The sequence below is a fragment of the Streptomyces sp. NPDC020742 genome (genome assembly GCF_040641675.1).
Classification (GTDB): Bacteria; Actinomycetota; Actinomycetes; order Streptomycetales; family Streptomycetaceae; genus Streptomyces.
The window spans coordinates 187,889-301,735 of the sequence record NZ_JBFAEA010000004.1 but is presented as its reverse complement, the minus strand read 5'-3'; the positions used below and the strand labels follow the sequence as shown (position 1 = coordinate 301,735).

At 73.5% G+C, this 113,847-nt stretch carries 95 protein-coding genes and 1 pseudogene (1 of these 96 running past the window's edge); 59 read left to right on the top strand and 37 right to left on the bottom strand.

The window, feature by feature from the left end; all coding sequences use genetic code 11:
* The first annotated feature begins 97 nt into the window (after nt 1-97).
* The 10 genes from AB0G84_RS10715 to AB0G84_RS10670 all read left to right on the top strand — a co-directional run bounded on the left by AB0G84_RS10715 (nt 98) and on the right by AB0G84_RS10670 (nt 9,639).
* On the top strand, nt 98-976 hold the full coding sequence (locus AB0G84_RS10715; RefSeq protein ID WP_361318329.1) for a helix-turn-helix transcriptional regulator: 879 nt from the start codon (nt 98-100) through the stop codon (nt 974-976).
* A complete protein-coding gene (locus AB0G84_RS10710; RefSeq protein WP_361318327.1) occupies nt 973-1,179 on the top strand; it encodes a DUF397 domain-containing protein in 207 nt (68 codons plus the stop codon). Before AB0G84_RS10715 ends, AB0G84_RS10710 begins: the two co-directional genes overlap by 4 nt.
* Before the next feature lie 59 nt (nt 1,180-1,238).
* Nucleotides 1,239-3,086, top strand: coding sequence for a glutamine--fructose-6-phosphate transaminase (isomerizing) (glmS, locus tag AB0G84_RS10705; RefSeq protein ID WP_361318325.1), 1,848 nt, complete (start codon nt 1,239-1,241; stop codon nt 3,084-3,086).
* On the top strand, nt 3,083-3,451 hold the full coding sequence (locus AB0G84_RS10700; protein ID WP_361318323.1) for a holo-ACP synthase: 369 nt from the start codon (nt 3,083-3,085) through the stop codon (nt 3,449-3,451). The genes glmS and AB0G84_RS10700 overlap by 4 nt, the downstream gene beginning before the upstream one ends.
* 11 nt (nt 3,452-3,462) lie before the next feature.
* Nucleotides 3,463-4,887 (top strand): NAD(P)H-hydrate dehydratase, encoded by a 1,425-nt coding sequence (locus AB0G84_RS10695; protein WP_361318321.1) that lies wholly within the window; start codon nt 3,463-3,465, stop codon nt 4,885-4,887.
* 259 nt (nt 4,888-5,146) lie between these two features.
* Nucleotides 5,147-5,956 carry a L,D-transpeptidase gene (locus tag AB0G84_RS10690; protein ID WP_361318319.1) on the top strand — a complete coding sequence of 270 codons (810 nt, stop codon included), beginning with the start codon at nt 5,147-5,149 and terminating at the stop codon, nt 5,954-5,956.
* 59 nt (nt 5,957-6,015) lie between these two features.
* Nucleotides 6,016-7,221 carry an alanine racemase gene (gene alr / locus AB0G84_RS10685; protein WP_361318317.1) on the top strand — a complete coding sequence of 402 codons (1,206 nt, stop codon included), beginning with the start codon at nt 6,016-6,018 and terminating at the stop codon, nt 7,219-7,221.
* Nucleotides 7,218-8,582 (top strand): alpha/beta hydrolase, encoded by a 1,365-nt coding sequence (locus tag AB0G84_RS10680; protein ID WP_361318315.1) that lies wholly within the window; start codon nt 7,218-7,220, stop codon nt 8,580-8,582. The genes alr and AB0G84_RS10680 overlap by 4 nt, the downstream gene beginning before the upstream one ends.
* A gap of 81 nt (nt 8,583-8,663) precedes the next feature.
* On the top strand, nt 8,664-9,185 hold the full coding sequence (gene tsaE, locus AB0G84_RS10675) for a tRNA (adenosine(37)-N6)-threonylcarbamoyltransferase complex ATPase subunit type 1 TsaE (RefSeq protein WP_361318313.1): 522 nt from the start codon (nt 8,664-8,666) through the stop codon (nt 9,183-9,185).
* A 250-nt stretch (nt 9,186-9,435) separates the two neighbouring features.
* The gene (locus tag AB0G84_RS10670) at nt 9,436-9,639 is read left to right on the top strand and encodes a hypothetical protein (RefSeq protein ID WP_361318311.1); all 204 of its coding nucleotides are present in this window, start codon (nt 9,436-9,438) and stop codon (nt 9,637-9,639) included.
* Nucleotides 9,640-9,858: 219 nt separating this feature from the next.
* On the opposite strand, the gene AB0G84_RS10665 is transcribed toward AB0G84_RS10670, so the two are convergent.
* Entirely contained in the window at nt 9,859-10,428 is a 570-nt protein-coding gene (locus AB0G84_RS10665; protein WP_361318309.1) for a hypothetical protein, read from the bottom strand.
* Nucleotides 10,429-10,546: 118 nt separating this feature from the next.
* Here AB0G84_RS10665 and tsaB point away from each other — a divergent pair, with 118 nt between their 5' ends.
* The 4 genes from tsaB to AB0G84_RS10645 all read left to right on the top strand — a co-directional run bounded on the left by tsaB (nt 10,547) and on the right by AB0G84_RS10645 (nt 13,597).
* Complete coding sequence (gene tsaB, locus AB0G84_RS10660) at nt 10,547-11,224, top strand: tRNA (adenosine(37)-N6)-threonylcarbamoyltransferase complex dimerization subunit type 1 TsaB (protein ID WP_361318308.1); 678 nt, start codon at nt 10,547-10,549, stop codon at nt 11,222-11,224.
* A 107-nt stretch (nt 11,225-11,331) separates the two neighbouring features.
* Nucleotides 11,332-11,886: a GNAT family N-acetyltransferase gene (locus tag AB0G84_RS10655; RefSeq protein WP_361318583.1), complete on the top strand. Its 555-nt coding sequence runs from the start codon at nt 11,332-11,334 to the stop codon at nt 11,884-11,886.
* A 5-nt stretch (nt 11,887-11,891) separates the two neighbouring features.
* Nucleotides 11,892-13,052 carry a tRNA (adenosine(37)-N6)-threonylcarbamoyltransferase complex transferase subunit TsaD gene (gene tsaD / locus AB0G84_RS10650; protein WP_361318306.1) on the top strand — a complete coding sequence of 387 codons (1,161 nt, stop codon included), beginning with the start codon at nt 11,892-11,894 and terminating at the stop codon, nt 13,050-13,052.
* A gap of 179 nt (nt 13,053-13,231) precedes the next feature.
* A complete protein-coding gene (locus AB0G84_RS10645) occupies nt 13,232-13,597 on the top strand; it encodes a hypothetical protein (protein WP_361318304.1) in 366 nt (121 codons plus the stop codon).
* A 7-nt stretch (nt 13,598-13,604) separates the two neighbouring features.
* On the opposite strand, the gene AB0G84_RS10640 is transcribed toward AB0G84_RS10645, so the two are convergent.
* Nucleotides 13,605-14,798 carry a class I SAM-dependent methyltransferase gene (locus AB0G84_RS10640; protein ID WP_361318302.1) on the bottom strand — a complete coding sequence of 398 codons (1,194 nt, stop codon included), beginning with the start codon at nt 14,796-14,798 and terminating at the stop codon, nt 13,605-13,607.
* A gap of 64 nt (nt 14,799-14,862) precedes the next feature.
* Nucleotides 14,863-16,290 (bottom strand): FtsW/RodA/SpoVE family cell cycle protein, encoded by a 1,428-nt coding sequence (locus AB0G84_RS10635; protein ID WP_361318581.1) that lies wholly within the window; start codon nt 16,288-16,290, stop codon nt 14,863-14,865.
* A 466-nt stretch (nt 16,291-16,756) separates the two neighbouring features.
* Between AB0G84_RS10635 and groES the strand changes: the two genes are divergently transcribed.
* Complete coding sequence (groES, locus tag AB0G84_RS10630; protein ID WP_361318300.1) at nt 16,757-17,065, top strand: co-chaperone GroES; 309 nt, start codon at nt 16,757-16,759, stop codon at nt 17,063-17,065.
* Nucleotides 17,066-17,199: 134 nt separating this feature from the next.
* Complete coding sequence (gene groL / locus AB0G84_RS10625) at nt 17,200-18,822, top strand: chaperonin GroEL (protein WP_361318579.1); 1,623 nt, start codon at nt 17,200-17,202, stop codon at nt 18,820-18,822.
* A gap of 104 nt (nt 18,823-18,926) precedes the next feature.
* Here groL and AB0G84_RS10620 read toward each other — a convergent pair whose 3' ends face one another.
* Entirely contained in the window at nt 18,927-19,913 is a 987-nt protein-coding gene (locus AB0G84_RS10620) for a hydroxyacid dehydrogenase (protein WP_361318577.1), read from the bottom strand.
* A gap of 197 nt (nt 19,914-20,110) precedes the next feature.
* On the opposite strand from AB0G84_RS10620, the gene AB0G84_RS10615 reads away from it, so the two are divergent.
* Nucleotides 20,111-22,000, top strand: coding sequence for a DUF2264 domain-containing protein (locus AB0G84_RS10615; protein ID WP_361318298.1), 1,890 nt, complete (start codon nt 20,111-20,113; stop codon nt 21,998-22,000).
* Nucleotides 22,001-22,071: 71 nt separating this feature from the next.
* Here AB0G84_RS10615 and AB0G84_RS10610 read toward each other — a convergent pair whose 3' ends face one another.
* A complete protein-coding gene (locus tag AB0G84_RS10610) occupies nt 22,072-22,845 on the bottom strand; it encodes an SDR family NAD(P)-dependent oxidoreductase (protein ID WP_361318296.1) in 774 nt (257 codons plus the stop codon).
* Between the two features lie 166 nt (nt 22,846-23,011).
* Nucleotides 23,012-23,677 (bottom strand): MOSC domain-containing protein, encoded by a 666-nt coding sequence (locus AB0G84_RS10605; protein ID WP_361318294.1) that lies wholly within the window; start codon nt 23,675-23,677, stop codon nt 23,012-23,014.
* A 266-nt stretch (nt 23,678-23,943) separates the two neighbouring features.
* Between AB0G84_RS10605 and AB0G84_RS10600 the strand changes: the two genes are divergently transcribed.
* Nucleotides 23,944-24,870, top strand: a complete 927-nt coding sequence (locus AB0G84_RS10600; protein WP_361318292.1) for a LysR family transcriptional regulator — start codon at nt 23,944-23,946, stop codon at nt 24,868-24,870.
* Between the two features lie 275 nt (nt 24,871-25,145).
* Here the strand turns inward: AB0G84_RS10600 and AB0G84_RS10595 are convergent, their stop codons facing one another.
* Entirely contained in the window at nt 25,146-25,469 is a 324-nt protein-coding gene (locus AB0G84_RS10595; protein WP_361318290.1) for a WhiB family transcriptional regulator, read from the bottom strand.
* A gap of 381 nt (nt 25,470-25,850) precedes the next feature.
* Between AB0G84_RS10595 and AB0G84_RS10590 the strand changes: the two genes are divergently transcribed.
* The 4 genes from AB0G84_RS10590 (at nt 25,851) to AB0G84_RS10575 (ending at nt 30,197) form a co-directional block, all read left to right on the top strand.
* Complete coding sequence (locus AB0G84_RS10590; RefSeq protein ID WP_003948568.1) at nt 25,851-26,462, top strand: response regulator transcription factor; 612 nt, start codon at nt 25,851-25,853, stop codon at nt 26,460-26,462.
* Nucleotides 26,463-26,741: 279 nt separating this feature from the next.
* Complete coding sequence (locus AB0G84_RS10585; protein ID WP_361318288.1) at nt 26,742-27,317, top strand: sigma-70 family RNA polymerase sigma factor; 576 nt, start codon at nt 26,742-26,744, stop codon at nt 27,315-27,317.
* 138 nt (nt 27,318-27,455) lie between these two features.
* Nucleotides 27,456-28,958: an IMP dehydrogenase gene (gene guaB / locus AB0G84_RS10580; protein ID WP_361318286.1), complete on the top strand. Its 1,503-nt coding sequence runs from the start codon at nt 27,456-27,458 to the stop codon at nt 28,956-28,958.
* Nucleotides 28,959-29,081: 123 nt separating this feature from the next.
* Nucleotides 29,082-30,197 carry a GuaB3 family IMP dehydrogenase-related protein gene (locus tag AB0G84_RS10575; protein ID WP_361318284.1) on the top strand — a complete coding sequence of 372 codons (1,116 nt, stop codon included), beginning with the start codon at nt 29,082-29,084 and terminating at the stop codon, nt 30,195-30,197.
* Nucleotides 30,198-30,276: 79 nt separating this feature from the next.
* Here AB0G84_RS10575 and AB0G84_RS10570 read toward each other — a convergent pair whose 3' ends face one another.
* The gene (locus AB0G84_RS10570; RefSeq protein ID WP_361318282.1) at nt 30,277-31,524 is read right to left on the bottom strand and encodes a nucleotide sugar dehydrogenase; all 1,248 of its coding nucleotides are present in this window, start codon (nt 31,522-31,524) and stop codon (nt 30,277-30,279) included.
* Between the two features lie 308 nt (nt 31,525-31,832).
* Here AB0G84_RS10570 and AB0G84_RS10565 point away from each other — a divergent pair, with 308 nt between their 5' ends.
* Nucleotides 31,833-33,542, top strand: coding sequence for a glycerol-3-phosphate dehydrogenase/oxidase (locus tag AB0G84_RS10565; RefSeq protein ID WP_361318280.1), 1,710 nt, complete (start codon nt 31,833-31,835; stop codon nt 33,540-33,542).
* A gap of 37 nt (nt 33,543-33,579) precedes the next feature.
* Here AB0G84_RS10565 and AB0G84_RS10560 read toward each other — a convergent pair whose 3' ends face one another.
* Nucleotides 33,580-34,875 (bottom strand): serine hydrolase, encoded by a 1,296-nt coding sequence (locus AB0G84_RS10560; protein ID WP_361318278.1) that lies wholly within the window; start codon nt 34,873-34,875, stop codon nt 33,580-33,582.
* A 205-nt stretch (nt 34,876-35,080) separates the two neighbouring features.
* Between AB0G84_RS10560 and AB0G84_RS10555 the strand changes: the two genes are divergently transcribed.
* From AB0G84_RS10555 to AB0G84_RS10545, 3 genes are all read left to right on the top strand, one after another.
* Nucleotides 35,081-37,327 (top strand): protein kinase, encoded by a 2,247-nt coding sequence (locus tag AB0G84_RS10555; protein ID WP_361318575.1) that lies wholly within the window; start codon nt 35,081-35,083, stop codon nt 37,325-37,327.
* Between the two features lie 234 nt (nt 37,328-37,561).
* A complete protein-coding gene (locus AB0G84_RS10550; protein ID WP_361318276.1) occupies nt 37,562-39,841 on the top strand; it encodes a protein kinase in 2,280 nt (759 codons plus the stop codon).
* Between the two features lie 21 nt (nt 39,842-39,862).
* On the top strand, nt 39,863-40,360 hold the full coding sequence (locus AB0G84_RS10545; protein WP_361318274.1) for a MepB family protein: 498 nt from the start codon (nt 39,863-39,865) through the stop codon (nt 40,358-40,360).
* Between the two features lie 64 nt (nt 40,361-40,424).
* On the opposite strand, the gene AB0G84_RS10540 is transcribed toward AB0G84_RS10545, so the two are convergent.
* Both AB0G84_RS10540 and AB0G84_RS10535 read right to left on the bottom strand, forming a co-directional pair.
* Nucleotides 40,425-41,612 (bottom strand): winged helix DNA-binding domain-containing protein, encoded by a 1,188-nt coding sequence (locus AB0G84_RS10540; protein WP_361318272.1) that lies wholly within the window; start codon nt 41,610-41,612, stop codon nt 40,425-40,427.
* A 37-nt stretch (nt 41,613-41,649) separates the two neighbouring features.
* Nucleotides 41,650-43,158, bottom strand: a complete 1,509-nt coding sequence (locus AB0G84_RS10535) for an AMP-binding protein (RefSeq protein ID WP_361318270.1) — start codon at nt 43,156-43,158, stop codon at nt 41,650-41,652.
* 106 nt (nt 43,159-43,264) lie between these two features.
* On the opposite strand from AB0G84_RS10535, the gene AB0G84_RS10530 reads away from it, so the two are divergent.
* The 4 genes from AB0G84_RS10530 (at nt 43,265) to AB0G84_RS10515 (ending at nt 46,482) form a co-directional block, all read left to right on the top strand.
* Entirely contained in the window at nt 43,265-43,396 is a 132-nt protein-coding gene (locus AB0G84_RS10530; protein WP_361318268.1) for a hypothetical protein, read from the top strand.
* Nucleotides 43,396-44,565, top strand: coding sequence for an acyl-CoA dehydrogenase family protein (locus AB0G84_RS10525; RefSeq protein WP_361318266.1), 1,170 nt, complete (start codon nt 43,396-43,398; stop codon nt 44,563-44,565). The genes AB0G84_RS10530 and AB0G84_RS10525 overlap by 1 nt, the downstream gene beginning before the upstream one ends.
* Nucleotides 44,566-44,572: 7 nt before the next feature.
* On the top strand, nt 44,573-45,550 hold the full coding sequence (locus tag AB0G84_RS10520) for an acyl-CoA dehydrogenase family protein (RefSeq protein WP_361318264.1): 978 nt from the start codon (nt 44,573-44,575) through the stop codon (nt 45,548-45,550).
* Between the two features lie 473 nt (nt 45,551-46,023).
* Entirely contained in the window at nt 46,024-46,482 is a 459-nt protein-coding gene (locus tag AB0G84_RS10515; RefSeq protein WP_361318262.1) for an ATP-binding protein, read from the top strand.
* A 319-nt stretch (nt 46,483-46,801) separates the two neighbouring features.
* Here AB0G84_RS10515 and AB0G84_RS10510 read toward each other — a convergent pair whose 3' ends face one another.
* On the bottom strand, nt 46,802-47,728 hold the full coding sequence (locus AB0G84_RS10510; RefSeq protein WP_361318260.1) for a cyclase family protein: 927 nt from the start codon (nt 47,726-47,728) through the stop codon (nt 46,802-46,804).
* A gap of 108 nt (nt 47,729-47,836) precedes the next feature.
* On the opposite strand from AB0G84_RS10510, the gene AB0G84_RS10505 reads away from it, so the two are divergent.
* From AB0G84_RS10505 to AB0G84_RS10495, 3 genes are all read left to right on the top strand, one after another.
* A complete protein-coding gene (locus AB0G84_RS10505) occupies nt 47,837-48,742 on the top strand; it encodes an SDR family oxidoreductase (RefSeq protein ID WP_361318258.1) in 906 nt (301 codons plus the stop codon).
* A gap of 143 nt (nt 48,743-48,885) precedes the next feature.
* Nucleotides 48,886-50,082, top strand: a complete 1,197-nt coding sequence (locus tag AB0G84_RS10500; RefSeq protein ID WP_361318256.1) for an acyl-CoA dehydrogenase family protein — start codon at nt 48,886-48,888, stop codon at nt 50,080-50,082.
* On the top strand, nt 50,082-51,164 hold the full coding sequence (locus AB0G84_RS10495) for a Zn-dependent alcohol dehydrogenase (protein ID WP_361318254.1): 1,083 nt from the start codon (nt 50,082-50,084) through the stop codon (nt 51,162-51,164). Before AB0G84_RS10500 ends, AB0G84_RS10495 begins: the two co-directional genes overlap by 1 nt.
* Before the next feature lie 49 nt (nt 51,165-51,213).
* Here AB0G84_RS10495 and AB0G84_RS10490 read toward each other — a convergent pair whose 3' ends face one another.
* Entirely contained in the window at nt 51,214-51,852 is a 639-nt protein-coding gene (locus AB0G84_RS10490; protein WP_361318252.1) for a flavin reductase family protein, read from the bottom strand.
* Nucleotides 51,853-52,078: 226 nt separating this feature from the next.
* Between AB0G84_RS10490 and AB0G84_RS10485 the strand changes: the two genes are divergently transcribed.
* Both AB0G84_RS10485 and AB0G84_RS10480 read left to right on the top strand, forming a co-directional pair.
* Nucleotides 52,079-52,663 carry an RNA polymerase sigma factor gene (locus AB0G84_RS10485; protein ID WP_361318250.1) on the top strand — a complete coding sequence of 195 codons (585 nt, stop codon included), beginning with the start codon at nt 52,079-52,081 and terminating at the stop codon, nt 52,661-52,663.
* Nucleotides 52,664-52,671: 8 nt separating this feature from the next.
* Nucleotides 52,672-53,352: a hypothetical protein gene (locus AB0G84_RS10480; RefSeq protein ID WP_361318248.1), complete on the top strand. Its 681-nt coding sequence runs from the start codon at nt 52,672-52,674 to the stop codon at nt 53,350-53,352.
* Between the two features lie 187 nt (nt 53,353-53,539).
* Here AB0G84_RS10480 and AB0G84_RS10475 read toward each other — a convergent pair whose 3' ends face one another.
* Both AB0G84_RS10475 and AB0G84_RS10470 read right to left on the bottom strand, forming a co-directional pair.
* The gene (locus AB0G84_RS10475; protein ID WP_361318246.1) at nt 53,540-54,451 is read right to left on the bottom strand and encodes an enoyl-CoA hydratase-related protein; all 912 of its coding nucleotides are present in this window, start codon (nt 54,449-54,451) and stop codon (nt 53,540-53,542) included.
* Nucleotides 54,452-54,548: 97 nt separating this feature from the next.
* Complete coding sequence (locus tag AB0G84_RS10470) at nt 54,549-56,807, bottom strand: acetate--CoA ligase family protein (RefSeq protein ID WP_361318244.1); 2,259 nt, start codon at nt 56,805-56,807, stop codon at nt 54,549-54,551.
* A gap of 712 nt (nt 56,808-57,519) precedes the next feature.
* On the opposite strand from AB0G84_RS10470, the gene AB0G84_RS10465 reads away from it, so the two are divergent.
* Nucleotides 57,520-57,939: an OB-fold domain-containing protein gene (locus AB0G84_RS10465; RefSeq protein ID WP_361318573.1), complete on the top strand. Its 420-nt coding sequence runs from the start codon at nt 57,520-57,522 to the stop codon at nt 57,937-57,939.
* A 58-nt stretch (nt 57,940-57,997) separates the two neighbouring features.
* The gene (locus AB0G84_RS10460; protein WP_361318242.1) at nt 57,998-58,486 is read left to right on the top strand and encodes a GNAT family N-acetyltransferase; all 489 of its coding nucleotides are present in this window, start codon (nt 57,998-58,000) and stop codon (nt 58,484-58,486) included.
* Nucleotides 58,487-58,562: 76 nt separating this feature from the next.
* Here AB0G84_RS10460 and AB0G84_RS10455 read toward each other — a convergent pair whose 3' ends face one another.
* Entirely contained in the window at nt 58,563-59,288 is a 726-nt protein-coding gene (locus tag AB0G84_RS10455) for a pyridoxal 5'-phosphate synthase (protein ID WP_361318240.1), read from the bottom strand.
* 1 nt (nt 59,289) lies between these two features.
* Nucleotides 59,290-60,834: an FAD-dependent monooxygenase gene (locus AB0G84_RS10450; RefSeq protein ID WP_361318238.1), complete on the bottom strand. Its 1,545-nt coding sequence runs from the start codon at nt 60,832-60,834 to the stop codon at nt 59,290-59,292.
* A 282-nt stretch (nt 60,835-61,116) separates the two neighbouring features.
* On the opposite strand from AB0G84_RS10450, the gene AB0G84_RS10445 reads away from it, so the two are divergent.
* On the top strand, nt 61,117-61,914 hold the full coding sequence (locus tag AB0G84_RS10445) for a VOC family protein (protein WP_361318236.1): 798 nt from the start codon (nt 61,117-61,119) through the stop codon (nt 61,912-61,914).
* Between the two features lie 107 nt (nt 61,915-62,021).
* Here AB0G84_RS10445 and AB0G84_RS10440 read toward each other — a convergent pair whose 3' ends face one another.
* The gene (locus AB0G84_RS10440) at nt 62,022-63,242 is read right to left on the bottom strand and encodes an acetyl-CoA acetyltransferase (RefSeq protein WP_361318234.1); all 1,221 of its coding nucleotides are present in this window, start codon (nt 63,240-63,242) and stop codon (nt 62,022-62,024) included.
* 145 nt (nt 63,243-63,387) lie between these two features.
* On the opposite strand from AB0G84_RS10440, the gene AB0G84_RS10435 reads away from it, so the two are divergent.
* Both AB0G84_RS10435 and AB0G84_RS10430 read left to right on the top strand, forming a co-directional pair.
* Complete coding sequence (locus tag AB0G84_RS10435; RefSeq protein WP_361318232.1) at nt 63,388-64,947, top strand: acyl-CoA dehydrogenase family protein; 1,560 nt, start codon at nt 63,388-63,390, stop codon at nt 64,945-64,947.
* Nucleotides 64,944-65,414: a nitroreductase family deazaflavin-dependent oxidoreductase gene (locus AB0G84_RS10430; protein WP_361318230.1), complete on the top strand. Its 471-nt coding sequence runs from the start codon at nt 64,944-64,946 to the stop codon at nt 65,412-65,414. The genes AB0G84_RS10435 and AB0G84_RS10430 overlap by 4 nt, the downstream gene beginning before the upstream one ends.
* Nucleotides 65,415-65,719: 305 nt before the next feature.
* Here AB0G84_RS10430 and AB0G84_RS10425 read toward each other — a convergent pair whose 3' ends face one another.
* Complete coding sequence (locus AB0G84_RS10425) at nt 65,720-66,367, bottom strand: TetR family transcriptional regulator (protein WP_361318228.1); 648 nt, start codon at nt 66,365-66,367, stop codon at nt 65,720-65,722.
* A gap of 839 nt (nt 66,368-67,206) precedes the next feature.
* Here AB0G84_RS10425 and AB0G84_RS10420 point away from each other — a divergent pair.
* On the top strand, nt 67,207-69,834 hold the full coding sequence (locus tag AB0G84_RS10420; RefSeq protein WP_361318226.1) for a PQQ-binding-like beta-propeller repeat protein: 2,628 nt from the start codon (nt 67,207-67,209) through the stop codon (nt 69,832-69,834).
* Nucleotides 69,835-69,922: 88 nt separating this feature from the next.
* Here the strand turns inward: AB0G84_RS10420 and AB0G84_RS10415 are convergent, their stop codons facing one another.
* A complete protein-coding gene (locus AB0G84_RS10415) occupies nt 69,923-70,990 on the bottom strand; it encodes a hypothetical protein (RefSeq protein WP_361318224.1) in 1,068 nt (355 codons plus the stop codon).
* Between the two features lie 206 nt (nt 70,991-71,196).
* On the opposite strand from AB0G84_RS10415, the gene AB0G84_RS10410 reads away from it, so the two are divergent.
* Nucleotides 71,197-71,745: a hypothetical protein gene (locus AB0G84_RS10410; RefSeq protein WP_361318222.1), complete on the top strand. Its 549-nt coding sequence runs from the start codon at nt 71,197-71,199 to the stop codon at nt 71,743-71,745.
* A 44-nt stretch (nt 71,746-71,789) separates the two neighbouring features.
* Here the strand turns inward: AB0G84_RS10410 and AB0G84_RS10405 are convergent, their stop codons facing one another.
* The 3 genes from AB0G84_RS10405 to AB0G84_RS10395 are packed head-to-tail and all read right to left on the bottom strand — an operon-like array spanning nt 71,790 to nt 74,197.
* A complete protein-coding gene (locus AB0G84_RS10405; protein ID WP_361318220.1) occupies nt 71,790-72,551 on the bottom strand; it encodes an enoyl-CoA hydratase/isomerase family protein in 762 nt (253 codons plus the stop codon).
* Nucleotides 72,548-73,039: an OB-fold domain-containing protein gene (locus tag AB0G84_RS10400; RefSeq protein ID WP_361318218.1), complete on the bottom strand. Its 492-nt coding sequence runs from the start codon at nt 73,037-73,039 to the stop codon at nt 72,548-72,550. The genes AB0G84_RS10405 and AB0G84_RS10400 overlap by 4 nt, the downstream gene beginning before the upstream one ends.
* A gap of 6 nt (nt 73,040-73,045) precedes the next feature.
* Nucleotides 73,046-74,197 (bottom strand): lipid-transfer protein, encoded by a 1,152-nt coding sequence (locus AB0G84_RS10395; protein ID WP_361318216.1) that lies wholly within the window; start codon nt 74,195-74,197, stop codon nt 73,046-73,048.
* A 108-nt stretch (nt 74,198-74,305) separates the two neighbouring features.
* On the opposite strand from AB0G84_RS10395, the gene AB0G84_RS10390 reads away from it, so the two are divergent.
* On the top strand, nt 74,306-75,895 hold the full coding sequence (locus AB0G84_RS10390) for a FadD3 family acyl-CoA ligase (RefSeq protein ID WP_361318214.1): 1,590 nt from the start codon (nt 74,306-74,308) through the stop codon (nt 75,893-75,895).
* Nucleotides 75,896-75,907: 12 nt separating this feature from the next.
* Here the strand turns inward: AB0G84_RS10390 and AB0G84_RS10385 are convergent, their stop codons facing one another.
* From AB0G84_RS10385 to AB0G84_RS10365, 5 genes are all read right to left on the bottom strand, one after another.
* A complete protein-coding gene (locus AB0G84_RS10385; protein WP_361318212.1) occupies nt 75,908-76,507 on the bottom strand; it encodes a TIGR03086 family metal-binding protein in 600 nt (199 codons plus the stop codon).
* Nucleotides 76,508-76,653: 146 nt separating this feature from the next.
* Nucleotides 76,654-78,207 (bottom strand): AMP-binding protein, encoded by a 1,554-nt coding sequence (locus AB0G84_RS10380; protein WP_361318210.1) that lies wholly within the window; start codon nt 78,205-78,207, stop codon nt 76,654-76,656.
* A gap of 187 nt (nt 78,208-78,394) precedes the next feature.
* Nucleotides 78,395-78,592, bottom strand: a complete 198-nt coding sequence (locus AB0G84_RS10375; RefSeq protein WP_361318208.1) for a hypothetical protein — start codon at nt 78,590-78,592, stop codon at nt 78,395-78,397.
* A gap of 271 nt (nt 78,593-78,863) precedes the next feature.
* Nucleotides 78,864-79,067 (bottom strand): hypothetical protein, encoded by a 204-nt coding sequence (locus AB0G84_RS10370; protein ID WP_361318206.1) that lies wholly within the window; start codon nt 79,065-79,067, stop codon nt 78,864-78,866.
* Between the two features lie 238 nt (nt 79,068-79,305).
* Nucleotides 79,306-82,242, bottom strand: coding sequence for a BTAD domain-containing putative transcriptional regulator (locus tag AB0G84_RS10365; protein WP_361318204.1), 2,937 nt, complete (start codon nt 82,240-82,242; stop codon nt 79,306-79,308).
* A 256-nt stretch (nt 82,243-82,498) separates the two neighbouring features.
* On the opposite strand from AB0G84_RS10365, the gene AB0G84_RS10360 reads away from it, so the two are divergent.
* Entirely contained in the window at nt 82,499-83,716 is a 1,218-nt protein-coding gene (locus AB0G84_RS10360) for an amidohydrolase family protein (RefSeq protein WP_361318202.1), read from the top strand.
* A gap of 87 nt (nt 83,717-83,803) precedes the next feature.
* On the opposite strand, the gene AB0G84_RS10355 is transcribed toward AB0G84_RS10360, so the two are convergent.
* Nucleotides 83,804-84,055, bottom strand: coding sequence for a hypothetical protein (locus tag AB0G84_RS10355; protein WP_361318200.1), 252 nt, complete (start codon nt 84,053-84,055; stop codon nt 83,804-83,806).
* A 128-nt stretch (nt 84,056-84,183) separates the two neighbouring features.
* On the opposite strand from AB0G84_RS10355, the gene AB0G84_RS10350 reads away from it, so the two are divergent.
* The 7 genes and pseudogenes from AB0G84_RS10350 to AB0G84_RS10320 all read left to right on the top strand — a co-directional run bounded on the left by AB0G84_RS10350 (nt 84,184) and on the right by AB0G84_RS10320 (nt 93,120).
* The gene (locus AB0G84_RS10350) at nt 84,184-85,434 is read left to right on the top strand and encodes a helix-turn-helix transcriptional regulator (RefSeq protein ID WP_361318198.1); all 1,251 of its coding nucleotides are present in this window, start codon (nt 84,184-84,186) and stop codon (nt 85,432-85,434) included.
* A 260-nt stretch (nt 85,435-85,694) separates the two neighbouring features.
* Nucleotides 85,695-86,009 carry a hypothetical protein gene (locus AB0G84_RS10345; protein ID WP_361318196.1) on the top strand — a complete coding sequence of 105 codons (315 nt, stop codon included), beginning with the start codon at nt 85,695-85,697 and terminating at the stop codon, nt 86,007-86,009.
* Nucleotides 86,010-86,185: 176 nt separating this feature from the next.
* Nucleotides 86,186-87,151, top strand: a complete 966-nt coding sequence (locus AB0G84_RS10340) for a TIGR03619 family F420-dependent LLM class oxidoreductase (protein ID WP_361318194.1) — start codon at nt 86,186-86,188, stop codon at nt 87,149-87,151.
* 131 nt (nt 87,152-87,282) lie between these two features.
* Nucleotides 87,283-88,083 (top strand): SDR family NAD(P)-dependent oxidoreductase, encoded by an 801-nt coding sequence (locus AB0G84_RS10335; protein ID WP_361318192.1) that lies wholly within the window; start codon nt 87,283-87,285, stop codon nt 88,081-88,083.
* A 147-nt stretch (nt 88,084-88,230) separates the two neighbouring features.
* A complete protein-coding gene (locus AB0G84_RS10330; RefSeq protein WP_361318191.1) occupies nt 88,231-89,355 on the top strand; it encodes an LLM class flavin-dependent oxidoreductase in 1,125 nt (374 codons plus the stop codon).
* Between the two features lie 367 nt (nt 89,356-89,722).
* Nucleotides 89,723-91,486: pseudogene (locus tag AB0G84_RS10325) on the top strand (D-aminoacylase); the annotation flags it as partial.
* Between the two features lie 164 nt (nt 91,487-91,650).
* Entirely contained in the window at nt 91,651-93,120 is a 1,470-nt protein-coding gene (locus AB0G84_RS10320) for an aldehyde dehydrogenase family protein (protein ID WP_361318190.1), read from the top strand.
* A 157-nt stretch (nt 93,121-93,277) separates the two neighbouring features.
* On the opposite strand, the gene AB0G84_RS10315 is transcribed toward AB0G84_RS10320, so the two are convergent.
* Nucleotides 93,278-94,735 carry a CehA/McbA family metallohydrolase gene (locus AB0G84_RS10315; protein ID WP_361318189.1) on the bottom strand — a complete coding sequence of 486 codons (1,458 nt, stop codon included), beginning with the start codon at nt 94,733-94,735 and terminating at the stop codon, nt 93,278-93,280.
* Between the two features lie 353 nt (nt 94,736-95,088).
* Between AB0G84_RS10315 and AB0G84_RS10310 the strand changes: the two genes are divergently transcribed.
* From AB0G84_RS10310 to AB0G84_RS10300, 3 genes are all read left to right on the top strand, one after another.
* A complete protein-coding gene (locus AB0G84_RS10310) occupies nt 95,089-95,913 on the top strand; it encodes a TIGR03619 family F420-dependent LLM class oxidoreductase (RefSeq protein ID WP_361318187.1) in 825 nt (274 codons plus the stop codon).
* A 511-nt stretch (nt 95,914-96,424) separates the two neighbouring features.
* On the top strand, nt 96,425-96,826 hold the full coding sequence (locus AB0G84_RS10305; RefSeq protein WP_361318185.1) for a VOC family protein: 402 nt from the start codon (nt 96,425-96,427) through the stop codon (nt 96,824-96,826).
* A 207-nt stretch (nt 96,827-97,033) separates the two neighbouring features.
* Complete coding sequence (locus AB0G84_RS10300; protein ID WP_361318183.1) at nt 97,034-99,682, top strand: bifunctional FO biosynthesis protein CofGH; 2,649 nt, start codon at nt 97,034-97,036, stop codon at nt 99,680-99,682.
* 53 nt (nt 99,683-99,735) lie between these two features.
* Here AB0G84_RS10300 and AB0G84_RS10295 read toward each other — a convergent pair whose 3' ends face one another.
* Complete coding sequence (locus AB0G84_RS10295; protein WP_361318181.1) at nt 99,736-99,990, bottom strand: hypothetical protein; 255 nt, start codon at nt 99,988-99,990, stop codon at nt 99,736-99,738.
* A 288-nt stretch (nt 99,991-100,278) separates the two neighbouring features.
* On the opposite strand from AB0G84_RS10295, the gene AB0G84_RS10290 reads away from it, so the two are divergent.
* The gene (locus AB0G84_RS10290; protein WP_361318179.1) at nt 100,279-101,400 is read left to right on the top strand and encodes an ADP-ribosylglycohydrolase family protein; all 1,122 of its coding nucleotides are present in this window, start codon (nt 100,279-100,281) and stop codon (nt 101,398-101,400) included.
* Between the two features lie 53 nt (nt 101,401-101,453).
* On the opposite strand, the gene AB0G84_RS10285 is transcribed toward AB0G84_RS10290, so the two are convergent.
* Entirely contained in the window at nt 101,454-102,239 is a 786-nt protein-coding gene (locus AB0G84_RS10285; protein ID WP_361318177.1) for an SDR family oxidoreductase, read from the bottom strand.
* Between the two features lie 201 nt (nt 102,240-102,440).
* Nucleotides 102,441-103,664 (bottom strand): PLP-dependent aminotransferase family protein, encoded by a 1,224-nt coding sequence (locus AB0G84_RS10280; protein WP_361318175.1) that lies wholly within the window; start codon nt 103,662-103,664, stop codon nt 102,441-102,443.
* A gap of 171 nt (nt 103,665-103,835) precedes the next feature.
* Here AB0G84_RS10280 and AB0G84_RS10275 point away from each other — a divergent pair, with 171 nt between their 5' ends.
* Nucleotides 103,836-104,780, top strand: coding sequence for a hypothetical protein (locus AB0G84_RS10275; RefSeq protein ID WP_361318173.1), 945 nt, complete (start codon nt 103,836-103,838; stop codon nt 104,778-104,780).
* 101 nt (nt 104,781-104,881) lie between these two features.
* On the opposite strand, the gene AB0G84_RS10270 is transcribed toward AB0G84_RS10275, so the two are convergent.
* The 3 genes from AB0G84_RS10270 to AB0G84_RS10260 all read right to left on the bottom strand — a co-directional run bounded on the left by AB0G84_RS10270 (nt 104,882) and on the right by AB0G84_RS10260 (nt 107,315).
* Nucleotides 104,882-105,091 carry a DUF397 domain-containing protein gene (locus AB0G84_RS10270; protein ID WP_361318171.1) on the bottom strand — a complete coding sequence of 70 codons (210 nt, stop codon included), beginning with the start codon at nt 105,089-105,091 and terminating at the stop codon, nt 104,882-104,884.
* Nucleotides 105,092-105,308: 217 nt separating this feature from the next.
* Entirely contained in the window at nt 105,309-106,175 is an 867-nt protein-coding gene (locus tag AB0G84_RS10265) for a helix-turn-helix transcriptional regulator (protein ID WP_361318169.1), read from the bottom strand.
* A 378-nt stretch (nt 106,176-106,553) separates the two neighbouring features.
* Nucleotides 106,554-107,315 carry a GPP34 family phosphoprotein gene (locus AB0G84_RS10260; protein ID WP_361318167.1) on the bottom strand — a complete coding sequence of 254 codons (762 nt, stop codon included), beginning with the start codon at nt 107,313-107,315 and terminating at the stop codon, nt 106,554-106,556.
* 226 nt (nt 107,316-107,541) lie between these two features.
* Between AB0G84_RS10260 and AB0G84_RS10255 the strand changes: the two genes are divergently transcribed.
* The gene (locus tag AB0G84_RS10255) at nt 107,542-110,847 is read left to right on the top strand and encodes a serine hydrolase (protein WP_361318165.1); all 3,306 of its coding nucleotides are present in this window, start codon (nt 107,542-107,544) and stop codon (nt 110,845-110,847) included.
* Nucleotides 110,848-111,012: 165 nt separating this feature from the next.
* The gene (locus AB0G84_RS10250) at nt 111,013-112,500 is read left to right on the top strand and encodes a glycosyltransferase family 39 protein (protein WP_361318163.1); all 1,488 of its coding nucleotides are present in this window, start codon (nt 111,013-111,015) and stop codon (nt 112,498-112,500) included.
* Between the two features lie 113 nt (nt 112,501-112,613).
* Here AB0G84_RS10250 and AB0G84_RS10245 read toward each other — a convergent pair whose 3' ends face one another.
* On the bottom strand, nt 112,614-113,333 hold the full coding sequence (locus AB0G84_RS10245; RefSeq protein WP_361318161.1) for a winged helix-turn-helix domain-containing protein: 720 nt from the start codon (nt 113,331-113,333) through the stop codon (nt 112,614-112,616).
* A gap of 63 nt (nt 113,334-113,396) precedes the next feature.
* Between AB0G84_RS10245 and AB0G84_RS10240 the strand changes: the two genes are divergently transcribed.
* Nucleotides 113,397-113,847 carry the 5' portion of an isocitrate lyase/phosphoenolpyruvate mutase family protein gene (locus tag AB0G84_RS10240; RefSeq protein WP_361318159.1) on the top strand. 380 nt of this gene lie beyond the right edge of the window, so 451 of the gene's 831 nt are visible here — the first part of the coding sequence; its start codon is at nt 113,397-113,399; its stop codon lies off the right edge, out of view.

Sequence of the window (113,847 nt, the reverse complement as noted above, 5' to 3'; positions counted from 1 at the left end):
GAGAGCGAAAAGTTGCACGCGACTCCGAGTCTCCATCTCCCTGGCGTGTAGCGTCCGTTGGCGTGCAAACTGGTCACACGCGGTAAGAGGAGGGGACATGCCCGCAGGTGGACGCCCTACTGTGCGCAGTAGGCGGCTCGGTGGGGCGCTCAGGAAGTATCGCGAGGCGGCGAAGCTCGATCAGCAGCATGCGGCCGACCACATCGTGGGTTCGAAAGCCAAGATCAGCCGGATCGAGTCGGGGCAGGTAACGGCCCGGCCGGGCGATGTCCGACTGCTGCTGGAGCTGTACGGGGTCGAGGACCCGGAGGTCTACCGTCAGCTTGAACAGCTGGCCCGCGATTCCAACAAGCGTGGGTGGTGGGTCAATTACCCGTGGGCGCTGAACCCTGAGTACGCGGACTTCGTGACTCTGGAAGCCGACGCGACGTACATCCGCACATGGCAGCCGCTCTACCTGCCGGGGCTGTTGCAAACAGACGGGTACGTCAAAGCACTGCTCGAAGGTGGCCTGACAACCTCTACTCCTGAGGACGTGGAACTGGCGATCGCGAGGCGGCTGGAGCGCAGGAAGACGATCGAGGAGGGTGGCGCACGCTACGCCGCCATCGTCTGGGAACCGGTCGTCACCGCGCCTATGCCTTCGCCAGAGGTGCATCGCGACCAGCTGCTGCACCTCATCGACGTCGCACAGCGGCGGAACGTGAGCTTTCAGGTGCTCCCGCTTTCGGAGTGGCAGGCCGCCCATATGGCGTCGCACTTCGTCATGTTCAGTTTTGGTGCCGAACCTGCACCTGAGGCCGTTGCCTTCGACAGCACCACGAGCACCGTCTTTGTCGAAGAACTGGACGACATGGTGAGGCACGCCGAGGCGTTCGAGGAGCTCAGGTCGGCGGCTTTGACGCCGAAGCAGACTCTGTCGTTTCTGAGCGACCAGCTGGCCAAACTTCCCGAGAGTGAGAATGACGCAGAATGAAGAGCCGAGAAATCGTCACGCGATTCAAGAAGTCCAGCGCCTCGCAGGGGGACCAGCAGGACTGTGTCGAGGTTGCGCACACCGCCGACGGCGGTCGGGCCGTGCGGGACAGCAAGGACCATGCCGCGGGTACGCAGTTCCACGGGCCCGCCGAGTGGGCCGCGTTCGTTGCGGCGCTGAAGGGCGGCCGTTTCGGTCGCTGATCCGCCGTACGCGCCGTACGCCGCGGGGTGCCTCACGGCCCGCGGCGTAGGCTGCCTCCATGTGCGGAATCGTGGGATATGTGGGCGGGCAGAGTGCCCTGGACGTCGTGCTGGCCGGGCTGCGGCGGCTGGAGTACCGCGGTTATGACTCGGCGGGTGTCGCCGTGTTGGCCGACGGTGGGCTGGCCGCGGCCAAGAAGGCCGGCAAACTCGCCAATCTGGAGAAGGAGCTGGCGGACCGTCCGCTGCCGACGGGGTCGACCGGCATTGGGCACACCCGCTGGGCCACCCATGGCGGGCCCACCGACGGCAACGCCCATCCGCACCTGGACAACGCCGGGCGGGTGGCGGTGGTGCACAACGGCATCATCGAGAACTTCGCCGAGCTGCGGGCCGAACTCGCCGAGCGCGGGCACGCATTGGCGTCCGAGACGGACACCGAGGTGGTGGCGCACCTGCTCGCCGAGTCGTACTCGTCGTGCGGTGAGCCGGCCGAGGCGATGCGTCAGGTGTGCCGGCGGCTGGAGGGCGCCTTCACGCTGGTTGCGGTGCACGCCGACGAGCCGGACGTGGTGGTCGGGGCGCGCCGGAACTCGCCGCTGGTGGTCGGCGTCGGGGAGGGCGAGGCGTTCCTGGCCTCCGATGTGGCGGCGTTCATCGCGCACACCCGGGAGGCGATCGAGCTGGGCCAGGACCAGGTCGTGGAGCTGCGCCGGGACGGGGTGACGGTCACCGATTTCGACGGTGCGCCCGCGGAGGTCCGCGCGTACCACGTCGACTGGGACGCCTCGGCCGCCGAGAAGGGCGGCTACGACTACTTCATGTTGAAGGAGATCGCGGAGCAGCCGAAGGCCGTCGCGGACACGCTGCTGGGGCGGATCGACGCCTCGGGGGTGCTGTCCCTGGACGAGGTGCGGATCCCGCCGGAGGTGCTGCGGGAGGTCGACAAGGTCGTCATCGTGGCGTGCGGGACGGCGTACCACGCGGGGATGATCGCCAAGTACGCGATCGAGCACTGGACGCGGATTCCGTGCGAGACGGAGCTGGCGAGCGAGTTCCGCTACCGCGATCCGATCCTGGACCGGCGGACGCTGGTGATCGCCATCAGCCAGTCCGGGGAGACCATGGACACCCTGATGGCGCTGCGGCACGCCCGTGAGCAGGGCTCGAAGGTGCTCGCCATCTGCAATACGAACGGGTCGACCATCCCGCGGGAGTCGGACGCGGTGCTGTACACCCACGCCGGGCCCGAGGTCGCGGTGGCGTCCACCAAGGCGTTCCTGACCCAGCTGGTCGCCTGCTACCTGGTGGCGCTGTACGTCGCGCAGGTGCGGGGCACCAAGTGGGGCGACGAGGTGCGGGCCGTGGTGCGCGAACTCGCCCACATCGGCACCCAGGTCGAGCAGGTGCTGGGCACGATGGAGCCGGTACGGGAGCTGGCCCGCGGGCTCGCCGACAAGAACACCGTGCTGTTCCTGGGCCGGCACGTGGGCTACCCGGTGGCGCTGGAGGGCGCGCTGAAGCTCAAGGAGCTCGCGTACATGCACGCGGAGGGGTTCGCGGCCGGTGAGCTCAAGCACGGGCCGATCGCGCTGATCGAGGACGATCTGCCGGTCGTCGTGGTGGTGCCGTCGCCGCGCGGGCGGTCGGTGCTGCACGACAAGATCGTCTCCAATATCCAGGAGATCCGGGCCCGGGGCGCCCGCACCATCGTGATCGCCGAGGAGGGCGACGAGGCGGTGGTGCCGTACGCGGATCACCTGGTGTGGATCCCGCGGACGCCGGTGCTGCTGCAGCCGCTGGTGTCCACCGTCCCGCTGCAGGTGTTCGCCTGCGAGCTGGCCACCGCCCGCGGCAACGAGGTCGACCAGCCGCGCAACCTCGCCAAGTCGGTGACGGTGGAGTGATCATCGGGGTCGGGATCGATGTCGCCGAGATCGACCGGTTCGGTGCCGCGCTGGACCGTACGCCGGAGCTGGCGCACCGGCTGTTCATCCCCTCCGAGCTGATGCTGCCGAGCGGGGAGCGGCGCGGTATCGCGTCCCTGGCCGCGCGGTTCGCGGCCAAGGAGGCGGTGGCCAAGGCCCTGGGTGCGCCGGCCGGGCTGCACTGGACGGACGCCGAGGTGTACGTCGAGGACAGCGGCCGGCCGCGGCTGCGGGTGCGGGGCACGGTCGAGCGGTGCGCCGAGGCGCTGGGGGTGCGGGCGTGGCACGTGTCGCTGAGCCATGACGCGGGGGTGGCGTCCGCCGTGGTGATCGCCGAGGGGTGACACTGGTCGGCATGAGGACTGCCTACAGCGTATCGACCGTGCGGGCCGCCGAGCGGGAACTCATGGCGCGGCTGCCCGAAGGGGCCCTGATGCAGCGGGCGGCGGCCGGACTGGCCGTCGCCTGCGGGGAGTTGCTGGGCCGGGTGTACGGCGCCCGGGTGGTGCTGCTGGTGGGCTCCGGCGACAACGGCGGGGATGCGCTGTACGCCGGTGCCCGGCTGGCCCGGCGCGGGGCCGGGGTGGTGGCGGCGCTGCTCTCGCCCGAACGGGCCCATCCGGGCGGGCTGGCCGCGCTGCGCCGGGCCGGCGGGCGGGTGTCGGACGATGCGCTGCGCGACATCGCCCGGGCCGATCTGGTCGTGGACGGGATCGTGGGGATCGGCGGGCGCGGTGGGCTGCGCCCGCCGGCCGCCCAACTCGCCCGGGCCGCGTGGGAGTCGGCGCCGGTGCTGGCGGTCGACCTGCCCAGCGGGGTGGACGCGGACAGCGGCGAGGTGAGCGGGGAGGCGGTACGGGCCGATGTGACGGTGACCTTCGGTGCGTACAAGCCGGGGCTGCTGATCGACCCGGCGCGGGAGCGGGCCGGTGCGCTGCGGCTGGTGGACATCGGGCTGACGCTGCCCGACGGCGCCGAGGTGGCGGCGCTGCAGCACGCGGACGTGGCGGAGCTGCTGCCGCGGCCGACGGCGGAGAGCGACAAGTACCGGCGCGGGGTGGTCGGTGTGGTCGCCGGGTCGGCGCGCTACCCGGGGGCCGCGGTGCTGGCGGTGGCCGGGGCGCTGCGCGGTGGCGCGGGGGCGGTGCGGTACGTCGGGCCGGCCGCGGACGCGGTGCTGGCCCGCTTCCCCGAGACGCTGGTGCACGCCGGGCCGCCCCGTAAGGCGGGCCGGGTGCAGGCGTGGGTGATCGGGCCCGGTCTCGGCGACGAGTCCGGGGCGCTGGAGGACGTGCTGGCGTCGGAGGTGCCGGTGCTGGTGGACGCGGACGGGCTGCGCTTCCTGACGCCGGAGCGGATCCGGGAGCGGACCGCCGAGACCCTGCTGACCCCGCACGCCGGGGAGGCGGCGGCGCTGCTCGGCCGCGGCCGGGAGGAGGTCGAGGCGGCGCGGCTGGCGTCGGTGCGGGAGCTGGCGGCGCGCTACGGCGCCACCGCGCTGCTCAAGGGCTCGACGACGCTGGTCGCCGGGGCGGATGGGCCGGTCCGGGTGAACCCCACGGGCACCGGCTGGCTGGCGACGGCGGGCAGCGGCGATGTGCTGTCGGGGGTGACCGGCTCGCTGCTCGCGGCCGGGCTCACCGCCCGAGACGCCGGCTCGGCCGGCGCGTATCTGCACGGCCTCGCGGCGCGCCGGGCGGCCGGGCCGGCCGGCGCGCCGATCCTCGCGTCCGAGGTCGCCGCCCATCTCGACGTCGCCTGGCGGGATGTGACGGACTGACGGCTGTCGGGGCGGGCGGCCCCGCCCGTGACGGACTGACGGCTGATGCGCGGGCCGTTCCCCGCCCGTGACCGGCAGACGGCTGCTGGACTGCGCCCCGCCCGTCACGGGCCGACGGCTGCCGCCCGGACGGCATGCCCGGGACGGACTCGCCGCTGCCGTACGGCCGTTACGCCCGGCGGGGGAAAGCCGCGGGCACCAGGGCGAACCTCGTCCCGGGCGGGCCGTGGCGGGCCGCGCCCACGGCATGCGTCAGGGCATGAAACGCACCCTTGTGGCGCTGCTGGCCTGCGCCTCGCTGCTCCCCCTCGCCGGGCCGCCCGCGGCGGCCGCCCCGTCCGCTGTACCGTCGGCCGCCCCGTACACGGCGCCCGCGCTGGTCCCCGGCCTCCCGCGCGCCGCCCTGCGGACGGCCGGGGCGACGGTGCCGCTGCACCGTGAGTACCTGCCGCGGGCCGAGGCCGCGCAGGGCGCCGCGGCCGTGCGCTGCAGCCGGTCCACCGGGCCGTACCAGCGGCAGGCCGAGCGCTATCTGCGGCGTGCGGTGGACGGGCAGCAGAGCGCGGGGGACTGCCGGGCGATCCGACGGTTCCAGCAGGCCCACCGGATCGCCCCGGCGACCGGGTTCGCGGGCCCGGTGACCGGTGCGATGGTGCGGCTGATGCGGGCCAGGAAGGACCCCAACCACGCCGGCCGGTGCCCGGTGCGTCCCGAGCGGACCGTCTGCGCGGACCTGGACCGGCAGCTGTTGTGGGTGCAGCAGGGCGGGCGGGTGATCTTCGACCCGGTGGCGATCCGCTCCGGCCGGCCGTCGATGGAGACCCGCACCGGGACGTACCGGATCTACCTGCGGCGCCGTAGCCACGTCTCGAACCTGTACCACACCCCGATGCCGTACGCGCAGTTCTTCGACCGCGGGGAGGCGCTGCACGGCGTCTACGACGACCTTTACGAGGGCCCGGGCTCGCACGGCTGCATCAACCTCACGCTGCCGGTCGCCCGCGCCCTGTGGGAGCTGCTGAGGAAGGACGACGTGGTGCACGTCTGGGGGCGTAGACCCACCGAGTGAGGGCGGTTTTCCGCGCCCGTCCCCCGGGGCGCCGCGGCATCGCCTGCAACACTGAGGGGGTGAACGAGACAGCGAAGCGCGCCCGGGCCGCCATCGACGTCGCCGCCGTGCGGGCGAACGTTCGTCACCTGCGGGCCCGCGCGCCCCAGGCGCAGCTGATGGCCGTGGTGAAGTCCGACGGCTACGGACACGGTGCGGTGCGCTGCGGGCGCGCCGCCCGGGAGGCCGGTGCGGACTGGCTGGGCACCGCGCTGCCCGAGGAGGCGTTCGCGCTGCGTGCGGCCGGTGACACCGGGCGGCTGATGTGCTGGCTGTGGACGCCGGGCGGGCCCTGGCGCACCGCGATCGAGCAGGACATCGACGTCGCGGTGAGCGGGATGTGGGCGCTGCGCGAGGTGACCGCGGCGGCCCGCGCCTGCGGCCGGGCGGCCCGCGTCCAGCTCAAGATCGACACCGGTCTGGGCCGCAGCGGCTGTACGCCCGACGACTGGGCGGAGCTGACCGCCCAGGCCCGGGCCGCCGAGGTCGAGGGCACGCTGACCGTCACCGGCGTCTGGTCGCACTTCGCCTGCGCCGACGAGCCCGGTCACCCCTCGATCACCACTCAGCTCACCGCCTTCGAGGAGGCGCTGAAGACCGCCGAGACGGCCGGGCTGCGCCCCGAAGTCCGGCACATCGCCAACACCGCGGCCGCGCTCACCCTCCCCGAGGCCCACTACGACCTGGTCAGGACCGGTATCGGCATCTACGGCATCACGCCGGCCCGCGTGCTCGGCACGTCCCGGGAGCTGGGGCTGCGGCCGGCGATGACCCTGGAGGCCTCGCTCGCGTCGGTCAAGCGGGTGCCGGCCGGCCACGGGGTGTCGTACGGGCACCTGTACACCACGCCCGGGGAGACCACCCTCGCGCTGGTCCCGCTCGGCTACGCCGACGGCATCCCGCGGCACGCCTCCGGCACCGGGCCGGTGCTGGCCGCGGGCCGGTGGCGGACGGTCGCCGGGCGGGTCGCGATGGACCAGTTCGTGCTCGACCTCGACGGGGACAGCGCCGAGGCGGGCGATCCGGTCGTGCTCTTCGGCCCCGGGGACCGCGGTGAGCCGACCGCGGAGGACTGGGCGCAGGCGGCCGGGACCATCGGGTATGAGATCGTCACAAGGATCGGGACCCGGGTGCCCCGCCTCCATGTGGACAGCGACATACGGAGCGGAGCCGAGGTGACCGAAGCAGTCGAGCAGGACACCGCGCTCACGGGGGGTACCGCATGACCGAGGGCAAGCAAGCCGCCGCGCAGGCGGTCGAGGCCGCGACGGAGGTCGCCGAGGTCGCGGCCGACGCGGCGAACAACTGGGCCAAGGCGGGCCGGCACGCGGGCTTCGCCGGCGCCGCGATCGGCGTGGTCGCGGCGGGCGCCGCGGCCGGCGTGGCGATAGAGCGGATGACGGTCGGCCGCGGGATGCGCCGCCGGGCCCGGCTCGCGCTGGACGCCGCCGGCCCGTACGGCACGCTGCGCGGCACGTCCGGCGCTGCGGTCGCCGAGGACGGCACCGAGCTGTACTACGAGATCGACGAGGTGGACGCGCCGGAGGCCGGCGGCCCGGCTGCCGGGGACGGCCGGACCGCCCAGCACGGCAAGAACGGCAAACACGGCAAGAACGGCAGGTCCGCCCGGCCGGCCCGCGGCAAGCCGGCCCGCGCCGCGCAGGAGGCCCACGGCACCCTGCGCAAGCGGCTGACGGCGGCCCTGGGGCGGCCCGCGGCCGCGCCCACCGTGGTCTTCAGCCACGGCTACTGCCTCAGCCAGGACTCCTGGCACTTCCAGCGCGCCGCGCTGCGCGGCACGGTGCGCACGGTCCACTGGGACCAGCGCAGCCACGGCCGCTCCGCGCGCGGCCACGGCCAGATCGACGGGACCGAGGCGGTCACCATCGACCTGCTGGGCCGCGACCTGAAGGCGGTGCTGGACGCCGCGGTCCCCGAGGGCCCGATCGTGCTGGTGGGGCACTCGATGGGCGGGATGACGGTGATGGCGCTGGCCGACCAGTTCCCCGAGTACGTCGCGGAGCGGGTGGTCGGGGTGGCTCTGATCGGCACCTCCGCCGGGAAGCTCAGCGAGGTCACCTACGGGCTGCCCTCGATGGGCATGAAGGCCTTCCACTGGCTCGCCCCCGGGGTGCTGAAGGCGCTGGGCTGGCAGCGGGAGCTGGTCGAGCGGGGCCGGCAGGCCACCGCCGACCTGTTCGCGGGGCTGATCAAGCGCTACTCGTTCGGGACGCCAGAGGACGTCGACCCGGGCATCGCGCGGTTCGGCGAGCGGCTGATCGAGGGGACCCCGATCGATGTGGTCGCCGAGTTCTTCCCGGCGTTCGCGGTGCACGACAAGACCGAGGCGCTGGTGGCCTACGACGCGGTGCCCTCGCTGGTGCTGGCCGGGGAGAGCGACCTGATCACCCCCGCCGAGCACAGCCGGACCATCGCCGAGGTGCTGCCGGACGCGGAGCTGGTGTGCGTCCCGGGCGCCGGGCACCTGGTGATGCTGGAGCGGCCTGAGCTGGTCAACGAGCACCTGGTGTCGCTGGTGGAGCGGTCCGGCGCGGTGGCCCGCGGCTCCCGGCACGCCCGGGCCTGAGGGAGGACGGACGGCCCGGCGCGCCCGGGCCTGCGGAACGGACGGCCCGGCGCAGCCCCGCCGGGCCGTACCATTTGCGGCATGAGCACCACCGACACTGTTGCGCATGTCACCGTCAAGTCCCCCGTTCAGATGCAGGAGTTGGGGCGCCGGCTGGCTCCGCTGCTGCGCCCCGGCGACCTGGTGCTGCTCACCGGCGAGCTGGGTGCCGGCAAGACCACGCTGACCCGCGGCCTGGGGGAGGGCCTGGGCGTGCGCGGCGCCGTGACCTCGCCCACCTTCGTCATCGCCCGGGTGCACCCCTCGCTGTCCGGTGGCCCCGCGCTGGTGCATGTGGACGCCTACCGGCTGGGCGGCGGGCTGGACGAGATGGAGGACCTCGACCTGGACGTCTCGCTGCCGGAGTCGGTGGTGGTCGTGGAGTGGGGCGACGGCAAGGTCGAGGAGCTGTCCGACGACCGGCTGCACGTGGTGATCGGGCGGGCCCTGGGGGAGGACGGCGGGCACCCGGAGGACGACGTCGACGATGTGCGGGAGGTCACGGTCACCGGCTACGGCGCGCGCTGGGCGGACGCGGGGCTGCCGGATCTGGAGATCGACTGACGGCGGCGGCCGTCGGGGGCCTGCCTGCGGGGGCCCGCCCCTCGGGGTCCTGCCTGTCGGAGTTCCGCCTGTCGGAGTTCTGCTTGTCGGGGTCTCGCCTGTCGGGCGTCCGGTCGTTTCCGACAAGGCGTCGGTAAGATGTTGCGCGGCCGGTGCCGGGCGTGGTGACATGGGTGGAGACCCCAGTTAGGTCAGCCTAAGTAGCGAGCCTAGCTTCTGTCGCTTGCCCCAGGAGCCCCAGGAGGCGTCCATGTCGGCCCACCAGCACGATCCGCGCGAGACGCCGCCGACGATGAACGAACTGCTCGCCGCCTGCGCCGCGGCCAGCGCGGTCTCCACGCCCCCCGACGCCGACGAGGAGTCCCGTACGGACCGGCCGTCCGGGCGCCGGGAGGAGGCGGACGCGGAGGCCAGGAGCGCGGGGCCGTCCACCGGGGACCGCGACGCGGCGTAGCCCGAACGGGTGAACCGGCCGGCCGGGGCACACCGCCGCCCGGCCCGGAAGTGCGACGTGAGCCGACCGGCCTCGAAGGGCGACGAGCCGCCCGGCCGGGAGATTAGCGGGCCACCTGGTCAGGAGAGCGGCGGGCCGTCCGGTCGGGAGTAACGACGGGGCCGTCCGGCCGGAAGAGCGGCGATCCGTCCGGCCAGGAGGACAGTGCGGGCCGTCCGGTCAGGCGACCACGACGACCTTGGTGCCCTGGAGGGCGAAGTCCCACATCGCCTTGCCGTCGTCCCGCGACTCACGGATGCCGCCGGTCTTCTTCCCCGTGGCAGGGTCCGGCCGTGAGCCGTCGACCGCCGCACTGAAGCCGACCGTGACGCCGTTGACGGCGGCGAACCGCACCACGTGCTCGATCGCGATGCCGTCCGAGCCGGTGACGCTCACCGAACGCGAGACGACCGGGTAGGAGCCCAGCGGCGGGCTCACCGTGCTCGGGGCGACCGTGAAGGTCCGCACCGCCCGGCCGTCGACGCCGACCAGCCAGACGCGCTTGCCGCCGAGCGAGTAGACCACCCGCCGGCCGGTGCCGGAGGCGTCCGGGACCGCGGGCGGGGCGGGCTTGGGAGCCTTCTTTTTCGGCTGGTCCCGGTGGCCCTGGGCCGTGCTGTGGTGGCCGTCGTCCCGGGCCTGGGTCAGGGTGTCCGGGGCGGACGCCGCGGCCTGGTAGCCGAGCACACCGACCGCGATGATGGCGGCCGTGGTCAGCGCGGTGACGATCGTGCTGCTCTTAGCGGGCACCGCTGTGCCACCTCTCCTCTTGCCTCTTCCCCTGGGCCCCCGCTCCGGGGGTGTCCCTGCTCCGGGGCGACGGTAGCAGGGGACGGGGCACCGCCCGCCGCGCCGTAGTCTTGAGGACGTGCTGCTGCTAGCTCTTGACACCGCCACCCCCGCCGTCACGGTCGCGCTCCACGACGGGACCGACGTCCTCGCCGAGTCCCGCCAGGTCGACGCCCGCCGGCACGGCGAGCTGCTGCTGCCCGCCGTCGACCGGGTGCTCGGGGCGGCCGGCCGGAAGCTCGACGAGGTCAGCGAGATCGTGGTGGGGGTCGGCCCGGGCCCGTACACCGGGCTGCGGGTCGGTCTGGTGACCGCCGCCACCTTCGGCGCGGCCCTGGGCGTTCCCGTCCACGGCCTGTGCACGCTGGACGGTCTGGCGCACGCCGCCGGGCTGACCGAACCCTTCGTGGTGGCCACCGACGCCCGGCGCAAGGAGGTCTACTGGGCGCGCTACGACGGCCGCCCCTCGCCCGGGCACCCGGTGATCCGGCTGACCGAGCCGGCCGTCGACCGCCCCGCCGACCTCGCCGACCAGGTGGCCGGCGTCCCGGCCGTAGGCGCCGGCGCGCTGCTCTACGACACCGTCTTCACCGGCGTCCGGCGCGAGGGCCCCGAGCACCAGTCCGCCGCCGCGCTCGCCGAGCTGGCCGTCGCCAAGCGGGCCGCGGGCGAGGAGCTGCTGGAGCCGCGGCCGCTGTACCTGCGCCGCCCGGACGCCCAGGTACCCGCGAACTACAAGGTGGTCACGCCCAAGTGACCGCCCTCCCGTCGCCCGACCCCCGCCCCCCAACGGCACCCCCGCGCGGCGGCGCCTCTCCCGCGTTGCCCGACGCCGGCACCCAGGCCGCCGTGGTGCTCCGGGAGATGCGCTGGTGGGACATCGCGCCGGTGCTGGAGTTGGAGCGCGCCCTCTTCCCCGAGGACGCCTGGTCGCCGGGCATGTTCTGGTCCGAGCTGGCGCACGCCCGGGGCCCGCGGGCCACCCGCCGCTACCTCGTCGCCGAACTGGAGGTGCCGCCGCGCTGGGGGTCCCCCCGGACGGCGTCTGGGGGAGGCGCCGATGAGGGACGGCGGTCGGGTGACGGGCGGGACGGCCGTCTGGTGGGCTACGCCGGGCTGGCCGCGGTCGACGGCACCGGCGACGTCCAGACCATCGCCACCGCCCGCGACCAGTGGGGCACCGGCCTCGGCTCCCGGATGCTGACCGAACTCCTCAGCGCCGCAACGGACTTCGAATGCCATGAGGTGCTGCTGGAGGTGCGGGTCGACAACCTCCGCGCCCAGCGCCTCTACGAGCGCTTCGGCTTCGAGCCGATCGGCTTCCGCCGCGGCTACTACCAGCCCGGCAACGTTGACGCCCTGGTGATGCGCCGCACCACCCAGACCTCCTCCGAAGCACCCTCCGTACAAGGAACTTGACAACCATGGCTGACTCACGCGGCGGACCGCTCGTCCTCGGCATCGAGACCTCCTGCGACGAGACCGGTGTCGGCATCGTCCGCGGTCACACCCTCCTCGCCGACGCGGTCGCCTCCAGCGTCGACGAGCACGCCCGGTTCGGCGGCGTGGTGCCGGAGGTGGCCTCCCGCGCCCACCTGGAGGCGATGGTCCCCACCATCCAGCGGGCGCTGAAGGACGCCGGGGTCGCGGCGTCCGACCTGGACGGCATCGCGGTCACCGCGGGGCCCGGCCTGGCCGGTGCGCTGCTGGTCGGCGTCTCGGCCGCCAAGGCGTACGCCTATGCGCTGGGCAAGCCGCTCTACGGCGTCAACCACCTCGCCTCGCACATCTGCGTCGACCAGCTGGAGCACGGCCCGCTGCCGGAGCCCACCATGGCGCTGCTGGTCAGCGGCGGGCACTCCTCGCTGCTGCTGGCGCCGGACATCACCGCCGACGTCCGGCCGCTGGGCTCGACCATCGATGACGCGGCCGGCGAGGCCTTCGACAAGATCGCCCGGGTGCTCAACCTCGGCTTCCCCGGCGGCCCGGTCATCGACCGCTACGCCCGCGAGGGCAACCCCGACGCGATCCGCTTCCCGCGCGGGCTGACCGGCCCCCGCGACCCCCGCTACGACTTCTCCTTCTCCGGTCTGAAGACGGCCGTGGCCCGCTGGATCGAGGCCAAGCGGGCGGCCGGCGAGGAGGTGCCGGTGGCGGACGTCTCGGCGTCCTTCCAGGAGGCCGTGGTGGACGTGCTGACCCGTAAGGCGGTGCGGGCCTGCAAGGACAACGGCGTGGACCACCTGATGATCGGCGGCGGGGTGGCGGCCAACTCCCGGCTGCGGGCGATGGCCGAGCGCCGCTGCGAGGACGCCGGCATCACCCTGCGGGTGCCGCGGCCCAAGCTGTGCACCGACAACGGCGCGATGGTGGCGGCCCTGGGCGCGGAGATGGTGGCCCGGGGGCGGGCGGCCTCCGCCTGGGACCTCTCGGCGGACTCCTCGCTGCCGGTCACCGAGCCGCATGTGCCGGGGGCGGACCCGGCGGAGGAGACCGGTGACGGGCATGGCCACGGTCACGGTCACGGGCACAGCCACGGCCACGACCACGTCCACGAGATGAGCAAGCAGAACCTCTACTCCTGAAACGCCCCGCCTGCTGCGGACCGGTTGCTCCCGACCGCCCCGCCTTCCGCGGACCGGTTGCTCCCGACCGCCCCGCCTTCTGCGGATCGGTGACAACCGGCGCCTCCCCCGGCACCCCGTACGCCCCGAGGTCTTACCCTGGAGCGGCACCGGGCGCGCACGTGGGGAGGCGACAGGCTGTGGACTGGTTCTGGTGGGTCTTCATCTTCTTCATGGCGGGCGGCTTCGCGAAGGTCGCCGACACCGCCCGTACGGCGCTGCGCACCCGTCATGAGCGCAAGATGGAGCGCCTGGAGTCGGCCCGTCACGAGCGGCAGGAGCTGGCCGCCGCGCAGAAGCCGCCGGAGCCGGTGTGCGGCTGCACCCATCACCTCGCCAAGCATGACAAAAAGGGCAAGTGTCATGAGCGGGTGGAGCTCCCGGTCGCCTGGGACGCCGACCACAAGCCGGTCCAGTACGAGGCCGGCCAGTGCACCTGCCAGCAGTACATCGGCCCCCAGCCGCTCTCCCAGGTCTACGCCGAGGACCTCACCGACCTGGCCTGAGCGCCGGTCAGGCGCCGCCCACCGGGTGCCCGAGCAGCATCGTCGGCGCCCCGGCGACCCGGGTCAGGAAGATCGTCACCGAGGCGCCGCCGCCCGCCAGCTTCAGCTTCTTGCGCAGCTCCTCCGGCTCCACGGCGGAGCCCCGCTTCTTGATCACCGCGACCCCGACCCCGCGCTCGCGCAGCAGCGCCTTAAGCCGCTTGACGTGGAAGGGCAGCACATCGGTGAGCTCGTAGGCGGTCGCGTACGGGGTGGGGCGCAGCGCGTCGGCGGTGATGTAGGCGATGGTGGGGTCCAGGAGCCGGCCGTCGACGTCGGCGGCGACGTCCGCGACGAGGTGGGCGCGGATCACCGCGCCGTCCGGCTCGTACAGGTAGCGGCCCACCGGACCGGCCTCCGCGTCCGGCAGGCCCGCGCCGCGCAGCGAGTCACCGGCCGGCAGTAGCGTGGCGCGCCGGGCGCCGGGCTCGGTGCCGAACCACAGCACCGCCTCCTTCACCTCGCCCCCGTCGGAGATCCACTCCGTTCCGGCGTCCTCCGGCAGCGCCTCGTGCGGCACCCCGGGGGCGACCTTCAGCGCCGCGAAGGGGGCCGTACGGGCCGCCTCGACCGCCCACGACAGCGGCGGTGAGTACGCCTCCGGGTCGAAGATCCGGCCGCCGCGCGCCCCGCCGCGCCGGGCCGGGTCGACGAACACCGCGTCGTATCCGGCGGTGTCCACCTCCGTCACCTCGGCCTGGCGCACCTCGATCAGCTCCGCGAGCCCCAGCGCCTCGGCGTTCGCCCGGGCCGCCGCACAGGCCAGCGGGTCGCGGTCGACGGCCAGTACGCGGATCCCGGCCCGGGCCAGCGCCAGCGCGTCCCCGCCGATGCCGCAGCACAGATCGGCCAGGGTGCGCACGCCCAGCGCGGCGAACCGGGCGGCCCGGTGGGCGGCGACCGTGGTGCGGGTGGACTGTTCGACGCCGTGCGGGGTGAAGTACATCCGCCCGGCGTCCGCCCCGAACTTCGCCGCCGCGCGCTGCCGCAGCCGGGCCTGGCCGAGTGCGGCGGACACCAGGGGCGCGGGGTGGTCGCGGCGCAGCCGGGTGGCGGTGGCCAGCTCGTCCGCCGGGTCGTGGTCGCGCAGTTCGGCCAGCAGCGCCTGCCCCTCGGGGGTGAGCAGCGCGGAGAAGGTGTCGAGGTCGGTCACCTGCACCATTGTGGGCCAGACCCGGTCGGCCTGGCCGCCCGGTGGGCCACGCCCTGCCCCGCGGTCGCTCCCGTCACGCTGCCCGGCGGTCGCGCCGCCGCGCCGCCCGGCGTCGGGGAAGGCCCCGCAGCGGCCGGCGGTTCGGCGCGCCCTCCGGCTCCCGGCGGCGCTGGGCGTGGTCGCTGATCCGCAGCAGCAGCGCCACCATCACCCAGTTCGCGACCAGCGACGAGCCGCCCTTGGCGAGGAACGGCAGCGCCTTGCCGGTCAGTGGGATCAGACCGGTGACCCCGCCGGAGACCACGAAGACCTGGAGCAGCAGCGCCCCGGCCAGCCCGACCGCGAGCAGTTTGCTGAACGGGTCGCGGGAGGTCAGCGCCACCCGCAGCCCGCGCTGCGCCAGCAGGACGTACAGCATCAGCACGGCCATCACCCCGGCCAGGCCCAGCTCCTCGCCGACCGTGGTGAGGATGAAGTCGCTGTTGCCGGCGAAGCCGATCAGCTCGGGGTGGCCCTGGCCCAGGCCGCTGCCGCTGATGCCGCCGCTGCCGAAGCTGAACAGCGCCTCGCCCAGCTGGTTGGACATGCCCTCGGCGATGCCCTGCTTGGTGAAGGCGTGCATCGGGTCGAGCCAGGCGGTGACCCGGCCGTGCACATGCGGTTCGAGGGAGCCGACGACGGCCGCGCCGACGGTGGCCATCAGCAGGCCGCACACCACCCAGCTGGCGCGGTTGGTGGCCATGTAGAGCATGATCACGAAGACGCCGAAGAAGATCAGCGAGGTGCCCAGGTCCCGTTCGAAGATCAGCACCAGCAGGCTGATCGCCCAGATCGTGAAGATCGGCCCCAACTGCCGCCCTGGGGGCAGCTGGACGCCCATGACGCGGCGTCCGGCCAGCGCCAGCGCATCGCGGTTGACGGTCAGGTAGCCGGCGAAGAACACCGAGATCATGATCTTCACGAACTCGCCGGGCTGGAGCGACAGCGGCCCCAGCAGGATCCAGCGCTTGGCGCCGTACATGTCCGCGCCGAAGAACGCCGGTGCCATCAGCAGCACCAGTGCGACCGCCATCGTCAGGTAGATGTAGCGCTGGAGGATTCGGTGGTCGCGCACCAGCAGCAGGATGACGATGCAGACCGCCACCCCGATCACCGACCACACCAGCTGCCCGCTGGCCGCCTCGGCGATCTTCAGCCGGGGGGTGTGGGCGTAGGTGAGGTCCAGCCGGTGCAGCAGGACCAGGCCGATCCCGGTCAGCAGCGTCGCCACCGGCAGGATCAGTGGATCGGCGCGGGGGGCGAACCGGCGCAGCACCAGGTGCGGCACCAGCGCCAGGAAGAGCATGCTGACCGCGAAGCGGGCCAGGCCGCCGGGCAGTTGGCCGGTCATGGACAGCCCGGTGTAGGCGTAGCCGAAGACGGTGATCAGCGAGACGAGGGCCAGCAGCCGGGCCTCGGTCCGCCGGCGGTCCGGGGCCCGGGCGAGCGCGGCGAACGTCATGGTCCGCTCGGCGTCGCTCTCCGGCTTCTCCCGGGGCGCCCGGGCAGCGCTGATCGGTCCACGCACGGGAATCCTCCGCCATCGATGGTCAGGGCCGCGGACGATCCGGGCTGATCCACACACGACGTGCCGGCGCGGTTGGCGCGTCCGGCAGTCGGGGAAGTAGACGAGGCAGCCCCGAGGGTGGTTGCGAGGAACGGGAAGCCGTGTCCGCTTTGGTAGGGAAGCTACCCCTCGGCGACCTCGCGGTTCCCGTGGGCGTCACCCGGTCCCGCAGAACCGCACCCGGCGCGCTGGCACTCCGCTTGACCGAGTGCTAACCGCGGCATAGTCTCGGCGTTGGCACTCTCCAGTGGGGAGTGCCAGACACAGCGACGGGCAGGTCCGGCACCCGCGACGACGGATCCACCTGGTCGCCACCTCAGACAGTTAACCCCGTGAGATCTCCGAAGGGGGAGGTCGGATCGTGACGACCACCAGCTCCAAGGTTGCCATCAAGCCGCTTGAGGACCGCATCGTGGTCCAGCCGCTCGACGCCGAGCAGACCACGGCCTCGGGTCTGGTCATCCCGGACACTGCCAAGGAGAAGCCCCAGGAGGGCGTCGTCCTGGCCGTCGGCCCGGGCCGCTTCGAGGACGGCAAGCGCGTCGAGCTCGACGTCACCGTTGGCGACGTCGTTCTCTACAGCAAGTACGGCGGCACCGAGGTGAAGTACAACAACGAGGACTACCTCGTGCTCTCTGCGCGCGACGTGCTCGCGATCGTCGAGAAGTAATTCACCCGCTTTTGCCGTGATCTGCGCCCCTGGTTCCCGCGTCTAAACAACCCGGGGCAGGGGCGCAGTTCCGTTTTGACACAGCGGTCCCCACTGCGTGCCGAGGATCGCAATGAGAGGACTTGAAGCACCCCATGGCGAAGATCCTGAAGTTCGACGAGGACGCCCGTCGCGCCCTTGAGCGCGGCGTCAACAAGCTTGCCGACACGGTCAAGGTGACGATCGGCCCCAAGGGCCGCAACGTCGTCATCGACAAGAAGTTCGGCGCCCCGACCATCACCAACGACGGTGTCACCATCGCCCGTGAGGTCGAGATCGAGGACCCCTACGAGAACCTGGGCGCCCAGCTCGTCAAGGAGGTGGCGACCAAGACCAACGACATCGCGGGTGACGGCACCACCACCGCCACCGTGCTGGCCCAGGCCCTGGTCCGCGAGGGTCTGCGCAACGTCGCCGCGGGCGCTTCCCCGGCCGCCCTGAAGAAGGGCATCGACGCCGCGGTCAAGGCCGTGTCCGATGACCTCCTGGCCACCGCCCGTCCGATCGACGACAAGGCCGACATCGCCGCCGTGGCCGGTCTGTCCGCGCAGGACAAGCAGGTCGGCGAGCTGATCGCCGAGGCCATGGACAAGGTCGGCAAGGACGGTGTGATCACCGTCGAGGAGTCCAACACCTTCGGTCTGGAGCTGGACTTCACCGAGGGCATGGCCTTCGACAAGGGCTACCTCTCGCCCTACATGGTCACCGACCAGGAGCGTATGGAGGCCGTCCTCGAGGACCCGTACATCCTGATCCACCAGGGCAAGATCGCCTCGATCCAGGACCTGCTGCCGCTGCTGGAGAAGATCATCCAGGCCGGCGCCTCCAAGCCGCTGCTGATCATCGCCGAGGACGTGGAGGGCGAGGCCCTCTCCACCCTCGTCGTCAACAAGATCCGTGGCACCTTCAACGCCGTGGCCGTCAAGGCCCCCGGCTTCGGTGACCGCCGCAAGGCGATGCTCGGCGACATGGCCACCCTCACCGGTGCCACCGTCATCGCCGAGGAGGTCGGCCTCAAGCTCGACCAGGCCGGTCTGGACGTGCTGGGCACCGCCCGCCGCGTGACCGTCACCAAGGACGACACCACCATCGTCGACGGTGGCGGCAAGTCCGAGGACGTCGAGGGCCGGGTCGCCCAGATCAAGGCCGAGATCGAGGGCACCGACTCCGACTGGGACCGCGAGAAGCTCCAGGAGCGCCTCGCCAAGCTCGCCGGCGGCGTCTGCGTGATCCGCGTGGGTGCGGCCACCGAGGTCGAGCTCAAGGAGAAGAAGCACCGTCTGGAGGACGCCATCTCCGCGACCCGCGCCGCGGTCGAGGAGGGCATCGTCTCCGGTGGTGGCTCCGCCCTGGTCCACGCCGCCAAGGTGCTGGACGGCGGCCTGGGCAAGGAGGGCGACGAGGCCACCGGTGTCGCCGTCGTCCGCCGCGCGGTCGTCGAGCCGCTGCGCTGGATCGCGGAGAACGCCGGCCTGGAGGGCTACGTCATCACCTCCAAGGTCGCCGAGCAGGAGAAGGGCAACGGCTTCAACGCCGCCACCGGTGAGTACGGCGACCTGGTCAAGGCCGGCGTCATCGACCCGGTGAAGGTCACCCGCTCCGCGCTGGAGAACGCCGCGTCGATCGCCTCCCTGCTGCTGACGACCGAGACGCTGGTCGTCGAGAAGAAGGAAGAGGAAGAGGCCGAGGCCGGTCACGGCCACGGTCACGCGCACTGACGCGCGGCGCGCACCGCGCGCCGGCTGATCCGAAAGGCCCGGTTCCCGTTCGCGGGGGCCGGGCCTTCCGGCGTTCAGGTTCCCGCGGGTGGCCCGGCGGGCCGTCAGGCCGAGCGGCCGAGGTGCTCGGGGCGGACCGGGTCGGCGAAGGGCAGACCGCCGGCGTAGCGGGCGAGTTCGTCCAGGGCGCTGTCGGCGAGGCGGTGCAGCTCGGTGCCCATCGAGCCGGCGATGTGCGGGGTGAGCAGGACGTTCGGCAGCTCGTACAGCGGGGAGTCCGGGGGCGGCAGGGCGGGCTCGGTGACGTCCAGGACGGCGCTCAGCCGGCCGGAGACCAGCTCGGGCAGCAGGGCCGCCGCGTCGACCAGGGAGCCGCGGGCGGTGTTGACCAGCGTCGCGCCGTCCGGCATCAGGGCCAGTTCGCGGGCGCCCAGCAGGTGGCGGGTGGCGGGCAGTTGCGGTGCGTGCACGGTGACCACGTCGCTGCCGGCGCACAGCGCGGCCAGCGGCACCGGCCGCACCCCCAGCCGGGCGGCCTCGGCGGCGTCCAGGTACGGGTCGTACAGCAGGACGTCCAGGGCGAACGGGCGCAGCAGCTCGACGACCCGCCGGCCGATGCGGGAGGCGCCGATCACGCCGACGGTGCGGCGGTAGTTGCCGGCGCCGGCCAGCTCTCGGTGCCAGTCGTGCCCGGTGCGCAGCCCGCGGTAGCGGTGCGCGCTGTGCAGGACGCGCTTGTTGGCCATCAGGATCGCGGCGAGGGTGTACTCGGCGACCGGGAGCGCATTGGCCGCCGCCGCCGAGGAGACCGCGATACCGCGCTCCCAGCAGGCGTCGGTGAGGTGGTGCTTGACCGAGCCGGCGGCGTGCACGACCGCCCGCAGCCGGGGCGCCGCGGCCAGTACGGACGCGGTCAGCGGGGGCGCGCCCCAGCAGGTGAGCAGCACCTCGGCGTCGGCCAGCGCGGCGGCGACGGCCGGTGGGGGAGCGGCCAGGTCGTGGGCGACCAGCCGGGAGTCGGTACGGGCCAGGGCCGCGAGCCGGGTGTGGTGGCGGGCGTCGAGCAGCCGCTCGGCGACACCGGGGCCCATCGACAGCAGCAGGGCGGGCCGGTGCGCCGCGGGTGGCCCGCCCCCCGCGCCGTCGGCTTCCCCGGCGTGGCCGGCGGGGGGCGATGTGGTCATACGGCGTGCTCCTCCGTGGTCCCGTTCCGCTCGTCTTGACGCACCATCAGCTCACCGGGAGGATCCCTGGCTGTCGGCCGTCATCCTCCGCCCCAGGGGGCGCCATGCCCGGATCCCACCCCTTCCCCCTTCCGCCCGAGGACCGCCGGCGCAGCCCGTACACCGGCTTCACCCGCGCCCACTGGGAGGCCGCGGCCGACGCGCTGCTGTGCGCGGCCCGCCCCTACTTCTCCCCGCGGCACGGCCTGCTCACCCTCCCCGGCCCCCGCCCCAGCTGCTCCGGTCCCCGCTCCGACGCCCTCGAAGGGTTCGCCCGGACCTTTCTGCTCGCCGCCCTCCGGGTTGCCGGTGGCCGGGGCCACGATCCGCACGGCCACCTCGCCCGCTACGCCCAGGGCCTGGCCGCCGGCACCGCACACCCCACCGACGAGCGGGAGGTGACGTCCGCCGAGCCCGAATCCTGGCCGCGCATCGGCGCCGTCCGTCAGGCCCGCGTCGAGGCCGCCGCCCTCGCCCTGGCGCTGCGGCTGACCCGCCCCTGGCTCTGGGACACCCTCGGCGGGGACGTCCGCGCCCGGATCGCCGACTGGCTGCTGCCCGCCCTCGGCCCGTCCCCGGTGGACAACAACTGGTGGCTCTTCGGCCTGACCGTCGGCGGCTTCCTGGCGGAGGCAGGCATCGAGACCGGACGCGCCCGGGCCGCCGTCGACCGCGCGCTGGCCCGTATCGAGCACTGGTACCGCGGCGCCGGCTGGTACTCCGACGGCGACAACCGGGCGTTCGACCACTACAACGCCTGGGCGCTGCACTTCTACCCGGTCCTACACGCCCACCTCGGCGCCGACCGCGCCCTGCTGGCCGTCCACGGCCCCCGCCTGCGCGCCCAACTCGACGACTCCACCCGCCTCTTCGGCGCGGACGGCGCCCCGCTCCCGTTCGGCCGCTCCCTCACCTACCGCTGGGCCGCTGCCGCCGGCCCCTGGCTGGGCGCCCTCACCGGCCACACCCCGCTCACCCCGGGGGCCACCCGCCGCCTCGCCTCCGGGGCGCTGCGCCACTTCCTCGACCGCGGCGCGGTCACCGAGGACGGGCTGCTGTCGCTCGGCTGGTACGGGCCGTACGCGCCGATGCTCCAGGGCTACTCGGGGCCGGGGTCGCCCTACTGGGCGGCCAAGGGCTTCCTCGGTCTGCTGCTCCCGGCCAGCGCCCCGGTCTGGACCGCCACCGAGCAACCGCTGCCGGCCGAGACCGCGGACACCGCGCGGCCACTCGGGCCCACCGGCCTGCTGCTGCAGTCCACCGCCTCCGACGGGCTGGTGCGCGTCCACAACCACGGCAGCAACGGCGTCTCGGCCGGGCCCGACCCGTACTACGACCGCTTCGCCTACTCCACCCGCACCGGCCCCACGGCATCCGCCGGCGCCGGCCCGGGCCTCGCCGACAACCACTTCGCGCTGCTCGTCGACGGCCGCCCCACCTCCCGCGGCCCGGCCACCCCGTACGCCACCGGCCCGGACCGGGCCTGCTCCGTCCACACCCCGCAGCACCCCGACGGCACCGTGCTGCACGGCGTCCGGGTGCACTCCGCCACCGTCGTCCACGGCCGCGCCGAACTCCGCGCGCACCTGGTCACCGGCGCCGCACCGGGCACCCCCGTCCGCCAGACCGGCTGGGCCACCACCCACGGCGGCCCGCTCGCCCAACTCCACCCGGTGTACGGCTATCCGGGCCCGCCCCGCCCGGCCCCCGCGGGCAGCAGCCTGATCGGCCCCGGGGCCACCACCACCGTCCTGGAGGGCGCCACCACCGCCGATCCGCAGGGCACCCTCTTCGCGGCCCTGGCCTCCCTGACCGGCGACCCGGACCCCGCCCCGGTCCACACCCTGGCCACCGTCCGCCGCACCGGCCGGACCCTCCACCTCACCTGGCACGACGACGGCACCACCGCCCGCCTGACGCTGCCCGGTCCGCCCGGGGAAGGTGACGGCCCGTAAGGGGCGCGGGGTCCGGGGCGCGGCGAGCGACGGCCCCGGACGTTGGCTCGGGGCGGCCGGACCCCTCCCCGCTAGCGGGGGCCGTACTTCCGGCCCGTACGGGACGTCAGCCCGCCCAGCACCCCACGGGGCGCCAGCTTCACCGCGCCCATCAGCGCCTTGTACCGGGGGTCGGGGATGGACAGCGACTTGCCCCGGACCAGGTCCTTCATCGCGGCGTCCACCAGCTTGTCGGCATCCAGCCACATCCAGCCGGGGATGTTGTCCGTCCCCATCCCGGCCCGCTGGTGGAACTCGGTGCGGACGAAGCCCGGGCACAGCGCCATCAGCCGCACCCCGCTGCCGGCCAGGTCGCGCGCCGCGCCCTGGGTGAACTGCACCACCCACGCCTTGCTCGCGCCGTAGGTGCCGCGCGGTACGAACGCCGCCACCGACGCCACATTGACCACCGCGCCGCGCCGCCGGTCGCGCATCCCGCGCACGGCGGCCGTGGTCAGCCGCAGCACCGCCTCGCAGTGCACCTTCAGCATCGTCAGCTCGTCGGCCATCGAGACCTCGAGGTACTCGCCCTTGTTGCCGAAGCCGGCATTGTTCACCAGCAGATCGACCGGGTGCTTGGGGTCGGCGAGCCGCGCCTCGACCGCGGCGATGCCCTCCTCGGTGGACAGGTCGGCGCTCAGCACCTCCGCCTCGATGCCGTGCCGGTCGTGCAACTCCGTTGCCTGCTCGTGCAGTCGCTTCTCGTCCCGCGCCACCAGCACCACGCTGTGGCCGTCGCCGGCCAGCCGCCGGGCGAACGCCGCCCCGATGCCCGCCGTCGCTCCCGTGATCAATGCAGTCGTCATACGGGCACGCTATCCGCCCGGACGCCCGCGACGGAGCCCCAGCCCCCCGGTACCGGAACCGCCTCTCCCGCTTTCCCCCACCGCCCCCACTCCCCGCCGCCCGCCGGGGCGCTCCGCCGCGGGACCGGCGGCCGCCCCGGTCCGCCGCCCGGCGCCCGCGGCTCCCTCAACTCCCCTGCTGATCCAGGTACTTCATGACCCGGCGCTGTGCCTCCTGCGGCAGCGCCCGCCCCGCGTCCAGCAGCTGCGGCAGCAGCTCCCGCCGGGTCGTCAGCGCCCGGAACATCAGCCCGACGGTCACCTCGTGCGCCGGCCGGTGCACCCGCGTGACGGCGTCCCCGGCCCGGATCTCGCCCGCCTCGATCACCCGTAGATAGGTGCCGGGCACCCCGGCCTCGGTGAACCGCCGGAGCCAGCCGTGCTCGCCCAGCCACCCCTGGAACGTACGGCAGGGGATCCGCGGACAGCTCACCTCCAGCAGCAGCTGTGGGCCGACCCGCCAGCGCTCCCCGATGCGGGCGCCGGTGATCTCGATGCCCCACGTGGTGAGGTTCTCGCCGAACGAGCCGTTGGGCAGCACCCGCCCCAGCTGCCGCTCCCAGCCGTCCAGGTCCTCCCGTGCATAGGCGTAGACGGCCTGGTCGTCGCCGCCGTGGTGGCGCCGGTCGACGACCGCGTCACCGGCCAGCCCGCTGCCGCCGACCCCCTTGGGGCCGGGGGCGCACACCGCCACCGGGCCGTTCACGGGCCGCTTGTCGATGCCGGTGCCGCCCGGGGCGTCGGTGTGCTCGGACGGCGCGGGCCGCCCCAGGTTCACGGTCAGCAGCTTCATTCGACGCTCCGTTGCTCGCTCGGCGGGGCCCGGGGAGCGCCGGCCGGCCATACCGCCACCGGTACGAGGCGCACCGGCCCCGTCACCACGCTAGGACGACTCCGCCCCGCCCCGCCCGGTGGGCGCCGCCCACCGGGGGCGCACCCCGGTCCCGGAGCGCACGGCCCCCAAGGCCGGCCCCGCCCGCACCCCGCGCAGACCCCGACCACCCAAAAGTGCGGACCGCTTTTTCCCGGGCCGGCCCAAGTCGCGCTTATGCTCGATGCATGATCGAGGCCCGTCATCTCCGTGTGCTGCGCGCCGTCGCCCGGACCGGGTCGTTCTCCGCCGCGGCGCGCGAACTGGGCTGCACCCAGCCGGCGGTCAGTCAGCAGATGAAGGCGCTGGAGTGCTCCGCCGGCACCCCGCTGTTGGTCCGGGCCGGCCGGGAGATGCGGCTGACGCAGGCCGGCGAGGCGCTGGTGCGGCACGCTGTCGGCATCCTGGCCGGTCTGACCGCGGCGGAGGAGGAGGTGGCGGCCATCGCCGGCCTGCGGGCGGGCCGGGTGCGCCTGGTGTCGTTCCCCTCGGGCAGCTCCACGCTGGTGCCGACCGCCCTGGCGCGGATGCGCGCCGCCCACCCCGGCACCCGGGTCTCGCTGGTGGAGGCCGAGCCGCCGCGCTCGATCGAGATGTTGCGCAACGGCGACTGCGAGATCGCGCTGGCCTTCCGTTACCCGGAGGTGCGCGGTGCCGACCCGGAGGCCGCGGCGGAGTGGGACGACCTGGTCGTACGGCCGATCCTGGTGGACCGGCTGATCGGCCTGGTGCCGGACGGCCACCGGCTGGCACAGGCCGGCACCGCCCGGTTCGCCGACCTGGCCGACGAGCCGTGGATCGCGGGCTGCCCCCGCTGCCGCAGGCACCTGGTGGAGGTCTGCGAGGGGGCCGGCTTCACCCCGCGCATCGACTTCGCGACGGACGACTATCCGGCGGTGATCGGGCTGGTCGGCGCGGGCCTGGGGGTCGCCGCGCTGCCCGAGCTCACGCTGGAGTCGGTACGCCCCAAGGGAGCCACCGCGATACGGATGGAGCCGGCGGTGCAGCGCGAGATCGTGGCGCTGACCCTGCCGGACCTGGCCCAGGTCCCCGCCGTCGAGGCGACCCTCGACCAGCTTGCGGAGGCGGCCGGCCGCCGCGCCCCCCAGCGCTGACGACACCGGGCCTTTCCCTACGGGGGACCCGCCGCGGACGCAGCGGTCGACGAAGCGGCGGATGCGGCGGAAGCACCGGAAGCACCCTGACCACGAGGCCGTGGAAGAAGGGGAGCCAGCGGCCGAAGTCGCACCGGGGAGACGCGGACGCAGACGCAGCAAAACCGGCCCGGCATGCAAAACCGGCGGGCCATGGCCCGCCGGGCGTACGAAACTGTCGCTCCTCGCAGCCGCTCGCTGCGCAGGAACGTTCCTTCAGGAGCGGGGCGCCCCGTTCAGGCGCCCGCGCGCCCGGTCATGGAGGTCGCGGGGACGAGCCGGTGGCGGGCCCGGCCCATGAGCTCCTCGCGCTCGTCCTCCGTCAGACCGCCCCAGACCCCGTAGGGCTCGCGGACGGCCAGCGCATGCGCTGCGCACTCGGCCCGTACGGGGCAGCGCATGCAGACCTCCTTCGCCGATGTCTCACGCGCGCTGCGAGCCGCTCCTCGCTCGCCCTCGGGATGGAAGAAGAGGGAGCTGTCCACGCCGCGGCAGGCGGCCAGCAGCTGCCAGTCCCAGAGGTCTGCGTTCGGGCCCGGGAGGCGGGAGAAATCTGCCATTGCTTGTCCCCTCGAAGCGGTGCTGATTCGGGCTCGGTGCTCACGACGGTACATCTACTGTCGAAGTAGATGTAAATATGACTCATTGCGAATCTAGCCGCAGCCCACGCGAAAATGGAAGAAAGAGAGCCAAATAGGGCATAGGGTGCACGCGCGGATGCCGGCCGCCCCTCAAGTCGCTGCGTATCCGGCTCCTCACGGAGCGTGCTGAATACGGTCAGCGAAGCCGTAACTCTTTCGAGTGACCGTCGTTGAGTGTGCGGAGGCGATTGGCGGAAGTAGCCCTCGGGCAGGTGTCCGAGGCGGCGGTCAATCGCACAGGTGACGATACGTACCAGCCTGGAGGCTCAAGGTGACGCGCATCAGCTGCGGAGGGCGGTCATGACATCCGTCCTCGTCTGCGACGACTCCCCGCTTGCCCGAGAGGCGCTCCGTCGGGCGGTGGCAACCGTGCCCGGCGTTGAGCGTGTGACGACCGCGGCCAACGGCGAGGAAGTCCTCCGCCGCTGGGGTGCCGATCGCTCGGATCTGATTCTGATGGACGTACGGATGCCCGGTCTCGGCGGTGTCGAGACCGTGCGCCGGCTGCTGTCCGCCGACCCCGGGGCCCGGATCATCATGCTCACGGTGGCCGAGGACCTCGACGGCGTCGCGCTCGCGGTCGCCGCCGGTGCCCGGGGCTATCTGCACAAGGACGCCTCGCGCGCCGAGTTGCGGGCGACGGTGACCCAGGCGCTCGCAGACCCGACGTGGCGGCTCGCCCCGCGCCGGCTGCGGTCCGCCGAGATGGGTGCCGCGCCCACGCTCACCGCGCGGGAGATCCAGGTGCTGGAGGGCATGAGTCACGGCCGCTCGAACGCCGAGATCGGACGTGAGCTGTTCCTCTCCGAGGACACGGTCAAGACCCACGCCCGGCGTCTGTTCAAGAAACTGGGCGCCTCGGACCGGGCGCACGCGGTGGCGCTCGGCTTCCGCTGGGGACTGGTCCGCTAGGCGTTGTGACGTGCAGCGATGCGGGGGAGTGAAGATCCCCGCCCGCCGCCCGGCGGGCGGGGTGACAAGGTGCCCCGCAACCGCCCGCGTACGGTGGCGGTCCGATTCGTCGCGCGGTGCCGCATCCTTGGAGGTATGGAGTTCCTCGGGGACGGGTCGGTCGGGCACGAGGGGAGGGCGCGGGAGATGACAGCCGGCGCACCTGCCGCTCATAACGCTTCAGCGCACAAGTGCGGACCTGATGCCACGGAGCGTGCGGCACCAAGGCACCATGGTCCGATGCGTGAAGACGGCAAGCAGGAGATCGGCGATCTCGTCGCACGCGCCGTCGAGGGGGACCAGCGGGCCACCCATGACCTGCTGGCCCATGTGCACCCGCTCGCCCTGCGGTACTGCCGTACCCGTCTGTCGAGGCTGCCGGGCGATGCCCGGCACTTCGTCGAGGACCTGGCGCAGGAGGTGTGTGTCGCGGTGCTGTGCGCGCTGCCGCGCTACCGCGACACCGGCAAGCCGTTCGAGGCGTTCGTCTTCGCCATCGCCGGCCACAAGGTCGCCGATCTACAGCGGGCCGCGATGCGGCATCCGGGCAGCACGGCCGTGCCGTCCGACGAGATGCCCGAGCAGCCGGACGACTCCCTCGGTCCCGAGGAGCGGGCGCTGCTGAGCAGCGATGCCGAGTGGGCCAAGAAGCTGCTGGCGAACCTTCCGGAGCACCAGCGCGAGCTGGTGCTGCTGCGGGTCGCCGTCGGGCTGACGGCCGAGGAGACCGGGCAGATGCTGGGGATGTCGCCGGGCGCGGTCCGGGTCGCCCAGCACCGCGCGCTGAGCAGGCTGCGCGCGCTGGCCGAGCAGTAGTCCAACGGGGGAAGAACGGCGAGAAGTCGCCGTAGGAATACACAAGTGACGAGGCCCTCATCGCTCGTGGATTGGGACACTTCCTCAGGCCGTTAGCATGGGAGTCCGCGCTGAGGCAAGAGCATTGGGGAAGGTGTCATGAGTGACAACGTCGACGGTATGCCCGCCAAATTCGCCATGCTCGGGCTGACATACGACGACGTGCTGCTGTTGCCCGGTGCGTCCGAGGTGCTGCCGAACGCGGTGAGCACGGCGTCCCGCGTCTCGCGCAACGTCACGGTGAACATCCCGCTGCTCTCCGCGGCGATGGACAAGGTCACCGAGGCGCGGATGGCCATCGCCATGGCGCGGCAGGGCGGCGCGGGCGTGCTGCACCGCAACCTCTCCATCGAGGACCAGGCCAACCAGGTCGACCTGGTCAAGCGCTCCGAGTCCGGCATGGTCACCGACCCGATCACGGTCCGTCCGGACGCCGACCTCGCCGAGGCCGACGCGCTGTGCGCGAAGTTCCGCATTAGCGGCGTCCCGGTGACCGATGCCGCGGGCAAGCTGCTGGGCATCGTCACCAACCGCGACATGGCCTTCGAGATGGACCGCAGCCGGCAGGTGCGCGAGGTCATGACGCCGATGCCGCTGGTCACCGGCAAGGTCGGCATCTCCGGCGAGGACGCCATCGAGCTGCTGCGCCGCCACAAGATCGAGAAGCTGCCGCTGGTCGACGACGCGGGCGTGCTCAAGGGCCTGATCACGGTCAAGGACTTCGTGAAGGCCGAGAAGTACCCCAACGCCGCCAAGGACGCCGAGGGCCGGCTGGTCGTCGGTGCCGCGGTCGGCGTCGGCGACGCGGCGTACGACCGGGCGCAGGCGCTGGTCGAGGCCGGTGCGGACTTCCTGGTGGTGGACAGCGCACACGGCCACAGCCGCGGCATCCTCGACATGATCGCCAAGATCAAGTCCAACATCAGCGTCGATGTGGTCGGCGGCAACGTCGCCACCCGCGACGGCGCCCAGGCGCTGATCGACGCCGGCGCCGACGGCATCAAGGTCGGGGTCGGCCCCGGCTCCATCTGCACCACCCGTGTGGTCGCCGGCGTCGGCGTCCCGCAGGTCACCGCGATCTACGAGGCCGCGCAGGCCGCGAACGCCGCGGGCGTGCCGCTGATCGGCGACGGCGGGCTGCAGTTCTCCGGTGACATCGCCAAGGCCATCGCGGCCGGCGCGGACACCGTCATGCTGGGCTCGCTGCTGGCCGGCTGTGAGGAGTCGCCCGGCGAGATGGTCTTCATCAACGGCAAGCAGTTCAAGTCGTACCGCGGCATGGGCTCGCTGGGTGCGATGCAGTCCCGCGGGCAGGGCCGGTCCTTCTCCAAGGACCGCTACTTCCAGGACAACGTCCTGTCCGAGGACAAGCTGGTGCCCGAGGGCATCGAGGGCCAGGTGCCCTACCGCGGTCCGCTGGCCTCGGTCGCCCACCAGCTCGTCGGCGGCCTGCGCGCCTCCATGGGCTACGTCGGCTCCGCCGACATCCCCGAGCTCAAGGAGAAGGGCCGGTTCGTCCGGATCACCGCGGCGGGCCTGAAGGAAAGCCACCCGCACGACGTCCAGATGATCACCGAGGCGCCGAATTACGCACGCCGCTGAGCGCCTGTCCCCTGGACAGGCCCCCGCACGGCCCTACCGTGGAGCCCGCGGCCGCACCCCGGCCGCGGGCTCCGGTGCGTCGGGGATACTGGAAGCGCATACGCAGAGGGAAAGGCCACACACGTGACTGAGATCGAGATCGGGCGCGGCAAGCGCGGCCGCCGGGCATATTCATTCGACGACATCGCCGTCGTACCCAGTCGCCGCACCCGCGACCCGAAGGAGGTCTCGATCGCCTGGCAGATCGACGCCTACCGCTTCGAGCTGCCGTTCCTGGCCGCTCCCATGGACTCGGTGGTCTCCCCGCAGACCGCGATCCGCATCGGTGAGCTGGGCGGCCTGGGTGTCCTCAACCTCGAAGGGCTGTGGACCCGGTACGAGGACCCCGAGCCGCTGCTCGCCGAGATCGCGGAGCTGAACGAGTCCGAGGCCACCCGCCGGCTCCAGGAGATCTACGCCGCCCCGATCAAGGAAGAGCTGATCGGCCAGCGCATCAAGGAGGTGCGGGACGCCGGTGTGGTCACCGCCGCGGCGCTGTCGCCGCAGCGGACCGCGCAGTTCTCCAAGGCCGTGGTCGACGCCGGGGTAGACATCTTCGTCATCCGCGGTACGACGGTCTCCGCCGAGCACGTCTCGTCCGCGGCCGAGCCGCTGAACCTCAAGCAGTTCATCTACGAGCTGGACGTCCCGGTCATCGTCGGCGGCTGCGCCACCTACACCGCCGCGCTGCACCTGATGCGCACCGGTGCGGCCGGCGTGCTGGTCGGCTTCGGCGGCGGCGCCGCGCACACCACCCGTAACGTCCTGGGCATCCAGGTGCCGATGGCGACCGCGGTGGCCGATGTGGCCGCGGCCCGCCGGGACTACATGGACGAGTCCGGCGGCCGGTACGTCCACGTCATCGCCGACGGCGGTGTGGGCTTCTCCGGTGACCTCCCCAAGGCGATCGCCTGTGGCGCCGACTCGGTGATGATCGGCTCCCCGCTCGCCCGCGCGACGGACGCCCCGGGCCGCGGCCACCACTGGGGCATGGAGGCGGTCCACGAGGACGTGCCGCGCGGCAAGCGGATGAACCTGGGCGCGGTCGGTACCACCGAGGAGATCCTGCTCGGCCCGTCCACCATCCCGGACGGTTCGATGAACTTCTTCGGCGCGCTGCGCCGGGCCATGGCGACGACGGGCTACTCGGAGCTCAAGGAGTTCCAGCGGGTCGAGGTCACGGTCGCCCCGCGCCGCTGACCCCCGTCCCCTCAGGGCCCTCGCAAGGAGCCCGGTCGCGCGGTTGCGCGGCCGGGCTCCTTGACGTTCGTCCGGGGTCTCACAGCCGGTGCGCGGCCCCGGTCGGTGTGGCGCCGCGGGTGTCCAGCAGGAGTTGGGCCTTCACCGACAGGCCCTGGAGGTCGTAGGTGCGGTGGGCCTGGAGCAGCAGCGTGAGGTCGGCCGCGGCGGCGGCCTCGTAGAGGGAGTCGGCGCGCGGGACGGGGCGGTCCTGGACGGTCCAGCTGGGGACGTAGGGGTCGTGGTAGGTGACGTGCGCGCCGAGTTCCCGCAGGCGGGCGGCGATCTCCCAGGCGGGTGACCCGGCCAGGTCGCCCACGTCCGGCTTGTAGGTGACGCCGAGCAGCAGGACGCGGGCGCCGCGGGCGGACTTGCCGTGTTCGTTCAGCAGGGTGGCGCAGCGCTGGAGGACGTAGCCGGGCATCCGGTCGTTGACCTCCTGCGCCAGTGCCACCATCCGCAGCGGCGGGCCCGGGCAACGGCCTTTGTGCGCAAGGCGGTTGGGGTCCACCGGGGCGGCGTGGCCGCCGACGCCGGGGCCGGGGCGGAAGGCCTGGAAGCCGAACGGCTTGGTCTCCGCGCAGCGGATGACGTCCCACAGGTCGACGCCGATGTCGTGGCAGAAGACCGCCATCTCGTTCATCAGGGCGATGTTGATGTGGCGGTAGTTCGTCTCCAGCAGCTTGGCGGTCTCCGCCTCGCGGGGGCCGCGGGCGCGGACGACCTTGTCGGTGAGGCGGCCGTAGAAGGTGGCGGCGGCCTCGGTGCAGGCGGGGGTGAGGCCGCCGATGACCTTGGGGGTGTTGGCGTACCGGTGGGTGCGGTTGCCGGGGTCGTGGCGGGCGGGGGAGCAGGCGAGGTGGAAGTCGCGGCCGGCGGTGAGGCCCGAACCCTCCTCCAGGAGGGGGCGCAGGAACTCCTCGGTGGTGCCCGGATAGGCGGTGGATTCGAGGATCACCGTGGTGTGCGGCCGCAGCTGGGCGGCGAGGGTGCGCGCCGCGTCGGCCACCGCGGTCAGGTCCAGGGCGCCGTCCGGGCCCGGCGGGGTGGGGGCGCACAGCACGGCGGTGCGGACCCGGCCCAGGGCGGCCGGATCGGCGGTGGTGCGGAAGCCGGCCGAGACCAGCCGACGGAGTTCGGCGGCGGACAGCGGCCCGTCGGCGCCGGAGAGCGCGACGGCCCGCGGGTCCGGGTCGTAACCGAGGGTGCGGATACCGGCGGCGGTGGCGGCCTGGGCGAGGGGGAGGCCGAGGTGACCGAGTCCAATGACGGCGAGATCTGCGGGCATGCTGCGGCCGTCCTTCCCGAGCGACTGCGGATGGCGTGTGCGGAGGGCGTACGAGGTGGGTGGAGGGCGTCTGACGTGGGCCGATGGCGGGCCGGTTCCAGGTCAGGGGCGCGGTCGGTACCTGAGGGATGCGGGGCGCACAAAAGTAGACTAAGCGGATATTTGGCCCAGAATAGGGATTGGTGGATCAAGGTGGCCGGGTGTTGCCGCGGACGGCGGAGGGTGGCTAGCGGCTCAGGGCGCGGTCAGAATCGGTGAACGGGGGCCCGGCCCCCGTCACAGTGGCCCCGACGCAGCGGGAGGCAGCGGTGAGGACAGCGGTACTGGGACCGACGCAGCGGGCCGAGGCGCTCGCCCGAATGGCGGAGCGGGAGCTGGACATCCTCGTGGTCGGCGGCGGGGTCGTCGGCGCGGGGACCGCTCTGGACGCGGCGACCCGCGGACTGGCCACCGGGCTGGTGGAGGCGCGGGACTGGGCCTCGGGCACCTCCAGCCGGTCGAGCAAGCTCATCCACGGCGGTCTGCGGTATCTGGAGATGCTGGACTTCGCGCTGGTGCGGGAGGCGCTCAAGGAACGCGGGCTGCTGCTCCAGCGGCTGGCGCCGCACCTGGTCAAGCCGGTGCCGTTCCTCTATCCGCTCCAGCACAAGGCGTGGGAGCGGTGGTACGCGGGAGCCGGCGTGGCGCTCTACGACGGGATGTCGGTGTCGTCCGGGTACGGCCGCGGGCTGCCCGTGCACCGGCACCTCTCGCACAAGCGGGCGCTGCGGGTGGCGCCCTGTCTGAAGTCCGGCGCGCTGGTCGGGGCGCTGCAGTACTACGACGCGCAGATGGACGACGCCCGGTACGTGGCGACGATCGTGCGGACCGCCGCGGCCTACGGCGCCCGGGTCGCCAACCGCGCGCGGGTGGTGGGGTTCCTGCGCGAGGGCGAACGGGTCGTCGGCGCGCGGGTGGAGGACGTCGAGGGCGGCAGCGAGTACGAGATCCGGGCCCGGCAGATCGTCAACGCCACTGGGGTGTGGACCGACGACACCCAGGCGCTGATCGGCGAGCGCGGGCAGTTCCACGTCCGGGCGTCGAAGGGCATCCACCTGGTCGTCCCCAAGGACCGGATCCACTCGACGACCGGGTTGATCCTGCGTACCGAGAAGAGCGTGCTGTTCGTCATCCCGTGGGGGCGGCACTGGATCATCGGGACGACGGACACCGACTGGGACCTGGACAAGGCGCACCCGGCCGCCTCCAGCGCGGACATCGACTACCTGCTGGAGCATGTGAACGAGGTGCTGGCCACGCCGCTGACGAGGGACGACGTCGAGGGCGTCTATGCGGGGCTGCGGCCGCTGCTGGCCGGCGAGTCGGACGCCACCAGCAAGCTCTCGCGGGAGCACACCGTCGCCCACCCGGTGCCGGGGATGGTGGTGGTCGCGGGCGGCAAGTACACCACGTACCGGGTGATGGCCAAGGACGCCGTGGACGAGGCGGTGCACGCCCTGGACCAGAGGGTCGCGGAGTGCGTGACCGAGGACGTGCCGCTGGTGGGCGCCGAGGGCTACAAGGCGCTGTGGAACGCCCGGGCCCGGATCGCGGCGCGCACCGGCCTGCACGTGGCGCGGATCGAGCACCTGCTGAACCGGTACGGCTCGCTGACCGAGGAGTTGCTGGAGCTGGTGGTGGCCGACCCCTCGCTGGGCGAACCGCTGACCGGCGCCGACGACTATCTACGCGCCGAGGCGGTCTACGCCTGCACCCACGAGGGCGCCCGGCACCTCGACGACGTGCTGACCCGCCGGACCCGGATCTCCATCGAGACCTTCGACCGGGGCACCCGCAGCGCCCGCGAGGTGGCCGAGCTGATGGCGCCCGCGCTGGGTTGGGACGGCGACCAGATCGAGAAGGAGATCACGCACTACCGCAAACGGGTGGAGGCGGAGCGCGAATCCCAGCGGCAGCCCGACGATCTGACGGCGGATGCGGCGCGGCTGGGGGCGCCGGACATCGTGCCGCTGAGCTAGGGCGTCAGTCGCTGAGCCAGCCTGTCGTGCCGCTGAGCTAGGGCGCGGCTTTCCCCGTGTGGCCGTCGGCCCGCCGCGCCGGGCAGAACTCCGCGGTCAGCACGTCCGTGGCGTCCAGCGGGCGGGCCAGGACGTCGGTGTTGACCCGGAAGCTGACGAGGTGCCGGCCGTCGGCGGTGCCCGCGGTCTGTGCGAAGGAGCCGTTGATGTCGCCGTTGTGGCCCCAGACCGTGACGCCGCAGGGCAACCGGGTCGCGTACAGGCCGAGGCCGTAGGCGCCGCCGGTGTGCTTGTCGCTGCGCAGCTCGGTCATCTGGCGCGGTGCCAGCAACGCCCCGCCGAGCAGCGCGGAGAAGAAGCGGTTGAGATCGCCCAGGGTGGTGATCATCTCGCCGGCCGCGCCGGCTCGGCTGGGGTCCAGCGAGGTGGTGTCCACCTGCCGGTCGCCGATCCGGGAGTAGCCGCGGCCGTGCGGCTGGGGCAGCGCCGGGTCGGTGCCGGGGAAGGAGGTCTGGCGGAGCCCGGCGGGCCGCAGGACGCGGCGGCGGATCTCGGCGGCGTACGGGTGGCCGGTGACCGCCTGGATGATCAGGCCGAGCACCAGGTAGTTGGTGTTGGAGTAGCGGTAGCGGGCGCCCGGCGCGGCGGACGGCGGGTGGCCGAGGGCGGTCCGCAGCAACTCGGCCGGGGTGTGGTGGTCGTAGCGGTGGGCGCCGAAGCCGGTGCCGTAGAGCTGCCTTGAGAGCCGGCGGTCCTCGGTGTAGTTGAACAGGCCGCTGGTGTGGTCCAGCAGCTGCCGGACCGTCACCTTCCGCAGGTCGCTGCGGCCGCCGTCGCCGGTGACCGGCACCCCCGGCGGGAGGTGCGCGGCGGCGGCGTCGTGCAGGGTCAGCTTCCCCTCGGCGACCAATTGCAGGACCACCGTGGCGACCAGGGGCTTGGTCAGGCTGCCGGCCCGGAAGTGGTCCTGCCGGGTCATCCGGCGCCCGCTGCGCAGATCGGCGACACCGGCCGTGGCGAAGCGCGCGGCGGTGGATCCGTGGCCGCGGGTGACGAGGGAGGCCGCGCCCGGGGCGCCGTCCGCGACCAGCCGGTGCAGGGCGGCGGTGGCCGGCGCGGGCGTCCGGTAGCCGGTGGCCGGTGCGGGCGCCCGGTGGTCGGTGGCGGGTGCGGGCGCCCGGTGGTCGGTGGCCGGTGCGGGCGCCCGGTGGCCGGTGGCCGGGGGCGGGACGTGGGTGCGGGGCGGGTCACCGGCGCAGGCGGTCAGGGTGGACGCGGCCAGCGCGGCGAACGCAGCCGCAGCGGCGGCCGGCCGGCGCAGGCGCATCCTCATCGTGACTCCCGTTCGTCGGGGCCATCATGACGGTACGGGTGCCGGCCGGCACCGACCCGGGCCTTCCGCACGGCCGCGGATGAGAGAGAATGAAGGCTCTGCCAGGGTGGGTTGTCCGAGTTGGGGCACTTTGACGATCGATGCGACGTCAAGGGTGCCAACTCGGCTGGATTGCCGAGGGGATTCAGTGGGCGACAAGGTCGAGATGGACGGCAAGGAGGGCAGGCTGCTCGCCGGCCGGTACCGGCTCGCCGATGTTCTCGGCCGGGGCGGCATGGGTACCGTCTGGCGGGCACGGGACGAGGTACTGGGCCGGACGGTCGCGGTCAAGGAGCTGCGCTTCCCGGGCGGGGTCGAGGAGGACGAGAAGCGTCGTCTGATCACCCGCACGCTGCGCGAGGCCAAGGCGATCGCCCGGATCCGGAACAACGGTGCGGTGACGGTCTACGACGTGGTCGACGAGGACGACCGGCCGTGGATCGTGATGGAGCTGGTCGAGGGGCGCTCGCTGGCCGAGGTCGTCCGTGACGACGGCCCGCTCACCCCGCGCCGCGCCGCCGAGGTGGGCCTGGCCGTGCTCGATGTGCTGCGCGCCGCGCACGGCGCCGGCATCCTGCACCGCGATGTGAAGCCGTCCAACGTCCTGATCTCCGACGACGGCCGGGTCGTGCTGACCGACTTCGGCATCGCCCAGGTCGAGGGCGACCCCTCGGTCACCTCGACCGGCATGCTCGTCGGCGCCCCCTCCTACATCTCCCCCGAGCGCGCCCGCGGCCACAAGCCGGGCCCGCCGGCCGACCTGTGGTCGCTGGGCGGCCTGCTGTACGCCTGTGTCGAGGGCGTGCCGCCGTACGACAAGGGCTCGGCGATCGCCACGCTGACCGCGGTGATGACCGAACCGGTCGAACCGCCGAAGAGCGCCGGGATGCTGGAAGAGGTCATCTACGGCCTGCTGGTGAAGGACCCGGACGCCCGGCTGGACGACGCCGGTGCGCGGGCGCTGCTGCAGGACGTCCTGCACGCCCCGGAGAAGACCGCGCCGGAGCCGCCGATGGACGAGACGCGGGCGATGGTGCTGCCCACGATGTCCCTGGAGCGGGCCAAGAGCCGGCCCAAGGGCGCGTCCCGGCCCAAGTCCGCCCCCAAGTCGCGGGGCGCGAAGGCCAAGCAGGAGGCCGCTCCAGTGGCGGAGCCGGCGGCCGGCACCACGTCCAGTAAGGCCGGCAGCGGCAAGGCCGGCAGCGGTAAGGCCGGTGGCGGGGCGTCAGACGGGGCCGGTGCCGGGAAGGGTGCCGCCAAGGCCGCCGCCGGCGCGGCGGCCACGTCGGCGCGCCCGGAGACCGCGGGCACGTCGGACGCGGCGAACGGGTCTGGCACACCGAAGAAGCCGCAGCAGTCGTCGGACCCGAAGACCGAGAAGGACCCGAAGGCCGAGAAGAGCCAGAAGGACCGGAAGGACCCGAAGGGTCAGCAGGGCGGGAAGCCGGAGGCCGCCGCGGCGGCCGACTCCCGCGGTGCGGAGCCGGCGAAGGCGGCGGACCGCCCGGCGCCCGCCCGCCCCGGGTTCGACGCCGACGCCGCCAAGGAGCGGGTGCGCGGTGCGCTGCAGTCCGTGCGCAACGCCGCCGCCGCGGCCCGCAAGGAGCCCAGACCCGACGACGAGGGCCGGCCGTCCACCGCCCGGGCCTCCCTGACCGATGTCGTCCCGCGCCGCACGCTGATCATCGGCGCCGTGCTGGTGGCCCTCGTCGTGCTGGGCACGATCCTGGCCCTCTCGCTGAGCGGTGACGACAAGGCGGACAAGGGCGCGCGACCGTCCGGCGGCAAGAGCGACAAGGCGGCGTCCGCCGGGCGGGCCAAGCCCTCCACCGACGCGGCCGACGCCGGCGGCGACCAGAAGAGCGGCGGGCCGGCCGCCCCGGACCCGCAGACGCCCGCCGCCACCCCGGTCGCCGACAACGGCGGCGGGGGCGGCGACAAGGCCGGCGGGGCGATGCCGGACGGCTACGCCGAGCAGTCCAACGGCGGCTTCCACTTCCGGATGGCGATGCCCGAGGGCTTCCACCAGACGGACACCGCGGGCCAGAACTCCGGCGCCATCTACAGCAAGTCGGGCGGGTACCCGCGGATCCAGATCGACTACAACGCCGAGCCCGGCAAGGACGCGGCGGCGTCCTGGCGCGCCCTGGAGCCGAGCGTGCGCAGCTCCAGCGACGACTACCACCTCATCAGCATCAAGTCGGTGCACTGGCGGAACTACCCGACGGTGGCCGACTGGTCGTTCACCCGCCGGCAGGACGGCGACAAGGTGCGGATACTCAACCGCGGTTTCCGGGCCGACGACCACCACGGCTACGCCATCATGATCACCTGCAAGGCGGACGACTGGTCGGACAAGGCGTGCCAGGAGCTGATCAGCACCGCCTTCAAGACCTTCACCATCAAGGACTGAGCCGGAACGGGGCGGGCGGCGTGCGGCGGGCCCGGGCGGGACGGGACGCCGCGCGGCGTTCGGCCGAGCGGCCCGCACCTGTCGGTGCGGGCACGTATCGTGAGACATCCGAGACATCGGGGACCGTACGCATCCGCGATCGGCGGGAATACGACCGGAAGTGACCAACGGCGTTGGCGCCGGCGGGCGGCTCCGGCGCGACGGTAGACACAGTGCGCGCTGCGGGGAGGCGTCGTGGACGAGTACGCAGGAAGAGTGCTCGCCGAGCGCTACCGCCTGCCCGTGCGGCCCCTCGGCGACGAGGACTTCGCCGAGACCCGGGCGTTCGACACCTACAGCGGGCAGGAGGTGCTGGTCCGTCAGGTGCCGCTGCCCGAGGTCGTCGAGGCCGAGGTGGTGGGGGCCGGGGCCGGGGCCGTTGGCTTCGCCGAGGGGCTTCCCGCCGGGAGCCGCCCCGGGGCCGTACGGGCGGCGGGGACGGCCGACCGCAGCCCCCGGGACCCCGTCGTACGGCGTGCGCTGGAGGCCGCCACGACGGTGGCGCAGCGGCCCGACCACCCCCGGCTGGAGCAGGTCTTCGACGTCTTCGCGCAGGACGGCAGCCTGTGGATCGTCGGGGAACTCCTCACCGCCCGCCCGCTGTCCGCGCTGCTCGCCGAGCGGCGGCTGTCCCCGCACCGCGCCGCCGAGATCGGTGCCGACCTGGTCACCGCGCTGCGGGTGCTGCACGCGGACGGCCGGCTGCACCGCAACATCACCGCGCGGACCGTCCTGGTCTGCGACGACGGGCGGGCCATCCTGACCGGCCTGGCGGCGGGCGCGGCGCAGGAGGCGCTGTGCGGGGACGAGACGCCGGAGGCGGTCGGGGTCCGGCTGTCCAAGACGGCGCCGGACGGGCCCGACGCGGGCGATGCGGCGGACGGAGCCGCCGTGGACGACGGAGCCGCCGTGGACGACGGCGCCGCCACCGCGTACGGCCGTCCGGGCGGTGCGCTGGCCGCCGAGCGGGCGCGGCAGATGCGGCTGACCCTCGTCGGCCCCCTCACCGAGCGCTGGGCGCCGGAACAGGCCGGCCCGCCGCCCGGGGCGGAGCCGGCGGCGCCCGCGGTCGGCCCGGCCACCGACCTGTGGGCGGTCGGTGCGCTGCTGTTCCGCAGTGTGCAGGGGCATCCGCCGTTCCCCGAGGAGAGCACGGGCGAGCTGGCCCGGCTGGTGTGTTCCGGTCCGCCCGCGGAGGCCGGGGAGTGCGGGGCGCTGCGGCCGGTCGTGGAGGCGCTGTTGCGCCGGGACCCCGCCGAGCGCCCGGACGCCGAGGAGCTGCGGGGCCGGTTGCGCGCGCTGGTGCGGACCGCGCCGGAGCCGGAGGTCGGCCGCCGGCTGGTAACGATGCCGGCGGAGGGGGACGGCGATCCGCGGCGGCTGCCGATCCTGCGGCGCCGCGGTGAACTCGTCCGCCGGGGCCGGCACAAGAAGGGCCGGGTCCCGCGCGGCGGCCACCGCCCGCAGCCGGCCCCGGCCGCCCCGGCGGCCCCCGCCGCCCCGCTGGCGACAGCCGCCCCGCCCGCCCCGCGGACGCCGGAGGCCCACCCGGTGGAGCCGGCCGCCGAGCAGACCTTCCCGCTCGCGCCCCCGCCCCGGGCGCCGCGGCCTCCGAAGCAGCCCAAGCCGCTCCGGGCGCCTCGGCCCGCGCGCCGGCCCCGGACCGTGGAGCGGCGGCCGGCCGACCCGGCCGGGACGTCCGAGCGGGAGCTGTACGAACAGCAGATGCTGGGCCAGGTGGGCACGGACGCCTCCGCCGGCCCGGCCCGCCCGGTGCGCGGCGCCCCGCGGCACCTCGGCCGGCTGCTGCTCACCGCGATCCTGCTGCTGTTGGTCGGCGCGGTGGTCTATGCGATGGCGTTCATGCCGAAGGCCGGCGAGGACGCCAGGGCCGGCCGGGGCGGCGCCGAGCACACGGCCACCTCGGGCGCCCCCAGCGGCCACCCCGCCCCCTCCGCCCCGCAGGGCGGCGGCCCGTCCGGCGGTGCGGCCCCCGGGGCCACCACCGCGCCCACGAACCTCGCCGCGGGCTTCGAGCTGCGCAAGGACCCCAAGGGCTTCCAGGTCGCGGTCCACAAGGGCTGGCAGCGGCGGGCCGACGACGGCCGGGGCCAGGTGCGCTACGTCGGCGGCGACACCGAGCTGCTGGTCGTGCCCGGCCGCGACAGCACGGCACGGTTCGGCACCGACCCGATGGCCTACCTCCAGAACAAGGAGCCCGAACTCGCCCCGTACCGCGCCTCGACGGGCTGGGCCTCGGCCTCCGGCCTGCGCCGGATCGACGTCGGCGGCACGGCCATGGCGGAGGGCACCTTCAGCTGGCGCGACGGCAGCGGCCGGGAGGTCTACGTACGCAACCTCGCGATGATCCGGAACGGTCGCTACCACCTGGTCCTGGTCATCGGCCCGGACAGTGGGCGGCGGGCGGCGGACCAGGCGTACCAGCAGGCGACGAGCGCGTACCGGCCCGGATGACCGCCGTGGCACGATGACGGCATGCACGAGGAACTGAAGGCGGCCCGGGCCGCGGTGTACGACCCGGCCGGCTTCACCTGTTCCCCGCCGGTGCCCGAGCCGGAGAGCGCCGAGTACGGCGCGCACTCCTTCACCCTGGACGGCCGCGCCGTGCGGTTCCGGGTCGGCAAGACCACCCCGACGAAGGTGGGCCAGTTCGTCACGGTGTGGCAGCGCAGCGCCGACGGGCCGATCCGGCCGTTCGACGTCGCGGACGGGGTCGATCTGTTCGTCATCAGCAGCCGCGAGGGCAGCCACTTCGGGCACTTCGTCTTCCCGTGCGCGGTGCTGGCCGAGCGGGACATCGTGTCCCGCAACGGCGCCGGCGGCAAGCGCGGCTTCCGCGTCTACCCGCCGTGGGTGACCACCGGCAGCCGTCAGGCGCGCGCCACCCAGACCTGGCAGGTACGGCACTTCCTGCCGGTCCCCGCCGACGGCCCGGCCGACCCGACCCGGGCCCGCGCGCTCTACCTGGCCTAGGGCGGTTCTTTCGGATCTTCGTGGGCTCGCGGGGTCCGGATCCACGAAGATCCAAAAGAACACCCTAGGCGCTCAACTCCCGCTCCAGCGGCGTCCGGAAGCGCGGCGTGATCCGGACCGCGCCGGTGAAGGACGCCAGCCGCGCGGCCTCGGACTCCACCGCCGCGGCGGCCTCGCTGCCGCCCTCGTCGGTCAGCAGCCGCCAGACGATCTCGCCGTCCGGACGCTGGGCCCAACCGCCGATGACCCTCCCGTTCCACCACACCGTCGGTCCGATGTTGCCGCTGCGGTCGAAGAGCCGCGGCCGGTGCGCGGGGTCGAGGTACCAGTCGCGGGCCTGCCAGCCCATGGCCGCGGGGTCGAGGGCGGGCAGCAGGGCCGCCCAGGGGGCGGGCGCGGCGACCGGCCCGAGGTCGTCGGGCAGGACGAGGCCGGTGCCGCCGTCGTCCAGGGTCACTTCGACGGCGCCGGTGGCGGCCACCGCCCGCCGGGTGTCGGTCAGCGTCCAGCCGGTCCACCACTTCAGGTCCTCGACGGTGCCGGGGCCGTAGGCGGTGAGCCAGCGGCGGGCGAGTGCGGTGCGCGCCTCGGCGGCCGGCGGCGCGGGCAGTTCGGCGAACGGGGTGCCGGGCGTCCAGCGGAACGCGCTGCTGGTCCAGCCACCGCGGGGCCGCCCGCGCCGGACGGCGCCCTCGGCGGCCAGCACCCGCAGCAGCCGGGTGCAGACGGTGACCGTGGCCTGGTACGGCTTGCCGGGGGAGACCAGGACGGTGTCCCGCAGGGCCGGTACGTCGGCGGCCAGTTCCCCGGCGGTGGCGGTACCCCGCGCCGCCAGCGCGGCCAGCGTCCGCTGCTCGGTCTCGGCCAGCCGCCGGGCGTCCCACCCGGGGGCGCCCTCGGTGAGCCACTTGACCAGCCCGGCCCGCTCCCTGGCGGCGATCGTCCGACCCGTCGAGGAGGACAGGACCGGGACCAGGTCAGCGGGCACCGCGAAGAGGGTGCGGCGCAGGCACAGCATCCGCACCAGCGCCCGGTCGTCGTAGAGCGCACGCTCGACGTCCGCGGGGTCCGGGGCGGCCAGCCGGGCGCAGGCCGCCAGGTGGACGGTGGCCGGATCACTGGCGTGCAGCGCCACGACCGCGTCGGCGGCCTCCTCGGGACGGGCGGCCCGGTGCGCGGCCGCGAGCCGGTGCCGGCGGCCTAGGCGGGCGCGCCGCCCAGCGGTGTCGATACGGGGACGGGGGTGGTCCATGGGGCGACCGTATGCGATGCGCAGGACGGGAGCCGTCCTACTTGGGGGGTGCGAACCGGGCACGCAGCTCGGGCTTGAGCACCTTGCCCAGGGTGGCCCCGCGGGGCAGGGCGGCCACCACCTCCAGTTGCTCGGGGAGCTTGTGCCGGGCCAGGCCCTGGGCGAGCAGGTGCGCGCAGAGCGCGTCGAGCGTCACCGGTCGGGCGCCCAGCGGTTGTTCGACCACCGCGCAGACCCGCTCGCCGCGTGCGGCGTCCGGCAGGCCGATGACCGCGGCGTCGGCGATGTCCGGGTGCCGGTGGAGCAGCTCCTCGACCTCCTGGGCGGAGATGTTCTCGCCCTTGCGGATGATGATGTCCTTGAGCCGGCCGGTGATCACCAGGTGGCCGGTGGGGGTGAGGCGCCCGAGGTCGCCGGTGGGCAGGAAGCCGTCGGCGTCGAAGGGGTCGGGCTCCCCGAGGTAGCCGCGGCAGACCGCGGGCCCGCGCAGCAGCACCTCGCCGTCGGCGGCGATCTTGACCGTCATCCCCTCCGGCGGCCGGCCGTCGGTGGTGGCGAGGTGGTCATGGCTGTCGTACGGGTCGCCCATGGTGACCATCGGGGCCTCGGTCAGCGCATAGCCGTGGGTGAGCGCACAGCCCAGCTCGGACACCACCGCGTGGTACAGGCCGGGCGGTTTGGGCGCGCCCCCGCCGGCCAGCAGCCGGAGGTCGGGGAGCAGCGGGCGGTCGGGCTGCCGGCGCTGGGCGGCCAGGAAGAGGGAGTAGAAGGCGGTCCCGCCGCCGGCGACGGTGACGCGGTGCCGACGGTAGGCGTCCAGTGCCCCGGGGAGCGCGAAGTGCGCGAAGAGCACCGCCGGGATGCCGTACCGCAGCAGCATCACGGTGTAGTCGGCCCCGGCGACATGGGCGTAGGGGAAGGCCATCGAGCCGACGTCGGACGGGGTCAGGCGCAGGGCGCGGCCCAGGTCGGTGCCGGCGGCCAGCAGCGAACGGTCGCAGTGCAGTACGCCCCTGGGGCCGGCGGTGGTGCCCGAGGTCCAGTAGATCCAGCGGACCGCCTCGGCGTCGTCGGGCGGCGGCGGCAGGACGGCCGGGTCGGCGTCGGGCAGCGGGCCGGACGTGTCGAGCACGGCGGGCGGGCGGGGCAGCCGGGCGGCCAGCCGGCGAGCCATGGCGGTGTGGTCGAAGCCGCGCCAGGTGCCGGGGGTGAGGAAGAGGTCCGCCTCGGTGCGCCGTAGCACCTGTGCGGTCTCGTGGTCGCGGTGCAGCGGCAGGAGCGGGCTCTGTACGGCGCCGAGGCGGGCCAGCGCCAGGCTGAGCAGCACGGTCCGGATGTCGGTGGGCAGCTGCCAGACGACCCGGCTGCCGGGGCGTACGCCCCGTTCGTGGAGGCCGGCGGCGAGGCGTTCGGCGCGGGTGCGCAGCGCGCCGAAGGTGAGCGCGCGGTCGTCGCCGGGGGCGGGGTCCGCCTGGAGGAGCGCGGGGGCGTCCGGGCTGCGGGCGGCGCGGTCGGCCACCAGGTGCCAGAGCGTCCCGCCGTCCATCGAGCCTCCTGGGGCGATGAATTGACGTTTCGTCAGATCGGTGGAGGAGCGTAGCGGCCGGTGCCTTGCCGGTCCAGGGGGCGGGGGCTAGCCTGAATCTGACGGAGTGTCAGAGGGAGTGGTCGGGGGAGACGGGGAGCAGGGGGTTTCGATGGAGCTGCCGCGCAGCATCGGCGTCGACGTCCCGGTCATCGGACCCGGCCGGGACCCCGGCGTCACAGGCCGGACGGTGGGCTGATGGACCTGGCGTACACCGAGGAGGAGGAGGCCTTCCGGGCGCGGCTGCGCCGGTGGCTCGCCGCCGTCCTGCCCACCCTGCCCGCCCGGCCCGACCCGCGGGACTGGCCCGCCCGGCGCGCCCACGACACCGCCTGGCAGCGGAGGCTCCACGACGCCGGCTATGCCGAGGTGCACTGGGACGCCTCCCCCACCATCCGGCTGATCTTCCTGGAGGAGACCGAACGCGCCGGGGCGCCCTATGTCGGCGCGAACTTCGTCGGGCTGCTGCACGCCGGGCCGACGATCGCGGCGGAGGGCACCGAGGAGCAGAAGCGCCGCTGGCTGCCGCCGGTCCTGCGGGGCGAGGAGGTGTGGTGCCAGGGCTTCAGCGAGCCGGACGCCGGCTCGGACCTGGCGGGCTTGCGTACCCGGGCGGTGCGCGACGGGGACGCCTACGTGGTGACCGGCGCGAAGGTCTGGACCTCGCACGCCGAGGTCGCCGACTGGTGCGAACTGCTGGTCCGGACCGATCCGGACGCCCCCCGGCACCGGGGCCTGACCTGGCTCGCCCTGCCGATGGACGCGCCCGGCGTCACCGTCCGGCCGCTGCGGACGCTGGCCGGCACGGCCGAGTTCGCCGAGGTGTTCCTCGACGAGGTCCGGGTGCCCGTCGGCAACCGCGTCGGCGCCGAGAACGACGGCTGGCGGGTGACGATGGTGACCCTCTCCTTCGAGCGCGGCACCGCCTTCGTCGGCGAGGTGGTGGCCTGTCGGCGGGTGCTCGGCGAGCTGGCCCGCGCTGCCCGCGCCAACGGTCGCTGGGACGACGCCGTGCTGCGCCGCCGGCTGGGCCGGCTGCACGCGGACTTCACCGCGCTGTGGCGGCTGATCCAGTGGAACGTCAGCGAGGCCATGGCGGTCCCCGCCGGCCGCGCGGGGCCGGGTGCCCGGGGCGGCGTCGGCGTCCCCGGCACCGGCGCCTCGGTCTTCAAGCTGCGCTACTCGCACGCCCGCCAGGAGCTGTACGACGCCGCCGCCGAGGTGCTGGGCGCCGGGGCGCTGGACGCCGGCCACCCCTGGGTCGCCGACCGGCTCTCGTCCCTCTCGTACACCATCGCGGCCGGTACCTCGCAGATCCAGCAGAACATCGTCGCCGAGCGGATCCTCGGCCTGCCGAAGGGGCGGTGAGCGGCCGGTGCACTTCCAACTCACCGAAGAGCAGCGGGCGTTGCGGGACGGCACGCGGGCGCTGCTGACCGGCCGGTTCGGCCGGGACCGGCTGCGGGCGGCCGTCGAGGACCCCGCACCGGACCGGGTGCTGTGGCGGGAGCTGGGCGCGGCCGGATTCTTCGCGCTGCGGCTGCCGGAGGAGGCCGGCGGGGTGGGGCTCGGGCTGCCGGAGGCGGCGCTGGTCCTGGAGGAGGCCGGGCGGGCGCTGCTGCCGGGACCGCTGGTGGCCTGTGCGCTGCTGGCCGGGGTGGTCGACGGGGTGGCGAGCGGTGAGCGGATCGCCGGGCTGTGCGACGCGGCGGGCGAGCCGGTGCTCTGGGAACACCCGGACGGCTGCGACGAGTTGATCATGCTGGAGGGCGGTGCGCGGGACGCCGGGGGCGCGCCGGAGCGCACGGGCGGGGCGTATCGGAGTGCGGCGGACCGGGTTCCCTGCGCCCCCTTCACCTCCGTCGACCCGCTCACCCCGCTCGCCCGGATCACCGGCCGCCCGCCGGCCGCCGTGGCCGTCGGGCGGGACGTGACCGCACTGCGCCGCGACGCGGCCCTGCTGACCGCGGCCCAGCAGCTGGGCAGTGCGGCCCGGACGGTTGAGATGGCGGTCGGCCACGCCCGCGAGCGGGTCCAGTTCGGCGCACCCATCGGCTCGTTCCAGGCGGTCAAGCATCTGTGCGCCCAGATGCTGGTACGTACCGAAATCGCCAGAAGTGCGGTGTATGCGGCGGCGGTCACCGGTGCGGTACTGGAGGTGACGGGCGCCAAGCTGCTGGCCGACGAGGCCGCGGTGCGCAATGCGCGGGACTGCCTGCAGATCCACGGCGGGATGGGCTTCACCTGGGAGGCCGATGTCCATCTGCACCTCAAGCGGGCCTGGCTGCGGGCCGCGAGCTGGGGCGCGGCGGCCGAGGCGGAGGAGGCGCTGGCGGCGGGCCTGGCCGGCTGACGGCGGGGCGGACCGGACTGCGGAGGTGAGGGGCGGTGCGGGGCGAGGTCAGTCTCTGGCAACCCGTGTGCGGAATGTCGGACGCACCACACAGAAATGGTCACGGAGGGTCGATATCGGGTTGTGTCCTAGGCGTGACTCGTCACAGGGGGGAGTCGGCGTTCTGCTCGGGTACGCTCCGTTGGGTGCGAGTGGTTCTGTGGCGCAACGAACCCGGTGCCGTCCCCGTGACGGCTCCGGGGTACGGACTGCGCGCCGCCCGCCCCGGGCCAGGGCCCGAAAATCCCCCTTGTTCGACTCCCCGCAAAGTGCGTCGCACAGTATGCAGCACGCATACTCCCTTGCGCTGGAATATGCCCGAAGCGCTTGTTGGGGTGACTGAACGTCAACCATGCTGTGCTTCGCCGGGGTCACGCACCGTGACTCCGTGGAGGCGCGAGGCGATGTTTCCGCCGGTTCGGATGGTGTGAGCGGTGCAGGTGCTTCAGGTGCAGTTGGATGTACGGCCCGACCCCGCGGAAGTGGGGCGGGCCCGGCGATGGGCCCGGTCGCGGCTCATCGGCTCCGGTATAGGGGCCGACGAGCCACTTGCCGAGACCCTGATCCTGCTGATCTCCGAGCTCGTCACCAACGCCGTGGTGCACACCGGCGCGGGTGCCGTGCTGCGGATCTGCTTCTCCGGTTCCGGTGCCGTCGTCGGCACGGTCCGGGTGGAGGTGCTGGACGCCAGCGCCCGCCCGCCGCGCCAGCGGCACGCCGACGGTGAGGACACCAACGGCCGCGGCCTGGAGCTGGTCGACGGCCTGGCCGACCGCTGGGGCTGGCAGCCGGAAGGCGCCGGCAAGCGGATCTGGTGCGAGGTGGACCGCGGCCGGCCGCTGCTGCTGGCCGCCGGCACCGACGTGGGGCAGCTGAGTTCCCTCACCCCCTGACACGCCGAACCGCCGTCCTTTCCGGCGCCCCAGACCCCTGGCATATGCGGCATATCGGGCGTCGCGCGGCGGATGTGGCGAAATAAGTCCAGACCAGGTGTTGACGTGGCGTGCTCGGTTGATCACTCTTGGGTGGAGCGATTCGTCGTGAGGGGACGCCGAGGGTGTGGGGGGAACCGGGCGGGAGTCCGGTCCCGGCCTCGGCGATGCGGATCGCGGTCTGAGGGGGCTGTCCCCCCAGGGACGGCCGGGGGAAGGTGGCGGTCCGCGGTGCCGTGCTCGGGGCGCGCATCAGCGCACCGCCACCTGGCCGGCCGGTTCACAGGATCGCCACGGGTGCGACCGGGGTGCCGGTCCCGCCGACGAACGGCTCCGCCATCGCGGACAGGAAGAAGGTGTAGCGGCCCTCCTGCGCGCAGGCCGTGGACAGCTCCTCCAGATTCCAGTTCTGGCCCTGCGGCATGCCCATCTCGACCAGGTGCAGCGCATGCACCGGCAGCCACAGGTCCTCGATCTCCGGCGGGAAGATCTCGAACGTCAGGGTGTCGTTGGCGACCGCTGCCACCCCGCGCGCATGGAACCACTCCGGGGTGCGCAGGGACAGCCCCGGCGAGGGGAAGGCGTACGCCTGGCGGTCGCCGGTGAGGTAGTGCTGCATCTGCCCGGTGCGGACGAGGATGATGTCGCCGGACCGGACGGACACCCCCGCCAGCTCCTCGGCGGCCTGAAGGTCCTCGGGGGTGACCGCGTGCCCGCCGGGCAGTCGGCCGGCGCCGAGGGCGCGGGCCACGTCGAGCAGGATGCCGCGGGAGGCGATCGGCGGTGCGGTCTCGATGCCCAGGGCGGTGGCGCCGCCATGGGCGGTGACGGTGTGGGCGGGGCGGCCGTTGTAGAGCCGCCCGGCGTGGGAGACGTGGGCCAGGCCGTCCCAGTGGGTGGCTGCCTGTAGGCCCATGGTGACCACGTCGTCCGAGGTGGCGACCGTATCGGGGCCGAAGATCTCCTGGTTGAGGGCCGTCATGGTGTGCAGCGGGTTGACCCGTCCTGGGATCACCCCGGTCTGCACGCCGTCCTGTTGGAGCGGGAGGGCGAGCGGTATCCGGCGTCCGCTGCGGATGCAGCCGGCGGCCTCCCGTACCACCCGTGCGGTGATCAGGTTGAGGGTGCCGCTCTCGTCGTCCGCGCCCCAGCGGCCCCAGTTGTTCACGCGTGCGGCGATGTCGTGGAACTCCTGCGGCAGGGGCATGACGGCCTCCTCGGGGGCGGGGTGCGGGTTCGGGCCGGGGTCTTGTGTTCGTCCCGGGTCTGCTCAAAAATCTAACGGTCCGTCAGAAACTGGTGGAAGGGGCGCGGCATGGGGAACTTCTTGGCCGGCAAGGTGGTCGCCGTCACCGGGGCCGGACGCGGTATCGGCCGGGCGGTCGCCCTGGCCTGCGCCGCGCACGGCGCGAAGGTCGTGGTGGGCGACTACGGCGTCGCCGTCGACGGCGGGGAGCCGAGCAGCGAGGTCGCCGCGGCGGTGGTGAAGGAGATCGAGGCGGCGGGCGGTGCCGCGACCGCGGTCGCCGACGACGTGGCCACCATGGCCGGCGGCCGGCGGATGGTGGACACCGCGCTGGCGCAGTACGGGCGGATCGACGGCGTGGTGTGCGCGGCCGGCATCCTGCGCGAACGGATGCTGTTCAACATGACCGAGGAGGAGTGGGACCCGGTGGTCGCCACCCACCTCAAGGGGACCTTCACGGTGTTCCGCGCCGCCGCCGCGGTGATGCGCCGCCAGGGCTCCGGCGCCCTGATCGGGGTCACCAGCGGCAACCACCAGGGGTCGGTCTCCCAGGCCAACTACGCCTCCGCGAAGGGCGGGATCATCTCCCTGGTCCGCAGCGCCGCGCTGGGCCTGCACAAGTACGGGGTGACCGCCAACGCGGTGGCCCCCGTCGCGCGCACCCGGATGTCGGCGAACGTCCCTATGGAGCTCAAGGAGATCGGCGAGCCCGAGGACGTGGCGGCCTTCGTCGTCTATCTGCTCAGCGACCGGGCCCGCGAGGTCACCGGGCAGGTCTACACGGTGGCCGGACCGAAGATCGCGGTGTGGGCCCAGCCCGCGGAGCTGCGGTCGGTGTACAGCGACGGCGGCTGGACGCCGGAGAAGGTCGCCGAGGTGGTGCCGGGAGCGGTCGGCACCGACCCGATGCCGATGCTGGCGCAGTTGGCGGAGATGGCGGCGGCGGCCGCGGCCAAGGCTCGGCCGAACCAGTAGGGCCGGCACTGCGGAACCGGCAGCGCCGTGGGCGCGGAATGCAGGGGCAGCCGGGCGGCCGCCGGGCGGGGAGGCGGCCGTAGCGCCCGCCGGACCTGCACTGCTGCGGCGCCGGCGGGCCGAGGGGAGACGAGGGAGGCGGCGTGGACTTCGGGTTCGGGCGCGAGGACGAGGACTTCCGGGCCGAGGCCCGGGACTGGCTGGGGCGGCACCTGGTCGGGGCGTACGCCTCGCTCCCGGGCCGCGGGGGTCCCGGAAGCGAGCACGAGGGGGCCGCGGTCCGCCGGGACTGGGAGCGGGAGCTCGGCGCCGGCGGCTGGATCGGGCTGGGGTGGGACCGCCGGCACGGCGCGTACGGGAACCGTGCGGCGAGCCTGACCCAGCAGGTGGTGTGGGCCGAGGAGTACGCCCGGGCCGCAGCGCCGGGCCGGGTCGGCCACATCGGGGAGAACCTGCTGGCGCCGACGCTGCTCGCGTACGGCGACGAGGCGCAGCGGAAGCGGTTCCTGCCGGCCGTCGCCCGGGGCGAGGAGCTGTGGTGCCAGGGCTACAGCGAGCCGGACGCCGGGTCGGACCTGGCGGGGCTGCGGACGGTGGCGGTCCGGGACGGGGCGCACTACCGGGTCACCGGGCAGAAGATCTGGACCTCACTGGCCCGGGAGGCCGACTGGTGCTTCGTCCTGGCCCGCACCGATCCGGCCGAACGGCGGCACCGGGGCCTGTCCTTCCTGTTGGTGCCGATGGACCAGCCGGGCCGCATCGAGGTGCGGCCGATCCGGCAGATGTCCGGCACCGCGGAGTTCCACGAGGTGTTCTTCGACGGGGCGGTGGCGCGGGGCGGGCACGTGGTGGGCGGGGAGGGCCGGGGCTGGCGGGTGGCGATGGGCCTGCTGGCCGTGGAGCGCGGGGTGTCGACGCTCGTCCAGCAGATCGGGTTCGCCGCCGAACTGGACGAGGTGATCACGGCGGCGCTCCGCCACGGAGCGCTCCGCGACCCCGTGCTCCGCGCCCGCCTCACCGCCCAGTGGGCCGAGCTGAAGGTGATGCGGTGGAACGCGCTGCGCACCCTGGGGGCGGCCGGGGACGCGGGCGCACCGAGCGTGGCCAAGCTGCTGTGGGGCGGCTGGCACCAGCGGCTGGGGGAGCTGGCGGTGGAGGTACGGGGAGCCGCCGCAGCCCTGGGGCCCGCCGACTGGGCCGTCGCCCGGCCCTATGAACTCGACGCGGCGCAGCGGCTGTTCCTGTTCACCCGGGCCGACACCCTCTACGGCGGCTCGGACGAGATCCAGCGCAACATCATCGCCGAGCGCGTGCTCGGCCTGCCCAGAGGGGAGCGGTGATGAGGGGCGTCATCTTCGACGGTGAGCGGCCGCGGGTGGTGGACGATCTTGAGGTGCGGGACCCGGGGCCGGGCGAGGTGCTGGTCGGGATCCGGGCGGCCGGGCTGTGCCACAGCGACCTGTCAGTGGTCGACGGGACGATCCCGTATCCGGTGCCGGTGGTGCTGGGGCACGAGGGGGCGGGGGTGGTGGAGGCCGTCGGGCCGGGCGTCGGCCATGTGGTGCCCGGCGACCACGTCGCGCTGTCGACCCTGGCCAACTGCGGGACGTGCGCGGAGTGCGACCGGGGGCGGCCGACGATGTGCCGCAAGGCGATCGGGATGCCCCAGAAGCCGTTCCGGCGGGGCGAGGCGGAACTGTTCAGCTTCGCGTCGAACTCGGCGTTCGCGGAGCGGACCGTGGTCCGGGCGGTGCAGGCGGTGAAGATCCCCCGGGACATCCCGCTGCCGTCGGCCGCGCTGATCGGGTGCGGGGTGCTGACCGGTGTGGGCGCGGTGCTCAACCGGGCGCGGGTCGACCGCGGGGACTCGGTGGTGGTGATCGGCGCCGGTGGGATCGGGCTCAATGTGCTCCAGGGCGCGCGGATCGCGGGGGCTTCGACGATCGTGGCGGTGGACGCCAACCCGGACAAGGAGGCGGTGGCGCGGCAGTTCGGGGCCACCCACTTCGTGGACGCGTCGGCGGTGACCGACGCGGTCAAGGCGGTGAAGGAGATCCTGCCCACCGGGGCCGACCACGCCTTCGAGTGTGTGGGCAGCACCCGGCTGATCCGGCAGGCGGTCGACCTGCTGGACCGGCGCGGCCAGGCGGTGCTGCTCGGCGTCCCGCCGGCCGGGGCCGAGGCGTCGTTCCTGGTGTCGTCGATGTACCTGGACAAGTCGATCCTCGGCTGCCGCTACGGCTCCTCCCGGCCGCAGCGGGACATCGCGCTGTACGCCCGGCTCTACCGCGAAGGGCGGCTGCTGCTCGACGAGTTGGTGACCCGGACCTATCCGGTGGCGGAGTTCGCCCGGGCCGCCGACGACGCCCACCACGGCCGGGTGGCGCGGGCGGTGCTGACGTTCGGGGACCCGGCGGCGTGAACGTCCCGCCCGCGCCCCGGGGCCGCGGCAGGCCGTCGTCCCGGGGCGCTCAGGCGGTCAAGTGCCCGAAGGAGCCGCGGTGGAAGAGGAGGGGGCCGGCCGCGGCGGCGCGTTCGTCGGTGCCGAGCGCGTCGACCCGGCCGACGACGATCAGGTGGTCGCCGCCGGTGTGCACGGCGTGGATCGTGCAGTCGATCCAGGCCGGGACGTCCGCGAGGCGCGGTGAGCCGGTGGCCGGGGCCCGGTCGTAGCGGACGCCGGCGAACTTGTCGGCGCCGCTGACCGCGAAGGCGCGGCACAGCCCGCCCTGTTCCGCGCCGAGGACGTTGACGCAGAACACCCCGGCACGGGCGATCCGCGGCCAGGTCGTCGAGGTGCGCGCCACCATGAAGGCCACCAGCGGCGGGGTCAGGGAGAGCGACGCGAAGGACTGGCAGGCGAAACCGGCTGGGCCGGGCTCTCCGGGCTCCCCGGGGGCCGTGATGACCGTGACGCCGCTGGCGAAGTGGCCCAGGACGGACCGGAACGCGGCGGTGTCGAACGGGGCGCGTTCGTCGTCGCGGACGGCGCGCAGGGCGGGCCGCGGAAGGGGTGTGGCGGGAGTGGCCGGTGCGGCGGCCGTGGTCGGCGCACCGACGGAGCGCAGGTACCGCACGGCCGTGGCCGCCATTCCAGCGTGTCCCATCATGCATCCATTGAATCTGATGGAGTGTCAGTTGTGAAGGTGTGGGGGCGGCGGCCGCCGTGAAGCCGTAGGGGTGGCGGCCACCCGGATGTGTGGTTTGCCGCCGCTCCGGGTGATCTTCGGCGGTTTCGGGGGAGATCGGGGGCGGATTCCTGATTGCGTGCGGCCTGCGCGGGTAGCGTCCACCTCGGCCGCGTCCGTAGCCGAACACGGGGGAGAGTTCCGGTACATGGCCGATGTGACACCACCGTCAGCGTCCTCTGCCGCGTCAGGCACCTTCGACGAGGTCTTCTGCGGGCTGCTGCCCCGCCTCTACCGAAGGGCGGTGATGCTGGCCGGTTCCCGACAGTCCGCGGAGGACGTGGTGCACGAGGCGTACCTCAGGCTGGCGGCCCGTCCGCAGCGCTTCCTCGCCCACCCGGAGCCGTACGCCTACGCCTTCACCGCGGTGCTCAACGTCGCCCGCGACGCCTACCGCAAGGACCGGCGCCAGGTGCTGGTCGACGGAGTGGAACGGGTCGAGGAGGCCGGTGCGGGCGGAGCGGCGCCCGGCGGGGCCGGGACGGCGCCGGGCGGCTGGGACGGCGGGGTGGAGCGGCGGCACGCGGAGCTCGAAGCGGTGCGCCTGCTGGGGCGGTTGTCGCACCGGCAGGCCGGCATCGTCATCCTGGTGGACCTGGACGGCTACACGCTCGACCAGGCCGCCAAGATCATGAAGGTGCACCGTGGTACGGCCGCCCGGCATCGCGCCCGCGCGCTGGACAGGCTGCGCGCCTACCTCGTTGAATCGGAGCACGGGCAGGCCGGGAGGTGAGCGGCGCGGTGGAAGTGGGGCAACGGCACGACGACGGCGTGGGCGGTGTGGGCGGCATGGGCGGTGCGGGCGGTGGGGGCCGGGGCGTCACCGGGGGCGGCCGCGGCGACGGCCCGGGGGACGACGCCGAGGCGCTGCTGCGCGCCCGGTTGCGGCTCGCGGACGAGCAGATCGAGACACCGCCGGGCCTGTGGGACCGCATCCGGCAGCCCGGGGAGGCACCGGCGCCGGCGGTGGTCGCGGTGCCCCGCCGGCGGGCGCGCACCGTCGCCCTCGTGATGGCGGCGGCCGTGGCGGCGGTGGCGCTGGGCGTGTGGTGGCTGGTGCGCCCCGGTCCGACCACCCTCCAGCCGGCCGGGCCGCTCCGTACGGTGAAGATCACCGTCTACAACAGCGAACGGGCCTGCCGCAGTGGCCGTTCGCTGGAGTGCGCACTGCGGCTGGCCCGGGATCCGCGCGCCCGGTACGCGGCGCGGGACAACGCCGCCGGCCGGGTCTGGCACGGCGATGTGCTGGCCGCCCGCTGTGTCGTCACCGACGGCCGGATGGTCCGCGACGAGGCGGGCGTCACCTCCACCCGCTGGTACCTGGTCACCAGCGGGCAGGGGGTGCGGGGCTGGCTGCCCGGGGTGCGCACCCGCAACACCCATGAGGTGCCGATCTGTCAGGACGGGACGGAGTCGGGGTAGGCCGGCGGCCCGCTCGGGGCGGTCCGGCTGCTTGGCGCGGTTGGACTGCTCGGGGCAGCCGGCCCGCTCGGGGCGGTTCGCCTGCTGGGGGCCGCCGCACGCCTGCTCGGGGGGCCGCTTGGCGTGGTCGGGCTGCTCGGCGCGGTCGGTCTGCCTGGCGCCGCTCACCCGCTCGGCCCGGCCGGTGTCACCGTCCTCGGTAGACCGGGCCGCGGCGCTCCGCGAAGGCGGCGAGGCCCTCCCGGGCGTCCGCCGTGGTCATGTTGATCTCCTGGGCGGTGGCCTCGGCGGCGAAGGCCGTTGCCCGGTCGCTCTCCAGCGAGGCGTTGACCAGCTGCTTGGTCAGTGCCAGCGCTCGGGTCGGACCGGCCGCCAGCCGCTCCGCCCACGCCCGTGCCGTCGCGGTCAACTCCTCGTCCGGGACGACCCGGTTGACCAGCCCCAGCCGCTCCGCCTCCGCGGCCGGCAGGGCGTCGCCGAAGAACATCAGCTCCTTGGCGCGCTGTGGTCCGATGAGCCGGGGCAGCAGATAGGCGCCCCCGCCGTCCGGGACCAGGCCGCGGCGGACGAACACCTCGATGAAGCGGGCCGACGCGGCGGCCAGCACCAGGTCGCAGGCGAGCGCGAGATGGGCGCCGAGGCCGGCCGCGGTGCCGTTGACCGCGGCGATCACCGGCTTCTCGCAATCCTGTACCGCGGCGATGAGCCGCTGGGCGCCCTGCCGGATCATCCGCGCGACATCGCCGGTGATCCGTTCGCCGGTGGCCGGTGCGCCGGCGGCCGGTGATCCGTTCGCCGGTGCGCCCCGCAGATCGGCACCGGCGCAGAAGCCCCTCCCGGTGGCGGTGAGCACGACGGCCCGGACGTCGGGGTCCGCCGAGGCGTCGGCGAGCCGGTCGATGAGGAGTTCCCGCTGGTCGGGGGTGAGGGCGTTCAGGGCATCGGGGCGGTTGAGGGTGAGCCACGAGACGCCGTTGTCAGTGGTGTGCAGTACCAAGGAGTCAGCGGGACCGGCGGGGGCGCCGGTGGGCCCGGCGGACGGGGAGGGCCCGGAGGACACGGAGGGTACGGAGGACGGGGAGGACGGGGAGGACGTCATGGGGGAGCGGCTCCAGAGGGTGTGGCCGGGGGCGCGGGTGTGGTGCGGGGGACGGCGGCGCTCGCGCGGCGGACCGCGCGCGACGGCGCCGGTGCGGTCAGTGGCAGACGGCCAACGCGTCGAGGGCCACCGCACCCTGCCCGCGCGGCAGCACCACCAGGGGGTTGATGTCCAGCTCGGCCAGCTCACCGTCCAGTTCGAGGGCCATCCGCTGCACCCGCAGGACCACCTCCACCAGCGCGTCGGTGTCCGCGGGCGGGGCGCCCCGTACGCCGTCCAGCAGGGCGTGGCCGCGCAGTTCGCCCAGCATCGCGCGGGCCTGATCCTCGCCGAAGGGCGGTACGCCCACCGCGACGTCCTGCAGGACCTCGACCAGGACCCCGCCGAGGCCGACGGTCACGGTCGGCCCGAAGAGGCGGTCGTGGGTGGCGCCGACGACCATTTCGACGCCCCGCTCGATCATCTGGCAGACGAGGACGCCGTCCAGTGGGAGGTCCTCGTAGCGGGCGATGTCGGTGAGCTCGCGGTAGGCGTCCCTGACCTGACTGGCCGAGGTCAGGCCGACCTTCACCAGGCCGAGTTCGGTCTTGTGCGCCAACTGCGGCCCGGAGGCCTTCAGTACGACGGGGTAGCCCACCAGGCCGGCCGCCCGTACCGCCGCCGCGGCGCTGGTCACCAGCTGCTCGCGCGGAACGCGGATGCCGTAGGCGCGCAGCAGTTGCTTCGCCGCGTGCTCGCTGAGCTGCTGGCCCGGGCGCATCAGGGCCTGCGCCTTGCGCAGCGAGGGGGACGCCGCGCGCGGGGCGTCGTCGAAGGGGGAGCGGTAGTCGGCCGTGAAGCGGTGGTGGTCGAGGTAGGCGCGTACCGCGGTGATGCAGTTGGCGAAGGTGCGGAAGGTCGCCACCCGAGAGGAGCCCAGCAGGGTGCTGCGGTAGGCGTCCTCGGTACCGGCCGGCGAGCCCCAGACCACGCACACCAGCTTGTCCGTCTGCTCCGCCGCGTCCACGAGGTCCTGGGCGAGCTTGTCGCTCATCGGCGGGAAGGGGCCGGTGATCGGGCAGATCAGCACGCCGACGGCCGGGTCGGCCAGGATCGCGTCGATGATCTTGGGGCCGCGCCAGTCGCCGACCGGGTGCCCGCCGTTGTCGATTGGGTTGGCGACGTGGAGGTGGTCCGGTATCCACTGGTGCAGCTCGGTCTGCTTGGCGGCGTCGAGGGCCGGCAGGTGCAGTCCCGCCGCGGTGGCCAGGTCGGCGAAGTGGGCGCCGGTGCCGCCGGAGATCGAGTAGACGGCGACGCCCTCGGCGGTGGGCTTCCTGGCCCGGGCCAGCAGCGCCGCGGTGTCCTGCAACTCGTCCAGCCCGTCCACCCGGATCACGCCGAACTGCCGCATCGCGGCGTCGACGACGCCGTCCGCGCCGGTCAGCTTGCCGGTGTGCGAGGCGGCGGTCCGGGCCCCGGTCTCGGTGCGGCCGACCTTGACGGCGACGACGGGCACCTTGTTCCGGGCCGCGCGGTCGGCGGCGAGCAGGAAGCTGCGGCCGTCCTTGAGCCCTTCCACATAGGCGGCGATCGCCCCGACCTCGGGGCGGGTGGCGAAGTAGGAGATGAAGTCGGCGGTCTCCAGGTCGGCCTCGTTGCCGGTGGGGGCCCAGTGGGAGAGGCGGATGCCCAGTTCCTGGAGGGTGAAGACCGGGCGGCCCTGGTGGCCCGACTGGGTGATCAGGGCGATGGCCGGGCCGTCGAGGTCCTCGCGGAACTCCTCGAAGGCGTTGAGGTTGGTGTTCGGGCCCAGCAGGCGCAGGCCGGAGTGCTGAACGGCCTCGGCGAGCGCGGCCTGGGCGGCGGCGCCGCGCTCCCCGATCTCGGCGAAGCCGGAGGCGAAGGCCACCGCGAACTTCACTTCGGCGTCGGCGAGTTCCCGGATGACCGGCAGCGGATCGCCGACCAGCAGGACGGCGAGGTCGACGGGGTCGGGCAGGGCGGCGACGGTCGGATGGCAGGGCCGTCCGAAGACCCGGCGGCGTCCCGGGTTGACGAGGTGCAGCCGGGCTCCGACCCGCTCCGCCCAGGCGATCAGCTGGCGGGTGATGCCGGTGTTGGGCCGTCCCTCGGCGTCCGAGGCGCCGATCACGGCCATCGACCGGGGCCGGAAGAACCGGTCCAGATCGGGCACCGGGGCGTGCAGCGGACGCCCGCTGACGTCCAGGTCGGCCGCCGCCCCGGCGCCCTGGCGGTCGTTGCCGTACTGCGGTTCACTCATTCCGTGGACGGTGTGGGGTGGTTGCTCCCCGCAGGCCACGACGCGGGCCGGCCGGGAGTGAGTGGTGAGGGTGCCGTGAGTCGATCCAAGCATCGCAAACGCCCGCTCCTGTGTGACGGCTCTTTCCTGCACCTGCACTGTGCGATAGCTGACGCATAGTCAGGTTACTGAACTGACGGCACGTCAGGAATGGGGAGGGGCGGGAAAGCTTGCGGCGGGGCCTTCGGTGTGGGATCTCGGATCCCGTGGCCGTATCGCACGGACGAGGGGCACTCGGTGGCCCGTGTCCGTGCGATACGGCCACGGATCGTGGGACGAGCGCATCGGTCGCTGCATGAGGCGTCAGACTGTGGCTGAGGGCCGTCGGCGGCAGTGGCGGCTTGTGGGGGTCGGTCGCGGCGTCGCGTCGGTCCGCAGCGGTGCTGCGGTGATGCGCAGTTCCCCGCCTTGGCGTGCGCCGCCCCCTTGCGCGCCCGGTGGCCGTTCCATTGAACTGACATAGCGTCAGAATCGTGGGAGGGGTGTGGTGCGGAATGCAGGCGATCCGGCGCGGCGGGGCCGTGTGGCGGGCCGTGGGCAGGGGCTTCGGCGCGGCCGTACGGTCGTGGTGCGCGGCGAGGGGGCTGATGGCCGGGGGCGCCCTGGTCGTCCTGAGCTGGTGGACGTTGCCACTGGGCACTGCGGCGGGAGCGTCCCGGTGACGGCCGGGGCGGGCCGGGGTGCCGGGGGCGAGGCGGGGGCCCAATCCGCGCCCGTGGTGGGGGGCGGGCTCGCTCCCGGGCCCGCTCCCAAGTCCGCCGCGGGGGTGCGCTTCGATGTGCCGGAGGTGGATCCGTTCACCCGTCCGTACTGGGACGCGGCGGCCGAGGGGCGGCTGTTGCTGCGGCGCTGCCGGGCCGAGGGGTGTGGCGCGGCGCACCACTACCCGCGCGAGTTCTGCCCGCGCTGCTGGAGTGAGGACGTGGTCTGGGAGCCGGCCACCGGCCGGGCCACCCTCTATACGTGGTCCGTCGTGCACCGCAACGACCTCCCGCCGTTCGGCGACCGGGTGCCGTACGTGGCGGCCGTGGTCGATCTCGCCGAGGGGCCCCGGATGATGACCGAGGTCGTCGACTGCGCGGCGGCGGAGCTGTGGATCGGGATGCCGCTGGTGGTGTGCTTCCGGGAGCTCGCCGCCGGGCCGGCCGGCCGACAGCCGGCGGTCCCCGTCTTCCGGCCCGGGTGAGCGGCGCCCCGCCCAAATCCGGTGGCGGACGCCCCCGGGGCGGCGGCATGCTGGGAGAGTGCTGATCCGTACGGCGACCGCGGCCGACTGGCCCGCCATCTGGCCCTTCTTCCACGAGATCGTGGCGGCCGGGGAGACCTACACCTACCCCCGCGACCTCGACGAGGAGGCGGGCCGCGCGATGTGGCTGCTGCCGCCGCCCGGCCGTACGGTCGTCGCCGTCGACGACTCCGGGACGGTGCTGGGCACCGCCAAGATGAACCCCAACCACATGGGCGGCGCCGCCCATATCGCCGGCGCCAGCTTCATGGTCGACCCGCGGCAGGGCGGGCGCGGCGTCGGGCGGGCCCTGGGGGAGTACGTACTGGAGTGGGCCCGCGCCGAGGGCTACCGCGCGATGCAGTTCAACGCCGTCGTGGAGACCAACACCGGTGCCGTCGCGCTGTGGAAGTCCCTGGGCTTCACCGTCATGACGACCCTGCCCGAAGGCTTCCACCACCCCACCAAGGGCTATGTGGGGCTGCACATCATGTACCGGAAGCTCTGACGCCGAGAGCTCTGATGCCGGAAGCGCTGATAGCGGGCTTTGCCGGGCAGGGGCGGCCGGGCGGCGGCCGGGCGGCTCACGGCCAGAGCAGTTCGCGGACCCAGCGCCCCTCCTCGTAGCGGTAGTTGAGCCGAAGGTGCCGACGGCGTTCGTCCCCCTGGAAGAACTCCGCCTCCTCGGCCCGGAGCACATACAGCGTCCAGCTCGGCACCGGCGCGTCCGGCTCCCGCCCCGCCCGCTCCCAGGCCGCGTCCGAGGCGTGGGCCAGCTCCTCGACCGAGCCGAGCACCTCGCTCTGCCGGCCGACCAGCGCCGCAGCGAGCGCACCGGTGGAGCGGCGGTGCAGGTCGGCGGCGCTCTCCTCGGGCCCGGCCGCGGTGACCGTCCCCCGGATCCGCACCTGGCGGCCGACTGCCGGCCAGTAGAAGCCGAGCGCCGCACGCGGCCGGACGGCCAGGTCATGGCCCTTACGGCTGCCGCGGTGCGAGGCGAAGTGCCAGCCGCGCTCGTCGGCGTCGTGCAGCATCAGGGTGCGTACGGAGGGGTCGCCGGACGCGTCCGCGGTGGCCAGCGTCATGGTGTGCGGCTCCGGCTGGCCGGCCTCGGCGGCCTCCCGCAGCCACTCCCGGAACAGCGGCAGCGGCTCGGCCGGAGCCTTCGCCGGGTCGAACGACGGCAGCGCGTGGTCCCAGACCCGCAGCCCGCGCAGCAGCTCGTGGAAGGCGTGGGCGGCGGGGTCCGCGGCGCCGGAAGGGCCCGGGGCGGCGGCCGGAGTGTCCTGGGGGGCGGGGTGGTCGCTCATATCAGGCAGCGTACGGCGGGCACGGCGGGCACGGCGGGCACGGCGCGGGCTGCGCGGCGTGGTGCCCCGGACCCGGCGGGCTCCCTGCTTCCGTGCCCGGCCCCGACTGCGGTCGGCTCCCTGCTTCCGTGCCCGGCCCCGACTGCGGTCGGCTCCCTGCTTCCGTGTCCGGCACCGGCCCCGCCCCCGGTCGGCTCCCCGCTCCCGGTCGACTCCCCGCTTCCGCGCCCGGCACCGGCCCCGGCAGCGGGTAGTCCTTGAGCGTGATCGCCCGGGCGCCCCGCTGCACCTCCTCGGCGATCTTCCTCGCGACGGCGTTCTTCCAGGGGAGGTGCGGCAGGAGCCGCAGCATCAGATGCCGGAACCGGATCTGCCACCGTGAGTCCGCCGTCATGTCCCGGGCGAACTTCCGTGCCAGGGCGTGGTTGGCCGCGACATAGCCACGCATCTCCGCCTCGTAGCGGGCGAAGGCCGGCTCCGGCGCGCCGCCGGCCGCCGCCAGCTCGCCGGCCAGGACGTACGCGCCGACCAGCGCCATGCCGGTGCCCTGCCCGGACGCCGGGGAGGCACAGTGCGCGGCGTCGCCCAGCAGCACCACCCGCCCCCGCGACCAGCGGTCCATCTCGATCAGGTGCAGTCCGTCGAAGTAGAGGTCGTCGGCCTCGCGGGCGGCCCGCAGCAGTCGCGGGGCCTGCCACCCGACGCCCGCGAACGCGGCCTCCAGCAGCTCCAGTTGGGCCCCGGTGTCGCGGTGGTCGTAGGTCAGCCGCGGGGAGCGGAAGGACAACAGGCCCTTCGCCGCCGGGTCCCCGGCGGTGCGGTAGACGCACAGCAGCCTGCCGGGCACCGCGTGGTACAACTCCTCGCGGTCCAGGCCGAGTTCATCGGGCAGGGAGAACGCCGAGACATAGGCGCCCAGGTGCCGTACGAACTGCTCCTCCGGGCCGAAGGCCAGCCGGCGGACGGTGGAGTGCAGTCCGTCGGCGCCGACGACCAGGTCGAAGCGGCGGGGAGCGGCCCGCTCGAAGGTGACCTCGACGCCCTCGCCCGTGGCGTCCGGGCCACCCGGTCCACCCGGGCCACCCGGTCCACCCGTGCCACCCGTGCCACCCGGGCCGACCGGGCCGACCGGGGTGAGCGAGGCGATGGAGTCGCCGAAGAGGTACTCGACGTCGTCCCGGGTCTGGTCGTGGAGGATGCGGGCCAGGTCGCCGCGCATGATCTCGTCGTCCCGGCCGACCCGGGCGCCGAAGAGGTCGGCGGGGAGGGTGGCGATCCGCTTGCCGCTGTCGTCCACGTAGGCGCCGGTCCGCATGTCCGTGCTGGCGCGCCGGATGTCCTCGAGGATCCCCATCCGGTCGGCGACCTCCACTGCCGCGCCCCGGACGTCGACCTTGTAGCCGCCGGTCCGCAGCGCGGGGGCGCGCTCGACGACGGTCACCGCGAAGCCGTAGCGGTGCAGCCAGTGGGCGAGCGCCGGGCCGGCGATGCTCGCGCCGGAGATCAGTACGGAGGTGCGGTGCGGGTGGGCGGTGGTACCGGGCATCTCGGGTTCCGTTCCCTTCGAGGGGTGGCGCTCCTGGGAGTACCGCGCCGCGCGACCCGCGGCGCTCGGTCGTGGTGCGCGTACCGACCGGCACCCGTGACTATACGAGCGTCTTAAACAGTTGTCTATGACGCTTGTATGAATCGCTCGCCCCAGTGGCGCCCGTCCGCTTCGGGACCCCGCCAGAAAGAGGACCGAACCTGTCCTAGACCCTCGCTAACGTCGGTATCACCGCGTCCCGGGCCGTCCGGCCGGGCCGGTGCCACCGCGAAGGAGCAGACGATGAGCGAGATCAGCGTCAACCAGCCGCTCGGCACGCCCACTTGGATCGAACTCGGCGTCCCCGACCTCGACCGGGCCAAGGCCTTCTACCGGGCACTGTTCGGCTGGGAGTACCAGGAGCGGTCGGCCGCGACCGGCCCGTTCACCCTGTGTCTGCTGCGCGGCCGGCGGGTGGCGGCGCTCCGTCCGGCCGCCGCCGCGGGCACCGTCGGCGCCGCGGGAGCCGGTGACGGCACGCCGTGGTGGCACCTCCACCTCGCCACCGACGACTGCGACGGCACGGCCGCCCGGATCGCCGCCGCCGGCGGGAAGCTGCTCAGCCCGCCCGCTGACCTCGGCGGACTCGGCCGCACCGCCCTTGTCGAGGACCCGGTCGGCGCCCGCTTCAGCCTCTGGCAGGGCCGGGAGCTCCCCGGGTGCGAGCTGGTCAACGAGCCGGACGCACTGGTCCGCAACGACCTGATCTCCCCCGACCCGGAGCCCGCCCGCCGCTTCTACGCCGCCGCCTTCGACTTCACCCTCGACTCCAACGACGACCTGCCCGGCCTCGACTTCACCTTCCTGCGCCGCCCCGACGGCCATGAGATCGGCGGGGTGCTCGGCTCCCCGGAGGCCACGGCGTCCCACTGGCACACCCTGTTCGAGGTCGCCGACACCGATGCGGCCGTGGCCCGCGCCGTTGCGGCCGGCGGGTCGGCCGAGCCGCCGGAGGACACCCCGTACGCCCGCACGGCCATGCTCACCGACCCGTTCGGCACCCGCTTCCAGGTCGGCACCCGGCCGCCGGCCGCCCCGTGACCGGGAGCGGGGCGACCCGCTGGTGGCGGGGCCTCATCCCCGCCCCAGCACCACCGTCCCCGACGAGGCTTCACGCCCGCCCCAGTACCACCGTCCCCGACGAGGCTTCACCCCCGCCCCAGCACCACCGTGCCCGACGAGCAGAACCAGCCGCCGGTGCCCGAGGCCACCGCCAGCTGCGGCAGTCCGCCGCCGGCGGTGCGTACCTGGCGGTCCGGTCCGGCCTCGCCGCGGAGTTGACGTACCGCCTCGACCAGCAGGAACAGTCCGCGCATCCCGGGGTGGCAGGCGGCCAGGCCGCCGCCGTCGGTGTTGACCGGCAGGGCGCCGTCCCGCAGCAGCCGCCCCTTCTCGACGAACGCCCCGCCCTCGCCCTTGGCACAGAAGCCCAGGTCCTCCAGCGTCACCAGGGTCATATAGGTGAAGGCGTCGTAGAGCTCCGCGAGGTCGATCTCGTCGGGGCGGACGCCGGCGCGCTCGAAGGCCAGCCGGCCGGAGACCGCCGCCGGCGAGACGGTGAAGTCGTCCCATTCGGACAGCGAGGTGTGGGAGACCGCGGTCCCCGAGCCCAGCACCCAGACCGGGGGGACGGCCAGGTCGGGGACGCGGTCCTCGGCGACCAGCAGCACCGCGCAGCCGCCGTCGGAGCGGATGCAGCAGTGCAGTTTGGTGAACGGGTCGGCGATCATCGGGCCGGTAAGGACGTCGTCGACGGTGATCGGATCGCGGTACAGGGCCTCGGGGTTCGCCGCCGCGTTGGCCCGGGCCTGGACCGCCACCTGGGCCAGCTGTTCCAGCGTGGTGCCGTACCGGTGCATATGGCGGCGGGCGGCCATGGCGTACTTGGCGACCAGGGTGTGCCCGTAGGGGACCTCGAACTGCAGCGGGCCGCGGGCGCCGAAGGAGAGGTTCGCGGTGCGGCGCCGGGCCTTGAGGTCGGCGCGGGCGGTGGAGCCGTACACGAGCAGGACGGCGTTGGCCTGGCCGGCGGCGATCGCCTCCGCGGCGTGCGCGGCCATCACCTCCCAGGTGGCGCCGCCGACCGAGGTCGAGTCGACCCAGGTCGGGCGCAGCCCCAGGTACTCGGCGACCTCGATGGGGGCGAGGGTGCCCAGGCCGGCCGAGGCGAAGCCGTCGATCACCGAGCGGTCCAGCCCGCTGTCGGCGAGCGCCCGCCGGGCGGCCTGGGCGTGCAGGGCGTACGGGGTGGCCTCGTCCACGCGACCGCAGTCGGACAGCGCGACCCCGGCGACGGCGACCCTGCGGCGTGCGGAGGGGAGTCGGGGGATCCGTGTTCCCGCCGGCGTTCCGGGCGTCACTGAAGGCATGAATCTGACGGTACATCAGATCCGGGGAGGCGGGCAGGGGTGGGAAAGTCCGGCACCCGTCCCTACTATGACGCCCCGTCAGATCTCCAGGCCGGGGCCGTTCGGACCGGACGGCCCCGGTCGCACGGCCGGGAGGAGCCCGCCGATGGACGCCGCCTTCACCGAGGAGCAGCTCGACATCCGCCGCACCCTGCGCGAGCTGCTGCACCGACGCTGCGGCCCGGACGGGGTCAAGGCGGCGGTGCGCACCCCGGCCGGCTATGACGAGCAGCTGTGGCACCAGCTCGCCGCCGGGCTGGGGCTGCCCGGCCTGGCGCTGCCCACCGCGTACGGCGGTGCCGGCTGCGGACCCACCGAACTCGCCCTGGCCTGCGAGGAGACCGGCCGCGCCGTACTCCCCTCCCCGCTGATCGCCACCGCCGCGCTGGCCGCTCCGCTGATCCTCGCGCTGGGCACCGAGCGGCAGCGTGCCGCGCTGCTGCCGGCCCTCGCCGCCGGTGAGCTGACCGCGACGCTGGTCGTCCCGGCCGGCCGGCTGGCCACCGCGCTCGCCCTGACCGGGCCGAACGACGGTGACTGGGCGGGCGGGGGCCGGGCCGGCGGGATCCAAGCGCGGCGGGTGCCGCAGGAGCGCGAAGAGCCGCCGCAGGGCGGTGGTGAGCGGCGGGCGGGCGGCTCCTGGCGGCTGTACGGCGAGGCCGGGCAGGTGCTGAACGGCCATACCGCGCAGCTGCTGGTGGTGGCGGCGCACACCGGAGGCTTCGCCCGCAGTCGCACCCGGCTCTTCCTGGTCCGGACGGACGCCTCCGGGACGGACCCCACCGGGACGGACGCCGCCGGGAGGGACTCCACCGGGGCGGACGCCGCCGGTACCGATGGCCCTGCGGCGGGCGCCGCCGGGGCCGACGCCGGCCGGGGTGCGGAGGACGGCGGGCGGGGCGCGGGGCCGGCCGGCGTCTCCGGGCTGCTGCGGATCCGGCAGACCGCGCTGGACGAGACCCGGCCCCAGGCACGCCTCGAACTGCGCGAGGTGCACGCCGAGTTGCTGGGTGAGGAGGGGGAGGAGGGCGACGGGGGGCCGGCGGCGGTCGCCGGGGCGCTGGCGGCGACCGGGGCGGTGGCCGCCGCGGCGCTGGCCGCCGAGGCGGTCGGGGCGGCCGACGCCGCGCTGACCCGCACCGTGTCCTACGTACGGGAGCGCCACCAGTTCGGCCGGCCCATCGGCTCCTTCCAGGCCGTCCAGCACCGGCTCGCCGACCTGTACGTGGCGCTGCAGGCCGCGCGCTCGGCGGCGTACTACGCGGCGTGGTCGGCCGGACGCGAGCCCGCCGGCGGGCCGGGCGCCGCCGGGGCGGTGACGGTCGAACCCGGCGTCGGGGCGCTGGCGCTCGCCCAGGCGCTGGAGGCGCTGCGCGCGGTGGCGGCCGAAGCGGTCCAGCTGCACGGCGGTCTCGGCTTCACCTGGGAGCACCCGGCCCACCTGTACTTCAAGCGCGCGGCCTGCGACGAGCTGCTGCTGGGGCCGGTGCACCGGCTGCGGGAACGGGCCGCTGAGGAGGCCGGACTATTCACCGGGGGAGCCGGACGGTTAGCCGAGGGGGCCGGGGCGTTCGCGAAGGAGACGGGAGCGGGGCACGGTGGTGGTGAGCCGGCCGGCGCACCCGTGGTGGCCCGCGGCGGGCGAGAGGCGGTCGATGCGCGATGACGGCGGGTGAGCGGCTGGTGCAGAGGGTGTCCTCGACCCGTGCCTTCGCCCGGGTCGCCCCGCACGTCATCCCCGTGCTGGACCGTGCGGTGCACCGGTTGACCCGGGGAAAGGTGCTGCTCAGCGCCCGGATGCTGCCCGGGGTGATCCTCACCGCGACCGGTGCGCGCAGCGGCCGCCCACGGCGCACACCGCTGGCGTGCCTGCCCCAGGACGATGGCAGCTGGCTGCTGGTCGGCAGCAACTTCGGACGGCCGGAACACCCGGCATGGACTGCCAACCTCCTGAAGAACCCCGAGGCGGAGGTCAGTTGGCGGGGCCGGGACATCCCGGTGCGGGCCCGGCTGCTGAGCGGCGCGGAGCGGGAGCGCGCCTGGCGCGCGGCGCTGGCGAGCTGGCCCCCGTACGCCGCGTATCAGGCGCGGGTGCCGCGGGAGATCCGGCTGTTCCGGCTGGAACGGCGCTGAACGGGCGCCGGACGCGAGCTGAGCGGGCGCCGGACGGGCACCGGACGCGGACCGTTGCGGGGCGTACACGGCGGGTACGCCGCCGGCCGGCTCCCGAGGGTCCCGGTATGCACAGCGGGTGACGCCGTCCCCGGGAGGGGCGGGCGACACCCGCTGGATGTGCAGTACAGCTATGGCAGGACGGACACAGGACCTCTCACGAACCGGCCCGGGAAGACCGGGACTTGCCGGGCGCGGCGGCTGCTTCGCCGCTTCCTCGGCCGCTGGCTCGGTTACTTACTGGTATTCGTCGGGGGAACCGGCCTTCATCGAGTGGGCTTCTTGCTTGTGACGCCCAGGTGCACCAGCAGTGCCAGGTTCGGCTTGAGCTCGGCCTGCTTGACGCCCCAGCTCTGGAAGCCCTTCTGGTGTCCGGCCACCGCCGCCAGCATGGCGACGATCGAGCCGGCCATGGCTGCCGCGCTGACGTCCTTGTCGACCTTGTTCTTGCTCTGGAGTTCCTGGATGGACTCCGTGAGCGAGTTGGTGACGGCATTGAGGATCTTCATGCGGATCTTGTAGAACCGCTTGTCGCCCTCGGCCGCACCCAGGTCGACGACGCGCAGGATCGCGTCGTTCTTGCGCCAGAAGGAGAGGAAGCCTTCGACCAGCTCCTCCGCCGTCTGCCAGCCGGCCTTGCCCACCCATGAGCGTCCGGCGACAAGATCGGTCAGAGTGGCGCCTTCTTTGGCCATCTCCTCGGCGATTTCGAGGACCGCGCCCTCGACGTCTGGGAAGTACTGATAGAACGTAGCGGGTGAAGTCCCCGCTTTTCGGGCCACATCGATGACCTTCACGTCCCGATAGGGGGACGAACTGAGCATTTCACTGAGGCAGTCGAGAAGCTTCTGCCGCGTCGCCTGCCCGCGGCGGCCGGCAACTCTGCCGTCGACGGTTCGCACTTGTCCTGTCATGCCGTCAGCTTACCGAGGGGTGATCGGAGCGCGATTTGGCTGCCTGCAAATGGGGAGGCGGGAGTTCGGGGTCCGTGGTGCCGGTTTCGGTGCTGGTGGCGGCCCTGCCTGCGGCGGTGGATCGGAGTCCGCGGCTTGGTCCGAACCGGTGAATGGTCTTATCAACAGGCTGTGGACAACTTTCGTGGACAATGGGTCACCGGCTGTACACGAAATGCACAGCGGAGTGGGTCAGTTGAATTCCCGGACCGTTCACCGAGAGGTGTTTTCTTCTCCGGCATCATGGAGAGTGGTCGATAGTGCATTCGATTCTTCTTCGTGCGGACCGTGCAAACCGGCGCTAGCGTGGACATATGGCCGCAGTGACGGCCTGCGTACCGGGCTGCCCGTACGACGATCTCCGTATCGCACCGGGTGTCGCCGCACCGAACTGGCTTCCGGTGGCGCAGAATTGGGGCGTCGGGTCGGAGCGGGGGACAGGGCCGGGGTCGGCGAACCGTCACCGAGTCGTGGTGGGCGTTCGTGAGGCCGGGCGCAACCGCACCTCGGGGGGAGTCGCAACCAGTCGGTAACCCCTGCGGCGTCCAGCCCTCGCCGGACGTATCCGAGCACGTCAGCCCGGGTTGGGTTACGTCGGGTAACGGACCCGGTGCGGGGCACGGGGGTATGCCATGACACGGCGGACGGGCCCCGGGTTCGCAACCACCGGCCCGGCCAGGAAGAATCAACACGCGTACGGCCGGTTCGGCCTTGCGGTGAGACGCTGCACGGGGCAGTGGCTCTCGGCGGCTCGTGGCTTTTGAGAGTCTCTTAACGCCCCACGGGGAGGTGGCAGGCAAGTGGTGGAGCAGCTGAAGCAGCTGACGCAGCACGATCCCCGGCGGATCGGGCCGTTCGAGGTGCTCGGTCGTCTCGGGGCCGGCGGCATGGGACTGGTCTATCTGGCGCGTTCGGCGTCCGGCAGGCGCGTGGCGATCAAGACGGTGCGTACCGAGCTCGCCGAGGACCAGCTGTTCCGGGTCCGCTTCACACGCGAGGTCGAGGCGGCCCGCGCGGTCAGCGGCTTCTACACCGCGGCGGTCGTCGACGCCGATCCGCGCGCCGCGGTGCCCTGGCTCGCGACGGCCTACGTCCCCGCGCCCTCCCTGGAGGAGATAGTCAACGAGTGCGGACCGCTGCCGGCCCAGGCGGTGCGCTGGCTGGCCGCCGGGATCGCCGAGGCGCTGCAGTCCATCCACGGCGCAGGCCTGGTCCACCGCGACCTGAAGCCGTCGAACGTGCTGGTCGTCGAGGACGGCCCCCGGGTGATCGACTTCGGGATCGCCTCCGGGGTGTCCAACACCCGTCTGACGATGACCAATGTCGCCGTCGGCACGCCCGCCTACATGTCGCCCGAGCAGGCCCGGGACTCCCGCAGTGTCACCGGTGCGAGCGATGTGTTCTCCCTCGGCTCGACGCTGGTCTTCGCCGCCACCGGGCACGCCCCGTTCCACGGCGCCAACCCCGTCGAGACGGTCTTCATGCTGCTGCGTGAGGGCCCGGACCTGGCCGGGCTGCCGGACGAGCTGCGCCCGCTGCTGGAGTCCTGTATGCAGATGGAGGCCGGCCACCGGCCGTCCCCCGCCGATCTGCAGTCCCAGCTCGCCCCGCACCTCTTCGGCTCCGGCAGCGACGACAGCGGTACCGCGTCGGCCTGGCTGCCGCCGGGCGCGGTGGCGCTGATCGAGGGCCGCCGCGGTGGCCGCTCCGTCGTGCCCACGGACGCCACCGCGCGGGCCGGTGCCGCCCGCGGTGCCGGACGCCCGGCGCCCGCGGCGCCGCCCGTCCCGCCGATGCCCCCGTCCCAGCCCGTGGCGGCCCCGCCCCGGCCGGAGAACGCCCCGGCGGGCGCCGCGGCGGAGGCCGGCTGGCCCGGCCGGGTTGGACCCGGCGCGCACCGCGGCGACCCGCGCGGCGGCAACCCGGGCCCGATGCCGCAGCCCGCGTCGGTCGGCCCGGATGCCGGGGCGGCCGCCCGGGTGACCCCGGTCTCCGCGCCGCCGCCCGCCGTCCCGCCCTCCCAGGCCGCCGCGCTGTCCACCGCACCGCCCGCGGAGGGCGCCGCCGGCCCGGTACGCCTCGGCGGTTCGGCCGCCCCGATAGGGCCCGGGCCGCGCGCCGAAAGCCGCGAGCCACAGCCGCACGCCCAGGCCGGTGCCGCCACGAACTGGGTGCGACCGCCCGGCGGTGGACCCGCGACCGGTGTGCCGCAGCAGGGCGCGGCCGGTGGCGCCCCGGTGACCGACGGGGCCGCGGGCCGGCCCGCCGCGCCGCCCGAGGCGCCGTCCGCCGAACCCGGCCGCTGGCGCCCCTGGCGGTTCCGGATGTCCAACGACGTCTGGGGCACCCCGGTCGTCGCCGACGACCTGCTCTACGTCACCTCCTTCGAGGTGCACGGGCTCGATGTGGCCAGCGGACGGCGCAAGTTCAAGACCCGCGACGTCGCCTGGGCGATGGCGGTCGCGGACGGCCGGATCCACGCCTCGGACGGTCCGAGCCTGTACGCGCTGGACGCCGCCGACGGCACCGAGCGCTGGCGGCTGAGCACCGACGGCTGGGTCTACGCCCTCAGGGCCGACCGCGGGACGGTGGTCACCACCACCCGCGGCGGTGGGGTCCAGGCGTGGGAGGCGGCCACCGGCGAGCTGCTGTGGGAGACCGCCGGCGTCCAGACCGACTTCGAGACCGCCGAGGCCGGTCCCGTGCTGCACGACGGCACGGTCTTCGTATGGGCCGATGCGCGGCTGAAGGCGCTGGAGGCGCGGACCGGCGTCGAGCGCTGGTCGTACCCGGTCGGCGACGCGGCGGCCTGCGGTGGGGTGCCGGTGCGGCTGCTGCCCGCGTCGGACGGTGTGGTCTATGTGGTGGCCGGCACCCGGGTGCTGGCGATCGGCATCGCCCGCGGCGAGGTGCGCTGGCACTTCGAGGCGCCCGCGGTGTTCCTGGGCCCGCCCGCGTTCGCGCCCGGACCGGCGGTCACCGGCGGCGGGGTCTACCTGGCGGACTACCTCGGCACGGTCTATGCCCTGGACGCCGCCGACGGCCGCGACCGCTGGCGGATCGCCACCGAGGCCCGGCAGTCCACCGAACCGGTGCTGGTGGCGCACGGCGCGGTCCATCTGGGCAGCGGCAAGGCGCTCTACACCCTCGACGCGGTGACCGGCACCCCGCGCTGGCGCTTCCAGGCGGGCGCGGACGTCGTCGGCGCCCCGGTCGTCGCGGAGGGCCGGGTGCACTTCGGCTCGGCCGACCACTGCCTGTACACGCTCGATGCGATGGGCGGCCAGCTGCGGTGGAAGCTCGCCACCGGCGGTGAGATCACCGGGTCGCCCGTGGTGGTCGGCGGGGTCGTCTATGCGTGCAGCAAGGACCGCTGTGTCTACGCGCTGGACGCGGCCAAGGGGACGGGACAGGCGCGCCGGGCCTGAGTGCCCGGGGCCGGCCTTGCGTGCTCGGGTCCGGTCTTGAACGCTCGGGTCCGGCCCTGAGTGCTCGGGGCCCGCTCCCGCAGGGGGGCTACTTCCGCTCCTCCGGGGGCCGTTGTGGCTGTTCCGGTTGTTCCGGCCGGTGCGGGCGCTGCGGTGGCCGCTGCCGGCCGGCGCCCTCGGTCCGGTCCGCGTCCGGCGGTGCCTCGCCGCCCCGCCCCGCTTCCGGCCGCTCCGGCGGCGGTGCCTGCCGCTGCTCCCTGCCCCACTCCACCGGCGGGGTGGGGGCCTGACGGTGGGCGGTCATGGTCGGCGGGGGCGGCGGTGGCGGGGGCTGCGGGGACTGGGGCTGCGGCGGGGCCGGCTGCGACTGGGGCTGGACCGGCGGGGGCGGCTGCGGCCGTTGCTGCTGGGTCGGCGGCGGGGTGACCGGCAGGGGAGTGGTGGGGGTGTCCTCCGGCTGCCCGTAGGGGGCACCGGCCCGGCCGGTCGGCGGCCCGGCGGGCCCGGCGGCGTACGGCTCCGGGTCCCACTCCTCGGCGCCCGGCCGGCCCGCGTCCCAGGGTTCGGGGGTCGCCGGCGGATAGGCGGCCGGAGGGTAGGGCGTCCGCGGGACGTAGCGGTCGTCGTAGCCGGGGCGGCCGTAGGAGCCGTCGTCGTACGGCGGTTCCCCGTACCGCTGGTCGTCGTACCGGCGGTCGTCGTAGTGCCGGTCGTCGTAGTGCCGGTCGTATCCGCGGTCGTAGGCGCGGCGCCCGCGGCCGCTCATGATCAGGGCACCGAGCAGCATCAGGGCGCCGCCGCCCAGCGCGTTGGCCACGCCCACGCCCAGGCCGCGGGCGCCGGCCGTCAGCTCGCTGGCGGCCTGTCCCTGGCGGACCATCCACAGGATGGTGAAGCCGAGGACGACCAGGCCGGCGAGGGCGACCAGGAACCGGGAGCGCATCGCGACACCGATCAGGGTGAGCAGCGCGGCGAAGGCCAGGGGCAGTAGGACCGAGCCGAACAGCGCGGCGCCGTTGGGGGTGATGCCGTTGAAGAGGTCCTCGATGCGCACATCGCTGCCGTGACGGCCGTCGTACCAGGGACGGAAGGGGCTCCATACGGCGGCCGTCGCTCCGGCGAGGGCGATCAGCGACCCGAGAACGTTGCGCACCACGGGCGTCGCCTCGCTTCGAGTCGTGTCGTCGTCCTCCGTGCCCGACGCTACGCCTGCCCGTCCGGCCCCGCGAGACAAGTTCCGCCACCCGCGTCACCGGCGCCCGCACGGGCTGTCACCGGCTCTTGCTAGGGTGCCGTGCACGCGTCAATGCAGGGTTGCGACGCTCGGAAGTTTCCACGGGGGATGGTCGGATGAAGCACCACATGCGCACAGCCATGGGTACCCGCAGGGGTTCCCGTACGGGCATCAGGGTGGCGGTCGCGGCGGGACTCGCGGTGGCGACGGCCCTCACGGCCGGCGGCTGCGCCTTCGGCCGGCCCCGGGTCGTGGTGCCGCCCAGCGCCTACCAGAGCGCGAGTGCCACCCCCACCTCCGACTACGGTTCGTCCGACGCGACCCCGTCGGACGAGCCGACGTACTCGCCCTCGCCGACGGAGGAGACCTACGACCCCGACGGGCGCGCGGACGCCTCCGGCCGCAACTGCGACTTCTCCAACTCGCTGCGCCAGTTCACCTACACGGTCTCCATCACCAACCCGTCCTCGACCGACACCTACTCCTACGACATGGCCGTCAACTGGATGAAGGCCAAGCCGGCCGACGGCAAGGCGTACGGGCTGCACGAGCGGTCGATCACGGTGGGGCCCGGTGCCACCGAGACCTACACCGCCAAGTACACCGTCAACCAGTCCTCCATCGGGGAGTTCTGGTACACCTGCCAGATCACCCGGGCGCACAAGACCCGGATGTAGCCACCGGGCGGCGCCGTCCGGCCGGGCCGGTGCGCGGCCGGACGTCAGCCGCCACCGTCCCGCCTGCGGGCCGCGAACAGCTCCGCCTGCTGCCCGGGCGGCAGGTTGCCCAGGGCGATCAGCTGGGGGGCGTGCGCCAGCGCCTGCGCCCTGGCCGCCTCCTTGGCCGCCCACAGGGCGCGCACCGTGCCCTGGACCGCCCCGGTCGGCTGGGCGGCGACGGTGGCCGCGCGGCGCAGGGCGACCTCGGCCGCGGCGCCGGGCGGGGTCAGCTCGGAGACCAGCCCGATCCCGTACGCGCGCGCGGCGCTCAGCCGCTCGGCGGTGCCCATCAGGGACAGCCGGGCGATCTCCCCCAGGGGCATCCGCTGCGCCATCAGGATCGACTCGTAGGCACTGACCATCCCGTAGGTGGTGTGCGGGTCGAAGAAGGTGGCGTGCTCCGAGGCGATCAGGAACTCGGCCTCGCCCAGCAGGTAGAAGGCGCCCCCGCAGGCCATGCCCTCGACCGCGGCGATCACCGGCTTCCACAGGTCGTTGGCCTTCGGGCCGATGGCGCGCAGCGGGTCGTCGAGGGAGTAGGGCGAGGGCGGCTGGGGGACCTCGGCCGCGCGGTCGATGCCGGTGCAGAAGGCGCGCCTGCCGGCGCCGGTGAGGACCACGGCGCGCACCGTGTCGTCGAAGCGGAACTCCCGCCAGGTGGCGGTGAGTTCGGCGGTGGTGGCCAGGTCGAGGGCGTTGTGCCGCTCGGGCCGGTCGAGGGTGACCAGCGCGACCCCGTCGGCGATCTCGGTGCGGACCGTCATGGCCGCTCCAGCGTCCAGCGGGGGACCGTCAGGCCCCCGGGCACGGTGGGGAAGACCGCCCGCACCGGGGCGCCGATGCGCAGCCGGGCCGGGGCGACGGAGTTCAGCGGGGCGTCCGCGGTGGCGACGAGGTTGCCGACCAGGCGGATGCGCGGGGCGTCGGCCAGCTCCACGACGATCACGTTGTAGCCGGGCAGCGCGGCGTACGCGGGCAGCAGCGGCGGGTGCGGGAGGACGTAGGACCAGATCCGGCCGCGGCCGGACATCCGCCGCCAGTGGGAGGCGAAGGAGTGGCAGTGCGGGCAGCAGGGCCGGGGCGGGAAGCGCAGGGCGTCGCAGTCGGAGCAGGCCTGGACGCGCAGTTCGCCCCGGGCGGCGTACTCCCAGAAGGGGGCGCCGTCGTCGTCGGGCACCGGCAGCAGCAGGTCGTCGGCGGCGGGCGGCACGCCGGGCGACGGGGCCGCACCGGCGGGTTCCTGTGCACTCATGGCGGATCAACTCCTCAGCAGCAGGGCCGACGTGGGGACGCCCTCGCCCGCGGTGACCAGGCAGGTGGCGGCGCCGGGTACCTGCGCGGTGCTGGTGCCGCGCAGCTGTTTGACGCCTTCGGTGATCAGGTTGAACCCGTGGACGTACGCCTCGGACAGGCCCCCGCCGCCGGTGTTCAGCGGCAGCCGCCCGCCGCTCTCCAGGGCGCCGCCCTCGGTGAAGGCCGCGCCCTCGCCGCGCCCGCAGAAGCCGTAGCCCTCCAGTGACAGCGGGATCAGCGGGGTGAAGGCGTCGTAGATCTGCGCCACGTCGATGTCCTGGGGGCCGAGGTCGGCGTCCTTCCACAGCTGCCGGGCGGCGGTCCAGGCGGGGCCGGTGAGCGGGTCGTCGTTCCAGTAGTTGACCATGCCGTGGTGCTGGGCGGGCAGGCCCTGGGCGGCCGCGTGGACGTAGACGGGCCGCTGCCGGCAGTCGCGGGCGCGGGCGGCGGAGACCAGCACGCAGGCCAGCGCGCCGTCGGTCTCCAGGCAGTTGTCGAAGAGGCAGAGCGGCTCGCTGATCCAGCGCGCGGTCATGTACATCTCGCGGGTCAGCGGGCGTTCGTACATCATCGCGGCCGGGTTCTGGTTGGCCCGGTTGCGGCAGGCCAGCGCGACGTTGAACAGGTGGTCGCGGGTGGCGCCGTACTCGTGCATGTAGCGGCGGGCCAGCATGCCGATCTCGTCGGCCGGGCGCAGCAGCCCGAAGGGGCGGGTCCACTGCGCGGGGGTCGGCAGCTGGACGGCGGTGTTCTTCCAGGGCCGCGGCCCCGAGCCGCGCTTGCGGGACCGCCAGGCGATGCCGACGTGCGCCTGCCCGGTGGCGACCGCGGCGGCCAGGTGGGCCACCGTCGCACACGAACCCCCGCCGCCGTAGCCGACCTTGGAGAAGTGGGTGACGTCGCCGGCGCCGATGGCCTTGGCTATCTCGACCTCGTCGGTCTCCTCCATGGTGTACGAGGCGAAGGCGTCCACCTCCGAGGGGGCGATCCCGGCGTCGTCCAGCGCGGCCAGGATCGCCCGGCAGGCCAGCGTCTTCTCGGATGCGGGGAGGTGCTTGGCGAAGGGTGTCTGTCCGATGCCGACGATCGCCGTAGCGTCCTTGAGGGTCGCCCCCATCGCCACCTCCGTGGTCGGTCCGCAGTGCTGACAGCGGAGGAGGCTACCGCTAATCTGACGGACAGTCAGTAACTGGTGCGGGCGGCTCTTTTCCCGGGAGGCAGCGCGATGCACGGTGTGGAGGATGCGCGGGCGGACCTGCGGTACGGCACCGTCCCCCGGCTGGTGCGCGAGGCCGCCCGGCGCCATGGCCCCCGCGAGGCCGTCGTCGAGGGCCGCACCCGGCTGACCTACGGCGAACTGGGCGAGCGGGTGGAGCGGGCGGCGGCGGCCTGCCTCGCCGCGGGGATCGCGCCCGGCGACCGGGTCGCGATCTGGGCGCCCAACACCCTCGACTGGATCGTCTCGGCCCTCGGCGCGGTCACCGCCGGCGCCGTCCTGGTCCCCGTCAACACCCGCTTCAAGGGCGCCGAGGCGGCCCATGTGCTGGGCCGCACCCGGGCCCGGCTGCTCTTCGTCACCGGCACCTTCCTCGGCACGTCCTACGTGGCCGCGCTCCGCCGCGCCCGGGCCGAACTGCCGCACCTGGAACAGGTGGTGGTGCTCGCCGACAGCGCGCCCGAGGGGTACCGGACCTGGCAGGACTTCCTCGCCGGCGGCGCGGGGATCACTACCGAGGAGGTACGGCGGCGCGCCGACGCGGTGCGGCCCGACGCCCCCTCCGACATCATCTTCACCTCCGGCACCACTGGCCGCCCCAAGGGCGCGGTCATCACCCACGCCCAGACCCTGCGCTGCTACGACGTCTGGAGCGAGCTGGCGGGCCTGCGCGAGGGCGACCGCTACCTCATCGTCAACCCGTTCTTCCACACCTTCGGCTACAAGGCCGGTGTCATCGCCTGCCTGCTGCGGGGCGCGGTGATGGTGCCGCAGCCGGTGTCCGACATGGACACCGCACTGGCGAACATCGCCGCCGAACGGATCTCGGTGCTGCCGGGCCCGCCGACCCTGCACCAGTCCCTCCTGGACCACCCCGCCCGCGCCGCCCACGACCTGAGCGCCCTGCGCCTGGTGGTGACCGGCGCCGCGGTGGTGCCGCTCGCGCTCGTGGAGCGGCTGCGCACCGAGCTGGGCGTGGCCACCGTCCTGACGGCGTACGGCCTGTCCGAGGCCGGCGGCCTGGTCACCATGTGCCGCCGCGGCGACGCCCCCGAGGTCATCGCCACCACCTCGGGCCGGGCGATCCCCGACACCGAGGTACGGGTGCTGGCCGCGCCCGGCGAGCCCGGCGAGGTGCTGGTGCGCGGCCACCACGTGATGCGCGGCTACTTCGAGGACCCCGAGGGGACGGCGCAGGTGCTGGACGCCGACGGCTGGCTGCACACCGGCGACGTCGGCGTGCTCGACGCGGCCGGCAACCTCACCCTCACCGACCGCATCAAGGACGTGTTCATCGTCGGCGGCTTCAACGCCTACCCCGCCGAAATAGAGCAGCTCCTCGGCCGGCACCCGGACATCGCCGACGTCGCCGTGGTCGGCATCCCCGACCCCCGCCTCGGCGAGGTCGGCAGGGCGTACGCGGTGCGCCGCCCCGGCTCCTCGCTCAGCGCCGACGACCTGATCGCCTGGTCCCGCCGCGAGATGGCCAACTACAAGGTCCCGCGGGAGGTCAGCTTTGTCGCCGCGCTGCCGCGCAACGCCAGCGGCAAGGTCCTCAAGAACCGGCTGCGGAACGGAGCCCCGGGGCCGGTCGCTTGACCGCCCGCCCCGCTACCCGCCCGGGGGCGTCCAGTCCGGCCGACGCCCGCTGAGCGCCACCACCTGGTCCAGCAGCCCGGCGCCCTCCGGCACCGGCACCGGCGCGGCGAACATCCCCTCGATGCCCCCGGAGCCGGCCCACGACGACACCAGGGCGTGCACCGCGCGCACGCTGTCCGGGTCGGGGTCGTACGGCTGGCCGGTGGCCCGCGCCAGGTCCCAGCCGTGCAGCAGCAGCTCGTCGAGCGCCACCAGGCCCGCGACCGCACCCGGCAGCGACTGCCCGCCGGCCTCGGTCCGGCCCTCCCACGCCTCCGGGGCGCGCCAGGCCGCCACCATCCCGTCGAGGTTCGTCGCCAGCTCGTCCCGCCAGCCGGGCGCCACATCGAGCCGGTGCCCGGTGGGCGAGCCGCTGGTCAGCGGCCCCAGCTCCTTGCGGGCCACGTCCTGGAAGGCGGCGCTCAGCATGACCAGGTGGCCCAGGAGGTGGCGTACCGCGTAGTCCTCGCACGGGGTGGGGTCCCCCAGCTGCGCATCGGTCGTCCGCTCCCCGAGCTGCGCCACCAGCCGCGCCTGTGCGGCCAGGTCGACCCTCTCGATCATCTCGGTCATCGTCCGGTCCCTTCGCTCCCGCGGGGTGTGCCGGCACCCCCGTGCCGGGCCCGCACAGTGCAGACTCCCGAGGTGCCCGAAACTCATCGTCACACCGCGGTGCCCCCGCGGCACCTTCGCGGCCGCCGCCGCGGTGACGCCCCCGGCTAACGGGCCGCGGCGCCGTACCGCTCCCGCAGCGCCGCCTTCGCCACCTTGTGCAGCGGCCCGCTGCGGGGCAGCTCCTCGACGACCTCCAGCTGCTCCGGCAGTTTCTGGACCATCAGCCCGGCCGCCCGCAGATGCGCGGTCAGCGCGTCCAGGGTGAGCGGCGGGGCGGCCGGATCGGCGGCGGTGACCACCGCGCACACCCGCTCCCCGCGCGCGGTGTCCGGCAGCCCGATCACCGCCGCCTCGGCGACCGCCGGATGCGTCACCACCAGCTCCTCGATCTCCTGCGCCGAGAGGTTCTCGCCCTTGCGGATGATGATGTCCTTGAGCCGCCCGGTGAGCACCAGGTGCCCGTCGGGCCGCAGATGTCCCAGGTCACCGGTGTGGAAGGCGCCGTCGGCGTCGAACGCCGCGGCGGTCAGCGTCGGGTCGGTGTACCGGTGGCACAGCATCGGCCCGCGGACCGTGACCTCTCCGGTCTCGCCGGTCGCCGCCGCGCTCCCGTCGGCCCGGACGATCCGCACCTCCGCCCCCGCCACCGGCCTGCCCACCGTCCGCGCCAGCTGCTCCTGGCTGTCGTACGGCGTGCCCATCGCGATCATCGGGCACTCGGTCATCCCGTAGCCGTGCACGACCGCGCACTGAAGCTCCCGTCCGGCCGCGGTGTGCAGCTCCGGTGGCAGCGGCGCGCCGCCGCCGGACAGCAGCCGCAGCGAGGGGATCAGCGGCCCGGCGTCCTCCTGCTGCCGCCGGCGGCGCCGGGACTCGTCGAGGAACGCCTGGTAGAACGCGGTGCTCCCGCCGGCCATGGTGACGCCGCGCCGCCGGTAGACGGCCGCCGCGCGGGCCGGCTCGAAGTGGTCCAGCACGACCGCGGGGAAGCCGCTGACCAGCATGGCGATGACGTAGTCCGGGCCGGCGATGTGCGCGTAGGGGAAGGCGATCGAGCCGATGTCGTCCCCGGACATCCCGAGCGCGGTGGCCAGCCCGACGCCACCGGCGATCAGCGTGGCATCGGTGTGCTCCACCCCCTTGGGGGCCGCGGTCGTCCCGGACGTGTAGTAGATCCACGTGGTCCCGCCGGCCGGCACCGCCCGCGGCACCCCCGCCCGATCCGCGGTCGGCAGCCCGCCCTCCACGGAGACCACCCGCACCCCGTCCCCGGCCACCTTCCGCACCATCGCGGTGTGGTCGAACCCCCGCCACCGGCCCGGTACGAGCACGAACTCGGCCGCCGACTCGGAGAGGATGAAGCCGACTTCGCGCTCCCGGTGCAGCGGGATGACCGGCGTCTGCACGGCCCCGAGCCGGGCCAGCGCCAACGAGACGACCACCGTGCCGATCCGGGTCGGCAACTGCCAGGCCACCCGGCTGCCAGCCCCGATGCCCAACCCCCGCAGCCCGGCCGCCACCCGCAGCGCCGCGTCCCGTACGCCGTCGAAGGTGACGCTGCCACCGCCGTCGTCGAAGAACATCGGCGCCCCGCGGGAGGCCCGCGCCCGGTACTCGACCAGTTCCCAGAGCGTCTGCACACGAGCGGGTTCGAACACGGCGCGCCTCCTGACTGCGGTGGGGCGGTGCGGTGCGGAGCGGTGCGTGGCCGGTCGGTGGGACCAGGGCGCACGCGACTGTAGCAATGTCCTGACGATGCGTCAGTAGTTGGCGCGTCCCGGAAACGCGACGGCAGCGTGACCCTGCGGGGGGTCACGCTGCCGGCCGTTCCGCCGTGCCCGGGGCTCAGGGCAGGTGCTTGTCCAGCGTCCTGAGGTGCGCGGGGGCAGTGAAGGTCCCCGCTATCGGCGTGTGGTGGTCGAAGGTCGAGACGTGGCCGGGGCCGGCGGGCCGGTGGCTGTCGGCCATCGCCGGAACGGCGGTGGTGGCAGCGACGGCGGCGGTGAACGCGGCCAGCGCTAAGGCCTTCTGGGTGCGGGTCATGCAGATTCCTCCGTAACGGATGGATAGCTGTGGGTTGAGGGTATTTGAACGACCGACACCCGCGTGGGCCGATGCGCCAGGCAGTGGCCGGAAGGAGACGCCGGCGGCCGGGCCCCACGCCCCTGACGACGCGTCGGCGCCGGGGCCGGGACGGCGGAGCGGCCCGGATGGCGAACGGCCTGCAGAAATGCCGCAGGGACCGTTCTGATGGCTTCCCCTCCATGCCATCGGAACGGCCCCTGCGATCCCCCGAAACCCCTGTTCTGTTGCGCTACTTGGACTCGCCCAGCGCCTCGCCGAGGGGCTTGCCGATGGGCTGGTGGTGGTCGAGCGTCGTGACCTCTTCCCCTGGTGTCGCTGGCTGGTCCTTCTTGCCGACGACGCGACGCCCGTTGGGGCCGATGATGGGCTGGTGGTGGTCGAGCGGCTTGATGATGTCCCGCTCGTTGGACTGCTGGGTGTTCTCGGTGGCCAAGCTGATCAACTCCAGTGTTTGGGCGCTTGCTGCCGGTACACCCGCCCGGCGGCTCCCCCGTGGGTCGCCGGACAGGTGCATCGGGGCCGAACACCATAACGGTGGGGCCAACTCACCGAACCGCTTGCCCCCCGAGGCGGCGGGTCGGTAATGAAGAGAGTGGCCTGCCGCGATGAACGATCGATAAACGCCCGCGTCCATTCCCCTCGCCGGCCGCTCCGCCCCGCGTTTCCCCTGGTCAGGCCGCCGCGACCGGCCGCAGCAGCCCCTGCACCGTCGCGCACTCCGGGGAGCCCAGCCGCTCGAAGACGGCCAGGGACTCCTGCCAACAGGCACGGGCCCGCCCGGACTGCCCCACGCCGTCGAGCGCTCGGCCCAGCAGCGTCAGGACGTTGGCGTGCCACCACTCGCCGCCGATGGCGCGGAGCGCGGTGAGCGCCTGCTCGGCGTGGTTGGCCGCCTGAGCGGGGTGACCTGCCGTCAGGTCCGCCTCGGCCAGCCGGAAGTACGTCATGCCCTCCCAGAAGCGCTGCCGGCTGTCCTGGAAGATGGCCAGCGCCCTGGTCAGCTGCTCCTTGGCGTCCGTCAGCCGCTGCGCGCGGGTGAGGGCCAGGCCGAGTGCGTACATGCCGTTGGCCAGCCGCCGGGTGGCGCCCAGCTCCCGGTAGATGGCGATGCCCTCCTCCGCCAGGCGGATCGCGGTCTCCACGCGGTCGGTGGCCAGGTGCACCCGCGAGAGGTTGCACAGCGCGCTGGCTTCCGACGGCTTGTTGCAGTCCTCGCGGAAGGCCTGCAGGGCCTGGGTGAGGTAGGCCTCGGCGTCGACGTGGCGGTTCTGCGAATTCGCGATGATGCCACGGTCGTTGGGCGCGTAGGAGGAGGCGAACAGGTCCTCGGTCGCGAGCCCGAGGAGCATCGCCGACTGGGCGTGCTCGTCGGCCTTGTCGAACCGGCCGGCCAAGGTGTGGACGTTGGTGAGAGCGACATGGATACGGGCCTGGGCGCGCTGGTCGTCCCGCTCCTGCGCGGCGCCCAGGAGCGCCATGTTCACCTGCTCGTACTGCCGGGAGTCGGCGCCCGACTCGGCGAGGTCCTGCGCCAGCAGGAGCAGGTCCGCCGCCCGCCGCAGGGTGCCGGGCCCGGTGGACTGCTGGGCGCAGGCCATCAGGCACCGGGCCTCCGCGAAGAGCCACTCCAGGGCTCCTATGCGGTCGTTGAAGACCAGCCCCGCATAGTGCGGGCGCGCCATGTGATCGGCGAGCCGGTCGCCCGGGCGCTCCAGTGTGTAGACCTCCTTGGCCGTCGCCAGGTAGAAGTCCAAAAGCCGGGACAGCGCCTCCTCCCGTTCCGCGGGCGGCTGCTCGTCGCGCTCCGCACAGGCCCGGGCATAGAGCCGGACCAGGTCGTGGAAGCGGTAGCGCCCGGGCGCCGCGGACTCCAGCAGGCTGGCGTCCACGAGCGACTCCAGGAGGTCCTCCGCGGGCTCGGCCGCCATGTCGAGGAGGGCGGCCGCGGCGGCAACCGAGACGTCGGGCCCGTCGGCGAGGCCCAGCAGCCGGAACGCCCGCGCCTGGTGGGGCTCCAGCTGGCCGTACCCGAGTTCGAAGGTGGCCGTGACGGCGAGGTCTCCGGCGCGCAGCTCGTCCAAACGACGGCGTTCGTCGGCGAGCTTGCGGGCCAGCGTGGAGACGGTCCACGTACGGCGGGCGGCGAGCCGGGAGGCGGCGATCCGGATGGCCAGCGGCAGGAAGCCGCAGGCGCCGACCACCGCCATCGCGGCCTGCCGTTCGGAGTTCACCCGCTCCTCCCCGACGATCCGTGTGAAGAGGTTCAGCGCCTCCTCGGGGCTCATCACATCGACGTCGATCAGATGCGCGCCCGCCAGGTCGATCATCCGGGCCCGGCTGGTGATCAGCGCTGCGCACCCCTCCGACCCCGGCAGCAGCGGCCGGACCTGGGCCGCGTCCCGCGCGTTGTCCAGCAGGGCCAGCACCCGTCGGCCCGCCAGGGTGGAGCGGTAGAGGGCCGACCGCTCCTCCAGGCCGTCGGGGATGGCGGAGTCATTGGTGCCCAACGCCCGGAGGAAGGACCCCAACACCGCCTCCGGCTCGCTGGGGTTCTGTCCCGCACCCTGGAGGTCGACGTACAACTGGCCGTCGGGGAAGTGGTCGCGGGCGGCGTGCGCGACATGGACGGCGAGGGTGGTCTTTCCGACACCGCCGATGCCGGTCAGGGCCGAGACGGCCATCACGCTGCCGTCGGCGGTGGCCAACTGCCGGCCGAGCTCGTCGACGAAGGCGCTGCGGCCGGTGAAGTCGGCGACGGTGGCGGGAAGCTGCTGTGGCCTCACCACGACGTGATCGGCCGACTCCAGGCCCCCGGCATCGGCCGGCGGCGCCTCCAGGTCTGGGTCCGCCCGGAGGATCCGCTGCTGGAGCTCCGAGAGCGAGGCGCACGGGTCGACGCCCAGCTCGTCCGCGAGCAGCCGGCGGGTATCGGCGTAGACGGCGAGCGCCTCGGCCTGCCGGCCGCCGCGGTACAGGGCCAGCATCAGCAGTTCGCGCAGCCGCTCGCGCAGCGGGTGGGCGGCGGTGAGCGCGGTCAGGTCGGAGACCGCCTCGGCGTGCGCGCCGGCCTCCAGCACCAGGTCGAGGCGGCTCTCGATCAGCGACAGCCGCCACTCCTCCAGGCGGGTGCGCTGGGTCTCGGCGTATGGGCCGGCCAGGCCGGCCAGCGGTTCGCCGTCCCACAGCGCCAGGGCCCGGTCGAGGAGCTCACGGGCGCGGGCGCGGTCACCGGAGGCCTTGGCCTTCTCCGCCTCGGCGGCGTACTGCTCGGCGTGGTCGTGGTCGAGGTCCAGCGGATGCCCGTCCACCGGCCGGATCGCATAGCCGCCGGACTCGCTGACCAGCGCATCGGCATCCTCGCCCAGGGCCTTGCGGAGGCGGGAGGCGTAGGTGCGCAGCGCGGCGAGGGCGGCATGCGGCGGCTCCTCACCCCACAGGGCGTCGACGAGCTCGGGCGCGGTGGCGGTGCGTCCGCCGCGCAGGAGTAGTGCGGCGAGCAATGCGCGCTGTTGCGGGGAGCCCGCTGCCAGCGGCGTTGCGCCGCGCCAGGCCCGTACGGGACCGAGCACGGTGAAGCGGAGCCGCTCCCGCCCCGGACCGTCGTCCATGGTGTCCCCCTGCCCTGTGCCGAAGTTGACCGCGCTGTATGCGCCTTCTCGCTGTGCGCAACGGTCAGTCTGCCTTGTCCCGCCCGCTTCCGTCAGTAGGGGTCCGGACCGTGCACAAAGCCTCCTCGGCTGATGAGGGGCGGGGGTGCGGCCGCGCACGGTGGTTGCGTGGAAGCCAGGACTCCGCGCGCCCCCTCCCGTATGGTCGCCCATTCCGATAGCTGACGGATCGTCAGATCGGCGCTACCGTAACGACATGGAGACCTTCCCCAGGATCATCTCGGTGGACGACCACACGGTGGAGCCCCCCACCGTCTGGCGGGACCGGCTCCCGTCGAAGTACCGCGACACCGGCCCCCGGATCGTCCGCGCACCCGTCAAGGAAATGACCTTCGTCGGCGGCAAATTCGCCCCAAAGATGGGCGCCCCAGGTGACGACGGGCCGCTGGCAGACTGGTGGATCTACGAAGACCTGCGCCGCCCGCTGACGCGGCTGGACACCGCCGTCGGCTACTCCCGCGACGAGATCAGGCTCGAAGGCATCACCTACGAACAGATGCGCCCGGGCTCCTTCAGCGTCCCCGAGCGGCTCGCCGACATGGACGTCAACCACGTCCAGTCCGCCCTCTGTTTCCCCACCTTCCCCCGCTTCTGCGGCCAGACCTTCACCGAGGCCAAGGACCGCGAGCTGGGGCTCCTCGGCGTCCGCGCCTACAACGACTGGATGGTGGAGGAGTGGTGCGGCCCCCAGGCGCAGGGGCGGCTGATACCCCTCACCCTGATCCCGCTGTGGGACCCGGAGCTCGCCGCTGCCGAGGTGCGCCGCAACGCCGACCGCGGTGCGCGGGCGGTCTGCTTCAGCGAGATCCCGCCGCATCTGGGACTGCCCAGCATCCACACCGACCACTGGGACCCCTTCCTGCGGGCCTGCGACGAGACCGGCACGGTCATCGCCATGCACATCGGCTCCTCGTCGAAGATGCCGTCCACCTCGGCCGACGCCCCGGCCGCCGTCGGGTCCACGATCACCTTCGCCAACTGCTGCTTCTCCATGGTCGACTGGCTGATGAGCGGCGCGTTCGACCGCTTCCCCGGCCTGAAGATCATGTACGCCGAGGGCCAGATCGGCTGGATCCCGTACACCCTGGAGCGCGCCGACGTCGTCTGGGAGGAGAACCGCGCCTGGGGCGGCGTCGCCGACAAGGTCCTGCGCCCGCCCTCCGAACTCTTCGCCGAGCACGTCCACGGCTGCTTCTTCGACGACGCCTTCGGTCTGCGCAACCTGGACGCGATCGGCGTCGGCAACGTCCTGTACGAGACGGACTACCCGCACTCCGACTCGACCTGGCCCAGGTCGCGGGAGGTCGGCGAGTCCCAGATGGGCCACCTGTCGCCGGACGTGGTGGAGCGGATCGTCCGCGGCAACGCCATCGACCTGCTGGGCCTGACGGCGGAGGGCCTCTGGGCGGGCTGAGCCGGAAGCCGTGAGTCCGCCCTGGCGACCGCGGTACGGCCGCCGGGTTCCGGGCCCGGCGGAACGACGCCGGGCGCGGGCCCGGGGTCAGTACCGGTACCCGGGCCAGTGCGGATCCTCCCAGCGGGCCTCGCCCGTGAGGCCGAGCAGCCGCACGCGGTGCAGCAGTTCCTCCGGAGCGCCCTGGGAGCCCAGCCGCGCCGGCGCGTGCCGGACCAGCCAGCCGGTGAGTTCGGCACCCAGCTCGTGCTCGCCCTCCCAGGCGTCCCAGGGCAGCTCGTCGCCGAGCAGGTCGTACTCCCAACGGCCCACCGCCTCGGCCAGCTGCCGGTCGGCCACGACCGTCGCGCTGAGGGCCGGGCCGGTGAGCGTCTCGGGCGGAGCGGCAGGTTTTCCACAGGGATCACCACGCACGGCGACCCGCCCGTACTCTGAGAGTCACGAGAAGGACAGAGAGGGGCAAGGCCGTGACGTCAGATGCCACTCCCGACCCGTACGCCGAGCCGGTGGTCTTCGGGCAGCGCATGCAGATCCTGCGGACCCGGAGGGGGATGAGCCGCACTGTTCTGGCCGGCCTGCTGGGGAAGTCGCCGAGTTGGGTCAAGCAGGTCGAGGGCGGACGGCTGCAGATGCCCAAGCTGCCCACGATCTTGCGCATCGCGGAGGCTCTCCGCGTAGCGGACCTGGCCGACCTCACGGGTGACCAGTCGATGTCGGTCGGCCTCTTCGCAGGCCCCGGGCATGCCCGGCTGCCGCAGGTACGTGCTGCCCTGGACGCCTTCCCGCTGACCGCACGGGAGGAGGCGCCGGCTCCCCGTCACCTTCGGGAACGTCTCACCCGCGCCTGGCGCGCCCGGCACTCCTCCCCGCATCACCGGGAGGTCATTGGCGCACTTCTGCCGTCTCTCCTCCGGGACGCACAACTCGCCGTGTTGCAAGCGGACTCCGCGCGGGAGCGGCGGGTGGCACAAGGGCTGCTCTCGGAGGCGTACGGCCTCAGCCAGTTCTTCCTCGCCTACCAGCCGGACGCCTCCTTGCTCTGGCGAGTGGTGGAGCGCGGAATGATCGCAGCCCAGGAATCGGAGGACCCGCACGTCATCGGGATGGCCGCCTGGCTGGCGACACAGGCGCACCGCGACAGCGGGCATGCGCATTTCGAGGCCGCGGATGCGGTGAATCTGGAGGCCCTCCGCTATCTCGAAGCCTTCCTCCCCGAGGCGAGCGACGACGTCCTCGCCATCGCCGGGGCGCTGCAGTTCGAAGCGGGGTACACCGCGGCGCGCCGGGGCGAAACCGGAACCGCCTGGCGGTACTGGGACACGGCCCGCGCCGTGGCGGAGCGGCTCCCCGCCGACTACTACCACCCCATGACCTCGTTCTCCCGAGCCGTCATAGGAGCCCACGCGGTCACGGTCGCGGTCGAGCTACATGCGGGAGCGGAGAGCGTACGGCAGGCATCTGCGGCGGACGCGACGACGATTCCGTCCCGGCCGCGCCGGGCCCGGCATCGCATCGAGGAAGCCCGCGGCTATCAGCTCGACGGCCAGACGGAGGCCGCCCTCGCCGCTCTCGGCAAGGCGCACGAGGCGGCACCGGAGACCGTCCGTTACAACGGCTACGCGCGGCGCATCGTGCTGGAAGAGACGGAGTCGAAGAGTCCGGCGCAGCGGCGTCGTGCCAGTGAACTGGCCGTGAAGATGGGGGTATTGGCGGCATGAGGAGAGGGGTACAAACTGTGCCCCTTCACCCTTCTTCGGGGTCCTACGGTCTTTCCGCGCACGACTGATGAGGACCCCCGCGGCCGCATGCAGGGCGGCCCGGGGGCATGGCCCACCTGAGGAAAGCAGGTCGACATGCCGGACAGTATCGCCCGTATCTTCGAGCCGCTTGGGGAGCTGTTACTGCCCGCTTCCGGGCGGCTTCGGTCGGAAGGCGGGTACGTACCCACTCCGTCGCCCACCGTGGGGGTGGTCATGCGATGAGCCAGCCACCACCGACGATCACGAGGCTGTTGCCGTGGGCGACACCCGAGGGGAAGACGTGCATTCTCGTCAGTGACGGCGGACCCCAGGGCGGCTTCTCGTTCCTCGCGGACCGCATTGAAGCCGTGCAGTTGGAGATGGCACTGGGGCTGACCGAGCACGCCGCCGATCTGCTCGCGGACAGCGAGGCGACGGACAGGGAGCTGCGGTTCCTGTGTTGTCAGCTACGGGCCACATTGGTCGATGTACACCATGTGGCCGTTAGCCGGGGAGAGCGGTTGGCCGGTGGCGATGAGGCCGTAGGCGAGTGAGCAACCCCCTTCGGGGGCTTGCCGCGCTCGTTCGGCGCGTTCTGCGTGCCCGAGCGAGCGCGGCTGCCGGCCTACTGTCCCCCTCTCTTGTCTGATGAAGCGCCAGGCACGACGATGTCCGCGCGACCCTAGCTGACGCATCGTCAGCTACTGGAGATGTTCGGGCGGAGGCGGCGATGGGTGATGGAGGCGTGTGGCGGCCTGGGGGCGGCGGGCGGCTGGCGTACGGGATGCAGTTGCCGGTGCAGGCGCAGAGCAGGGTGTTCGCGGAGGGGTGGGAGGCCGGGGCGGGGCCGCGGGACCTGGTGGAGATCGCGCGGGCCGCGGACCGGGGCGGGTTCGCGTACATCGCCTGCTGCGAGCATCTGGCGATTCCGCGGCGGCTGGCGGAGGCGATGGGCACCGTGTGGTACGACCCGGTGGCCACGCTCGCGCATCTGGCAGCGGTAACGGAGCGGGTGCGGCTGCTGAGCCATGTGGCGGTGGTCGCCTTCCGACACCCGCTGCTCACTGCGAAGCAGTACGCGACGCTCGACCGGTTGTCGGGCGGGCGGCTGATCCTGGGGGTGGGCGCCGGGCACGTGGCGGAGGAATTCGAGGCGCTGGGGGTGGACTTCGCGCGGCGGGGCGCGGTGCTCGACGAGACGATCGATGCGCTGAAGGTGGCGCTCGGGCCGGAGGAGTTCCCCGAGTTCGTGGGCGAGCGGTTCGCGTTCGACGGGCTGGGGCAGGCGCCCCGGCCCGTACAGACGCCCCGGCCGCCGATCTGGGTGGGCGGCTCCTCGCCAGCCGCCGTACGCCGGGCTGCGGAGCGCGGGGACGGCTGGCTGCCGCAGGGGGACCGGCGGGAGCAGCTGCCCCGGCAGATCGCGACGCTCCGGGCGGCGCGGGAGGCGGCGGGGATCACGGAGCCGGTGGTGATCGGGGCGATTGCCGAGCCGGTGTACGTGGGGGAGCCGGGCTGGGACGTCGGGCGGCGCACCGTCCGGGGCAAGCCGGAGGCCGTCGCCGAGTCGTTGCGGGCGTACGGGGAGATGGGCGTGCAGCAGCTCCAGGTGCGGTTCCGCAGCCGGAGCCGGGCCGAACTCGTCGATCAGATGGTGGCGTTCGGTGCGGAGGTCGCCCCGCACCTCTGCGTGTGACACGCACCTTCGGCAGTGACGGGGCTCCGCGTCTTCGGCAGTGGCATGACTTCCGCACTTCGGCAGTGACGTGGCTCGGCACCTTCAGCAGTGAGATGGCTCCGCACCTTCATCCAGTAGGGAGTACCGGCATGGGCAAGCTCGACGGGCGGGTCGTTCTCATCACCGGGGCGGCGCGTGGGCAGGGCGAGCAGGAGGCGCGACTGTTCGCGGCGGAGGGGGCGCGGGTGGTCCTCGCCGATGTCCTCGACGGCCAGGGGGAGGCGCTCGCCAAGGAGATCGTGGAGGAGGCGGGGGAGGAGCGGGCCGCCTACGTCCACCTGGACGTGAGCCGGGAGGACGACTGGGCCGCCGCCGTCGCCGCCGCCCGGCAGACCTTCGGGAAGGTCGACGGACTGGTCAACAACGCGGGCATCCTGCGCTTCAACGAGCTGACCGCCACCCCGCTGGCGGAGTTCCAGCAGATCGTGCAGGTCAACCAGGTCGGGGCGTTCCTCGGCATCAAGGCGGCCGCGCCGGAGATAGCGGCGGCCGGCGGCGGCACGATCGTGAACACGGCGTCGTACACGGGTGTGACGGGCATGGCGTACGTCGGGGCGTACACCGCGACCAAGCACGCCATCGTGGGTCTGACTCGGGTCGCGGCGCTGGAGCTCGCGGCGAAGAAGATCCGGGTGAACGCCGTCTGCCCGGGCGCGATCGACACCGCCATGAGCAACCCCGCCCAGCTGGACCCGGAGGCGGACACCGAGGCCGCCGCCCAGGCCCTCGATGAGCTGTACCGGAAGTTGGTGCCGCTGGGGCGGGTGGGGCGGCCCGAGGAGGTGGCCCGGCTGGCGCTGTTCCTGACGTCCGAGGAGGACTCGGCGTACATCACGGGGCAGCCGTTCGTGATCGACGGCGGGTGGCTGGCGGGCGTCTCGGTGCTCTGAGGGGTGGGGTGGGTCGGGCCGGGCCGGGTGTCGGGGCGGCCGATCTGACGGGGTATCAGCTATTGACGCCCCTGGCGTGCGATGGAACAGTCGGCACACACATCAGATCTGACGATGCGTCAGAAAAGCTCGGGACGGTGAACCGCCTTGGAATTCGGGCTCTTTGTACAGGGATACGTGGGCAAGCGGGCCGAGACCGACCCCCTCGCGGAGCACAAGGCACTGATGGAGGAGACCGAGTACGTCATCCAGGCGGACGCCTCCGGCTTCAAGTACGCCTGGGCGTCCGAACACCACTTCCTGGAGGAGTACTCCCACCTCTCCGCCAACGACGTCTTCCTCGGATACCTGGCGCACGCCACCGAACGGATCCACCTGGGGTCCGGGATCTTCAACCCGCTCGCCCAGGTCAACCACCCCGTGAAGGTGGCCGAGAAGGTCGCCATGCTCGACCACCTCTCGGAGGGCCGTTTCGAGTTCGGCAGCGGGCGCGGCGCCGGCTCGCACGAGATCCTCGGGTTCCTCCCCGGCATCACCGACATGAACCACACCAAGGAGATCTGGGAAGAGACCATCGCCGAGTTCCCGAAGATGTGGCTCCAGGAGGAGTACCCCGGGTTCCAGGGCAAGCACTGGCAGCTCCCGCCGCGCAAGGTCTTCCCCAAGCCGTACGGGGCCTCGCACCCCGCCATGTGGTACGCGGCCGGGTCGCCGCCCTCGTACGCCATGGCGGCCAAGAAGGGCCTGGGGGTACTGGGCTTCAGCGTGCAGAAGGTCTCCGACATGGAGTGGGTGCTGGAGCAGTACAAGACGGCGATCCGGGACGCCGAACCGATCGGTGACTTCGTCAACGACAACGTGATGGTGACCTCGACCGCGATCTGCGCGGAGACGCACGACAAGGCCGTGGAGATCGCCGTCAACGGTGGGCTCAACTACCTCCAGTCGTTGGTCTTCCGCTACCACGACACCTTCCCGCGGCCCGACGGCATCCCCGAGTGGCCCGAGCTGCTGCCCGACTACACCACCGAGATCATCGAGCTGTTGATCGCTGAGGAGTTGATGATCTGCGGCGACCCGGGAGAGGTGCTACAGCAGTGCAGGCGCTGGGAGCGGGCCGGCGCCGACCAGCTGAGCTTCGGCCTGCCGATCGGGATCCCGTACGAGGACACCATCAACACGATCAAGCTCATCGGCGAGCACGTCATCCCGGAGATCGACACCGATCCGGTCCACCGCACGACCCGCTTCCGGCAGACCGCCGGGGGATGAGCCGCCCGCCGGCCGGCCGGCGGGGCACGACCGGCACCCGCCGGCGGGGCACGACCGGCACCGGCTGGCGGGGCACGACCGGCACCCGCCGACGGGCACGACCGGCACCCGCCAACGGGGCACGACAGGCACCCGCCGGCGGGGCGAGAGAGCGGCGCCGGCCGGCTGAGGGGAGGGCGACCGCCACCGGCCGGCTGTGAGGGGAGGGAGATCGCCACCGGCCGGCTTTGGGGAGCGAGACTCCCACCGGTCGGGCCGCCTGAGAGGACACGGGGCCACCCGGGAGCTCCCGGGGACCGCCCGGCGCCCGCACCCGCCGGCCACCGCCGCAACGGGCCGCACACGCACGGGTTCACCAGCAGAGGGGCTGCACAGCACAGGGAGGCACTCCGCCATGCTCGACCATCTGATCACAGGCGCGACCGTCGTGGACGGGACGGGCGCTCCCCGGTACGTCGCCGACGTCGGGATACGCGACGGACGCATCGCCGTCATCGCCGAGCCGGGAACGGTGACCGAGGAGGCCACGTCGGAGGAGGACGCCCGGGGCCGCATCCTGGCGCCCGGATTCGTCGACCCGCACACCCACTACGACGCCCAGCTCTTCTGGGACCCGTACGCCACGCCCTCGCTCAACCACGGCGTGACGACGGTGGCCGGCGGCAACTGCGGCTTCACCCTGGCCCCGCTGAACCCCGCCCGCCCCGAGGACGCCGACTACACCCGGCGGATGATGTCCAAGGTCGAAGGCATGTCCCTGGTGGCGCTGGAGGAGGGCGCGCCCTGGACGTGGCACTCGTTCGCCGACTACCTCGACGCCCTCGAAGGGCGGATCGCCGTCAACGCCGGCTTCATGGTGGGCCACTGCGCACTGCGCCGGTACGTGATGGGCGTGGACGCGGTGGGCGGACAACCGACCGAGCAGCAACTGGCCGAGATGCTGGCGCTCTTCCACCACGCCATGGACGCCGGGGCGTGGGGCCTGTCCACCACCCAGTCCAGCACCCACTCCGACGGCGACGGCCGGCCGGTTGCCTCCCGGCACGCCGCGCCCGCCGAACTGCTCGCCCTGTCGCGGGCCGTCGCCGACCACGAGGGCACCCAGATCGAGGCCATCGTCGCCGGCTGCCTCGACCGGTTCAGCGACGACGAGATCGACCTGCTGGTGGAGATGAGCGCGGTGGCTGGTCGGCCCCTGAACTGGAACGTGCTGACCATCGACGCGGCCGTGCCCGAGCGGGTGCCACGCCAGCTCGAAGCGAGCGAGCGGGCCCGTAAGGCCGGCGGGCGGATCGTGGCCCTGACCATGCCGATCCTCACCCCGATGAACATGTCCCTGGGCACCTTCTGCGCCCTGAACCTGATCCCCGGATGGGGCGAGGTCCTCGGGCTGCCGGTCGACGAACGCCTCGCCAGGCTGCGGGAGCCGGCCGTCCGCGCCGAACTGCTGCGGCGTGCCGAGTCCGAGGAGGCCGGCGTCTTCCGCAGGCTGACCAACTTCGCCCGGTACGTCATCGGCGACACCTACAGCGACGCCAACGAGGGCCTCACCGGCCGGGTCGTCCAGGACATTGCCGCCGAGCGCGGCCAAGACCCGTTCGACTGCCTGGTGGAGATCTGCGCCAACGACCGGCTGCGGACCGTGCTGTGGCCGATGCCCACCGACAACGACCCCGCCTCCTGGGCCCTGCGCGCCGAGACCTGGCAGCACGAGGACGTGCTGCTGGGGGGCTCCGACGCGGGCGCCCACCTGGACCGGATGTGCGGCGCCCCGTACACCACCCGGTTCCTCGGCGACTGTCTGCGCGGCAGGAAGCTGGTGGGGCTCGAACAGGCCGTGAAGATGCTGACCGACGACCCGGCGCAGTTGTTCGGACTGCGCGAGCGGGGACGCGTCCAGGAGGGCTGGCACGCCGACCTGGTGCTCTTCGACCCGGAGACCATCGACGCGGGCCCCGCGACGCTCGTCCGCGACCTGCCGGGCGACAGCCCGCGGCTGGACTCCCGGGCGGTCGGTGTCCACGCGGTCTGGGTCAACGGGGTCGAGGCGATCCGCGACGATGTGGTGACCGGGGCGGTACCGGGCAAGGTGCTGCGCTCGGGCCGGGACACCAGGACGGTGGACACCAGGATGGTCGACGCCGGGACGGTGGACACCGGGATGGTGGACACCGGGGCTCGGGGGAGCGGGGCGGCGGAGAGTGGGGTGACCGGTACCGGGACGGCGGGTACGGGGTCGGTGGGTACGGGGTCGGTGGGTACGGGGTCAGTGGGGTCCGGGCCGGTGGAGGCCGGATGACCGCGGCAGCCCCGGAAGGAAAGCTGTTCGTCGGCGGGGAGTGGGTGGAGCCCGCCGGCGGCCACTACGCGGTGATCGACCCGGCGACGGAGGCGGTGGTCGGGCAGGCGCCGGAGGCCTCCCGCGAGCAGGTCCACCAGGCGGCGGCCGCAGCCCGGGACGCCTTCGCCGCCTGGTCCCGTACCGCGCCCGAGGACCGGGCCGCGGTCCTCGACCGGGCCGCGGACCTCATGCAGCGGGACGTCGCCGCCCATGCCGAGCTGGCGCAGGCCGAGAGCGGCGCGACGACCGCCACCGCGCGCGGGATGCAGGTCGCGGTGGGCATCGCCCGCTTCCGGAGGTATGCCAAGGGCGCCCTGGAGCCCGTGGAGCAGGGACTGCCCCCGCAGGTGAACGCGGCGGGCCCGATGGGCGGGGCGGCGGTGCTGGGTGCGCTGGCCGTACGCCAGCCGGTCGGTGTCGTCACCTGCATCACCTCGTACAACAACCCCTGGGCGAACCCCGCCGGCAAGGTGGCCCCGGCCCTGGCCATGGGGAACACCGTCGTGGTGAAGCCGGCCCCGCAGGATCCGCTGTCGGTCTACCGGATGGCGGCCGCCCTGGAGGAGGCGGGAGCGCCGGCGGGCGTGGTGAACGTCGTAGGCGGGGCCTCGGCGGACGTCGGCGCGGCCGCCGTGGACACCCCGGACGTGGACATGGTGAGCTTCACCGGCTCCACGGCCGTCGGGCGGCGCATCGGCGAGGTCTGCGGGCGCACGATGAAACGCCAACTGATGGAGCTGGGCGGCAAGGGCGCCGCGGTGGTCTTCGAGGACGCGGACCTGGACGCGGCGGTGGCCGGCATCGGGACGACGTTCTCCTTCTACAGCGGGCAGATCTGTACGGCCCCGACGCGGGTGCTCGCCCAACGGGGCGTCTACCAGGCGCTGGTCGACAAGCTCACGCGGTATATCGGCCGGCTGACGGTCGGCGACCCGAGGGCGCGGGGCACGGTCGTCGGACCGGTGATCTCGGCGGCGCACCGCGACCGGGTCGAGTCGTATGTGGACCTGGGCAGGAAGGAGGGCGCGCGGATCGTCGCGGGCGGTGAGCGCCCCGCGGACCTGGAACGGGGCTTCTACGTCGCGCCCACGCTGCTCGTCGACTGCACGCCCGACATGCGGGTCGTCCGGGAGGAGATCTTCGGGCCGGTCGTCGCGGTCGTCCCCTTCGACGACGAGGACGAGGGGGTTGCCCTCGCCAACGACAGCGAATACGGCCTCCTCGACTACGTCTGGTCCGGCGATGTGGCCCGCGCCTTCCGGGTCGCCCGGCAACTGCGGGCCGGCGGGGTCGGGGTGAACACGGTCGGCCGGAACATGGAGGCCCCGTTCGGCGGCTTCAAACAGAGCGGAGTCGGCCGGGACGTGGGCTCCTACGCCCTCCACGCCTACAGCGAGCTCCAGGCGATCGTCTGGGCGGGGTGAGGCGTGTGGGGTGACGGGCGAGGGGCGAGGGGCGAGGGGCGAGGGGTGAGGGGCTGGGAGGTTGGGGGGAGGAGGGTTGAGGGTTGAGATGCAGGGGCCCTCCCCCGCCCCTCCCCCCTCCCCGCCCCTCCCCTCCTCCCGCCCCCTCTCCTCCCGTTCAGACGGCCCGGCGCCCCAGGAAGACCGGGTTGGTCATCGCCGCCATCGGGCCCGGGAGGCCGGGCGTGGTGGCCGGGTGGCGTACTTCCGCGCGTATATAGGCGGCGTTGTCGGGTGTGGTCTGCCAGGTGACGGTGCCGGCGCCCGAGGGCGGGAGCGGCATCGCATACAGCCGCCCCTGGTCGGTGACGAAGGCGGCCGTACAGCCGGGAGCTCCGGAAACCCTCAGCTGTGCGGTGACCCGGGCCGTACCGGGCACCTCCAGGCGTGCGCCGATGCCGGCGTGTTCGCCGCGTTCGCCGGTGACGGCGAAGGTCAGGTCGACCTTCGAGGACTCGGCGATCCAGACCCGGCCGGCTCGTATGCCCTCCTGTACGGCGCGGCGGGAGAGATCGTCGGCGAGCACCACCGTCTGCGGCAGGCCGACGACATCCGGGTCGCGGTGGGCGTCGCTGTGTCCGACGGCCGGCAGCCAGTCCGCCCGGCCGCGGGTGTGCGCGACGAGGGTGTTGTCCCACTCGGCGAGGGTGACCTCGTCATCGGGGGTGTAGGGGCCGTTCCAGACCTCCACCGCATCGGCTTCGTTCAGCCCGAACTTCCAGTTGCAGCCTATGCAGGTGGCGTGCGGATGCGCCGGGATGACGAGGCCGCCGGCCCGCCGGATGGCCCGGGCGTACTTGCCGAAGGCGTTGTCGCGCGCCCGGTAGCGCCAGTCGATGAAGACACCGGGGTCGGTGCCCATCGCCACCACGTGCCCATTGCGGGTGGTGACCTCCTCGCCGGTCAGGATCAGCAGGTCATCGCCCCACAGGCCCTCCCAGGCGCGGTGTGCGGAGGTGGTGTTGTGCTCGGTGGTGGTGAGGAAGTCGAGCCCGGCGGCCCGGGCCAGCGCGGCGATCTGGGCAGGGGTGCGCTTGCCGTCGGAATGGAGGGAGTGCAGATGGTTGTCGCCGCGGTACCAGGCTTGGCCGCGTCCCCGGGCGCGTTCGGGCGGATGGACCGGCGCCGGGGTCCGATCCTGGGGGCCGTACCGCAGGGTGATCGTGACGTCGTAGGAGAGTCCCTGCGGCGCGACCGTGTACGGGCCGAGGGCGATGTGCCAGGTGCCGGCGTTGACCGGCCCGGGGAGGTAGCCCGGGGTGGCGTCGTCGGCGCGCAGGAAGAACTCCGTACGTGCCCCGCCCGACCAGCCGCGGAAGCCCGCACCGCCGAGGGCCGTGCCCCGTTCGTCGAAGATGCCGATGTCGCAGGCGTTGCCGGCGGTGCCCTCGGGGACGGTGGGCCGGTCGTAGGCGTAGGAGACGGCGATCTCCCTTACCCCGTACGGCACTTCGACCGGTAGGTAGACGAAGTCCGGTGCTCCCGTGGGCAGATGGCCGGTGACCCGGCGGGTCTGCTCATCCGGACCGCCGGTATCGGGCTGCCCGGTCGCCGGTGCGGCGTCGGCGAAGCTCACACGTCCGAGCGTAAGCCCGCCCGCGGTGCCGGCAACCGCCGAAAGTCTCAGAACGTCTCGTCGCTCCATTTCCGTCCCCCCTGTCGCCTGGTGTGGTCTCTTCCCCCGTGCCGCCGCCCTTGCGCTGCTGTCCTCGTTCTGCCCGTCCTCACTTCCGTCGTCTTGTCTGCCGTCGTCATGCCGGCCCGTAGCCCCGTGCGGCGTCGCCCCCTCGTGTCGTTGTGTGGCCAGCTCGTTGCGCCGTGTGAAAACTGTTGTACGCGGCCGTGCTGCTGAGGGAAAGGCCTGTGGATAACCCTCGGGCGGTAAGGCACCATGCGGTCACCCACACGCTTGACGGAGGTATCCCCAGCATGCGGATCTCGACCACGATCTTCCTCACGGACGAGACGATCCGGCCGGTCCGGCTGGCCCATGAGCTGGAACAGCGCGGCTTCGCCGGGCTCTACCTCCCCGAACACACCCACATCCCCGCCAGCCGCGACACCCCCGCCCCCATGGGCGAGCCGCTGCCGCGCGAGTACGGCCGCACCCTCGATCCGTTCGTCGCCCTCGGCCAGGCCGCGGCGGTCACCGAGCGGCTCGCGCTCGGCACCGGGATCACCCTCGTCGCCCAGCACGACCCGATCGACCTGGCCAAGCAGATCGCGACCCTCGACTTCCTCTCCGGCGGCCGCTTCACGCTCGGCGTCGGCTACGGCTGGAACGTCGAGGAGGCCGCCGACCACGGTGTCGAATGGTCCACCCGGCGCGCGCTGACCCGTGACCGGGTGGCCCTGATGCGCGCCCTGTGGGCCGAAGAGCCGACCGCCTACCAGGGCCAATTCGGCTCCGTACGGGCCTCCCTGGCCCACCCCAAGCCGGCGAACGGCGCACCGCGCATCCTGCTGGGCGGCGGCGCAGGCCCTGGGCTCTTCGGGCAGATCGCCGCCTACGCGGACGGCTGGCTGCCGATCGGCGGACGAGGGCTGGCTGAGACCCTCCCGGTGCTGCGGCAGGCCTGGGCGGACGCCGGGCGGCCTGGCGAGCCGCAGGTCGTGCCGTACGCGGTTCTCCCCACCCCCGGGAAGCTCGCCCACTACCGCGAGCTGGGGGTACCGGAGGTGGTGCTGCAGTTGCCGCCGGCCGAGGAGGCGGAGGTGCTGCGCACCCTGGACGACTTCGCCCAGTATTTGTGAGGCGGGCCGTCCCGGGTGACGCACGGGAACCCGGCGTACCTCCTGGGTGACGGGACCAGGCTCCCCGGCGGGACCGCCCGGTCCGGTACCCCGGACCGATCCGCGCCCGCCCCCGCCGGTCGTAGCGTTGAGAGTGCAGGACCCGCAGGGCACACAAGAACCCGCAGGACGCACCAGCACAGCACCTACGTAGGACGCACCAGCACAGCACCTACAGAGCACGCGAGCACAGCACCCACAGAGCAGGCACGCGAGCACAGCACCCACAGAGCAGGCACGCGAGCACAGCACCCGCGAAGCACAGCACCCACAAAGCGCAGGGCCTGCAAGGCACAGACCTTGCAAGGCACAGACCCCGCACAGCACAGGACCCGCAGAGCAACGGTCCGCAGGAGACCCATCGGGGTCCCGCAAGGCCAGCGGTCCAAGGCAGCCGGTCAGCAGCGCACGGGACCGGTCCGAATTCGCCCGACCGCGCAGGTCACGGGACCCAGGAGACCAAGGAGAACCCATGCCCAGCCTCGATCACACGATCGTGCACAGCACCGACCGCTTTGCCTCGGCCCGTTTCCTGGCCGACCTTCTCGACGCCCCCGAGCCCAAGGCGTTCGGCCCGTTCGCCGCCCTCAAGCTCGACAACGGGGTGGCGCTCGACTACGCGGAGCACGTCGCGGGCGGCGCGGAGTTCGTCCCCACGCACTATGCCTTCCTGGTGACCGAGGACGAGTTCGACGCCATACTCGGCCGCATCAAGGCGCGCGACCTCCCGTACTGGGCCGACCCGCTGCACACCAAGCCGCAGGAGTACAACACCCACGACGGCGGCCGAGGCCTCTACGTCAACGATCCTGACGGCCACAACATGGAGTTCCTGACCCGGACGTACTCCGACGAACTGCTCGCCCAGATGTGAGCGCCCCCCTCGACGGCCAAGCCGGGAACGCCCGGGTGCGTCCGGGCCCTCCCGTCCACCGTCGGACGGTCGGGCATGCCGCAGCCAGGCGCCGGGGAAATGCCCCCTTCGGGACCGGACGTAACCTCTGCCCGCAGTGATCAGTGGCACAGCCGCGGCCCGTTCGCTGCCGCCGGCGCTGTCGGTGGGCGCTCGTATGCTCGGAGGATGACATCCAGCGCGCAGGGACCTGACCAGCCGTCCGATCGAGAGGCCGACCGCGGGACGGGCGTCCGGACCACCGCTGCGGACCGTCCCACGGCGAACGCGATGCGCCGTGCGCTCAAGCGGGCCCGCGACGGTGTCGCGCTGGACGTCGGCGAGGCCGCGGTGCTGCTCCAGGCCCGCGGCGAGGACCTCGCCGACCTGTGCGCCTCCGCGGCCCGGGTGCGCGACGCCGGCCTGGAGGCGGCGGGCCGGCCCGGCGTCATCACCTACTCCAAGGGCGTCTTCATCCCGCTGACGCGGCTGTGCCGGGACACCTGCCACTACTGCACCTTCGTCACCGTCCCCGGCAAGCTGCGCCGGGCCGGCCACGGGATGTTCATGTCGCCCGACGAGGTGCTGGACATCGCCCGCCGGGGCGCCGAAATGGGCTGCAAGGAAGCCCTGTTCACCCTGGGGGACAAGCCCGAGGACCGCTGGCCCGAGGCCCGTGAGTGGCTGGAGGCGCACGGCTACGACGACACGATCTCCTACGTCCGCGCCATGGCCATCCGCGTCCTGGAGGAGACCGGGCTGCTGCCGCACCTCAACCCCGGGGTGCTCTCCTGGACGGACTTCCAGCGGCTCAAGCCGGTGGCGCCGTCCCTGGGGATGATGCTGGAGACCACCGCCGAACGCCTGTGGAGCGAGCCCGGCGGCCCGCACCACGGCTCGCCCGACAAGGAACCGGCCGTCCGGCTGCGCGTCCTGGAGGACGCCGGGCGCTCCAACGTGCCCTTCACCACCGGCCTGTTGATCGGTATCGGCGAGACCTACGACGAGCGCGCCGAGTCCCTGTTCGCGCTGCGTCGCATCCAGCGCGCGTACCACGGCATCCAAGAGCTGATCATGCAGAACTTCCGCGCCAAGCCGGACACGGCGATGCGCGGCATGCCGGACGCCGAGCTGGAGGAGCTGGCCGCGACGATCGCGGTGGCCCGGCACATCATGGGCCCCTCGACCCGCATCCAGGCGCCGCCCAACCTCGTCGACGGCGCCTACCGGATGCTCATCGACGCCGGGATCGACGACTGGGGCGGCGTCTCGCCGCTGACCCTCGACCACGTCAACCCCGAGCGGCCCTGGCCGCAGATCGAGGAGCTGGCCGAGCGCTGCGCCGCCGCCGGCTTCGACCTGCGCGAACGGCTGCCCATCTACCCGGAGTTCATCCAGCGCGGCGAGCCCTGGCTCGACCCCCGGCTGCTGCCGCACGTCCGCGCCCTCGCCGACCCCGAGACGGGCCTGGCCGTCGAGGACGCCCCCGTGGTGGGCCGCCCCTGGCAGGAACCCGACGAGGGCTTCACGCTGAGCGCCTCGGGTCGTACGGACCTGCACCACACCATCGACACCGAGGGCCGCACCGCCGACCGCCGCGACGACTTCGATGAGGTCTACGGCGACTGGGAGGCGCTGCGGGAGGCCGCCGCCCCCGGAATGGCCCCCGAGCGCATCGACGCCGACGTACGACAGGCCCTCGCGCAGGCCGCCGACGACCCCACCCGGCTCACCGACCCCCAGGCGCTGGCGCTGCTGCACGCCGACGGCCCGGCGCTGGACGCCCTCTGCCGGATCGCCGACGATCTGCGCCGCGCCACCGTGGGCGACGACGTCACCTACATCGTCACCAGGAACATCAACTTCACCAACGTCTGCTACACCGGCTGCCGCTTCTGCGCCTTCGCCCAGCGCCGCACGGACGCCGACGCCTACACCCTCTCCCTCTCCCAGGTCGCCGACCGCGCCCAACAGGCCTGGGACGTCGGCGCGGTGGAGGTCTGCATGCAGGGCGGCATCCACCCCGACCTGCCCGGCACCGCGTACTTCGACATCGCGCGCGCCGTGAAGGAGCGCGTGCCCGGGATGCATGTGCACGCCTTCTCGCCCATGGAGGTCGTCAACGGCGCCACCCGCACCGGGCTGTCCATCCGTGAGTGGTTGAGCGAGGCCAAGGCCGCCGGCCTGGACACCCTCCCCGGGACGGCCGCCGAGATCCTCGACGACGAGGTCCGTTGGATCCTCACCAAGGGCAAGTTGCCCACCGCCACCTGGGTCGAGGTCATCAAGACCGCCCATGAGCTGGGCATCCGCACGTCCTCGACGATGATGTACGGCCATGTCGACCAGCCGCGCCACTGGCTGGGCCACCTCCGCCTGCTCGCCGAGATCCAGCAGGAGACCGGCGGCTTCACCGAGTTCGTCACCCTCCCCTTCATCCACACCAATGCGCCCGTCTACCTGGCCGGCATCGCCCGCTCCGGCCCCACCACGCGCGACAACCGCGCGGTGACGGCCATGGCCCGGATCCTGCTCCACCCGCACCTGACCAACATCCAGACCAGCTGGGTCAAACTCGGTGCGGACGGCGCCGCCGAGATGCTCCGCTCGGGCGCCAACGACCTGGGCGGCACCCTGATGGAGGAGACCATCTCCCGTATGGCCGGGTCGAGTTACGGCTCGTACCGCTCCATCCAGGACCTCGTCGCCATCGCGGACCGGGCCGGCCGGCCCGCCCGCCCCCGTACGACGACCTACGGCCCGGTGCCCGAGGACCGTCGGGCCGCCGCGCTGGCCTCGGACGGGCATCTGCCGGAGCTGCTGCCGGTAGTGGAGTAGCCGGTGGTGGAGTAGCGGGTGAGGAAGTAGCGGCGCGGGAGGCCGGGGCGGCGTCAGTCGCCGTCGTGCTCGGCCTCGTGCTGCAGGATGCACTGCTGCCACTGCGAGAGCGCCTCTTCGCGGTCGCCGCCGCTGTCCTGGGCGGCGACGATCAGCGCGTCGGCCGCCATGGCGGCGAGCCGTACCGCGATGTGGCAGACATCGCGCTGGGGGAGCGGCCGGAGGAGTTCCACCGCGCCGTCGCTGTCCCCCGAGAGGGCGGAGGCGACAACGGCCATGGTGGTGCGATCCCACTCGTACTCGGACATGGGGAGAGCATGCCCAGAGCGGGGCGTAGCCATCATCGAACGCACAGTCGCCCCGTCGGCGGCGGAGGGGGTTACGTCCTGCGTACGGGGCGCGGGCAGCGGCTTCCCCGCCCGGTGGCACTGGCTTGAACCCACCCCTCACTCATCGGGACCGTACCGTCCAAAAGCCGCCTAGCCAGCGACTTCGCACATACTCACCTGGCCGGAAATTGATCAATCCCGGTCGATTACAGTGCTGCGCCAGGGGCCCCGCAAGGCCCCGGTACCTCGGGAGCTTCGGGAGGCGCAGTGAGCGCAGCGGGAGGCGGCGCCGCCATCTGGGGGCGCGCGGAACAGCAGGACTTCCGCAGCCGGGTACGCGGCTGCCTGCTCGGCGGCGCCATCGGCGATGCGCTGGGCGCCGGTATCGAGTTCGACTCGCTCGCCGCGATCCGTGAGGCGCACGGCCAGGAGGGCGTGACGGACTTCGTGCCCGCCTACGGGCGGCGCGGAGCGGTCACCGACGACACCCAGATGACCCTCTTCACGGTGGACGGGCTGATCCGGGCCCAGGTCCGCCGCGACACCGGGGCCTGGCACCCGCCCACCGACGTCCACCGCGCCTATCTGCGCTGGGCCGCCACCCAGCACAACTGGGGACCGGACGAGCGCAAGCAGGACGACGGCTGGCTCGCCCGCGAGGAGTGGCTCTACTCCCGCCGCGCCCCGGGCCGCGCCTGCCTGACCGGCCTCGGCGACGAGGCGATGGGCACGCTGGAGCAGCCCAAGAACCCCGACTCGAAGGGCTGCGGCGCGGTGATGCGCTCCGCGCCGTTCGGGCTGCTGGTCGGCTGGGAGCCGCAGCTGGTCTTCCAGCTCGCGGTCGAGTGCGCGGCCCAGACGCACGGCCACCCCACCGGCTATCTGGCGGCCGGCGCCTTCGCCGTGATCAGCCATGCGCTGGCCCGGGGCGAGGACCTCGACGGGGCCGTGCAGAAGGCCCTGGCGCACCTGGCGACCCGGCCCGGCCACGAGGAGACCACCGACGCCCTCAAGCGGGCGCTCGGCGCCGTACGGCAGGGCATGCCGACACCGGCCCGGGTGGAGTCGCTGGGCGAGGGCTGGACCGCCGAGGAGGCGCTGTCGATCGGCGTGTACTGCGCCCTGGTCGCCGAGGACTTCCGGCACGGCCTGCTGCTCGCCGTCAACCACAGCGGCGACAGCGACTCCACCGGTGCCCTCTGCGGCAACCTGCTGGGCACCCTGCACGGCGAGACGGCGCTGCCCCCGGTGTGGCTGGTCGAGCTGGAGGGCCGGGAGACGATCCTGCAGCTGGCCGACGACTTCGCGATGGAGATGACGCAGGGCGCCGCCCTGCACGGCCCGGCCGGCTCCTCGCCGGGCTGGCTCGCCCGTTACCCCCGGGGCTAGGACGTTTCTTTCGGGTTTTCGTGGGCTCGCGGGGTGGGCCTCCAGCGCCGGCCTCAGCGCATCAGCTCGCCCGCGTTCACCAGCAGCGACTGGCCCGTGATGGCCCGCGCCCGGTCGGAGGCCAGGAAGACCGCGGTCTCAGCCACGTCCCCGTCCGTCGCCAGCTCCGGCAGCGCCATCCGCGCGGTGAGCCGGGCCAGCACCTCGGACTCCGGTACGCCCTCCGCGTGCGCCTGGAACCGCACATAGGCCTGGACCGGCGGGCCCCACATCCAGCCCGGCTGCACGGTGTTGACCCGTATCCGGTCCGGGCCCAGCTCGCGCGCCAGGGAGTACATCGCCGAGACCAGCCCGCCCTTGGACGCCGCATACGCCGCCTGCTGCACCTGGGACGGTGCGGCGACCGACGACTGGGTGCCGATCATCACCACCGACCCACCGCCCCGCGCCGTCATCGACGGCAGGCAGGCGCGGGTCATCCGCAGCGTGCCGAAGAGGTTGGTGTCGACGACACCGCGCCAGGCATCGAAGTCGGCGTCCCGCAGGCCGCCGAAGAGCGAGTCGAGCGCGGCGACATGGATGACCGCGTCAATACCGCCGAACCGCTCCACCGCGAGCGCGGCCAGCGCCTCGCACTGCGCCTCGTCGCCGATGTCGGCCGTCCGCCAGGCGGTGCGCTCGCCCGACGGGTCGAGCGCCGCCGCCGACGCGGCGAGTTGCGCCGGGGTACGGGCGCCCAGCACCACGAAGGCGCCGTCCCGCAGGCAGGCCGCCGCGACCTGGTGGCCGAGGCCGGCGCCCACACCGGAGACGATGACGGTCTTGTCCCGCAGCAGCATCTGGAGCCTCCAGGCCAGGCCGCTCAGCGATGTTCTGACGGTGCGTCAGAATACGGTGAAGGGTCTGGGAAGGCCAGGGGCGGGCGCCCGGGAAAGCCGGGGTGGGGTGCCGACGCCCGCCCCGCCCGCGGTGCGGTGCCGGTGCCCGCCCGCGGTACGGCGTCGACGCCGCCCCGCCCGCGGTACCGCGCCGGCGTGCGCTCAGCCCGCCCGGTGTGCGTCCTTGAGCGCCACCTTCAGCCGGTCCAGGCCCTCGCGGATCTCCTCCGGGGAGTGCGTCACGAACGACAGCCGGGCGGCGGTGGGGTCCGGTTGCCCGGCGAAGAACGGCGCCCCGGGGACATAGGCGACGTCATGGCGGACGACCTCCGGCAGCAGCGCCGTCGCGTCGTACCCCTCGGGCAGGTTGGCCCAGACGAACATGCCGCCCGCCGGACGGTTCCAGCGCGAGCCCTCGGGCAGTGCGTCGGGCAGCCCGTCGAGCAGGGCGTTGCGCCGCTCTCGATAGGCGTCGCGCACCCGCGCCAGATGGTCGTCCAGGTCCGCCAGCGTCAGGTAGCGGGCCGCGGCCGCCTGGTCGATGGTCGAGGTGTGCAGGTCGGCGGCCTGCTTGGCGATGATGCAGGCCCGCCGCAGCGCGGCCGGCGCCCGGAGGGTGCCCAGCCGCAGCCCGGGCGCCATCACCTTGGAGAACGAGCCGAGCAGCGCCGTACGGTCCTCCGCCCCGGGGAAGGACGCCACCCACGACACCGGCTCGCCCTCGAAGCGCAGTTCGCCGTACGGGTCGTCCTCGGCGATCCACAGGCCGCGCCGGGCGGCGACCTCGGCGACCGCGGCCCGCCGCTCGGCGGACAGCGTGCGGCCGGTCGGATTCTGGAAGGTGGGGATCACATACAGCAGCTTGGGGCGCTCGCGGGCGGCGATCTCGTCCAGTGCGGCCGGGTCCAGGCCCCCGTCGTCGGTCGGCACCGGCACCACCCGGGCGCCGGCGAGCGAGAAGATCTGTAGCGCCGCGAGGTAGCAGGGGTCCTCCACCAGCACCACGTCGCCGGGCTCCAGCAGGACGGTGGCCAGCAGCGACAGGCCCTGCTGGGACCCGCTGGTCACCAGCAGGTCGTCGGCCCCGGTGGGCAGCCCGCGCGTGGTGCAGCGGGCGGCGACGGCCGCGCGCAGCGCCGGATCGCCCTCGCTCGTGGAGTACTGCAGGGCCTGTCGCGGCGCCTCGTGGAGCACCTGCCGGAAGGCGTCGGCGAGGCCCGCCGTGTCGAACAGCTCGGGCGCCGGCAACCCGCCGGCGAACGATATGACCTCCGGCCGCGCGGTGAGCGCCAGGATGTCGCGCACCGGTGAACTCCCGGTCCGTACCGCACGCGAGGCGAGCTCAGGAACGGGGGTGCGGGCACCCGAAAGGATCGCGTCCGGCATAGCGGCTCCCATCACTCACTGCTGCAGTTAACCGGCGTTAGCCGTGGATGACAGGAGCATAGGCGGCCCGGCGGGCGGTGTGCAGGGGTATCCACAGGGGGAACCCGTGCGGCCCTCCTCCTCCCGCCCCGCCCCTCCCCTTCTGACGGTATGTCAGCTACACCTACAGCCATGACCGCAGACCGGACGCAGCCACCGTCACGACCCGCCGTCCCGGGCGCCGACCCCACAGCCCCGGGCACAGCCCCAGCCGCCCCGGGGGCCGCCTCCGCCACCCCGGGTGCCGACACCCGCGCCGCCGTCTACGCCGAGCTGGCCGCCGTCGGCCCCTACGGTGTGCGCCCCGGGCATGCCCTGATCACCATGGTCGAACCCCACCCCGGCCAGGAGTACGCCTACAACCGCTGGTACGAGGACGACCACTACATCGCCGGCGCGATGGCGATGCCCTGGATCTTCGCCGGCCGCCGCTGGGTGGCCACCCGCGAGCTGCAACTGCTGCGCTACCCGGAGGAGTCCGCGGTGGCCCGGCCGGTCACGGCGGGCTGCTACCTCTCCACCTACTGGCTCACCGAGGGCCGCTACGACGAGCACATGCGGTGGACCGTCGGCATCAACCGGCGCCTCAACCGGGACGGCCGGGTCCACCAGGCCCGTACGCACGTCTTCACCGCCTTCCACGACCATGCGGCGACGGTCTACCGGGACGGCGCCGCGGGCCCCCGGGACTTCCACGCGCTGGACCACCCGTACGCCGGGCTGGTGCTGGAGGTGATCGACACGGACGGGCCGGAGCGGCGGGCGGAGCTGCTGGAGTGGCTGCGCGCCCGGCATCTGCCACCGCGGCTGGCCGGCTCACCTGCGGCGATGGTCACCGTCTTCCGGCCCACTCCGCTGCCAGGCGACCGGATGTCGTATGTGAAGCAGGTCGAGGGCGTCGACTCCCGGCTGACGCTGCTGTTTTTCCTCGAGCGGGACCCCCGCGACGGCTGGGCGGAGCACTTCGCCGGTCTGGGGCAGGAGGTCGCGGAGTCGGGGCTGGGGCGGGTGGAGCTGGTGGCGCCGTTCCTCCCGACCGTCCCGGGGACGGACCGGTACGTGGCCGAATTGCGCTGAGGCCCGCTCACCCGGAGTGGGCGTGGCCGAGCCCCCTCGGCCGGGACGGCGATCCAGTCGAGAGGGCTCGTATCTGCGGGGTGCGGATCGTGACGGTCAGGTCACGCCACGTCGAACGCGCCACCGGCGACGTCCGACACAAAGCGGCCCCAGGAGGCGTTGTCGAACGTCAGGCGCGGTCCATCGGGGTTCTTGGAGTCGCGCACCGCGATGGCTGCGGTGGTGGGAACGGCGATTTCCACACAGGCGCCATTGCCACCGGAGTATGAGGACTTGGTCCAGGAGAACGCGGAATTCGGCTGCACGGCCATGTTCACTCCAACTCACTCTGAGTTACCGCGGATTCGGTACTGATGACGCTACGCGCCAACATCACGAGCCGCAGGGGCCGTTCACCCGTCCGAATGGCATATTCCTTGATCTCTTTTCATGAGTCGGAAGCCGGGTGTACCGTGCCGGCCCATTCTCCGGAACCCCGGGTCCTGCCCCTTTCCGCACGGTACGTCCGCGCCCTGTGATGCCCTGGCCTTACCCCACGGCATCCGCATGGGATTTCGCCGCGGCGGCGATGAACTCCCGGCTCGCCTCCGCGCTCAACGCCTGGGCGCGCAAATGCTCGTACATGATCGTGTACTTGTTTACATCGTTGGTCTTCTCCAGATAGAGGTCGCTGGTGACGCCCTCGATGTAGACCACGCTGGAATCGGAGGCGTCGTCGAATTCCAGGATGGAGAACGTTCCTGACATTCCGGCGTGCGCCCCGGTGTTGTACGGAAGAACCTGCACCGTCACATGCGGCAGATTGCTCACGTCGACGAGGTGGTCGAGCTGTTCGCGCATGATCAGGTGGCTGCCGACCACCCGCCGCAGCGCGCTCTCGTCCAGCACCACCCACAGTCGCAGCGGGCGCTCGGGGTCGTTGACCCGCTCCTGGCGGCGCATCCGGACCTGGATCCGCTTCTCCAGGTGGTCCGGCGCGAGTTCGGGGACCGTGCCGGGGATGACCGCCTCGGCGTAGCCGGGCGTCTGCAACAGGCCGGGCACCAGGAGGGACTCGTAGATCCGCAGCGAGGCGGCCTCGGTCTCCAGGCCGATGTAGACGCTGTACGGGATGTCGCCGAAGGCATGCCACCAGCCCTGCTGGCGAGAATCCTTCGCCATCTGCATCAGCGAATCGACGATGCGGTGGTCATCCACCTCGTAGACCGCGCACAGGTCGCGGACGTCGCGCTGGCTGATGCTGCGGCGGCCGTTCTCCAGCCTGCTGATCTTCGACTGGGAGACCAGCAGTTTCTCGGCCACCTCTTCCGCCGTCATGCTCTTGAGCTCTCGGAGCCTGCGCAGCTCCTGGCCCAACCGGCGTCGCCTGACGGTGGGATTGACACTGGACGCCACGGGACGTGCACCTCCGGCTCCGTGCTGCTGTTGTTTCCTCTTCAGCAGCCTGCCACTCCGGGGTCACGCCGCGCAGTGAAACGCACACAGAAGGCGAGGGTGTGGTAAGCGCGGGGCGGTGGTCCGGCCATCGTCCAGAACGGCCGGACCACCACCCCGCGCCCCGTGCTGCGGCTCCCGAACGGCCCTGTGGGGGCGCTGGTGCGAGTGGTGCGAGTGGTGCGGTTGCGGTGCGGTGGTGGTGCAGAGGGTGCCGTACGCGGGCGGTGAGGACCGCGCGCGGCGTCGTACGCCGTGCCCCGGTGGTGCGGGGCGCGCCGTAAGCGCGCACGTGTGGTGCGGAGGGGGTGTGCGTCGCGTAGGACGCGCCTTACGGCGTCAGCGGGCGCCCACCCGAGCCATCCTTCCGTGGCCGTGCCGCGATTGACCCGGCGCGCCGGCCGGATCCGCCGCGGTGCGGGACGCCGGTTGCCGTACGGCTCCGGCGCTGGCGGCCTGCGGTCGCCGGGACGGGGCCCCGACGCCGTTCTGCACATCCATGACGGCGTGTGCGACCAGCCCGCCCATCGGGTCGTGTCGGATCAGATCCCGGAGGCGGGAGCGCGATGACCGCCCCTCGTTCCCGGGGTAGAGGTGCTTGCCGAGTCCGACCGCATGGGCCAGCGCGGCGAGTGCCGCGGTCCGCGGGTCCGGGGGTACGCCGGTGCGGATCGCGCTGTCCAGCCGGGCCCTGATTTCCCGGCTGATGGCCGTCTCCGTCGCCTGGTAGCGCGTCGTCGGCAGCACCCCGCACATCTGACCCGCCACGGCATGCACCATGCCGCACCGTTCGAGATGCGTGAGGTACGTCTGGCGCAGCCCCAGCCGGGGCCCGCCGATCCAGTGGACCGCGCGCACCGGACTGCCGCGTCGGCGCAGCAGTTCGAGCGCTGAGTCCAGAGTTGGATCTCCTGTCGGCCGTGCCATCACCACGGCGATACGATCCCCGTCTGGGGCTATCCGTCCTGCCAGAGCCAGCTCTACCAGCTGGGCCCCGGCCAGGCCGAGGTCGAGCGACTGCGGCTGCGCTGTGGTGCCCGTCGTCGGGTCCAAAGCGAGCAGCAGAAGCTCCTCCGGAATTGTTCTGCGGCTCCTGCCCATCCATGCCTCCCCGCGTGGATGAATGACAGGGTGACCCCTCTCACATTCATCTGTCGAGGGTGCGTGGGGGGTTCGGTATGGAACCGGTAGGTATGTCGTTCTCGTCTTGCACGTCGGCGACATCTATCTGTGGCGCGTGGCGCGTCCTTGCGCGCGTGGCGGCGGGTTGACGTGACACGGACACAGCAGACTTGGGAACACAGGTCCAGGCAGGACAGTGCGACGAATGAAGGAGACATCGGTGGCGGGCGAGTCCCCCGACAAGTCGGACAAGAAGCAGTCGTCGGGGGAGACGACGCGGAGCGAACGCGATCCGCGCCTGTCTGCCTTCCGAGGGGAGCCGGAGGAGCCGGCGAAGAATTCGGACGCCGGGGAGACGGGTGAGGGTTCCGAAGCCTCCGAAGTCTCCGGGGAGTCCGAGAAGGGCGGGGCGCCGGTCTCCGGGAAGCCGGGGGCGTCCGGGGTCACCAAGACCGCCGGTGCGCGTCAGAAGGGCGCCGGTGGCGACGCGGGCGACGCGGAGGACACCGACGGCCGCCTGCGGGACGCGGTGGCGGCCTGGACCGCGGGGAAGAGCGGCGGGGACGCCGACGGGTCCGCGGAGAAGGGTGCCGCTGAGGACGCGGGTGACGGCTCCGGCGGGGACGCCGGCGCGGACGCTGAGGGGTCCGCCGGTGGAGACGGCGAGGGATCGGGCGGGGGCTCCGGGAAGTCCGGTGCACCGTCCGCCAAGTCGCCCTCGAAGGCGTCCTCCAAGGCACCTGCCGAGGCATCGGCCCAGGCGCCTGGCAAGGGGGCGTCCAAGCCTTCGTCCAAGGCCTCGGCCAAGGGCGCCGCTGCAAAGGCGGGAGCGAAGCCGAAGCCGGAGTCGGAGTCGGAATCGAAGCCGGAGCCGAAGTCGGCGGCGAAGGCGGAGGTGAAGGCTGCGGCCAAGGCCGAGGTCAAGGCCGAGGTCAAGGCCGAGGTCAAGGCCGAGGTCAAGGCCGAGGCGGCGGGGGCTGACGCCGAGGTGGCGGATCGGCCGGCGTCCGAGGCCGGCGGCAAGGCCGACTCCCGGCCCGAGTCCAAGGTCGACCAGGCGACCGCGGTGTTCAAGACCATCGGCCAGCAGAAGGGCAAGCCCGCCAAGGAGGGCGACGCCAAGGGTGCCGGCCCGCGTGATGCCGAGGGCGACGCGGAGGACGGCACCGAGGGCGAGGAGTCCGCGGTCGACGAGGCGACCCGAGTGTTCGCCATCGCGAAGACCAAGGGGAGTGGGGACGCGGCGGAGGCCGTCGACCAGGCGACCACCACCTTCAAGATCAACCCGCCCGCCCGGAGCGCGTCCCCGGCCCAGGGCAAGGGCGAGAAGAAGCCCGAGAAGAACCACGAGGAGAAGGAAGAGAAGGAAGAGAAGGGCGGGCAGAAGCCGGGGACGGCGGAGGGCGAGCCGAAGGGCAAGCCGGCCGCCGAGTCGGACGGCAAGAAGGACGGGAGCAAGGCCGAGCAGAAGTCCGCGACGGCGGAGAAGGGGTCCGGCGAGAAGCCCGAGTCCGACGGCCCGTCCGACGGCCGGTCCGGCGGCTCGGCCAAGGGCGCGCCCAAGGCGACGCCTGCCGCCAAGTCCGACGCGAAGTCCGACGCGAAGTCCGACGCCAAGCCCGACGCCAAGCCCGACGGGACGGCTGACGAGAAGTCCGCCGCTCCTTCCGACGGCAAGGCCCACGGCAAGTCCGATGCCAAGTCCTCAGCGGCGTCCGACGCGAAGTCGGGTGGTAAGCCCGGCGGCACGTCCGGTGGCAAGGACACCCCCGGGGCCGAGCGCGACTCCGAGCGGACCAGCCAGTTCGTCGCACTGAAGTCGGCGGACGATGGGTCGGCGGGCAAGTCGCTCGGCAAGACGGCGCCCAGGACGCCGGTGGGCAAGACCGCGGAGAAGTCCGGGGACAAGACCCCCGACAAGGCCGCGGAGAAGCCCGGAGGCAAGGCCGGGGACAAGGGCGGCGACAAGGCTGCCGGCACGTCCACGGGCAAGCCCACCGACAAGGCCGCGGACAAGACCGCGGGCAAGGCGGCCGGTCAGGCCGCCGGTGCCGGTGCGCTGCCGCCCGCCGCCTCAGCCAAGGCGGCCGGATCGGCGCGTACCGGTGCCGTGCCGCCCGCGACCGACGCCCGTAAGGGCGCCACGGACGGGGCCGGATCCGCCGAGCTGCCCGAGTCGGAGCGCACCAAGCAGCAGCCGCTGCCTCCGCTGGACCTGCTGGCCGAGCTCACCAACACCCCGCCGCCGCCCGAGACCCCGCTGCGCACGGTCGTCCGCCGGTTCAAGATCTGGACCCCGCTGGCGGTGCTGCTGGCGATCATCTTCGTGGTCGCCCAGGCGGTGCGCCCGCTGCCCACCCCGACGGTCGTCCTCGGCGACGCCAAGTCCTCGTTCACCTTCGAAGGCAGCAAGCTCTCCATCCCGTGGCCCGAGCACGGGCAGGCGGCGGTCACGGTCGTGGGCTCCGGTGACCTGGGGGCGTTCGGCGCGCAGAAGCCGGTGCCGACCGCGAGCGTCGCCAAGATCATGACGGCCTACGTCATCCTCAGGGACCATCCGCTCAAGAAGGACGACAAGGGCCCGCAGATCGAGGTCGACGCCAAGGCGGTGACCGAGGGCGGATCCCAAGACGAGTCGCGGATCGAGGGGCTCAGGGCGGGACAGAAGTTCAGCCAGCAGGACATGCTGAAGATGCTGATGATCCCGTCCGGCAACAACATCGCCCGGCTGCTGGCCCGTTGGGACACCCAGTCCGCCAACGAGGGGGCGTTCGTCAAGAAGATGAACGACGCCGCCAAGGACCTGGGCATGAAGAACACCACCTACACCGACCCCAGCGGCCTGGACCCCAAGACCGTGAGCACCGCGGTCGACCAGCTCAAGCTGGCCGAGGCCGTCATGAAGTTCGACGCCTTCCGGCCGATCGTCGCCATGCCCAACGCCGATATCCAGGGCCTGCCGAAGCGGATCAACAACAACAACGACGACCTGCTGCTGGCCGGCCTGAGCATCAAGGGCATCAAGACCGGCTCCAGCACGGCGGCCGGTGGCACGCTGTCCTGGGCGGCCTACAAGACCGTGGACGGCAAGGACCGCCTGATCCTCGGCACGATGATGGACCAGCACTTCAAGGGCCTGGACCCCAACGCCTCCAACAGCCTCACCATGGTCAAGAACAACAGCAAGAAGGTCATCGAAGCCGTACGCAACGCGCTGACCTCGGCCACGGCGGTGGAGAAGGGGCAGGTCGTCGGCTATGTCGACGACGGCCTGGGCGGGCAGACGCCGGTCGTCGCCACCAAGGACCTGAAGGCGGTCGGAGTCGCGGGCCAGAAGCTGACGTTGAGCATCGGCGACGGCGGCAAGGCCGTCCCGCACACGGCGAAGGCCGGCACCACGGTCGGGGTGCTGACCGTCGGCAGCGGGCAGCGGGCCCAGACGGTGCCGGTGGCGCTGAAGGACGACCTCGTCGAGCCGACCTTCGGTGCGAAGCTGACCCGCCTCGGGTGAGCCGGCCGGGGCTCCGGGCGGGTGGCGCCGCCACCGTCCGGAGCCCCGGTCACCCCCGCCGTGCGCCCGCCGCGCACGCGCCCCGGGGGCGGTCGCCCGCCCCACCCCGCGTCCCGTTCGTGACCGGAGCTCGTCATCGACGTAGCGCAAGCGCAGAAGACGTATGTGTCCGCCGTGACCGCCCGTGGCGCGTGGGTGGCGCAGGGCGCGGTGGTGCTGGTGCCCTCCGGGCTGATGCTGTTCCTGGGGGCGTGGGGAATTCGCCGCCAGGACGCCATATGGCGGGACGAGGCCGTCACCTACGACATGGCGCACCGCAGCCTGGCCGGTCTGTGGCAGACGCTGCTGCACGCCGATGTCGTCCACGGCCTGTACTACGCGCTGATGCACCTCTGGTTCCGCCTCTACGACGCCACCCTCGGCGGCGCCCTCGGCGAGGTGATCGGCCTGCGGCTGCCGTCCGTGGTGGCCATGACCGCCGCCGCCGCGGGCGTCGCGCTGCTGGGGCAGCGCCTGGTGGGCCGGCGGGCCGGTCTGCTCGCGGGCCTCACCTTCGCGCTCATCCCGGTCGTCCAGCAGTACGCGCAGGAGGGGCGCTCCTACGCCGTGGTCTGCGCCCTGGTCGTGTGGGCCAGCCATCTCCTGGTACTGGCCGCCGCCCGCCCGCGCCGCTCGCTGTGGCGGGCTTATACGGGGCTGATGCTGGGCGCCTGCCTGCTGCACGAGTTCGCGTCGCTGGCGCTGCCCGCGCACGCCGCGGCGCTGGTCCTGGCCCGGCTGCCGCGCCCGGTGCTGCGTTCCTGGGCGCTGTCCTGCCTCACCGTACTGGCCGGGCTGGCCCCGCTGGCGGTCTTCAGCACCCGCCAGTCCGCACAGATCAGCTGGCTGATGTGGCCGGACCCGCTGCAGCTGCTGACCTTCGCGGTGCTCGCGGTGCTGGGGATCGCCTGCGCCCGCGTCCGGGTGCGGTCCCGCGGCCCGATCGGGCTGCGGGCGCTGGGCATCCCCCTGCTGCTGCTCCCCACGCTCCTGCTGCTGCTCCTCTCCCACGTCGAACCGGCCTACGTCGACCGCTACGTCCTCTACTACGTCGTCGGGTTCGCGCTGCTCGCCGGTGCCGCGCTGGCCCGGCTGCTGCGTCGGGACGGGGAGCCGGGCCCCGGCCGGGCCCGGCGGGTGCGCCGGGGCCTGGCGCTGGCGGGCGTGCTGGTCGCGCTGCTGCCGGTCGACGTCCATCTCCGCAGCCCCGACAGCCGGGTCGACGACGTGACCGCGGTCGCCCACGCGGTGCACGCGGTGGCCGAGCCGGGCGACGGTCTGCTGTTCATGCCGTCCCGCCGGCGGATCTGGCGGGCCACCCTGCCGCACGACTTCCGCGGTCTGCACGACCTCGCCCAGGACCGGAGCCCGCGGGCCTCGCACACCCTGTACGGCACCGAGCGCTCCGGCGACGCCATCCGCGCCCGGATGCTCACCGCCCGCCGGATCGTGGTGGCCGGTGACCCCGACGGCCAGCCCGTCGACGACAACGACCAGGAGATCGCCAAGCGGACCACCCTGCGCGACGCGTTCGAGGTCTGCAGCAGTACGCAGGTCCACGGCGCGCGGATCACGGTGTACGCCCGGCCGGGGGCGTGCGACGGGGACGGATAGCCGCGGGCGGGAGGGGTAGTGGCCCCGGCGGGCTGTTCCTGATGGCCCGTCAGATGTCGCCCCGGAGGGCGCCGTACGGGCGGCGGCGGGCGGGCCCGGCGGGGTGCGGGGGCTCAGAGCAGATCGGCGGCGGTGGCGTCGATGCCCAGGAGGTCGTCGAGCGCCCTCGCACCGTCCGGGGTGAGGCGGACCGCCCGGCCGGTGCCGATCCGGCGGACCCAGTGGCGGTCCAGGAGGCGGTCGCACAGGCGGGCGCCGGCCGCGCCCGCGAGGTGGGGGCGGCGTTCGGTCCAGTCGAGGCAGCCGCGGGCCTGCGGGCGGCGCCCGGTGCGCAGGGCGGCCGGGTCGATGCCAAGGCGGCCGGTGAGCCAGTCGCGGCCGGCGTCGGTGAGGGCGAAGCCGCCGTCCTGGTCGAGCAGCCCCCGGCCGGTCATCGCGTCGGTGAGGGCCACCCCGAGCCGGCCGGCGAGGTGGTCGTAGCAGGTCCGCCCGCGGGCGAGGGCCGCCGAGGCGCTGGCCGCGCGCAGCCCGCGCGGCGCGCTGGCCGGTGGGGCGAGGTGCGCGGTCAGCGATTCCAGCAGTTCGGCGATGCGGGGGCCGGCGAGCCGGACGTAGCGGTGGCGGCCCTGCCGGTACTCGCAGAGCAGTCCGCCCTCGGTCAGGCGGGTCAGGTGCTCGCTCGCCGTCGAGGGGGCGACCTGCGCGTACCCGGCGAGCTCGCCGAGGGTCCAGGCCCGGCCGTCCAGCAGCGCCAGGCAGAACGCGGCACGGGTGCGGTCCGCGAGCAGTCCTGCCAGCCGTGCGAGTTCGGTGCTGTACGCCGGAGTGGTCATGACTCCATTGTCCGCCGCGAGTCTTCGGCGCCTACCGAAGGGAGACATGCCTACGGTGCCGGTATGAGTAGCTCCCCGGAGTACGCCACCTTCCACTTCCATGCGCTGCACCACGCCGACCAGCCGCTGCTGCTCCCCAACGCCTGGGACGTCGCCTCGGCACTCGCGCTCGCCGGGGCCGGATTCGCGGCGGTCGGCACCACGAGCCTGGGCGTCGCCGCGGCCCACGGCTATCCGGACGGGCGGGCCCTGGCCGAGGCGCGGGACGCGACCATGGCGCTGGCGCTGCGCCTCAACGGGCGGCTGGCCTGCCCGTACACCGTCGACATCGAGGGCGGGTTCGGCGGCGATCCGGCGCAGGTCGCGGAACTGGCGGGCGAGTTGGCGGCGGCCGGGGCGGCCGGGCTCAACCTGGAGGACGGCCTGCCCGGCGGCGGGGGGCTGCAGGATCCGGTCCGGCAGGCCGAACTGATCGGCGCGGCGAAGGAGCGGGCGCCGGGGCTGTTCCTCAACG

Bases quoted from the DNA above. Each gene is read 5' to 3' on its own strand.
- AB0G84_RS10715 (WP_361318329.1), top strand. From the start codon at position 98: ATGCCCGCAGGTGGACGCCCTACTGTGCGCAGTAGGCGGCTCGGTGGG.
- AB0G84_RS10710 (WP_361318327.1), top strand. From the start codon at position 973: ATGAAGAGCCGAGAAATCGTCACGCGATTCAAGAAGTCCAGCGCCTCG.
- glmS (WP_361318325.1), top strand. From the start codon at position 1,239: ATGTGCGGAATCGTGGGATATGTGGGCGGGCAGAGTGCCCTGGACGTC.
- AB0G84_RS10695 (WP_361318321.1), top strand. From the start codon at position 3,463: ATGAGGACTGCCTACAGCGTATCGACCGTGCGGGCCGCCGAGCGGGAA.
- AB0G84_RS10690 (WP_361318319.1), top strand. From the start codon at position 5,147: ATGAAACGCACCCTTGTGGCGCTGCTGGCCTGCGCCTCGCTGCTCCCC.
- AB0G84_RS10680 (WP_361318315.1), top strand. From the start codon at position 7,218: ATGACCGAGGGCAAGCAAGCCGCCGCGCAGGCGGTCGAGGCCGCGACG.
- tsaE (WP_361318313.1), top strand. From the start codon at position 8,664: ATGAGCACCACCGACACTGTTGCGCATGTCACCGTCAAGTCCCCCGTT.
- AB0G84_RS10670 (WP_361318311.1), top strand. From the start codon at position 9,436: ATGTCGGCCCACCAGCACGATCCGCGCGAGACGCCGCCGACGATGAAC.
- AB0G84_RS10655 (WP_361318583.1), top strand. From the start codon at position 11,332: ATGCGCTGGTGGGACATCGCGCCGGTGCTGGAGTTGGAGCGCGCCCTC.
- tsaD (WP_361318306.1), top strand. From the start codon at position 11,892: ATGGCTGACTCACGCGGCGGACCGCTCGTCCTCGGCATCGAGACCTCC.
- AB0G84_RS10640 (WP_361318302.1), bottom strand. From the start codon at position 14,798: ATGGTGCAGGTGACCGACCTCGACACCTTCTCCGCGCTGCTCACCCCC.
- AB0G84_RS10635 (WP_361318581.1), bottom strand. From the start codon at position 16,290: ATGACGTTCGCCGCGCTCGCCCGGGCCCCGGACCGCCGGCGGACCGAG.
- groL (WP_361318579.1), top strand. From the start codon at position 17,200: ATGGCGAAGATCCTGAAGTTCGACGAGGACGCCCGTCGCGCCCTTGAG.
- AB0G84_RS10620 (WP_361318577.1), bottom strand. From the start codon at position 19,913: ATGGGCCCCGGTGTCGCCGAGCGGCTGCTCGACGCCCGCCACCACACC.
- AB0G84_RS10615 (WP_361318298.1), top strand. From the start codon at position 20,111: ATGCCCGGATCCCACCCCTTCCCCCTTCCGCCCGAGGACCGCCGGCGC.
- AB0G84_RS10610 (WP_361318296.1), bottom strand. From the start codon at position 22,845: ATGACGACTGCATTGATCACGGGAGCGACGGCGGGCATCGGGGCGGCG.
- AB0G84_RS10605 (WP_361318294.1), bottom strand. From the start codon at position 23,677: ATGAAGCTGCTGACCGTGAACCTGGGGCGGCCCGCGCCGTCCGAGCAC.
- AB0G84_RS10600 (WP_361318292.1), top strand. From the start codon at position 23,944: ATGATCGAGGCCCGTCATCTCCGTGTGCTGCGCGCCGTCGCCCGGACC.
- AB0G84_RS10595 (WP_361318290.1), bottom strand. From the start codon at position 25,469: ATGGCAGATTTCTCCCGCCTCCCGGGCCCGAACGCAGACCTCTGGGAC.
- AB0G84_RS10590 (WP_003948568.1), top strand. From the start codon at position 25,851: ATGACATCCGTCCTCGTCTGCGACGACTCCCCGCTTGCCCGAGAGGCG.
- AB0G84_RS10585 (WP_361318288.1), top strand. From the start codon at position 26,742: ATGCGTGAAGACGGCAAGCAGGAGATCGGCGATCTCGTCGCACGCGCC.
- guaB (WP_361318286.1), top strand. From the start codon at position 27,456: ATGAGTGACAACGTCGACGGTATGCCCGCCAAATTCGCCATGCTCGGG.
- AB0G84_RS10570 (WP_361318282.1), bottom strand. From the start codon at position 31,524: ATGCCCGCAGATCTCGCCGTCATTGGACTCGGTCACCTCGGCCTCCCC.
- AB0G84_RS10560 (WP_361318278.1), bottom strand. From the start codon at position 34,875: ATGAGGATGCGCCTGCGCCGGCCGGCCGCCGCTGCGGCTGCGTTCGCC.
- AB0G84_RS10555 (WP_361318575.1), top strand. From the start codon at position 35,081: ATGGACGGCAAGGAGGGCAGGCTGCTCGCCGGCCGGTACCGGCTCGCC.
- AB0G84_RS10545 (WP_361318274.1), top strand. From the start codon at position 39,863: ATGCACGAGGAACTGAAGGCGGCCCGGGCCGCGGTGTACGACCCGGCC.
- AB0G84_RS10540 (WP_361318272.1), bottom strand. From the start codon at position 41,612: ATGGACCACCCCCGTCCCCGTATCGACACCGCTGGGCGGCGCGCCCGC.
- AB0G84_RS10535 (WP_361318270.1), bottom strand. From the start codon at position 43,158: ATGGACGGCGGGACGCTCTGGCACCTGGTGGCCGACCGCGCCGCCCGC.
- AB0G84_RS10525 (WP_361318266.1), top strand. From the start codon at position 43,396: ATGGACCTGGCGTACACCGAGGAGGAGGAGGCCTTCCGGGCGCGGCTG.
- AB0G84_RS10510 (WP_361318260.1), bottom strand. From the start codon at position 47,728: ATGCCCCTGCCGCAGGAGTTCCACGACATCGCCGCACGCGTGAACAAC.
- AB0G84_RS10505 (WP_361318258.1), top strand. From the start codon at position 47,837: ATGGGGAACTTCTTGGCCGGCAAGGTGGTCGCCGTCACCGGGGCCGGA.
- AB0G84_RS10495 (WP_361318254.1), top strand. From the start codon at position 50,082: ATGAGGGGCGTCATCTTCGACGGTGAGCGGCCGCGGGTGGTGGACGAT.
- AB0G84_RS10490 (WP_361318252.1), bottom strand. From the start codon at position 51,852: ATGATGGGACACGCTGGAATGGCGGCCACGGCCGTGCGGTACCTGCGC.
- AB0G84_RS10485 (WP_361318250.1), top strand. From the start codon at position 52,079: ATGGCCGATGTGACACCACCGTCAGCGTCCTCTGCCGCGTCAGGCACC.
- AB0G84_RS10475 (WP_361318246.1), bottom strand. From the start codon at position 54,451: ATGACGTCCTCCCCGTCCTCCCCGTCCTCCGTACCCTCCGTGTCCTCC.
- AB0G84_RS10470 (WP_361318244.1), bottom strand. From the start codon at position 56,807: ATGCTTGGATCGACTCACGGCACCCTCACCACTCACTCCCGGCCGGCC.
- AB0G84_RS10455 (WP_361318240.1), bottom strand. From the start codon at position 59,288: ATGAGCGACCACCCCGCCCCCCAGGACACTCCGGCCGCCGCCCCGGGC.
- AB0G84_RS10450 (WP_361318238.1), bottom strand. From the start codon at position 60,834: ATGCCCGGTACCACCGCCCACCCGCACCGCACCTCCGTACTGATCTCC.
- AB0G84_RS10445 (WP_361318236.1), top strand. From the start codon at position 61,117: ATGAGCGAGATCAGCGTCAACCAGCCGCTCGGCACGCCCACTTGGATC.
- AB0G84_RS10440 (WP_361318234.1), bottom strand. From the start codon at position 63,242: ATGCCTTCAGTGACGCCCGGAACGCCGGCGGGAACACGGATCCCCCGA.
- AB0G84_RS10435 (WP_361318232.1), top strand. From the start codon at position 63,388: ATGGACGCCGCCTTCACCGAGGAGCAGCTCGACATCCGCCGCACCCTG.
- AB0G84_RS10430 (WP_361318230.1), top strand. From the start codon at position 64,944: ATGACGGCGGGTGAGCGGCTGGTGCAGAGGGTGTCCTCGACCCGTGCC.
- AB0G84_RS10425 (WP_361318228.1), bottom strand. From the start codon at position 66,367: ATGACAGGACAAGTGCGAACCGTCGACGGCAGAGTTGCCGGCCGCCGC.
- AB0G84_RS10410 (WP_361318222.1), top strand. From the start codon at position 71,197: ATGCGCACAGCCATGGGTACCCGCAGGGGTTCCCGTACGGGCATCAGG.
- AB0G84_RS10405 (WP_361318220.1), bottom strand. From the start codon at position 72,551: ATGACGGTCCGCACCGAGATCGCCGACGGGGTCGCGCTGGTCACCCTC.
- AB0G84_RS10400 (WP_361318218.1), bottom strand. From the start codon at position 73,039: ATGAGTGCACAGGAACCCGCCGGTGCGGCCCCGTCGCCCGGCGTGCCG.
- AB0G84_RS10395 (WP_361318216.1), bottom strand. From the start codon at position 74,197: ATGGGGGCGACCCTCAAGGACGCTACGGCGATCGTCGGCATCGGACAG.
- AB0G84_RS10390 (WP_361318214.1), top strand. From the start codon at position 74,306: ATGCACGGTGTGGAGGATGCGCGGGCGGACCTGCGGTACGGCACCGTC.
- AB0G84_RS10385 (WP_361318212.1), bottom strand. From the start codon at position 76,507: ATGACCGAGATGATCGAGAGGGTCGACCTGGCCGCACAGGCGCGGCTG.
- AB0G84_RS10375 (WP_361318208.1), bottom strand. From the start codon at position 78,592: ATGACCCGCACCCAGAAGGCCTTAGCGCTGGCCGCGTTCACCGCCGCC.
- AB0G84_RS10365 (WP_361318204.1), bottom strand. From the start codon at position 82,242: ATGGACGACGGTCCGGGGCGGGAGCGGCTCCGCTTCACCGTGCTCGGT.
- AB0G84_RS10360 (WP_361318202.1), top strand. From the start codon at position 82,499: ATGGAGACCTTCCCCAGGATCATCTCGGTGGACGACCACACGGTGGAG.
- AB0G84_RS10345 (WP_361318196.1), top strand. From the start codon at position 85,695: ATGAGCCAGCCACCACCGACGATCACGAGGCTGTTGCCGTGGGCGACA.
- AB0G84_RS10340 (WP_361318194.1), top strand. From the start codon at position 86,186: ATGGGTGATGGAGGCGTGTGGCGGCCTGGGGGCGGCGGGCGGCTGGCG.
- AB0G84_RS10335 (WP_361318192.1), top strand. From the start codon at position 87,283: ATGGGCAAGCTCGACGGGCGGGTCGTTCTCATCACCGGGGCGGCGCGT.
- AB0G84_RS10320 (WP_361318190.1), top strand. From the start codon at position 91,651: ATGACCGCGGCAGCCCCGGAAGGAAAGCTGTTCGTCGGCGGGGAGTGG.
- AB0G84_RS10310 (WP_361318187.1), top strand. From the start codon at position 95,089: ATGCGGATCTCGACCACGATCTTCCTCACGGACGAGACGATCCGGCCG.
- AB0G84_RS10305 (WP_361318185.1), top strand. From the start codon at position 96,425: ATGCCCAGCCTCGATCACACGATCGTGCACAGCACCGACCGCTTTGCC.
- AB0G84_RS10300 (WP_361318183.1), top strand. From the start codon at position 97,034: ATGACATCCAGCGCGCAGGGACCTGACCAGCCGTCCGATCGAGAGGCC.
- AB0G84_RS10295 (WP_361318181.1), bottom strand. From the start codon at position 99,990: ATGTCCGAGTACGAGTGGGATCGCACCACCATGGCCGTTGTCGCCTCC.
- AB0G84_RS10285 (WP_361318177.1), bottom strand. From the start codon at position 102,239: ATGCTGCTGCGGGACAAGACCGTCATCGTCTCCGGTGTGGGCGCCGGC.
- AB0G84_RS10280 (WP_361318175.1), bottom strand. From the start codon at position 103,664: ATGCCGGACGCGATCCTTTCGGGTGCCCGCACCCCCGTTCCTGAGCTC.
- AB0G84_RS10275 (WP_361318173.1), top strand. From the start codon at position 103,836: ATGACCGCAGACCGGACGCAGCCACCGTCACGACCCGCCGTCCCGGGC.
- AB0G84_RS10270 (WP_361318171.1), bottom strand. From the start codon at position 105,091: ATGGCCGTGCAGCCGAATTCCGCGTTCTCCTGGACCAAGTCCTCATAC.
- AB0G84_RS10260 (WP_361318167.1), bottom strand. From the start codon at position 107,315: ATGGGCAGGAGCCGCAGAACAATTCCGGAGGAGCTTCTGCTGCTCGCT.
- AB0G84_RS10255 (WP_361318165.1), top strand. From the start codon at position 107,542: ATGAAGGAGACATCGGTGGCGGGCGAGTCCCCCGACAAGTCGGACAAG.
- AB0G84_RS10245 (WP_361318161.1), bottom strand. From the start codon at position 113,333: ATGACCACTCCGGCGTACAGCACCGAACTCGCACGGCTGGCAGGACTG.